The 83121-nt window shown below is 70.2% G+C and carries 60 protein-coding genes and 1 pseudogene; 29 read left to right on the top strand and 32 right to left on the bottom strand.

Annotated features, from left to right (window positions below):
- The first annotated feature begins 394 nt into the window (after positions 1–394).
- Both ACIBAF_RS25000 and ACIBAF_RS24995 read left to right on the top strand, forming a co-directional pair.
- Positions 395–1705, top strand: coding sequence for a YihY/virulence factor BrkB family protein (locus tag ACIBAF_RS25000; protein WP_399465793.1), 1311 nt, complete (start codon positions 395–397; stop codon positions 1703–1705).
- A 74-nt stretch (positions 1706–1779) separates the two neighbouring features.
- On the top strand, positions 1780–2454 hold the full coding sequence (locus ACIBAF_RS24995; protein WP_399465797.1) for a helix-turn-helix domain-containing protein: 675 nt from the start codon (positions 1780–1782) through the stop codon (positions 2452–2454).
- A gap of 31 nt (positions 2455–2485) precedes the next feature.
- On the opposite strand, the gene ACIBAF_RS24990 is transcribed toward ACIBAF_RS24995, so the two are convergent.
- The gene (locus tag ACIBAF_RS24990; RefSeq protein ID WP_399465791.1) at positions 2486–2881 is read right to left on the bottom strand and encodes a VOC family protein; all 396 of its coding nucleotides are present in this window, start codon (positions 2879–2881) and stop codon (positions 2486–2488) included.
- A 104-nt stretch (positions 2882–2985) separates the two neighbouring features.
- On the opposite strand from ACIBAF_RS24990, the gene ACIBAF_RS24985 reads away from it, so the two are divergent.
- Positions 2986–3519 carry a DinB family protein gene (locus ACIBAF_RS24985; protein ID WP_399465790.1) on the top strand — a complete coding sequence of 178 codons (534 nt, stop codon included), beginning with the start codon at positions 2986–2988 and terminating at the stop codon, positions 3517–3519.
- Here the strand turns inward: ACIBAF_RS24985 and ACIBAF_RS24980 are convergent.
- From ACIBAF_RS24980 to ACIBAF_RS24945, 8 genes are all read right to left on the bottom strand, one after another.
- Positions 3512–4144, bottom strand: coding sequence for a VOC family protein (locus ACIBAF_RS24980; RefSeq protein ID WP_399465789.1), 633 nt, complete (start codon positions 4142–4144; stop codon positions 3512–3514). The genes ACIBAF_RS24985 and ACIBAF_RS24980 overlap by 8 nt on opposite strands.
- Positions 4145–4290: 146 nt before the next feature.
- Complete coding sequence (locus ACIBAF_RS24975; protein ID WP_399465788.1) at positions 4291–5334, bottom strand: LacI family DNA-binding transcriptional regulator; 1044 nt, start codon at positions 5332–5334, stop codon at positions 4291–4293.
- A gap of 182 nt (positions 5335–5516) precedes the next feature.
- Complete coding sequence (locus ACIBAF_RS24970; RefSeq protein ID WP_399465787.1) at positions 5517–7109, bottom strand: family 43 glycosylhydrolase; 1593 nt, start codon at positions 7107–7109, stop codon at positions 5517–5519.
- On the bottom strand, positions 7106–8029 hold the full coding sequence (locus ACIBAF_RS24965; RefSeq protein ID WP_399465786.1) for a carbohydrate ABC transporter permease: 924 nt from the start codon (positions 8027–8029) through the stop codon (positions 7106–7108). The genes ACIBAF_RS24970 and ACIBAF_RS24965 overlap by 4 nt, the downstream gene beginning before the upstream one ends.
- The gene (locus ACIBAF_RS24960; RefSeq protein WP_399465785.1) at positions 8029–8913 is read right to left on the bottom strand and encodes a carbohydrate ABC transporter permease; all 885 of its coding nucleotides are present in this window, start codon (positions 8911–8913) and stop codon (positions 8029–8031) included. Before ACIBAF_RS24960 ends, ACIBAF_RS24965 begins: the two co-directional genes overlap by 1 nt.
- Before the next feature lie 10 nt (positions 8914–8923).
- A complete protein-coding gene (locus ACIBAF_RS24955) occupies positions 8924–10261 on the bottom strand; it encodes an ABC transporter substrate-binding protein (protein ID WP_399465783.1) in 1338 nt (445 codons plus the stop codon).
- A gap of 378 nt (positions 10262–10639) precedes the next feature.
- Entirely contained in the window at positions 10640–11725 is a 1086-nt protein-coding gene (locus tag ACIBAF_RS24950) for a LacI family DNA-binding transcriptional regulator (RefSeq protein ID WP_399465782.1), read from the bottom strand.
- A gap of 226 nt (positions 11726–11951) precedes the next feature.
- Complete coding sequence (locus ACIBAF_RS24945) at positions 11952–12965, bottom strand: hydroxyacid dehydrogenase (protein ID WP_399465780.1); 1014 nt, start codon at positions 12963–12965, stop codon at positions 11952–11954.
- Positions 12966–13575: 610 nt separating this feature from the next.
- On the opposite strand from ACIBAF_RS24945, the gene ACIBAF_RS24940 reads away from it, so the two are divergent.
- From ACIBAF_RS24940 to ACIBAF_RS24910, 7 genes are all read left to right on the top strand, one after another.
- Positions 13576–14925: an extracellular solute-binding protein gene (locus ACIBAF_RS24940; RefSeq protein WP_399465778.1), complete on the top strand. Its 1350-nt coding sequence runs from the start codon at positions 13576–13578 to the stop codon at positions 14923–14925.
- Positions 14922–15920 carry a carbohydrate ABC transporter permease gene (locus tag ACIBAF_RS24935; RefSeq protein ID WP_399465776.1) on the top strand — a complete coding sequence of 333 codons (999 nt, stop codon included), beginning with the start codon at positions 14922–14924 and terminating at the stop codon, positions 15918–15920. The genes ACIBAF_RS24940 and ACIBAF_RS24935 overlap by 4 nt, the downstream gene beginning before the upstream one ends.
- Complete coding sequence (locus tag ACIBAF_RS24930) at positions 15917–16789, top strand: carbohydrate ABC transporter permease (protein ID WP_399465774.1); 873 nt, start codon at positions 15917–15919, stop codon at positions 16787–16789. Before ACIBAF_RS24935 ends, ACIBAF_RS24930 begins: the two co-directional genes overlap by 4 nt.
- A 36-nt stretch (positions 16790–16825) precedes the next feature.
- Entirely contained in the window at positions 16826–18355 is a 1530-nt protein-coding gene (locus ACIBAF_RS24925; RefSeq protein WP_399465772.1) for a glycosyl hydrolase family 28 protein, read from the top strand.
- A complete protein-coding gene (locus tag ACIBAF_RS24920; RefSeq protein WP_399465770.1) occupies positions 18352–21690 on the top strand; it encodes an alginate lyase family protein in 3339 nt (1112 codons plus the stop codon). Before ACIBAF_RS24925 ends, ACIBAF_RS24920 begins: the two co-directional genes overlap by 4 nt.
- A gap of 27 nt (positions 21691–21717) precedes the next feature.
- Entirely contained in the window at positions 21718–22974 is a 1257-nt protein-coding gene (locus ACIBAF_RS24915; protein ID WP_399465768.1) for an alginate lyase family protein, read from the top strand.
- Between the two features lie 91 nt (positions 22975–23065).
- Positions 23066–24715 (top strand): carboxylesterase/lipase family protein, encoded by a 1650-nt coding sequence (locus ACIBAF_RS24910; RefSeq protein ID WP_399465766.1) that lies wholly within the window; start codon positions 23066–23068, stop codon positions 24713–24715.
- 39 nt (positions 24716–24754) lie between these two features.
- Here the strand turns inward: ACIBAF_RS24910 and ACIBAF_RS24905 are convergent, their stop codons facing one another.
- The 3 genes from ACIBAF_RS24905 to ACIBAF_RS24895 all read right to left on the bottom strand — a co-directional run bounded on the left by ACIBAF_RS24905 (position 24755) and on the right by ACIBAF_RS24895 (position 29166).
- Complete coding sequence (locus ACIBAF_RS24905; RefSeq protein ID WP_399465764.1) at positions 24755–25828, bottom strand: LacI family DNA-binding transcriptional regulator; 1074 nt, start codon at positions 25826–25828, stop codon at positions 24755–24757.
- Positions 25829–25906: 78 nt separating this feature from the next.
- On the bottom strand, positions 25907–26848 hold the full coding sequence (gene mmuM / locus ACIBAF_RS24900) for a homocysteine S-methyltransferase (RefSeq protein WP_399465761.1): 942 nt from the start codon (positions 26846–26848) through the stop codon (positions 25907–25909).
- A 155-nt stretch (positions 26849–27003) separates the two neighbouring features.
- Complete coding sequence (locus ACIBAF_RS24895; protein WP_399465759.1) at positions 27004–29166, bottom strand: autotransporter; 2163 nt, start codon at positions 29164–29166, stop codon at positions 27004–27006.
- A gap of 321 nt (positions 29167–29487) precedes the next feature.
- On the opposite strand from ACIBAF_RS24895, the gene ACIBAF_RS24890 reads away from it, so the two are divergent.
- The gene (locus tag ACIBAF_RS24890; RefSeq protein ID WP_399465757.1) at positions 29488–30900 is read left to right on the top strand and encodes an RICIN domain-containing protein; all 1413 of its coding nucleotides are present in this window, start codon (positions 29488–29490) and stop codon (positions 30898–30900) included.
- 7 nt (positions 30901–30907) lie between these two features.
- Here ACIBAF_RS24890 and ACIBAF_RS24885 read toward each other — a convergent pair whose 3' ends face one another.
- The gene (locus ACIBAF_RS24885) at positions 30908–32590 is read right to left on the bottom strand and encodes a rhamnogalacturonan lyase B N-terminal domain-containing protein (protein ID WP_399465755.1); all 1683 of its coding nucleotides are present in this window, start codon (positions 32588–32590) and stop codon (positions 30908–30910) included.
- 191 nt (positions 32591–32781) lie between these two features.
- On the opposite strand from ACIBAF_RS24885, the gene ACIBAF_RS24880 reads away from it, so the two are divergent.
- Complete coding sequence (locus ACIBAF_RS24880; RefSeq protein WP_399465753.1) at positions 32782–33828, top strand: rhamnogalacturonan acetylesterase; 1047 nt, start codon at positions 32782–32784, stop codon at positions 33826–33828.
- Positions 33829–33918: 90 nt separating this feature from the next.
- Entirely contained in the window at positions 33919–35670 is a 1752-nt protein-coding gene (locus ACIBAF_RS24875) for a DUF2264 domain-containing protein (protein WP_399465751.1), read from the top strand.
- On the opposite strand, the gene ACIBAF_RS24870 is transcribed toward ACIBAF_RS24875, so the two are convergent.
- Positions 35615–37000, bottom strand: coding sequence for a hypothetical protein (locus ACIBAF_RS24870; protein ID WP_399465749.1), 1386 nt, complete (start codon positions 36998–37000; stop codon positions 35615–35617). The genes ACIBAF_RS24875 and ACIBAF_RS24870 overlap by 56 nt on opposite strands.
- A 105-nt stretch (positions 37001–37105) precedes the next feature.
- On the opposite strand from ACIBAF_RS24870, the gene ACIBAF_RS24865 reads away from it, so the two are divergent.
- The gene (locus ACIBAF_RS24865; RefSeq protein WP_399465747.1) at positions 37106–37477 is read left to right on the top strand and encodes a VOC family protein; all 372 of its coding nucleotides are present in this window, start codon (positions 37106–37108) and stop codon (positions 37475–37477) included.
- Between the two features lie 123 nt (positions 37478–37600).
- On the top strand, positions 37601–38392 hold the full coding sequence (locus tag ACIBAF_RS24860) for an isocitrate lyase/phosphoenolpyruvate mutase family protein (RefSeq protein ID WP_399465745.1): 792 nt from the start codon (positions 37601–37603) through the stop codon (positions 38390–38392).
- A gap of 7 nt (positions 38393–38399) precedes the next feature.
- Here the strand turns inward: ACIBAF_RS24860 and ACIBAF_RS24855 are convergent, their stop codons facing one another.
- The 3 genes from ACIBAF_RS24855 to ACIBAF_RS24845 all read right to left on the bottom strand — a co-directional run bounded on the left by ACIBAF_RS24855 (position 38400) and on the right by ACIBAF_RS24845 (position 41302).
- The gene (locus tag ACIBAF_RS24855; protein WP_399465743.1) at positions 38400–38996 is read right to left on the bottom strand and encodes a TetR/AcrR family transcriptional regulator; all 597 of its coding nucleotides are present in this window, start codon (positions 38994–38996) and stop codon (positions 38400–38402) included.
- 197 nt (positions 38997–39193) lie between these two features.
- Positions 39194–40522, bottom strand: a complete 1329-nt coding sequence (locus ACIBAF_RS24850) for a jacalin-like lectin (RefSeq protein ID WP_399465741.1) — start codon at positions 40520–40522, stop codon at positions 39194–39196.
- A gap of 138 nt (positions 40523–40660) precedes the next feature.
- A complete protein-coding gene (locus tag ACIBAF_RS24845; RefSeq protein ID WP_399465739.1) occupies positions 40661–41302 on the bottom strand; it encodes an NADPH-dependent FMN reductase in 642 nt (213 codons plus the stop codon).
- A gap of 131 nt (positions 41303–41433) precedes the next feature.
- On the opposite strand from ACIBAF_RS24845, the gene ACIBAF_RS24840 reads away from it, so the two are divergent.
- Complete coding sequence (locus ACIBAF_RS24840; RefSeq protein WP_399465737.1) at positions 41434–42120, top strand: TetR/AcrR family transcriptional regulator; 687 nt, start codon at positions 41434–41436, stop codon at positions 42118–42120.
- Positions 42121–42183: 63 nt separating this feature from the next.
- Here ACIBAF_RS24840 and ACIBAF_RS24835 read toward each other — a convergent pair whose 3' ends face one another.
- The 9 genes from ACIBAF_RS24835 to ACIBAF_RS24795 form a co-directional block, all read right to left on the bottom strand.
- A complete protein-coding gene (locus ACIBAF_RS24835) occupies positions 42184–42984 on the bottom strand; it encodes an ABC transporter permease (protein WP_399465735.1) in 801 nt (266 codons plus the stop codon).
- A gap of 5 nt (positions 42985–42989) precedes the next feature.
- The gene (locus tag ACIBAF_RS24830) at positions 42990–43793 is read right to left on the bottom strand and encodes an ABC transporter permease (RefSeq protein ID WP_399465733.1); all 804 of its coding nucleotides are present in this window, start codon (positions 43791–43793) and stop codon (positions 42990–42992) included.
- A complete protein-coding gene (locus tag ACIBAF_RS24825; protein WP_399465731.1) occupies positions 43793–44788 on the bottom strand; it encodes an ATP-binding cassette domain-containing protein in 996 nt (331 codons plus the stop codon). The genes ACIBAF_RS24830 and ACIBAF_RS24825 overlap by 1 nt, the downstream gene beginning before the upstream one ends.
- 132 nt (positions 44789–44920) lie before the next feature.
- On the bottom strand, positions 44921–47797 hold the full coding sequence (locus tag ACIBAF_RS24820) for a glycoside hydrolase family 2 TIM barrel-domain containing protein (RefSeq protein WP_399465729.1): 2877 nt from the start codon (positions 47795–47797) through the stop codon (positions 44921–44923).
- A gap of 12 nt (positions 47798–47809) precedes the next feature.
- Positions 47810–48706 (bottom strand): carbohydrate ABC transporter permease, encoded by an 897-nt coding sequence (locus tag ACIBAF_RS24815; protein ID WP_399465727.1) that lies wholly within the window; start codon positions 48704–48706, stop codon positions 47810–47812.
- A complete protein-coding gene (locus tag ACIBAF_RS24810) occupies positions 48703–49668 on the bottom strand; it encodes a carbohydrate ABC transporter permease (protein WP_399465725.1) in 966 nt (321 codons plus the stop codon). Before ACIBAF_RS24810 ends, ACIBAF_RS24815 begins: the two co-directional genes overlap by 4 nt.
- A 20-nt stretch (positions 49669–49688) precedes the next feature.
- Positions 49689–50945 carry an ABC transporter substrate-binding protein gene (locus ACIBAF_RS24805; RefSeq protein WP_399465723.1) on the bottom strand — a complete coding sequence of 419 codons (1257 nt, stop codon included), beginning with the start codon at positions 50943–50945 and terminating at the stop codon, positions 49689–49691.
- Between the two features lie 311 nt (positions 50946–51256).
- A complete protein-coding gene (locus tag ACIBAF_RS24800) occupies positions 51257–52510 on the bottom strand; it encodes an ROK family protein (protein WP_399465721.1) in 1254 nt (417 codons plus the stop codon).
- Positions 52511–52662: 152 nt separating this feature from the next.
- Positions 52663–53907 (bottom strand): FAD-binding protein, encoded by a 1245-nt coding sequence (locus ACIBAF_RS24795; protein WP_399465719.1) that lies wholly within the window; start codon positions 53905–53907, stop codon positions 52663–52665.
- Positions 53908–54102: 195 nt separating this feature from the next.
- On the opposite strand from ACIBAF_RS24795, the gene ACIBAF_RS24790 reads away from it, so the two are divergent.
- The 3 genes and pseudogenes from ACIBAF_RS24790 to rsgA (ACIBAF_RS24780) all read left to right on the top strand — a co-directional run.
- A complete protein-coding gene (locus tag ACIBAF_RS24790; RefSeq protein ID WP_399465717.1) occupies positions 54103–55422 on the top strand; it encodes a radical SAM protein in 1320 nt (439 codons plus the stop codon).
- A gap of 246 nt (positions 55423–55668) precedes the next feature.
- Positions 55669–57168 carry a cellulose binding domain-containing protein gene (locus ACIBAF_RS24785; RefSeq protein ID WP_399465715.1) on the top strand — a complete coding sequence of 500 codons (1500 nt, stop codon included), beginning with the start codon at positions 55669–55671 and terminating at the stop codon, positions 57166–57168.
- Positions 57169–57436: 268 nt separating this feature from the next.
- Positions 57437–57976: pseudogene (rsgA, locus tag ACIBAF_RS24780) on the top strand (GTPase RsgA); the annotation flags it as partial.
- Positions 57977–58232: 256 nt separating this feature from the next.
- On the opposite strand, the gene ACIBAF_RS24775 reads toward rsgA (ACIBAF_RS24780), so the two are convergent.
- Together ACIBAF_RS24775 and ACIBAF_RS24770 are read right to left on the bottom strand one after the other, a co-directional pair.
- The gene (locus ACIBAF_RS24775; protein WP_399465713.1) at positions 58233–59588 is read right to left on the bottom strand and encodes a hypothetical protein; all 1356 of its coding nucleotides are present in this window, start codon (positions 59586–59588) and stop codon (positions 58233–58235) included.
- 242 nt (positions 59589–59830) lie between these two features.
- A complete protein-coding gene (locus ACIBAF_RS24770) occupies positions 59831–65701 on the bottom strand; it encodes a hypothetical protein (RefSeq protein ID WP_399465711.1) in 5871 nt (1956 codons plus the stop codon).
- Positions 65702–66353: 652 nt separating this feature from the next.
- Between ACIBAF_RS24770 and ACIBAF_RS24765 the strand changes: the two genes are divergently transcribed.
- The 5 genes from ACIBAF_RS24765 (at position 66354) to ACIBAF_RS24745 (ending at position 71626) form a co-directional block, all read left to right on the top strand.
- Positions 66354–67826: an ATP-binding protein gene (locus tag ACIBAF_RS24765; RefSeq protein ID WP_399465709.1), complete on the top strand. Its 1473-nt coding sequence runs from the start codon at positions 66354–66356 to the stop codon at positions 67824–67826.
- A gap of 135 nt (positions 67827–67961) precedes the next feature.
- Complete coding sequence (locus ACIBAF_RS24760; protein ID WP_399465707.1) at positions 67962–68171, top strand: hypothetical protein; 210 nt, start codon at positions 67962–67964, stop codon at positions 68169–68171.
- Positions 68172–68422: 251 nt separating this feature from the next.
- The gene (gene rsgA, locus ACIBAF_RS24755) at positions 68423–69604 is read left to right on the top strand and encodes a ribosome small subunit-dependent GTPase A (RefSeq protein ID WP_399465705.1); all 1182 of its coding nucleotides are present in this window, start codon (positions 68423–68425) and stop codon (positions 69602–69604) included.
- Positions 69605–69710: 106 nt separating this feature from the next.
- Positions 69711–71120, top strand: a complete 1410-nt coding sequence (locus tag ACIBAF_RS24750; RefSeq protein ID WP_399465703.1) for a bifunctional transcriptional activator/DNA repair enzyme AdaA — start codon at positions 69711–69713, stop codon at positions 71118–71120.
- Positions 71117–71626, top strand: coding sequence for a methylated-DNA--[protein]-cysteine S-methyltransferase (locus ACIBAF_RS24745; protein WP_399465701.1), 510 nt, complete (start codon positions 71117–71119; stop codon positions 71624–71626). The genes ACIBAF_RS24750 and ACIBAF_RS24745 overlap by 4 nt, the downstream gene beginning before the upstream one ends.
- Before the next feature lie 7 nt (positions 71627–71633).
- On the opposite strand, the gene ACIBAF_RS24740 is transcribed toward ACIBAF_RS24745, so the two are convergent.
- Complete coding sequence (locus ACIBAF_RS24740) at positions 71634–72116, bottom strand: DUF456 domain-containing protein (RefSeq protein WP_399465699.1); 483 nt, start codon at positions 72114–72116, stop codon at positions 71634–71636.
- 1775 nt (positions 72117–73891) lie between these two features.
- Here ACIBAF_RS24740 and ACIBAF_RS24735 point away from each other — a divergent pair.
- On the top strand, positions 73892–74965 hold the full coding sequence (locus ACIBAF_RS24735) for a PP2C family serine/threonine-protein phosphatase (RefSeq protein ID WP_399465697.1): 1074 nt from the start codon (positions 73892–73894) through the stop codon (positions 74963–74965).
- A 126-nt stretch (positions 74966–75091) separates the two neighbouring features.
- Here ACIBAF_RS24735 and ACIBAF_RS24730 read toward each other — a convergent pair whose 3' ends face one another.
- A complete protein-coding gene (locus tag ACIBAF_RS24730) occupies positions 75092–76411 on the bottom strand; it encodes a helix-turn-helix domain-containing protein (RefSeq protein ID WP_399465695.1) in 1320 nt (439 codons plus the stop codon).
- Between the two features lie 220 nt (positions 76412–76631).
- On the opposite strand from ACIBAF_RS24730, the gene ACIBAF_RS24725 reads away from it, so the two are divergent.
- From ACIBAF_RS24725 to ACIBAF_RS24715, 3 genes are all read left to right on the top strand, one after another.
- Positions 76632–77294, top strand: coding sequence for a hypothetical protein (locus tag ACIBAF_RS24725; RefSeq protein WP_399465693.1), 663 nt, complete (start codon positions 76632–76634; stop codon positions 77292–77294).
- Between the two features lie 198 nt (positions 77295–77492).
- Positions 77493–78020, top strand: coding sequence for a hypothetical protein (locus tag ACIBAF_RS24720; protein WP_399465796.1), 528 nt, complete (start codon positions 77493–77495; stop codon positions 78018–78020).
- Positions 78021–79011: 991 nt separating this feature from the next.
- Positions 79012–79500 (top strand): ATP-binding protein, encoded by a 489-nt coding sequence (locus tag ACIBAF_RS24715; protein WP_399465691.1) that lies wholly within the window; start codon positions 79012–79014, stop codon positions 79498–79500.
- A 91-nt stretch (positions 79501–79591) separates the two neighbouring features.
- Here the strand turns inward: ACIBAF_RS24715 and ACIBAF_RS24710 are convergent, their stop codons facing one another.
- Both ACIBAF_RS24710 and ACIBAF_RS24705 read right to left on the bottom strand, forming a co-directional pair.
- Positions 79592–80653, bottom strand: coding sequence for a DUF2637 domain-containing protein (locus ACIBAF_RS24710; RefSeq protein ID WP_079658789.1), 1062 nt, complete (start codon positions 80651–80653; stop codon positions 79592–79594).
- Positions 80654–80978: 325 nt separating this feature from the next.
- Positions 80979–81827 (bottom strand): (2Fe-2S)-binding protein, encoded by an 849-nt coding sequence (locus tag ACIBAF_RS24705; RefSeq protein WP_399465689.1) that lies wholly within the window; start codon positions 81825–81827, stop codon positions 80979–80981.
- A 157-nt stretch (positions 81828–81984) separates the two neighbouring features.
- On the opposite strand from ACIBAF_RS24705, the gene ACIBAF_RS24700 reads away from it, so the two are divergent.
- Entirely contained in the window at positions 81985–82848 is an 864-nt protein-coding gene (locus tag ACIBAF_RS24700) for a GntR family transcriptional regulator (RefSeq protein ID WP_399465687.1), read from the top strand.
- The last annotated feature ends 273 nt before the right edge of the window (positions 82849–83121 follow it).

Here is an 83121-nt window from a genome sequence, read left to right as displayed (position 1 = left end):
CCCCGGCCGTCAGGCCCTTGAGCCGGTCGCGGACCGCCACACCGGACGGGCCCAGGGCGACGAACGGCGCCGCCGTCTCCCGCAACCCGCCCATCTCTTTCGCCCCTCCCCGCGTCGGCCTGAGAACCCCTCACCGCACCCAACGACCACCACCGGCAAAGGTCACCCATTCGACAGGGAAACTCCTGTTCCCCTCCAGGCCGCCGGACCTGCCGCGGCAGCAAGACTCACCCATGCGCGCCAGAACACCCCCCGTGCGCACCCAATCGCCAGCAGTTCAGAACCCCCGGGTACGACGGTCATGGCCATCCGGAGCCCGCGCGCCGCGTCCCGACCCGGTGACGCAGCCCTGCCGGAGGTGAGTGCAGCCCCGAACGGCGGATACCTTTAGGGCGTGCAGCCAGCAAGTCAGTCACCCGAGCAACCCGGGAGCCCCGCTGGGCGTCTCCACCGGGCACGCGCCCTTTACCGGAACGTTTCCAAGCGCCGGACCGCCTGGCTGCTGTTGAAGGACACCGTCAACTCCTGCATCGAGTACCGCATCCTCGGTCTAGCCGCCGAAGCCGCCTTCTTCACGTTGCTGTCCGTGCCGCCCCTGCTGCTCAGCCTCATCGGCCTGCTCGGCTACGTCGACGACTGGACCGGCACCGACAGCATCAGCAGCCTGGAGAGCAACCTCCTCGAGGCCTCGCGCACGGTCCTGTCCGACAAGGGCGTCCGACAGATCGCCCAGCCGATCCTCGACGACGTGATGAAGGGCGGCCGCCCCGACGTGATCTCCATCGGGTTCCTGTTCGCCCTGTGGTCGGGCTCGCGCGCGGTGAACGTCTTCATAGACACGATCACCGTGATGTACGGCCTCGACGGGGTGCGCGGCATCGTCAAGACGAGGCTGGTGGCGTTCCTGCTGTTCGTCGCCGCGCTGCTGATCGGTTCCATCGCGCTGCCGCTGATGGTCGCCGGACCGGACGCGGTGGTGGGGATCGTGCCCTGGTCGACGACTGTGGTCCAGGTCCTGTACTGGCCGGTCGTGATCGTCCTGTCCGTCGCGTTCCTGACCACGCTCTACCACGTTTCCGTGCCGGTGCGCTCCCCGTGGATCGAGGACGTGCCCGGCGCGCTCGTCGCCCTCGCCATGTGGGTGCTCGGCAGTTTCCTGCTGCGCATCTACCTGACGAACACGATCGAGGGCGCCACCATCTACGGCTCCCTCGCCGCCGCCGTCGCCGTACTGCTGTGGATCGGCGTGTCCGCCTTCGCCGTGCTCGTCGGCGCCGCCGTCAACGCCGCGATCGACCGCGTCTGGCCGGCCGCCGCGACGGCCGCGGCCCGCGCCGCCAACGAACGGCTGCGGCAGGAGGAGGCCGCGGAGTACGTCGCCCGCGTGGCGGCGATCCGCTCGCATGAGGAGGACGACCCCGACGATCCCGACATGCCGTCCGAGTTCCCCGAAAGATGGTCCCGTTTCCTTCCGCCGGAGGACGTGACGGGACGGTTCCGGACACACGTGAAGACTTCTCTGAAAGGACACGGGGGCCACGTTGGCCACGGAGGGTACGGAGGGCACGGCGGCGGCACTGGAAACGACGGCAGCGACGGTAACGAAGGCAGCAGCGGCAACGGCGGTAACAGCGGGGGCAGTGGCAACAGCGGCAACGGGGCGAACGGGGGGAACGGCTCCCAGAGGGGTGAGCCCGCGGACTGAGCCCCCGCTCAAGCGGGCGTACGGGGTCAGCCGGCCCACAGGAACCCCGGGTGCGGCGGCGTAACCTGGCGTACGTGTACGAAGAGCGGGCCTCCCGGCTGGCCGGGGCGGTGGTGTGGACGAACACGCCGTCGGCGGCGTTCCTGAGGCTTCCCGTGCTGCCCGACGGCTGCATGGACCTGCTGTGGAGTGAGGGCAGGCTGCTGGTCGCCGGACCGGACACCCGGGCTCACACCCCCGACGGCCCGCCCGCGCTCTGGGCGGGCGTCCGCCTCTACCCCGGCACGGCGCCGGCCCTCCTCGGCGTACCCGCCCACGAACTGCGCGACCGCCGCGTGGAGTTGGCCGACCTGTGGCCGGTGTCGGAGGTGCGGCGCCTGCGTGCCCGAGTCGCTGCGGCGGCGCACCCGGCGACGGCGCTGGAGGCGCTGGCACTGGAACGGGCCGCTCCGCCCGACCCCGCGCTGCGTCGACTGGTCGCCGCCCTCGCGGCGGGCCGTCCGGTGGCCGCCACAGCCGACGAACTCGGCCTCGGCGCCCGCCAGTTGCACCGCCGCTCGCTGACCGCCTTCGGCTACGGCCCCAAGACGCTGGCCCGGATCCTGCGCCTGCAACGCGCACTCGCGCTGGTCCGCAAGGGCGTGCCGTACGCGGACACCGCGGCCCACGCCGGTTACGCCGACCAGGCCCATCTCTCCCGAGACGTACGCGAGTTCACGGGCCGGACACTGGGCGACCTGCTGCGCTAGGGCGCCGACCTGTCCACTGCGACGCGAGGAGCTACTGGGCGAGCGGCGCGAACAGATCGACGCCGTTGCCGTCGGGATCGTGCACGACGGCGTACCGCTGGCCCCAGAAGGCGTCCCACGGCTTCAGCTCGCCCGGGTGGCCGGCGCCCACCAGCTCCTCGTACACGGTGTCCACCTCGTCGGGTGTGGCGCAGCGCAGCGCGAGCGACGCCCGGCCGCCTCCGGACGGCGGCCGCCACGTCGGGTGGAACGAGCGGACGGTTTCCTCGGTGTCCAGCAACAGCCGTAGCCCACCGGGCAGTTCGGCCTCGACGTGCGGCTCTCGCTCGGCGCCTTCGGGGAAGGCGAACCCGAGCCGACGGTAGAAGGCGACGGAGGCGGCCATGTCGGAGACGACCAGGCCGATGGCATCGAATCGTGGACTCATACGGCCACGGTAGGCGGGACAAGTGCAGCCGGTCTTGAAGGAAACGGACGTCCGGCGCGGAAAACCGTTCCCCAGGTGTTTCCCACGCGTGCGAGGGTGGCCCGATGGACAACGCAGGCCGCCGTGAGCTTCTGAGCTGGCAGTTCGCCCTTACCTGGTCCCTCTTCGAGTACCACCTCGACCGTGTGGGACCTGAGGACTTCCTCTGGGAACCGGCAGCCCATTGCTGGACCCTCCACCCGGACGGCGCCGGAGGATGGACGCCCGACTGGGCGGACACGGAACCCGACCCCGTCCCGGTTCCGACCGTCGGCTGGGTGAGCTGGCATCTCGCCTGGTGGTTGGGCGTCGCCACCGACCACCTCCTCGGCCGCCCTCCCCGAGAGCGCTCCGAGGTCCGCTGGCCGGGGGCGGGCGATTGTGCTGTCGCCTGGCTGCGCGGCCTGCGCGAGGAGTGGACGGCCGCCGTCGAGGGGCTCAGCGACGCCGACCTGGACCGGACCGCTCCGTTTCCCTGGTCGAGCGACCCCGAGTACACGGTGTCCCACCTGCTGGCCTGGGCGAACGCGGAGCTGATGAAGAACGTCGCCGAGATCGGGCAACTGCGCCTGCTGAGAGCGGCCTCCCAGGTCAGGTGAAGGTCACCGGCCCGTTGGGCGTGTCCACCGTGAACGAGAAGCCCCCCGGACCTTCGGTGACGGTGAGGTCGGCGCCGAAGGCGCTCAGCAGGGGGCGGACGTCCTCGGGGTCCGGGGCGGTCGCGGTCAGCTCCAGCAGGGGGCTGACGGGCAGGCCGGACGCGGAGGGATGGGGCGTGGCGCCCCAGTCGATGAGGAAGGGCACCACGCCGGACGGATGCGGGGTGCCGCCGTCGGTCAGCCGCCATCGAAGCAGGGCGCCGTCGGGACGACGTCTGCTCATCTCCCGTACGTCACCGGTGTCGTAGCCCCGGGCGCGGGCGGCCGCGACTGCCGCGTCAAGATCGGGCGGGCTGATCGCCCAGGTGGTCGTCCGTGCCGAGGCCAGCACGTCCATCCCGAAGGGGCGCGCATGGGACGGCACGGGCTGCTCCGGATCCGGGCCGATGATCTCCAGGTAGGCGCGACCGCCCAGGCCGACCAGGTAGTTGCGGGTCCCGAGCCCGACGTGCACTCCGCCCGGCGCGGGGGTCAGTCCCGTGCGGCGGGCGAACTCGGCGACCGTCGTCGCCAGATCGGGCGTTGCGAGGACGATGTGGTCGAGGCGTGCGGGAATGGTGTTCATCCCGCCCGAGCCTACGCGCCCGGCCGGGGCTGCCGCCGCCTGCACGCCTGCACGCCTGCACGCCTGCACGCCCGCGCAGGCCTCCGCGGCGGGCGCCCCGAGATGTTCGTCTCGCGGAGGGGCGGGCCGCGGGGCGGGTCTGGCCGTCAGCTCCGCGGTGGCGCCGTGCTCGCCCGTTGTACGAGCCGCGTCGACAGCTCCGTCCGCGTTCCCTCCGGATGCTCCCCGTCCATCATCCGCACCAGCAGCCGCAGGGCCGTCGCCGCCATCTCCGCCAACGGCTGACGGACGGTGGTGAGGGCGGGCGTGGTCCATCGGGACTCCGGCAGGTCGTCGAATCCGACCACGCTGACGTCGTACGGAATCCTCAACCCCCGTTCCGCCAGGGCCTGGTAGACGCCGAGGGCCATGCGGTCGGAGCAGACGAACACGGCCGTCGGCGGTTCGGGCAGATCGAGCAGCTCGCGCATGCGTCGGTGGGCGACGGACTCGTCGAAGCCCCCGTTGCGCAGGTACTCGGGGCGCTGCGCGAGCCCGGCCGAGGCCAGCGCCGAGCGGTAGCCGGCGACCCGGGCGCTGCTGCACATCCTGCGGCGCGGACCGGCGATCACGGCGATGCGTTCATGGCCGAGTGCCAGCAGGTGCTCGGTCGCCGTCACCCCGCCCTGCCAGTTCGCCGCTCCCACCGACACCACCCCGGGCGGCGGCTCGACCACCGGGTCGATCATCACGAACGGTGTGCGGTGCTGCTCCAGCCAGGCGAACTGAGAGGCCGTCAACTCGGCCAGATTGAACAGGACTCCGGCCGAACCCCGCACGGTCAGCTTGTCCAGCCAGCCGCGCTGCGGGCGGCCGGCGCGGGTGCGGGACAGGGCGGCCGAGACGACCACGTCCAGACCCGCGTCGTGCGCCGCCTCCTCCACGCCGTGCAGCACCGCGCCCGACCCGGAACTGTCCAGCGAGTGCACGACCAGGTCGACCAGCCGCGGCGGCTTCGTCGCGTCGAAGCGCGGTCTTCGTACGTAGCCGAGCCGGTCCAACGCCTCCGTGACCCGGCGGCGGGTCTCGGGGGCGACGTCCTCCCGGCCGTTGACCACCTTGGAAGCGGTCGGCACGGACACCCCCGCCTCGCGGGCCACGACCGCCAGGGTCGGCCCGGCCGTCACGCTCGCACTCGCCGTGTGCACCATTGGGAACCACCTCTCCGGCCCGCCCGAGGGCCAGCGAAAGTTCGACCAGCACCCTTTCGGAGCCGATCCGGAAACAGGCGGCTCGCAGAAAGCGCTTGCTATCCTAGGTGTGCCGCAGCGCGACGTGAAGACATCGGGAAACACGGGATCTTGTGGCGGTGAACTTTCGAAACCGCATGAGCTCAGGCGGGCGTGCAGGTCAGCCGGAAGTCCCGGAAGTCCGCGGTGAAGGCGGCGTCGACCAGGTCCCGGACGTGGATCCCGGCCAGGGTGCCGGTGAAACGCAGCCGTCCGCCATGGTCGTCCGACAGCCGGTCGGCGTCCAGCGGCGGGCCGACCGGCGTGCGCACCCCGTCGCGCACGTACCAGAAACGCGCTTGTTCGCCGTCGACCGTGACGCCCAGCGTGACCGGCACGCTCGCGTCGACGTCCACGACCGCCGCCTGCCGCGCACCGTTCTCGTCGCGCTCCACCAGGCTGAGGACCGTCCGTCCCCCGCCCTCCCACTGCTGGCCGCGCTGCGGCTCGCCCGCGGGCTCCGCCCAGGTCAGGTCGAGGCAGAGATACGCCTCCGCGTCGTAGCGGAGGATCAGGCCGGCGGCCTGCGTGAAGGTGAACGGGCATGCGTCCAGGGTTACTTGAGCCGTGGCCCGGTGTTCGGTGAGGCGCTGGGCGAGCAGGCTCTGCGCCCAGCGGGACTCGGGACCGTGCCGGCCGCGCAGGCGGATCCAGCCCGGACGGGAGGCGACGTCCGCCCAGGAGGGATCCGGCGGTTCGCGCAGGGTGCTCCAGGGCCAGCCCAGCGGGTCGTCGGAGGGAGAGGGTGGGGGAGTCTCGTATGGACTGCCCGGCACCTCGACCTCGACCGACGGATGCCAACCGCCCTGCCTGAGCCGCGGTCTGCCCGCCGCGTCCCAGGTCACCGCCTGGATCGCGGTCTCCCGGCCGAGGGTGCAGCGGGGGCCGTGCGGCGTCCTCAGCGGGCGGGCCGTGAGGTGGCTCAGGAACCACTCGCCGTCCGGGGTCTGAACCAGCTCGGCGTGCCCCGCCTTCTGCAGCGGCAGCCCCGGATCGTCGCGCGAGGTGAGCAAGGGGCGGTCGTCGAGTTCGTACGGGCCGGTGAGGGTCCGACCGCGGGCCGTGCGGACGCCGTGCTCGAAACCGGTTCCGCCCTCGGCGAGGATGAGGTGGTACCACCCGCCGCGCTTGAGCAACTTCGGTCCCTCGACGAGCCGTTCGTGCTGGAGGAGAAGGTGCGTGTCGCCGAGCGGGGCGAGTGTGTCGCGGTCCAGCTCCGTCAGGACGATGCCCGCGAAGCGGTTGCCGCCCGGGCGGTGGTCGTTCTGGAGGTTGAGCAGCCAGAGCCGGCCCTCTTCGTGGAAGAGGGCGGGGTCGAAACCGTGACTCGCGACGCGGCGCGGCGGCGTCCAGGGGCCGCTCACGTCGGTGGCCGTGGTGACGTGGACGTCCTGGTCGAAGTACGGCGTCCCGACGGACCGCACGACCGCGTAGACCATCCAGAACCGCTCGCCGTCCCAGCTCAGCGACGGCGCCCAGATGCCGCCCGAGTCGGGGACGCCGGCCAGCGTCCCCCCGGGAGCGGCTCCTTCGACATGGCCCGCGTACTCCCAGTGGGCCAGATCGTGCGAGCTGTGGATCGGGATCGTCGGGAACCACTCGAAGGAACTGGTCGCCACGTAGTACCGGTCGCCGACCCGGATCAGGGACGGATCGGGCGCGAAACCGCGGATCACGGGGTTGTGCGCAACGGTCACTTCAGCGCTCCCAACGTGACGCCGGTCCGCCAGTAGCGACGCATCGCGATCATCATGATCGCCATCGGCACGATGGACAGCAGTGCGCCGGTCAGGACCAGGCTGGTGACGTCGACGCCCGATTCCAGGCGCTTGCCGCTCCAGTTGTACAAGCCGATGTTGAGCGTCCAGTTCTTCTCGCCGCGCAGCACGGTCAGCGGCAGGAAGAAGGCGTTCCAGGTGTTGACGAAGGCCAGCAGGAAGACCGTGGCGCCGCCCGTCGTCATCATCCGCAGGACGATGCTGAAGAAGATCCGCAGCTCACCGGCGCCGTCGAGGCGGGCCGCCTCCAGGAGTTCGTAGGGAATCGTGGCCTCGGTGTAGACCTTGGCGAGGTACACGCTGAACGGGTTGATCAGGCAGGGGATCAGCATCGCCCAGGGGGTGTCGACCAGGCCGATCTCCGAGAACATCAGGTAGAGCGGGAGGGTGAGCAGCGCGATCGGGATCAGGAACGAACCCACCACGCTCGCGAACACCACGGTGCGGCCGGGAAAGTCGAAACGGGCCAGGCCGTAGCCCGTGGCGAGGGCGATCAGCGTGCCGCCCAGGGAGCCGACCCCCGCGTACAGCAGGGAGTTGGCGGTCCAGCGCAGGAAGATGCCGTCCTCGTACGTGAACAGCTGGTGCAGGTTGTCCCACAGGTGCCAGCCGGAGAACCACAGTCCATTGCTCTGGTAGAGGCCGACGCGGTCCTTGGTGGCGGCGACGATCAGCCACCACACCGGGAACAGGCTGTAGGCGCTGGCCAGGACGAGCCCGACGAGCAGGAAGCGCTGGCCGCCGCGCGAGCGAGCGGCCGGGTCCGGGCGGGTCCGGCGGCGGACGGCCGGCGCCGGGGGCTTGTCGGGCTTCTCGGCGCGGTTTTCGGTGAGCGTCATCAGTCTGCCTCCCTCGAAGTCAGCCGGTAGAAGAGGAAGGAGGCCACGCCGAGGATGAGGGCGAGCAGCACCGACAGGGTCGCGGCGTAGTGGTAGTTGCCGGCGTTGAACGCCTGGTTGTAGATGATCATGATCGGGGTGAAGCTGTCGTTCACCGTCTGCGGGGTGACGTTCCTGAACAGCGCCGGCTCGTTGAAGATCTGCAGCATCTGGATGATGGACAGCAGACCGGTCAGGACGAGCGCGCCGCGCACGTACGGGACCTTGATGCTGCGCGCGATCCGCAGCTCGGAGGCGCCGTCGAGCCGCGCGGCCTCGAACAGCTCGCGCGGCACGGCCTGCAGCGCCGAGTAGATGATCACCATGTTGTAGCCGATGCCGTGCCAGGTGAGCAGATTGCCGATGGACGGCCACACCATGGACGGCGAGAAGAAGTTCCAGTCGAATCCGAACAGCTTGCCGAGCGGGGTCAGCGGACCGACGTCGGGGCTGTAGAGGTTGATCCACACGATCGCCGCGACCACCCCCGGGATCATGTACGGGACCAGGAGCAGGATCCGGAACCGGCCGGCCACGCGCGAGGTGAGCGCGTCCAGCAGCAGCGCCAGCACCAGGGCGACGAACAGCATCACCGGGATCTGCACACAGGCGAACAGCACCACGCGCAGGATGGACGTCAGGAACGCCGAGTCCGTCAGGCCCTGCTGGTAGTTGTCGAAGCCGGAGAACTTCTCCGTGGCGCCGCCCAGACCGAGCCCGGACTGCCGGGTGCGGAACAGGGACTGGTAGACGGCGTAGCCGATCGGGACCAGGTAGAGGAACACGAAGCCGAGCTGGAAGGGCGCCGTGAAGGCGGCGCCCTTCCAGCGCAGGGAACGAATCATCGGCTGCGCCTCAGCCCTTGACGCTGATGCCGCGGGACTTCAGGTCGTTGACCGTCCACTGCTGCATGTGCGCGAGCAGGTCGGTGACCTTCTGCTCCTTGCTGACGACCTTGCCCCAGCCCGCCTGCAGTTCGGTGAACATCGCGGTCCAGTCGGGACCGAAGGCCCAGTCGGTGGTGACGGTGCCCAGGCTGTCCTTCACGACCTGCTGGGCAGGCTGGTAGTTCGTGCCGAGCAGCTTCTGGGAGATCGCCTCGCCGACGTAGGAGTCGCTGTCGGCCAGTGCGGGCATCACGCCGTTGCCCGTGGTGGGGCTCGCCATCGTCTTGACCGCGCCGACGTCGGTGGACATCCACAGCGCCGCCTCGGCCGCCTGCTTCTGGTTCTCGCACTGCTTGGGCACCAGGGTCACGCCACCGCTCTGGTTGGTGCCGGCCGGGGTCTTGGCCGGCTCGCCCGCGAAGGTCGGCCACGGCGTGAGCGCCCACTGGCCGAAGGACTTGGTGAAGTTGTTCACCATGCCGGCCATCTGCCAGGTGGAGATCTGCCGGGTCGCGGTGCCGCCGTTGTCGTAGTTGCGCTGGACGGCGGCGTAGTCGGCGAAGGAGAGCTTGGAGTTGAGGTCGTTGTCGATGACGTCCTGGATCACCTTCGCGGCCTTGAGGGTGCCCGCGTCCTGGAAGTTCACCTTCCAGGAGTCGCCGTCGACGGCGTACCAGTGCGCCCCGGCCTGCATGGCGAGCACCTCCAGGGTGCTGGGGTCCTCGCCGGCGTAGTTGGTGATCTTGATGTTGTGCTTCTTCAGCTCCTTGCCCGCGGCGATGAAGTCGTCCCAGGTCGTGGGCGCCTTCAGGCCGTACTTGGCGAAGACGTCCGTGCGGTAGATCGTGAACGCGGGCGCCGAGCTGGTCGGCACGCCGTAGACCTTGCCCTGCACCTGCCCGGCGGCCCAGGAACCGGCGTTGAACTTGTCCTTGCTCGGCTCGACGTACTGCGTGAGGTCGGCGAGCGCGTCCTGCGAGACCCAGCTCGTCACGTACTCGGCGGTGTTCTGCACCAGGCAGGGCGCGTTCTTCGCCTTGACCGCGTTGGTCAGCTGCTTCTGCATGGTGAGCTGGTCGGTGACCTTGGTGTACTTGAGCTGGACGTCCTTGTGGGAGGCGTTGAACGCCTTGACGACCGCTTCCTGGCCGTTGGCCCAGCCCCAGAAGTCGAGGGTGACCGGACCGGACGACTTCGAGGACGAGTCATCGTCCCCGGACCCGCCGCAAGCGGTGAGCAGACCTGTCAGTGCGAATCCCGCAACGGCGGCGCGGGCGAACCTTCTCCGGGGGCTGGTGGAGTTCATCTGACCGTGATCCTTCGGAAAGTAGGCCTCGGAATCGAGGAACGGCGGCTCGGTACTGGCCAGGAACGGCGGCCGGAGGGCGTCGGCTCGCGGTTGCGGGGGGTTCGGCCAAAGCGGAAGCTGTAGTAACCGGTTGCTGGGACCGTAGGACGGACGCTCCGCGCAGAGCAAGAGGTAGGCGGAAACTTGTTACGGCCGTGGGTCGGTGGGATCAGGTCTCCGTGAGCGCTGCGGATGCCGTATGGCGGAGTGATCTCCGCAGGTCAGAAACGCTGAGCAGAGGTCTTCAGGACCCCTGGAAGACATCGCTCAAGCGCTCGGCGAGGTCGGCAAAAACCTTCGGTAAACGGTTTCGTAACGTGGTCACATCTCACTCGCTCACCGTCGAGACGGAGGCCGTACCGAGTCGCGTACGACGACATGAGTGCCCAGCACGAGGTGCTCCCCGTCGCCGCCCCTGCGGCCGCCCGAGCCGCCCTCGCGCCGGTCGGCGACCGCCCGCAGCGCGACGCGGCCCATCTCCTCGTACGGGACGTGCACGGTGGTCAGCTGAGGGGTGAGCTGGGAGGCCAGCGGGATGTCGTCGTAGCCGACGATCGACACGTCCTCCGGGACGCGCAGGCCCGCCGAGCGCAGCGCCTGCATGGCTCCGGCCGCGACGATGTCGGTCCCGGCGAGCACGGCGGTGAAGTCGGGCGTCTCCCGCAGGGCCCTCTCGACGGCCGAGTACCCGTGCTCGTCGTCGTACGGACCGTGCCGCACCAGGCCCGGGTCGAACGGCGCCCCGTACGCCTCGAAGGCCCGCCGGGCGCCCTTCAGCCTGCTCTGCGCCGTGGTGAGAGGGGCGGGGCCGGGCAGGATCAGGACCCGTCGGTGGCCCGCGGACAGCAGATGGCTGGCCATGGCATAGGCGCCGGACTCGTTGTCGTAGTCGACGGTCGTGGCCGGTACGTCGCCCTCCAGCGGCGGCCTGCCGACCAGGACCAGGTGTGAGCCGGCCGCGTCCAGGGAGCGGGCGAACCGGGCCATGCGCAGCTGGTACTCCTCGTAGTCGTAGGCGCCGCCGAGCAGGACCACCGCGGCGACACCCTGCTGGCGCATCATGTTCACCAGGGCGAGCTCGCGTTCCGGGTCGTCGCCTGTGGTGCCCACCAGGGAGAGCCATCCGCGCATCGTGGCGGCGCCCTCGACGCCCTTGGCCACGTGGGCGAAGGCGGCGCCGGTGATGTTGTTGAGCAGGATCGCGACCGTCGGGGTGCCGCCGCCGGCGAGGGAGCGGGCGTGGGCGTTGGTGACGTAGTCCAGGTCCCGGACCACCTTCATCACCCGGCGGCGCAGCTCTTCCGAGACCGGGTAGTTGCCGGACAGCACGCGCGACACGCTCGCCACGGACACGCCCGCGCGCTCCGCCACGTCACGGATGGTCGACCGTCCGGCGTCCGAGCTGGTCCTGCGCTGACTCACCGTGCTGGCTCCTTCGCCGTCGTGGTCCGCCCGCCGGGGAGGCCCGGGCCGCCCGGCCCCTCGTCGGTGCGGAAACGGTATCCCATCGTTCCCCCAGGTGGGGGAGCCTGTGGACAGTGCCCGGCGACCGCCGCTGAACAGGCCTTTTCCCCTCGCGTAGGCCACCGGTGGGACGACGGGGCGTGCCGGTCGCGGCGCGGGCCGGGCCGCCCGGGCGGCGCCGACATCACGCGACCCGGGCCAGGTCCGCGTGCCGTACCTCGTGGGCCAGGGGCAGGCCCTGCGCCAGGCGCTCCAGTTCCTCGACGACGATGCGGCCGAGCCGCTCCAGCTCGTTGCCGAGGGAGCCCGCGATGTGCGGGGTGAGGAAGACGTTGGGCAGCCGGTACAGGGGGGAGTCGGCGGGCAGCGGTTCGGGCTCGGTGACGTCCAGGACCGCGTTCAGCCGACCGGAGAGCAGCTCGTCGGTGAGGGCGGCGTGGTCCACCAGGGCGCCCCGGGAGGTGTTGATCAGCAGGCCGCCGTCCCGGACCAGCGCGAGCCTGGCGCGGTCGAGCATGTGGTGGGTCTCGGGGATGTCGGGCGCGTGCAGGCTGACGATGTCGCTGTGGCGCAGCAGATCCTCCAGGGAGAGGAGCTGGGCGCCGAGCTCGGCGGCCTCGGCCGCGTCGACGTACGGATCGTGCAGGAAGGCCTCGAAGTCGTACGGGCGCAACAGTTCCAGGAGACGGCGGCCCACCCGTGAGGCGCCGATGACGCCGACGCGGCGGCCGAGGTTGCCGGTGGTCGCGGTCTCGGCGGGGGTGGGGTAGGCGTGGGTGCGGCGGAAGCGCTCGCGGTGGGCGAAGGCGTCCTTTCCGGCGAGCAGGATCATGGCCAGGGTGTATTCGGCGACGGGTACGGCGTTGCCGGTGACCGCGCTGGAGACGGCGACGCCGTGCTTCCACAGGGCGTCGCCGACGAGGGTGCGGACCGAGCCCGCCGCGTGCAGGACCGTGCGCAGCCCGGGCGCCGCGGTGAGCGCGTCCGCGTCGAGGTGGGGGCAGCCCCAGCCGGTGATCAGGACCTCGGCGCCGGCCAGTGCGGGCGCGGCGGCCGGATCGGCGAAGTCCCGGACGACGATCGTGGGGTCGAGGTCGGCCGTTTGCCGCAGGCGGGCCAGGAGCGGCGCGGGGAACAACAGGGGGAGATGCACCGGATCCATGGCGAACACGGCCCTGGGCAGCTGGGCGCTGGGCATGACTCTCCTGAGTGCGTAGGAAACATTTTCTGAAAGCGTCTTCTACCGTAGGTCTGCTCCGGAGCCGGGGTCAATCGGTGGGACGGATCGCCGAAACGGAAATCCTTGCGGGCCGCTTTTTGGGCAAAGGGGCACTTCAGAGGGGGAGTTCGTAGGGGCGGCCGGGGCGTGCGGGCGGGCCTCGCGGGAGCGTGAAACATGTTTCCGGTGTGAAGGCGCGGAGTGAGGCGCGAAGGCGGAGCCGTCGGCACAACCGGTTGCCGAAGGTGCAGGGAGGCGGTGTTCGCGGGTGCGAGTCGGCAAAATCTTCGAAGGGCCGGCCCCGGTGCGGACCCGGGTGCCGACTCGCTGATCATCGCAGGTCAGACGAGTTTTCCTGGAGGGCGGAGACCGCTCTGCGGTGACTGCGCGGCGGCTGGCGGCCCGTGCGCGGAGTTTTCGAAAGTCTGCGCAGGCTCTTGACGCGCCATCGAGACCGGCACAAGCTCTGGCCACCCGCTCGTAGCAACCGGTTGCTACCTGTTACTACGGCGAGTCCCTCGCGATCCCGCGTTCGCGACCTCCTCGGATCGCCCGAGCTCGTATCCCCGAACCAGAAGGCGAGGCCTCCATGCGCTCCCATGCCGGCGCCCCTCCCAGCCGCCGCCGCTTTCTCGCTCTGTCGGCCGGCGGCGCCGTGGCCGGCGCGGCGGCGCTGAGCGGCTGCGCGATGCGCGTGTCGAGCGGGGTCAGCGGATCCGGCGAGACCGTCACCGTGATGGTCAACTCCGGCGACATCCTCCCGGAGCAGGTCCAGCAGGCGAAGAAAGACCTCGGCATCAAGATCAGCTTGGTGAAGTACGACATCACCAAGCTGATCGCGATGCTCACCAGCGGCGAGCCGCCCGACCTGGTGCGCGGCGTCGGGGCCGTGGACCTGCCGTTCTTCGCGGCACGGGACGTGGCCGAGGAGCTGGACCCCTACTTCGCCCGAAGCGACGTCCTGGGGCTCGACGACCTGGATCCCGTCAACGACCTGTGGCGGTACGACGGCCGTACCCAGGGCAAGGGCCCGCGCTACGGCATGGCCAAGGACTTCTCCCAGGACTCCATGTTCTGGTACGACACCGCGGCGTTCGACAAGGGGGGCGTCGACTACCCGTCGGAGACCGAGCCGGTCACGTACGAGGAGTGGCTGGACACCGCCAAGCGCCTCGTCCAGCGCAAGAAGGGCCAGACCACGGTCTTCGGCGGCAGTTTCAACGGCCTGACCCGGGCCACGCTCCTGGCGACCATGACCGCGTCCGCCGGCGGCAGCCTCTTCAACGACGACTTCTCCCAGGTCGACTTCACCACCCCCGAGGCCCGCAAGGCCCTGGCCTGGTACATGGACTACGCCAGGACCAAGGTCGGGCCGAGCCTCATCCAGCCCGACCCCAACGGCTGGGACGGGCCCACCTACCAGGCCGGGCGGTTGGCCATGTCGAACTCCGGTTACTGGCTGGGCGGCATGATCGGGACCGACAAGAAGCTGGCGGACGTGTCCCGCCTGGCGCCTGCCCCCGTCTTCGCGGGCGGCCCGCGGATCAGTGCCTGTCAGGGCGGCACCGGCCTGTGGATGCCGCGCGGAGCGAAGAACAAGGACGCCGCATGGCGGGTCTTCGAGTGGTTCTTCGGCGAGGAACCGGCCAAGGCGCGCGCCTCCGGCGGCTGGGGCATCCCCACCCTGAAGTCGCTGCGTTCGCTGATGCCGGCCAAGGAGGCCTACCAGAAACGGGTGCTGAAGGCGCAGGAGAACGAGCTGAAGCACTTCTCGGTGGTCTCCTTCACCCCCTACTCCAGAGCGGACGCGGTCGACGCCCTCTTCAACCAGATCGCCCCCGCCGCGATGAACGGCCAGATCTCCGTCGACGCTCTCGCCGGGCGCCTGAACGCGGCTGTCAACGAGCAGCTGAAGCGCGGTAAGGAGCAGGTGGGATGACAGTCGACCAGATCTCCTCCGTCGCGGAGCGGCCGGGCGCCGCCGCGAGCGCCCGACGCGCACCGGCCGCAGGCGGGCCGCGGACTTCCATGATCGCGCGCAGGCGCCGGGCGTTCTACATGTTCGCCTCGCCCTGGATCATCGGGTTCCTGCTGCTGACCATCACGCCGATGGCGTACGCGCTGTGGCTGAGCTTCACCACGTTCGACGGCATCTCTCCCCACTGGAAGTACGTCGGACTCGGCAACTACCGCGAACTGCTGAACGATCCGGTCACCTGGGACGCGCTGGGCCGCGCGGGCCTGTTCGCGGTGACCTCGGTGCCGCTGTCGATCATCGCGGGGCTCGGTCTCGCCGTCCTCGTCAACCGGCCGATCAAGGCGCGCGGCGTGTTCCGCACCCTGCTCTATCTGCCCGCCGTGGTGCCGCCGGTGGGCGCGGGCCTCGCCTTCAAGCTTCTCTTCGATCAGAACTCCGGAGCCTCCAACGGCGTCCTGACCTTCTTCGGCATCGACGCCGTGGGCTGGCTCGCCGACCCCTACGCCCGCTACGTCCTGCTCATGACGGTGCTCTGGGGCGCCGGAAACGTCATGATCATCTCGCTGGCGGGGCTTCAGGACGTACCTCGGGAACTCCACGAGGCGGCCCGCATCGACGGGGCCGGCGCCTGGCGCACCTTCCGCAGTATCACCGTGCCGTTGCTGTCGCCCGTCCTGCTCTTCCAGACGGTCACCGGGATGATCGCCTCGGTGCAGACCATCATGCCGCTGCTGCTGGCTCCGCTCGGCGACACCAGCGGCATCACCACGGTTCCGCAGTCCAACTACCTCTACATGATGCACGTGTTCGCGCAGTACTTCGCGCTCGGCCGCTACGGCTACGCCTCCGCACTGCTGTGGGTGCTCTTCGTCCTGATCCTCGCCGTGACCGGACTCATCTTCAGGTTCACGTCCGGCGCGGTGTTCTACAACGTCGACCCGGAGGCGAAGAAGTGACCGCCACCACCCTGCCGCCCAAGTCATCGGTGACCGACGTGCGCGTGCGGGTGCGCGCCAAGCGCCTCGTCCTCTACACGGTCCTCGTCTCCGTCACCGGGCTGTTCCTCGGCCCCTTCGGCTGGCTGATCCTCTCCGGCCTGAAGACCCAGGGCGAACTGGCCGCCTCGCCCGTGCACTGGCTGCCCGACGCCTTTCAGTGGCACAACTTCGCCGACGCCTTCAACCAGATCGACTTCCTCGGCTACGCCCGCAACTCCCTGGTCATCGCCCTCATCTACGCCACGCTCGTCACCCTCAGCTCGGCCTGGGTCGGCTTCGGCTTCGCCCGCCTCGACGCACCCGGCAAGAAGGTGCTCTTCGGCGTCCTGCTCGGCTCGATGATGCTGCCCCAGATGGTCACGCTGCTGCCGACCTATCTGATCTTCGCCAAGCTCGGCATGGTCGACACCTACTGGCCGTGGGTGCTGTGGGGCTTGTCCTCGGCGCCCTATCTGGTCTTCCTCTTCCGGCAGTTCTTCGCGGGCCTGCCGCGCGAGCTGGAGGAGGCCGCGATCGTCGACGGCTGCGGATACACGTCGATCTTCTGGCGGATCTTCCTGCCGCAGTCCTGGCCCGTGCTTTCCGCGAGCTTCATCATCGCCTTCACCTGGACCTGGGGCGACTACATCGCCCCGCAGCTCCTGCTGTCCACCGACCGCACCACGCTCGCCGTCGCCGTGATGACCACCTACGTCAGTGAGGCCGGCACGCCCGTGCCCGAGCTTCAGGCCGCGGCGTCCGTGATGTATGTCGTCCCGATCCTGCTGATCTTCCTCATCGCCCAGCGCGGCTTCGTCGCCGGGATGTCGACCTCCGGTCTCAAGTAACCCCCTTACCGACCTGTTTGCCGCAAGGAGTCACACATGATCACGCCCTTGTCCCGCCGTACCGCCCTGCAGGCGGTCGGCGCCACCGTCCTCGCCGCCGGCCTCACCGACCTCACGGCCACGGCGGCCCGGGCCGAAGGGGCGGACGACAACTCCGCCCCCAGGCTGGTCACGTACCCCCGTCCGGCCACCATGCCGACCAACACCAGCTTCAGGGTGCGCGTGCGCACCGCCCCCGACGGCGACTGGCAGACGCTCGACGTCTACCGGCCGCAGCTGGAGGAGATCAACGCGACCACCGGCTCCGGCAAGGTCTACAACACGTCGATGGTGTACTTCGACTTCCAGGGCTCCGTCGAAGTCGAGGTGACGTACCTCAAGGGCGGCACCACCAAGGCCCGGGTGAGACCGGACTCGCTGGGCATCAAGCCCGAACTCGGCGGCGACACCCTGGTGTTCACCCTTGACGAGCCGAAGGACGTCGTCGTCCAGATCAACGACGAGATCTTCGACTGTCTGCACGTCATCACCAACCACATCTGCCCCAACCCGCCCTCGGCGGACGACCCGGACGTCATCTACTTCGGCCCCGGTGTGCACACCGTCACCGGCAACGTCCTCACCGTGCCCAGCGGCAAGACCGTGTACCTCGCGGGCGGCGCCGTCCTGCAGGCGCAGGTGTTCTTCAAGAACGTGGAGAAGGCCGCCCTCACCGGCCGCGGCATGCTCAACGCCGGCCCCGGCGGGATCCTCTGCGAGGGCAGCAAGAACATCCGCGTCGAGGACGTCATCATCATGAACCCGAACGGCTACGCGGGCACGTTCGGCATGAGCGAGAACGTCCATGTCAAGAAGGCGCGTTCGTTCAGCTCGAAGGGCAATGGAGACGGTTTCGACGTCTTCTCCTCGACCGGGATCGTCTTCGACGGCTGCTTCATGCGCAACTCCGACGACTGCTTCGCCATCTACTGCCACCGCTGGGACTACTACGGCGACACCCGCGACATCACCATCCAGAACTGCACCCTGTGGGCCGATGTCGCGCACCCGATCAACGTCGGCACGCACGGCAACTCCGACAACCCCGAGACGCTCGAGAACCTGGTCATCAAGAACATCGACGTCCTCGACCACCGCGAGCCCCAGATGAACTACCAGGGCTGCATCGCCCTCAACCCCGGCGACTCCAACCTCATCAAGAACGTCCGCATCGAGGACGTGCGCATCGAGGACTTCCGCTGGGGCCAGGTCATCTACATGAAGGTGATGTACAACCCGAAGTACAACACCTCGGTCGGCCGCGGCATCCAGGACGTCTACGTCAAGAACCTCAGCTACACGGGCACCCACGCCGAGCCGTCGCTGTTCCTCGGCTATGACGCCGAACACGCCATCGACAACGTCACCTTCGAGAACCTGGTGATCAACGGGGTCGTCGTCGCCGACTCGATGAAGAAGCCGAAGTGGTACTACACCACCGACGCCATCCAGTGGTTCTACAACGAGCACGTGACGAACCTGACGTTCCTCACGACCGCCGAGGCCGAGGCGGCCGCCGCGTCATGATCACCCCCGCGACCAGCCGCCGGGGCTTCCTCGGCGGCGCGGCGGCCCTGCTGCTGGCATCGGGCGCGAGCGGACTGCTCGTGCCCACCACCGCCAGGGCCGCCGCCCGAAGCGACACCGGCGCCAGAGCCTTCGCCCACCCAGGCCTGCTGCACACCGCCGACGACCTGGCCCGGATGAAGGCGGCCGTCGCCGCCAAGCAGTCCCCCGTCTACGACGGCTACCTGGCGTTCGCGGCGCACGCCCGCTCCTCGGCCTCGTACGCCGTCCAGAACACGGGCCAGATCACCTCCTGGGGCCGCGGCCCCACCAACTTCCAGAACCAGGCCGTCGCCGACTCGGCCGCCGCCTACCAGAACGCCCTCATGTGGGCGGTCACCGGCAACCGGGCGAACGCCGACAAGGCCCGCGACATCCTCAACGCCTGGTCGGCGTCTTTGACGGCGATCACCGGCGCGGACGGGCCGCTCGGCGCCGGGCTCCAGGCCTTCAAGTTCGTCAACGCGGCCGAACTCCTCCGGCACAGCGACTACGACGGCTGGGCGCAGCCGGACATCGCCCGCTGCGAGCGGTCCTTCCTCGACGTCTGGTATCCGGCCGTGTCCGGCTACATGCTCTACGCCAACGGCAACTGGGACCTGACTGCCCTTCAGACCATCCTGGCCATCGGCGTGTTCTGCGAGGAGCCCGTGCTCTTCGAGGACGCCCTGCGCTTCGCCGCGGCCGGCGCGGGCAACGGAAGCATCCCGCACCGCATCGTCACCGACGCAGGTCAAGGCCAGGAGGCCGGCCGCGACCAGGGCCACGAACAGCTCGCCGTCGGCCTGACCGGCGACATCGCCCAGGTCGCCTGGAACCAGGGCGTCGACCTCTGGGGCCACGAAGACAACCGCATCCTCGCCAATTTCGAGTACGCCGCCCGTTACAACCTCGGCGGCGACGTCCCCTTCACCCCCGACCTCGACCGCACCGGCAAGTACATCAAGAAGGCCGTCTCCGCGACCGGCCGCGGCAATCTCCCGCCGATCTACGAGATGGCGTACGCCCACTACGCCGGCGTCCGAGGTCTCGACACCCCGTACACGAAGGCCGCCGTCTTCCGTGGCGCCGGCGGCGCCCGCACCGTCGAGGGCAGCAACGACGACCTGCCCAGCTGGGGCACCTTCGCCTACGCCGGCGCGACGGCCACCTCGTCGACGACGGCGCCGACGGCTCCGGCGGGCGTCACCGCGGTCGGCCACGGCAGGTCCGTCACCGTGAGCTGGCTGCCGTCCGCGTGGGCGAGGACGTACAGCGTCCACCGGGCGACCAAGCCCGAGGGCCCGTACGAGGAGATCGCCACGGGCCTCGACAAGCCGACGTACAGCGACACCGACGCGCGACCGGACCGGACGTACCACTACACGGTCATTGCCTTCAACTCTCAGGGCGGCAGCGACAGTTCACGCATCGCCTCTGCCGCAGCCGGCCTCCCCGCCCCCTGGTCCACCCAGGATCTCGGCGACGTGAGGATCCCCGGTTCCGCCGCCTTCGACGGCGAACGCTTCGTCCTGGAGGCGAGCGGCACCGCCGACGCCTATCGCCTCGTGCATCTGCCGCTGCCTGGCGACGGCACGGTCACCGCACGGATCGTGTGGCCGCTGAGCTCGCAGTACTCCAAGATCGGCGTAACCCTGCGCGACTCGCTCGACGCGGACGCGGCGCACGCAGCCATGCTGATCCAGGGGCTGCCGCTGCACACCTGGAGCGGTGTGTGGAGCGTACGGCCGTCGGCCGGGGCGGAGGTCTCCGCCACCGGCAGCACACCCGTGCCGCCCGCCCAGCAGGACGCCATCACCACCAACGCGTCCTTCCCGATCTCTGACCTCGGCGCCCTCCCGGAGTCCGCGACACCGCTTCAGGCCCCGTACGTCGAGGGCGCGGGCGACGGCTACCGGCTGCGGGCGCCGTACTGGGTGCGGGTGACGCGCAAGGCACGCCGGTGCACCGGCGCGATCTCCCCGGACGGCATCCGCTGGACCGAAGTCGGCTCCACCGAGGTCGAGTTGGGGCACACCGCGTACGCGGGTCTCGTCCTCACCTCCTGCCTCGGCGTCGCCGAGGACTACGCCGAAACCGGCACCGGAGCCTTCGATAACGTCACCGTCACGTCGGCCTCGGGCGAGGTGTGGACGGTATCGCACCCGGCCGGCGCCGCCACCGGCCTCACGGCGACCACCGGCGCGGACGCCGTCGAACTGGCCTGGACCGACCCGGACCTCTCCGCCCGCTTCAAGGTGCTGCGGGCCACGGACGCCGACGGCCCGTACCACACCGTCGCCACCGGCATCGGCCCCGTCGGCTTCGGCGCCCGCATCCGGTACGCCGACGCCACCGGCACGCCCCGCACGACGTACCACTACGTCGTCGCGAAGACGAACGCCGGTGGCCGCGGCCCGCTCTCGGAGTCCGCGGCGGCCTCCATGCCGATGCCTGGCACACCCCAACTCACCTCCGCGACCACGGTGTTCGCGAACAGGGGCGTTCCCTTCCGTCACCTCCTGCGCGCCTCGCACGAGCCCATACGCTTCACCGCGGACGGGCTCCCCGACGGCCTGCGCGTCGACAAACGCACCGGTCTGATCTGCGGAACCCCCAACGAGAGCGGCGAGTTCACGATCACCACCACCGCGGGCAACGCGGCGGGCGACGGCACCGGCGCCCTCGCCCTCACCGTCGGCACACCCCCGCCCACCCCATGGACCTACGGCGATCTCGGCGACGTGATCCTCGACGACCGGGCCTACGGGACGCTCGGCGTGGTCGCGATCCGTACGCCGGGCAGCAGCTCGTACGACGGCAAGACCTTCACCGTCCGCGGCGCGGGCGTCGACCTGACCGTCAACAACCAGGGAATGACAGGGCAGTTCGTACGACAGCCCGTCACCGGCGACTGCACGGTCACCGCCCGGCTGGTCTCCCGCAGCGGAGCTGCCGCCGACCGGGTGGGCCTGCTGATGGCCAAGTCGCTGTCACCGTTCGACCAGGCCGCCGGAGTGATCGTCACCGGCGGGACCTCCGCGCAGTTGATGCTGCGCAGAACCGTGGCCGGCGGCTCCGCCTTTTCCGGCACCGCACCTGTCCAACTGCCCCTGCTGCTACGGCTGAAGCGCGCCGGGACCGCCTTCGCCGCAGCAGTGTCCACCGATGACGGCGCCACCTGGGCCGCCCTCGCCTCCGGCGAGATCCCCGGCTTCGGCGACGCCCCCTTCCACGTGGGCCTGGTGGTCTGCTCCCGCAGCCCGCTGGCCCTCGGCACCGCCCAGTTCGACGAGGTGAGCATCACCCCCGACTGATCCCCCCACGGATTGGAGTCGCACAAGATGAGCCGCATCTCCCCCCACCAGAGCCCCGAACAGGGCGAGTTGAGCCGCCGGGGTCTCCTGAAGACCGCCGGCGGTCTCACCGCCGCACTCGCCCTCGGGGGCTCCGCGGCCGCGCTGGCGGGCCCCACCGCCAGCGCAGCCCCGGCCGCCTTCACCCACCCCGGCATGCTGCACAACGCCGGCGACATCAACCGCGCCAAGGTCAGGGTCGCTGCGAAGACCGACCCCTGGCTGTCCGGCTGGAACAAGCTGACCGCCAACTCCCACGCGCAGTCCACCTGGACGCCCAACCCGCAGGCCACCATCATCCGCGGCGGCACGGGCGAGAACTACGGCATCCTCTACAACGACATCGCCGCCGCCTACCAGAACGCCCTGCGCTGGGCGGTGGGCGGTACGGCCGCCAACGGCGACACCGCCGTCAAGATCCTCAACGCCTGGTCGTCCAAGCTGACCACCCTCACCGGCAACGCCGACCGGTTCCTCGCGGCCGGCATCTACGGCTGGGAGTTCTGCCAGGCCGCCGAGCTCATGCGCGGCTACGCGGGGTTCGACCTGGCGAAGTTCCAGCAGATGATGGTCAGCGTCTTCTACCCGCTCAACAACCAGTTCCTCACCCAGCACAACGGCGCCTGCATCACCAACTACTGGGCCAACTGGGACCTGTGCAACATGGCCTCGGTCATGGCCATCGGGATCCTCACCGACAACGCGGCCAAGTACGACCAGGCCGTGAACTACTTCAAGACCGGCGCCGGCAACGGCTCCATCGCGCACGCGGTCCCGTACCTGTACACCGACTCCGACGGCTACGCCCTCGGCCAGTGGCAGGAGTCCGGCCGCGACCAGGGCCACACCATGATGGGCATGGGGCAGATGGGCGCCCTCTGCGAGATGGCCTGGAACCAGGGCGACGACCTCTACTCGTACGACAGCCGCCGCTTCATGAAGGCCGCCCAGTACGTCGCCAAGTACAACCTGGGCCAGGACGTCCCCTACACCACCTACACCTGGGGCACCGGCACCAACTGCAGCCAGCAGTCGCAGACGGTGATCAGCTCCGGTTCCCGCGGCCAGGTCCGCCCGGTCTGGGCCATGCTGCACTACCACTACAACCGGCGCCTCTACCTCGACGACAAGTGGATCTCCCAGATGTGCTTCTCGGTCGCCCCCGAGGGCGGCGGCGGGGACTACGGATCCACCAGCGGCGGCTACGACCAGCTCGGTTTCGGCACCCTGATGTACGCCAAATAGCCCTGCTACAGGCTCGTGCACCGGAATACCGCACGCCGTTGTGGTGCTCTGGTACTACCGGTGCGCGAGCACGCGAAGGGCTGGTGGGCGCATGACAGCAGACCAGGCGAACCCCGTGGTCAGGACGCCGTACGGGTTCGTACGCGGCAGATACGAGGACGGCGTCGCGGTCTTCAGGGGCATCCCGTACGCCGCCCCGCCGTTCGGTCCCCGGCGCTTTCGGTCCCCCGCGCCGCCGGAGCCCTGGGAGGGCGTGCGCGACGCGGGCGCCTTCGGGCCCACGGCGCCGAAACCGCCGTACTCCGAGGCCTTCGCGCAGTACCTGTCCGACCCGGACCTGCCCGGCGACGACTGTCTCAACCTCAATGTGTGGACGCCGGAGCCGGGACCGGGCGCCCGGCTCCCGGTCATGGTGTGGCTGCACGGCGGCGCCCTGACCCGCGGCTCGTCGGCCGTGCCCGTGTACGACGGGCACGCCTTCGCCCGCGACGGCGTCGTCCTCGTCTCGGTCAACTACCGGCTCGGGGTCGAGGGCTACGGACTGTTCCCGGACGCCCCCGCCAACCCCGGACTGCGCGACCAGCTCGCCGCGCTGGCATGGGTCCATCGCTCCATCAGGGCCTTCGGCGGCGACCCCGACAGGGTCACCCTGGCCGGACAGTCCGCCGGCGCGATCAGCGCCGGGGCCCTGATCGCGGCCCCGCAGGCGCAGGGCCTGTTCCGCCGGGCCGTCCTGCAGAGCGGACCGCCGGAGGCCTTCGAACGGGACAAGGTCCGGCGCATGGTGCGCCGTATGGCCGCCCGGCTGAAGGTCCCCGCCACCGCCGAGGCCTTCGCCGCCGTCGACCGGGACCTGCTGCTGCGCACCCAGGCCGAGGTCGGCAGGCTCAGCAGCCCCGTCCTGGGCGGGCCCGCCTTCGGCATCGTCGTCGACGGCGACCTCGTCCCCCGCGACCCTCTTCAGGCCCTCGTCGACGGGGACGCGGCCCCCGGCGTCGACCTGCTCCTCGGCTGGACCCGCGACGAGTACCGACTGTGGCTGGTCCCAGGCGGTCTGCTGGAGCGCGTCGACCGACTGGGTCCCGTCGCCCTCGCCGGCGCCATGGCCCGCTGTCGCTGCGGCCACGAGGTGCCGCGCGGCTACCGGGCCCTGCACCCCGGGGCCGGGACTGCCGAGATCGTGGGCCAGATGGTCACCGACAGCCTGCTGCGCCTGCCCCTGCAACGGCTCGCCGACGCCCGCCCCGGGGCGTCGTACGTGTACGAGTTCGCCTGGCCGTCGCTCAGGCCCGGCCTCGGCGCCTGCCACGCCCTCGAACTCGGGTTCGTCTTCGACACCGGAGAGACGCCCGAGTCCGCGAAGCTCGCGGGGGACGGCGCGCCGCAGGAGCTCGCCGACGCCATGCACGGGGCATGGACACGGTTCGCGGCGACGGGCGACCCCGGCTGGGAGGCCTGGGACGCGGCGCACCCGGTGCGGATCTTCGGCGAGGTCGGCAGTGGACCGTACACGGGCGACGGCACCCCGCACGCGGGCGACGGCACCCTGCACGCGGGCGACGACATGGCGTATACCGCATACGGTCCGCGCGACCGTGAGCTGGCGCTGTGGACGGCGGAGCCTGCCCCCGTGCCCGGAGAGTCCGCCGACGGGACGGCGACGCCGGACCCGCTGCTCAGCAGGCCCGTGCGCGGCACGGAGCTGAGGTCTGCGATGCGCCGGCTGCGCCGCGCCGGGTGAGTGCGTGGACGCCCGACCGGGCAGGGCACGCCGACCGTGTCACCTCGAAGCCGAGGAGCCCTTCCCCACGCCCGCGACCGAGTCCCGCACCACCACGTGCGTGCCCAGGAGCAGGTGTTCGCCCGGTCCGTCGGCGGAGCGGCCGAGCGCCGTGCGGACAGCGAGGCGCCCCAGCTCCTCGTAGGGGACATGGACCGTGGTCAGGGCGGGACGCAGGTCGCGGGCGAACGGAATGTCGTCGTAACCGGCCAGCGAAACGTCGCCCGGCACGTCCAGCCCCGCCTCGTGCAGGGCGGCCAGGGCGCCGACCGCGACCATGTCGGTGGCGGCCACCACGGCCGTGAAGCGCAGGCCCCGGTCCAGCGCCCGGCGCAGCAGGCGGTACCCGGAGTCACGAGTGAAGTCGCCGTGCAGGACCAGCGCCGGGTCCACGTCGACGCCGCGCGCCCTGTGCGCCTCTGTGTAACCGCTTTCGCGCCCCAGCGCCGTCGTGTGGTCCGGCTTGCCCCCGAGGAACAGCACGCGTCGGTGTCCCTGGGCGAGGACGTGCGCGACCAGGGCGAAGGCGCCGCCCTCGTTGTCGTACTCGACGACGGTGACGGGCGCCCCCGGCCCCAGCGGCGGCCGCCCGCACAGGACGAGCCGGGACCCTGCGGACGCCAGCGACTCGGCGATACGGCGGGTGCGCTCGCGGTACTCCGGAGTGTCGGCGGCCCCTCCGACCAGGATGACGGCGGCGGCCCGCTGGGCCCGCATGGTCTCCACGAAGTCCAGCTCGCGCCGTACGTCCCCCTCCGTGCTGCACACCAGGCACAGGTGTCCGAGCCGGTGCGCCTCGCGTTCCACGCCGTGTGCCATGTGCGCGAACGACGGCCCGGTGATGTCCTCCAGCACGAAGGCCAGCGTCGGCGTCCCGGCTCCCGCGACCGCCTTGGCGCGCGCGTCGGCGACGTAGTCCAGCTCTCCCACCGCCCGCAGCACCCGCCTGCGGGTCTCCGCGCTCACCGGGTACGCACCGCCGAGCACGCGCGAAACGGTTGCCGCGGACACGCCCGCACGGGCCGCCACGTCACGGATCGTGCTGCGCGCCGCGTTCGCGGTCTTCTTCGTCATCCCCGCCCTCCCCACGGAAACCGGCGGTAACCGCTTTCCCGAGCGGAGGCTAGCAGCGCAGGGCGGGCGGAAAGAGGCCTATGCGGAGGTCAGTGTGCGGGCGATCGAGGCGACGGCCTCCGGGCCGACCCGACAGCAGCCGCCGATCAGCCGCGCCCCCGACTCCCGCCAGCCCAGGACCTGTTCGGGGGTGAACGTGGAGCGGCCGCGCCAGGCGCGGGCCTCGGCGTCCCAGGCCTCGCCGCTGTTCGGGTAGACGACGACCGGCTTGCCCGTCACCCGCGCCGCGGTCGCCACGGCGGCGTCGACGTCCTCAGGGGCGCAGCAGTTCACCCCGACCGCGATCACCTCGTCCGCCTCGGCGGCCAGGGCGAACGCCTCCTCCAGCGGCTGCCCGGCGCGGGTACGGTCGCCGGCGATCGAGTACGACAGCCAGGCCGGCACGCCGAGACCGCGCACCGCGCGCAGCAGCGCCTCGGCCTCGTCGGCGTCGGGAACCGTTTCCAGCGCCAACACGTCGGGCCCCGCGGCGGCCAGCACCTCGAGCCGGGGACGATGGAAACGCTCCAGCTCCGCGACGCTCAGTCCGTAGCGGCCCCGGTACTCGGAGCCGTCGGCGAGCATCGCCCCGTACGGGCCGACCGACGCGGCCACCCACAGCGGGTGCGCCACCCCGTTGCGTCCAGCCTGCCGGGCCGCCTCCCGGGCCAGCTCCACGCTCTGCGCGAGCAGCCGGGCAGCCTCGTCGTGGTCGATGCCGCGCTTGGCGAAGCCCTCGAACGTGGCCTGGTAACTGGAGGTGATCGCCACGTTCGCGCCCGCCTCGAAGTACGCGAGGTGCGCCTGAGTGATCGCCTCGGGTCGCTCGGCGAGCAGCCGCGCCGACCACAGCTCGTCGCTCAGGTCGTGCCCGGCGGACTCCAGCTGATTGGACATACCGCCGTCGAGGACGACGGTTCCGGCGGCGAGCGCCGCGCTGAGGGACGTCTCCGCACGGGGAACAGGGGTGTCGCTGGTCATGTCACGACGCTAGTCGAAGGGACGGCGGACAGCTCGGTCCGTCCAATACATGAACAGCCGGCCCACCATGCGGGATACCGGGCTGTGCTGCGATCACCCTCCGTCGCTTCCGGCACTCCTTCCGCGCCATGCCTTCGGCGAGGTCAGGCGAGGACTCATCGCCGGTGCGCCGAGTGCCGGCCGCCCCGACGGCGCCCGCCGCCCCGTGTGCGCTTGGTCGCGGGGACCAGGAGCGCACCGAGCAGCCCGGCCGCCAGGACATACGGCCACCAGCCGAACGCCCCGCTCTCGGCCGCGCTCGCGCTGCGCGTCCCGGCCGTCACGGGGCCCGACGGCGCCCGTCCGTGCACGCTCGCCGACGGGCTCGCAGCCGTGGCGGCGAGGACGACGTCATTGCCGTCGCCGCCCTTGTAACTGATCCGGTAAACGGTGTCGCCAAGTTTCACGTCGGCCCCCTCCGGCAGCCCGTCGAAGGCGCCGGAGGTGGCGGTCTTACCGGTGTTGTCCAGGACGGTGATCGCCCGGAGGGGCGTGCGAGTCGCGGGGGAAACCTTGCCGGAAGCGGTTTTGGAACCGGTTGCGGCGGACGCCGCCCCCGCGGCGGACAGGTCGAGGCCGCCACCCAGCGAGACCTTGCCCGCCACCTTCAAGGGGGCCTTACCCAGCACCAGTTGGCCCTCGTCGCGCTGCGTGTAGGCGCCGGTCACCGTGAGCCCGCTCGTGACCACGCCCTCGTTCGCCACGGCGCCCCTCACGACGCCTGTGCCGCTGAGCGCGCTCGTCACCCGCAGAGCCGAGCCGCCCGTGTCCAGCCGCGCCCCCGCGGACGTCAGCCGGATCGCCCTGCTGTTGGCGAGGCCCGCCCCGTCCCTGAGCGCGAGGGCGCCCTGCTTGACCGTCGTCGTCCCGGTGTACGTCACGGAGGAGCCCGTGAGGGTCGTCGTCGCCGTGCCGGACTGCACGAGCGAGCCGCTGCCACCGAGCCGGGACAGGGAGATCGCGGTCTTCGCGTTGCACACGACGAGCGTGCCGTCGTTCACGATCCGCCGCCGGTCGGTGCCGGTGAGCAGGGAGCCGTCGCCCTGGGGTGATCCCAGCCGCAGGATCGCCCCCTTCTGCACGGTGGTCGAACCGTCGTAGTACTGGGCTGCCGCGAAGGTGACGTCGTTTCCCTTGGTTCCGGCGACGACGATGTCCCCGGCGCCGGGTGCGGCGAGCGTGTCGTGGTACCTGCCGCCGCCGATCGGCGCGCCCAGGGTGACCGGGCCGTCGTAGTCGAACGTCAGCAGCGACCGTCGTCCGCTCGCCTGGTGCAGATTGATGTAAACGGTGTCTTTCGTTCCCGGCATGAAGATCGTGTGCGTGGTGCCGTCGCCCCACTGCACGTTCGCGCCCTCGATGTTGGTGCCGCGCTTGTTCAACTGGTGTGCTATCGCCCGCCAGTTGATGCCTGGGTCGCTGAGCGAGGGGTGGGCATCGCCGCCTTGGTCGCTGTAGCTGTACTGCCCGGTGAGGACGACCTTGCTGCCCGGCCGGGTGTGGACGTTGACGTCGCTGCCGTACTCCCGCTGGTAGAAGTTCTGCCGCAGCGTGACCGTCTGGTACAGCGGGGTGTCGATGATCCAGGAGCCCTGGTTGAGGATCGCCCGGGCGTTGGGCAGCGAAACCGGATACTCGGGGCGGCCTACGGCCATCCCGGTGCCGTTGTCGATGACCCCGGAGAAGGGGTGCGTGCCCGCGAGGTCGAGGGTGCCCCACATGTTGCGGGGCTGGGTGACCAGGCCCGATCCGCTGATGGTCCCGAGGTTGAAGGTGCGGGTCAGCGACAGCCGGAGCGTGCCGTCGACGCGGACGTTGAGCTGGTTGAGCCGGTACCCGGGGGTGTCGTAGGGGAAGTGCCCGATCAGACCCGTACCTCCGCCAGTGCCGTACTGCAGGGTCGTCCCGCGCTCCACCGTGATCGCGGGCGGGTCGGGGTTGCTGACCGTCGTGTACGGGTGGTTTCCGCCCTGGGTGCGCACCACCTGCCGACGGCGTGCCTCGGGCAGCGTGAAGTCGCTGTCCTTGCTCAGGACGAGCGTGCCGGCGCCGCGCACCGTAAGCGTTCCCTGGCCGCGGAAGACGCCGTCGTACGTCGTCGTCCCGGAGGGCACGGTGACCACCGTGTCGCCGGTGAGCGTCACGTCCCGGTCGGCGAGGACGTCGGCGGTGACGTCCCGGGCGCCGGCGGCCACGGCCGGGGGAGCGGTGGCCAAGAGGGCCGCGACGGCCGCGAGGGCGCCGGCGATCGCGCTTGAGGTGTGGAGAGGGCTGCGCACGGACCGGAGACGCGGCAGAACGAGAGCGATAACAGAAACTTGCGCTCCTGGAAGGCGGCTCGTCCCCGCCGGGCCCGGAAAACCGATGTCCTGCCCGGAAACCTCCGGAAAGGGCTTTCCATCAAGTCTCGTCCGACCCGTTGACCTGCTCGTAACACACCCTTACCTTTTCGGCGTTCGTCATTCCACATGTCGTTCGCACTCCCGAACGCCCCTCGCGCCGAATCGCCCTGGCGGTGATTCGCCTTTCCCTGCCCTGCTCCACAGGAGCTTCGTTTCTTCCCCCCGCCTGAAGGCCGGGGCATCCACGAAGGAGACCTGATGAGACGTGCGTACGCGACCCTGTTCGCCCTCTGTCTGGCGCTGATCGGAGCCTTCGCCACCGTGGGAACGGCTCAGGCGGCGCCGCAGACGATCGCCAACGGCACGCAGTTCACCGACACCTCGGGCAGCCCCGTGCACGCCCACGGCGGCGGGGTCCTCAAGGTCGGCTCCTACTACTACTGGTTCGGCGAGAACCGCAACGCCGACAACACGTTTCGGTACGTGGACGCCTACCGCTCCACCGACCTGAAGAACTGGGAGTTCCGCAACCACGTCCTGACCCAGTCGAGCGCAGCCGAGCTGGCCACCGCCAACATCGAACGTCCGAAGGTCATGTACAACGCGTCCACCGGCAAGTTCGTCATGTGGATGCACAAGGAGAACGGCGCCGACTACAGCGAGGCCCGGGCCGCCGTGGCGGTGTCGGACACGGTCGACGGAAACTACACCTGGCAGGGCAGTTTCCGCCCCCTCGGCCAGTACATGTCCCGGGACATCACGGTCTTCGTGGACGGCGACGGCGCCGGATACATGGTCTCGGCCGCACGCGAGAACTACGACCTGCAGATCTACCGGCTCACCGCCGACTACACCGGTATCGCAAGCCTGGTCGCCGACCCCTGGCACGACGGCCACCGGGAGGCCCCGGCGCTGTTCAAGCGGGGCGGCGTCTACTTCATGCTCACCTCGGCCGCGACCGGCTGGAGCCCCAACCAGCAGCAGTACGCGACGGCGACCTCCCTCGCCGGGCCCTGGACGGCGATGACGAACGTCGGCGACTCGACGGCGTTCGGCTCACAGACCGCGTACGTCCTTCCCGTCCAGGGCAGTTCGGGCACCTCCTACCTGTACCTGGGCGATCGCTGGGGCAACTCCTTCGGCGGGACCGTCAACGACTCCCGTTACGTCTGGCTGCCGCTGTCCTTCCCCACCTCCACCTCGCTGTCGATGTCCTGGGCCCCCGAAGTCACCGTCGACACGGCTGCGGGAACGGTGACCGGCACGAGCGCCACGTACAACACGCTGATCGCCCGGCACAGCGGCAAGTGCGCGGACGTCACGAGCCAGTCCCTCTGGGCCGGGGCCCAGATCAAGCAGTACGACTGCAACGGCGGCAACAACCAGAAGTACTGGTTCAAGTCCGTCGGAAGCGGTTACTACCAGTTGGTCGTCAGGAACAGCTCCCTGTGCGTACAGGAGAACGCGAGCACGGTCAGCCAGGAGAACTGCAACGCGACGGCCACCAGCCAGCAGTGGTCGCTGACGACGTCGGGCAGCTACGTCACCCTCACGTCGCGGGCGAGCGGCGAGTGCCTGGACGTGAACGGCGCGTCCACCGCCAACTCCGCCGCCGTCATCACGTACACGTGCAACGGAGGCGCCAACCAGCAGTGGACGCGCGGAACCTGACCCTACGTCAGGAAAGCAGGTCGATCGCGTCGATCGATGTGCCCGCACTGAGGTAGGAGGTCGTCCCCGAACCGCTCACCACGTTGATCTTCAGTACGTTGTACTGGCTGGTGTCCGTGAGCCATGCGCTCGCCGGGACGCTGTAGGTGAACGTGTGGTTGTTGCCCCGGTAGGACCCGTTGGTCAGGGACCGGGTGCTCGGCTGGGTGGGCGGGGAGGGGATGGCCGAGGTCCAGGTGTCGTTCACGACGACCTGCGGCCGGCCGTTGGCGTAGGCCGTCGTGACGCCGATGCGCAGGGTGTGCGCGGCGGCGGCCTGGGCCGCGGTCAGTTTGAAGTAGACGAGCAGACCGCTGTTGACGTCCTTCCAGAGGTAGCAGGGAAACGCCGAGGTCTCGCTGCCGCTGCCGATCACCACGTTGCCGGTCCAGGCGGCGGCCCGTACGTCCGACGGATGCGCGTACGTCATGAGGTCGGCGTTCTTGAAGCCGCTCGGCGTCCCGGTCCAGTCGTTGATCCGCCAGATCGCGCTCGCGTTGCTCGGGTCGTTCGAGGACGGGATCGCGATCGAGTTGAGGGTGGTCGTCCCGCCCGCGGACACCGTCACCTGGGTGCTGTGCACAGCGAGCTCGGCCTTGTGGACGGTCAGCGTGTACGTCCCCGGCAGCACCCCTGTGATCGAGAAGTAGCCGTCGGAGGAGCGCGCCGAACCCCAGTACTGGGCCGCCGAGTTGGCGAGTCCGACCGTGTACGGGTACGCCGTGTTGCGCCCGGTGATGCCGACCCCGGTCACCCGGCCCCGGCCGCTCGCCCCGACGTATCCGGCGATGCCGAGCGAGTCGGCCCAGGACGTGGTCAGGGTGCCCGGGAACAGCGAGGAGGAGGGGGCGCCGCCGTCCGTGAAGGCGATGACGTACGGGCCCTGGAGGCCGAAGCGCTGCTCCTCCGTCTGGTTCTGGCCGTAGTAGAGGATCTCGTACAGGCCGCCGCCGTCGGCGCTCTGGTGCCGCAGGAGGGAGCGGTAGAAGGGCCCGCCGGAGGCCTTCTCGTGGTTGCTGCGCACGATCCACAGGCCTCTGCTGCCGGTGGTCCAGCCGATGTGGCTGTAGTCCATGACGCGCAGCTTGGAGTAGTGCTTGGAGCGGGTCTGGCCGTCGGACTTCGCGAAGACGTCGGAGGCCTCGATGGTGCTGGTCGTGTACGTGTAGGAGTCGGGCTCGTCGTTGAGGAACAGGCCGGCCTTGACGCGCACGATGTAACGGGTCGCCGAAACGGACGTGTCGGCCTTGTTGGTCCACAGGTAGACGTTGTTCTCGCCGCTGCGGGCCGCGTAGTAGTGCCTGAGCGTGCCGTGGGTGACCGAGATCAGGATCGTCGAGCCGGACTGTGCGATCGTCACGGTGGAGCTTCCGAGCCCCGACTCGATGTGCGAGTTCATGCCGCCGTAGCCCTGGTACTCGGTGCCCCGGTAGACCAGGGAGGTCAGGTCGCCGGTGGACTTGCTGACCTTGAAGACCAGGTTGGCGCCGGTGTCGACGACGTAGTTCGAGCCGTCGTCGGTGTAGCCGAAGGCCGCCGCGGCGGCGGGGAGGGCGAGCGGGCCGGCGAGGGCGGCCGAGCCGGCGGCGGCCGCGGCGCCGAGGACGAAGGCGCGGCGTCGGACCGGGCTGTGGCTCTCGGATCCGGACATGGGGGTGCCTCCTTCGGGAGGTGTGGGGGTGCGGGTGCCTGAGAGAGTGACAGTTGAATCGATTTCGCGAAAGGGCTTTCGCTTGCGCGAGGTTGGCAATCTTGTGAAATCGGTCCAAGGTCTAGAAAGCGCTTGCCAAAGGGGGGTACGGTCCTGCCGCCAACCCTGTTGCCGCGCCGGAGGAGCTGCAAGTGAGACGTTTCAACATCGCCGTGCTGGCGGCGCTCACCCTGACCACCGGCCTGACGGCCGCACCCGCCGCCCAGGCCCACGGCGGCCGCGCGCCCCTCGGCATCGACAACTGCACTGCCACCGCATGCCACTTCGACGTCCCGCCCGGCGTCTACGACGTGAAGGTCGTCCTCGGCGGCGACACCGACTCGAGCACCGCCGTCAGCGGAGAGTCCCGGCGCGCCCTGCTCCCGGAGACCGCGGCCCCCGCCGGTGAACGCGTTTCCCGCAGTTTCACGGTCGACGTCCGCACCCCCGAGGGCGAGCCCACCGGCCCCGCCGGAACCCCCGGCCTGGACCTGACGCTCGGCGGCTCGGCGCCGGCCCTGGCCGACATCAGGGTCACCCCCGCCCGGCATGCCCGGCAGATCTTCCTCGTCGGCGACTCCACGGTCTGCGACCAACCCGCCGACCCGTACACCGGCTGGGGCCAGCAGCTGCCGCAGTATCTGCGCAAGGGCGTCTCGGTCGCCAACTACGCCGATTCCGGCGAGAGTACGGTCACGTATCTGGGGAACCCGCAGCTCTGGGCCACGGTCCAGCCGCTGATCCGCCCCGGCGACCTCGTCCTGGTCCAGCTCGCCCACAACGACAAGACGACCGACGAGGCGACGTACCGGACGAACCTCGAGACACTGGTGGCGGGAGTGCGGGAGAAGGGCGGACGGCCGGTCCTCGTCACCCCCATCGTGCGCCGCTGGTTCAACGCCGACGGCACACTGAACAATGGAACGGCCCTGCTGGTCAACGGACTCGGCGTCGACCACCCGGCGGTGATCCGCTCGGTCGCGGCCGCGCAGGACGTTCCGCTGATCGACCTCACCGCCAAGACCAAGGCCCTCGTGGAGTCCCTCGGGGTCGAGGGCTCCAAGGCGCTCTACCTCTACAACGAGAAACGCGACAACACGCACACCTCCGTGCACGGCGCCACGGTCTACGCGGGCCTGGTCCGCGACGAACTCGTCGCCCGGCATCTGGTGCCGAGGGGCGCCGTGCGGGTGGGATGAACGCCTGGGGGCGCCCCGACCGGAACCGGGACGCCCCCAGGTTCTGGCATCCCCAGGTCCCGGCCCGGCCGCGAAGGAAAGAAACAGCACATGCACCTGCCCCCGCCCGACCCCGCCCGCAGCCCCCGAACGGGCTACACCCGCGCCCACTGGGAGGCGGCCGCCGACGCCCTGCTCGCCGCGGTGGAGCCGTACGCCACCGAAGATCGCGCCCTCTACCACTTTCCCGGCGACCGGGAGAGCTGGTCGGGCCGCCTCTCCGACGGCCTGGAGGGCTATGCCCGCACCCTGCTGCTGGCCGCCTTCCGCCGCGACGAGACCGCGCTGGAGCGTTACGCAACCGGTCTCGAAGCGGGTGTCCTCGGCGTCTGGCCCCGCATCACGGACCGGAGTCAGCCGCTCGTCGAGGCCGCGTCGATCGCCCTCGCGCTGCGACTGACCCGTCCGCTGCTCTGGGACCGCCTCGACGACGGCGTCCGGCAGCGCGCGGCCGCCTGGCTCGGCGACGCGCTGACCGCCGAACCCTGGCCCTGCAACTGGGAACTGTTCCCGGTCACGGTAGGCGGCTTCCTGGAGTCGATCGGCCATGAGCCGGAGGCCTCCCGCAGGGCCATCGACCGCGGCCTGGAACGCATCGAGCAGTGGTACGTCGGCGACGGCTGGTACACCGACGGCGCAGGGCGCGCCTTCGACTACTACAACGGCTGGGCGATGCACCTCTACCCGGTCCTGCACGCCTGGCTGGCCGACGACCCTGACCTGCTCGCTCTCTACGGCGGGCGGCTCAGGGCCCATCTCGCCGACTACGCCCGCCTGTTCGGCGGCGACGGAGCGCCGTTGCACCAGGGCCGCTCCCTCACCTACCGCTTCGCCACCACCGCCCCCCTGTGGCTGGGCGCCCTGACCGGTCATACCTCGCTGGCCCCCGGCGAGACCCGCCGCCTGGCCTCGGGCGCGTTGAAGTACTTCCTGGAGCGGGACGCGGTCGACGAGCGCGGCCTGCTGACCCTCGGCTGGCACGGCCCCGACGAGTCGGTCCTGCAGGGCTACTCGGGACCGGCCTCTCCCTACTGGGCGAGCAAGGGCTTCCTCGGTCTGCTGCTTCCACCGGAACACGAGGTGTGGACGGCGCAGGAAGCGGCTGGACCGGCGGAACGGGCAAACGCGGTCACCCCGCTTCCCGCCCCCAACTGGCTGTTGCAGTCGACGAGTTCGGACGGCCTGGTGCGCCTGCACAACCATGGCAGCGAGGACGTCCGCTACGACCCCTACTACACGCGGTTCGCCTACTCCACGGTCACGCGGCCGCTCGGCTCGCCACCGGACAACGTCGTCGTGGTCGGCGGTGACGCACACCGTGAGGGCATCGTCCCGCTCGGGGTGGGAGAGGGCTGGGCGGCCTCCCGGTACGCGCTGGACTCCGGCGCCGAGGTCACCAGTCTGGTGGTGGCCGACGGCGCGGTGGAGGTGCGGGCCCATCTGGTGGCCGGCGCGGCACCGGGGACGCGGGTGCAGGTCACAGGCTGGGCGCCGGTGGAGGGCGCGGACGAGCGGGCCGACCTGGTCCCCGTGCACGGGCTGACGGGCACGTCTGTGCTGTCGGGCGCGCTGGGGAACGGCCCCGCGACCCTCTTCGTCGCGCTGGCCCGCCTCACCGCCGAGCCCGCCCCCCTGCCCCTCCGGGAGCTGGTGTCCGTGGAGGTGCGGGGAGCGGGCGCCGACGACGCTCATGGGGCGTACGACCTGATCGTCCGCTGGCCGACGGGCTCGGAGAACCGGTTTGCCTTCACGGTTTCAGGCGAGCGATCCGAAGCGTCGTCGTGGTCGGTGAAGCCCCGGTGAGCGGCGTCGCGTAGGTAGGCGTCACGGGGGCGTACGCCCAGGTCAGCGTCCCGTCCTTGAGGACCGCGATGTCTCCGGTGACACGCGTGGTCACCACCTTGTCCGCGCTCTGCGCCTTGCCGTTCCAGTCGACCAGACGGAAGTGGGTGCCCGTGAAGGCGCCGGTGCAGGTGCCGCTGGTGCACTTGGAGCTCTTCAGGGAGTCCCACGACACGAGGAGGCGGTCCTTGCCGTACGGGGCGACATGGACGTCGACGTTCTCGGTGCCGACCGCGCTGGTGAGGTAAACGGCCTTGCCGGGACCGGAGTTGCGGTCCTTCATGAAGGCCAGGGCGACCTGATGCGTACCCGTCTTCGGTTTCACCGTCCAGCCGCGGCCGCTGGCGTCGTCCGGGTTCTTCTTCGCCGAGGCGGCGCCGCGGGAGGCGAACGCGGTCACATAGCGGCCGGTGGACGACTTCACCAGATCGCCGGTGCGACCGGGGAAGGTACCGCCGCAGTAACCGGCCCAGCACTGTTCGCGCTGCACCACGGGCGCCGTGTCCGGGGCGCCGATCCCGGTCGAGACGAACAGCCCGGAGCGCCAGTCGTCGAAGCAGAGGGAGGTGAAGGCGCCGGAGGGCTCGGCATGCAGGGCGATGCCCTCGTTGTGGCTGCAGCCCCAGCCCCATCCGCCGCTGAGCTTCGCTCCCTTGGCGCTGACGTACGCCATCTTGTCCCCGTAGTGCCCGTCCGCGAAGCCGCCGGCGCCGTGCACGACGAAGTAGGCGCCGTACTTGCTGCCGTTCCAGGTGAGTTGTCCGTCGAGCAACGGGGCGGTGTCGTGGGAGGCGGTGCCGGTGAGTTTCGTGCGGAAGGTCTGCTTGCTGCCCGTGTAACGGATGATCGCGGCCGCCGTCTCCTTCCACTTGTTCGTGTCGGCGACTCGCGTGAGCAGCGCGAAGCCGTCGTTGTGCGCGACCAGGCCGCCCACCTCCTTGACGCCCTTGACGACCGTGTCGGCGCCCGAGCGCTTCCCGGCGGCGGTGAGCGGCGTGACGTGGACACCGTCAGCCGCAGGCCAGGCGACGCGAAGCGTGCCGTTCGGGGCCACCGCGGTCGTCGTCCGCGTCCACTCCCGGGTGTTGTTGTACCCGGCGGACAGGTAGGGGAACTTGGCGGCCAGGGTGACGGCGGTGGTGGTGGGGGTGAGGTTCGGGGAGGTGGTCGCCGCCCCGGCAGTCGCCCACCATGCGCCGGCGAGCAGCCCGGCGGCCGCGAGAGCGCCGATCGCGGGCTTGCGTGCCGCACGGATACGGCGGTGACGCGTCGTGCGTCGTGCAGATGTCATGGCCTTTTGTTGCCGCCGGGGAGGAAACGGTTGCCGTGGGAGGGGATACGGCTGACGGGAGAATCTCCGTTGCCGCCTGCAAGCGGTGTCCACAAGAATCCACCCATGACTTCTGCCATCCGTCACGTGACGATCGACAGTTCCGACGCCTACGCCCTCGGCAGTTTCTGGGCCGAGGTTCTCGGCCAGCCCCTCCAAGAGGAGGACAAGCCGGGCGACGAGGAGGCGCTGATCGCGGGCGCGGGCCTGCTCTTCGTCACCGTGCCGGAGACCAAGAGCAAGAAGAACCGCATCCACCTCGACATCCAGCCGCAGGACCGCACCCGCGACGAGGAGGTCGAGCGGCTGCTGGCCCTCGGCGCCACCCTGGTCGACGACCACCGCAAGCCCGACGGCACGGGGTGGGCGGTCCTCGTGGACCCGGAAGGAAACGAGTTCTGCGTGGAGCGCAGTGCGGGAGAGCGGGCCGCTGACTGAGGAGACGGTCTCCGGGCAGGGCACGGAAACGCGACTGAGCAGGGGAACGGATCCACTGGTGGGGCCCCTTCGGCGGCGACGGTTCGGCGAGGACCGAAACGACGCGCCCCTAGCGTGGGCTGTATGCGTGCACCCAGGACGACACCGAGCCCCTTCGTAGACCTCCATCATGCGGACACCCCGCTTCTCCTGCCCAACGCCTGGGACCACGCCTCCGCACGGGCCCTGGCGGGGCAGGGCTTCCGGGCCATCGGCACGACGAGTCTCGCGGTGGCGGCGGGGGTGGGGCTTCCGGACGGGGCGTCGGCCACCCGCGACGAAACCCTGAGGCTCGCGCGAACACTGGGTTCGCAACCCTTTCTGCTGACCGTCGACGCGGAAAGCGGCTTCAGCGAAGACCCCGACGAGGTCGCGGAGTTCGCGTGTCAGCTTGCGGCGGCGGGGGCGGTCGGCATCAACCTGGAGGACGGCCTGGGGGCGGTCGACCGGCATGCTGCGAAGATCGCCGCCGTCAAGGCGGCCGTACCCGACCTTTTCGTCAACGCGCGCACGGATACGTACTGGCTCGGGGAACAGGACGAAACCGAGACGCTGCACCGCCTCGACGCCTATCGACAAGCCGGCGCCGACGGCGTGTTCGTCCCGGGTCTGACACATGTCCGGGAGATCGCCGCGCTGGTGGCGCAGCTCGACGTCCCCCTCAACGTCCTCTATTCACCGGCGGGTCCCGCGGTTCCCCATCTCGCCGACCTGGGGGTGAGCCGCATCAGCCTCGGTTCGTTTCTGTACCGACGCGCCCTGGGCGCTGCGCTCGAAGCAGTGGACCAGATCCGTGCGGGACACAGGCCGAGCGGCCCTGCGCCGACGTACGAGGACATACAGAGGCTCGGCGTGGAGGCGGTACGCCACGACTGACGTGACGTCACCTTGCGGTGTCGTCCTCCCGCGGCCAGTGGGTGAGCGCCAGGTGCAGGGCGTCGATCGCCTTGTCCCACGACCGTTGCACGTCCCGGGGCGCCCCGAAGCCGCCGCCGGCCTCCAGCAGGCAGTACCCGTGAAACGTGCTGCGCAACAGGCGGACGGCGTCGGTCAGGTCGGGTTCGTCGAGACCGTAGGCGCGGAGCATCCCGTAGGTGATCTCGGCGGTGCGGCGCAGTACGGGGGATTCGGCGGCCAGTTCCTGGTCGATTTCGTCGTCGATACGGATCTGGGTGGCGGCGTACCGTCCGGGGTGCCGTAGGGCGTACTCCCGATAGGCCCCCGCGAACGCGACCAGCGCATCCTTGCCGGCGAGTCCGGCGACGGCCGCGGCGATCTGGTCGATCATCTCGCCGCCGACGAGCAGCGCGAGCCTGGTTCGCAGCTCCCGGAGGTTTTTGACGTGCGAGTACAGGCTCGCGTCCTTGACTCCGAAGCGCCGGGCCAGCGCCGAGATGCTGACGTTGTCGAAGCCGACCTCGTCGGCGACCTCGGCGGCGGCTTCGACGAGGCGGTCGGTGGTGAGGCCGACTCGTGGCATGGAGGGGACCGCCTTGTGTGCGCTCGGGCCTGGAGGTACTGGGCAGGATCTTAAGGGTTCCGCAGGTGGGGGCCGGCCCACGGCCCCGCGGAATCCCGACCGGGGGAGGGTTCGCCTGGGGCCCGTCGCCCTGTCCCGCCGCAGGCTCGGCGGAGCCCCGGCGGGATTCTCGGCGCAAGCGTCCTGGTGTACGAGGCTCAGCTGATCGGCGCGTACAGCACGCCCAGCTTGTCCACCTCGTCGCCCGCGCGGCCCGTGAAGCCGACGATCTGCCAGCCGGACGGGGCCGTGAACGTGGTCGTGTCGGTCGTCGCGGTGCCGGAGGACAGCGTGCGGCCCTTGTCCGTCGTGAACGCCGCGGAGAAGATCCTTGTGCGGCCGTCCTTCTGGCCCTGGGTCAGTTTCACCGAGGTGAGGTGTTCGCCCGTCGCCAGCGTCAGCGACGTCGCGGTACCGCCCGCGCCTCCGTGGGTGAGCGTCGTACCACCGTCGTGCGTCAGCGCCACCGCGTCCAAGCGGGCGCCGCCACGCAGGGTCAGCGTGCGCGGGGCCGGGGCGGCCGGCAGGTCGTCCGCGTCGTTGAACGCCGTGCCGTGCGGACCGCCGAAGAAGTCACTCGCCCGCACGCTCGAGTTGAGGGTGTAGGAGAAGTCGACCGTGTGCGGGAAGTGGTCCGAGAGGTTGCCTCCCGCGGAGTCCAGAAACGACGCCCATTCGTTGTTGTAACGGGTCGCGTTCAGGGTCAGGAGCTTGCTGCTCCGGTAGAAGACCTTGTCCACGACCTCGCAGCCGTTCGTCGGCGCAGTCGTCGGGCACAGCAGCGCGTCGGCGCCCTGGGTGGGCCGGGTGCCGCCCTTCACCAGCTTCACCCACGCGTCCGTCAGGCCGTTCTCGTCGGCGAGCGTGCGGATGTTGTCTCCGGCTCGGGTGTAGCGCGTGTTGGTGTCGCCCATCACGAGCACCGCGTTACCGGACGAGTTCGCCTGGATGAAGTCCGACAGCTGCTCGATGTTGGCGCGTCGGGCGGCCAGCGCGTCGTCGGAGTCGTCGGCGTTGGTGTGGACGTTGTACAGGTCCACGAAGACGCCCTCCGCCAAGCGGACCCGGGACAGCGTGAAGCCCTTCGGCGTAAGGCAGTTGGTCCCGGTGCAGTTGTTCCACCGGACCCGCTCGAAGTCGTCGAAGGCGTAGTCCGAGAGGGTGTTGAGGCCGTCGCCTATGGCCGCGCCGCCACTGGTGGCGGTGCGGTACGGGTGGTTGTCCCCCGCGTAGAGCGCGGCGTGGTAGTTGAAGTCCTCCTGCACGTTGACGATGTCGTACGTCGCCAACTTCGGTGAGATCAGCGGGGTGTTCGTGGCCGGGTGGCCGGAGCTGAGTCCCTCGGGCAGGCCCGCGACGTTGTACGTCAGGACGTTGAAGCTGCCGGACGCGGCGGCGGACGCGGCCTGGGCGGGCGCTGCGGCGGTCGCGGTGAGGCCGGTGACGGCCAGAACGCCGGCTGCCAGGGTGCCGATGAGTCGTCTCATGTGGGGGTGTCTCCGGTCGGGGAGGTGTCGGTGAGAAAGCTGAACAGAGCTCAGATTGAGGCCGACCGGTGGGACGCACAAGGCCTGTTGAGGAAACAGTGAGTGCAGGGCAGAAAACGCTTGCAGCCGCTTGTTCCCTCAGCCCTGGTAGGGGCGGCTCGCGCGGGCGCTTCGCAACGTCCGTCCCCACCAGGTGAGTTGACCGAGCATGCCCTTGGCGGCGCCCTCGCAGACGTCCGCGTCGCGCGGTGTGCCGTCCTCCCCGAGCCCTGACCACGGACCGTGCAGGCTCACGGCGTCCCGCACGGTCATGGCGTGCAACTCGGCGAACACCAACCGCAGTTGCTCCACGGCGCGGATGCCGCCGGCGAGGCCGCCGTAGGAGACGAATCCGACCGGCTTGGCCTGCCACTGCGAGTGGTGCCAGTCGATGAGGTTCTTCAGTGCGGCCGGGAAGCTGTGGTTGTACTCGGGTGTGACGACGACGAAGGCGTCCGCGGCGGCCAGTCGCGGTGAGACGTCCGCCAGTGCGGCCACGGTCTCGGGGCTCGGCGAGCCGCCCCAGCCGGGCATGACCAGGGGCAGATCGGTGTCGGCGAGGTCGATGACGTCCAGGTCCAGGCCGTCGTGTCCGGTGACGGCGCCGAGGAACCAGTCCGCCACGGCGCGGCCCTGACGGCCCTCGCGGACGCTGCCGACGATGACGGCCACGCGCAGCGGGGCGTCGTTCTCGACAGCGGTGGTGACGCTTTCGGCTGCGGGCGTGTTGCTGGCGGGCATGGGTGTCCCCCTGCTTCTTCCTCGCGACCCTTGCGGGGCGGGACGGCCGCGCGGTGCGGCCTCACCTTCGGTAAGCTACAACGAGCGTTGTAAAAAGTGCAACGGGCGTTGTAAGTAGCGAGGAGTCGAGAGTGGGCACAACCAACGAGAGCTGGGTTGACGAGGCGCGGCGCTCGCTCTCGCCCCGCAAACTGGAGAAGCAGATGGCGATCGCGAGTGCGGCCTGCACCGTCTTCGGCCGAGAGGGGTACGCGCGGGCTTCCGTGGACGCCCTCGCGGCCGAGGCCGGCGTCTCGACGCGCACGCTCTACAACCACTTCCCCGGCGGCAAGGCGCAGCTCTTCGGCGCCGTCGTCACCTGGACGTCCGGCGAGGTCAAGGACGCACAACTCGCCTGCCTGCACGCCGTGCTGGACCCCGATCGGCCCCCTCGGCCGCAGGACCTGGAGCGTGACCTCGTCGCCCTCGCCCGGGGCTTCGTCGGCCTCATGGCCCAGTACCCGAATCACTTCGCCCTCGTCCGCCACATCCATGCCGAGGCCGACCACGTCCCACGCGAGGTGCTCGACGCCTGGCGGGACGCGGGGCCGGGCCCCGTCGGCCGCGCCCTGGCCGAGGCGATGGAGGGCCTCGCCGCCGCCGGTCTGCTCGACGTGCACGGTGACGCGACCCTCGCGGCGACGCACTTCACGGCGCTGGTCTCCCACTCGATCACCCAGCGCTCCCACTACGGGGTGCTGCCGCTGCCGAAGGAGGAGACCGAGCGCCTGATGAGCGGCGGTGTCGCAGCGTTTCTACGGGCGTACCGCGCCGCGTGATCCGAGCGATACGGCCGAGGGGACGGGAACGTCAGCGGCCCGTGGGCCTCCGCGGCGCGGGCGTCATCCGTTCACCCCCGTGTAGTGGCTGAGGCTCCACCGCCACAGCAGCCGTGAGCCGATGTACGCGAGCAGGCCCAGCAGCGGGGAGGCCGCCGCCAGCCAGTAGGGGACGCCAGTGTCGTGGCCGTGGCCGGTCAGGACGGCGGCCGGGAAGTACGCGACGAAGGCCAGGGGAAGGCCGTAGGTCAGCAAGCCGCCCACTGCCTTGGGCAGCACGTTGAGCGGGTAGCTTCCGAACGTGCCGAGAAGCTCCTCGAGCCAGCTGCCCCAGTAGTCGGCGGCCGGGAAACGCAGGGCGGCGGAGGCTACCGCCGTGAACAGGGCGGCCTCCAGGAGCATGCCGCCGAGCACGGCCACGATCAGGTACGAGGTCCGGCCCGCCGTCCAGTCGAGGTGACTGCGACTGAGCGCGCCTGCCATCAGGGCCACCGCGACGGTCAGATCACCGATGGCATTCGTGGGGAACACCCGCAACTGGACCTGGAGATGTACCGGCATGGGCCGCACCAGGCAGACGTCGATCCTGCCTTCCTGGATGTAGTGACCGATTCCGTGCATCCGTCCCAGGAAGAGGACGAACAGACCGTGGGCGAGCATCCGGGTCGCCGGGATGAGCAGCACTTCCGAGCTGTCCCAGCCGCCCATCCCGCTGAAACGGGTCAGCAGCACGGTGGCGAAAACGATCACCGAGACCTGCCAGACGGCGCCGATCGCGACCATCATCAGAAACTCGGAACGGTATTCCAGCTGGGCCCGGAAGTTGAGACGCGTGATCCGCCACGCGAGACGTATGGCTTTCAAGCGCGTCAGCCCCCTTGCGAGATGACCTGCCGGGCGGCGAGTCGCCACACCAGCCGGGTGAACAGGGCCAGCACGACCACCCACGCGACCTGCACCAGCAGCGCGGGTCCGGCGTCCGACAACGGGATGCGGCCCACGTAGAGCGACAGCGGCACGCTCAGCGTGGCCTGGAACGGCAGGAAGCCGCTCAGCGTGACGAACCAGTCGGGGAAGAACCACAACGGCGCGTACACCCCGGACAACAGGTTCTGCGCGAAGATCAGGATGAGCATCGCGGCGCTGTTGCGCAGGGTGAAGAAACACAGCTGGTCGATGACCAGCATGACGTAGTACAGAATCCACTGGCCCAGCAGCAGACTCAGCGCGAACACCCCCGCCACGGCGGCCGACCCCGGCGGTTCCACGACCCCCGCCGCGAGACAGACCGCGAACCCGGTCAACGCCCAGGCCAGACCGTACAGTTGCTCGCCGAGGGCGCGCAGGGCGTAGTAGCGCTGGGGAGACAGCGGGCGCAGGTACCAGTAGACGATGGTGCCGAAGTGCATGTGCTGGATCACGCTGTCCCGACCCGCGTACTGGTCCAACTCCCGCAGCCGGGAGGCGAGTACGGCCAGCACGGCGTACGTGACGGCCTGGTCGCGGGTCATCCCGGCGGTGGTGCCGGTGTGGGCGTACAGGCCGTGCCACAGGGACGCCACCAGCACCACCTGGACGGCCAGGCGGAGCAGGACGGCGGTCATCCGGGGCGGGGTGTGCAACTCGCCGAGCGGGGTGACGCGCGCGGCGCGCCAGGCGTGCAGGGCCGCCATCACATGTCCCCGGCCTGCACGTACGCGGCCCGCATCACGTCCTCCAACTCGGCCTCGTCCAGGGCGATGTCCGTCACCTCGTACCGCTCGATGACCGACTTCAGCGCCTGGTGCACGGTCGGCGCGCCGGATCCGTCCGGGCCGAACACCACCCGTGAGCCCTCGTGCCGCAGAACCGCGATCCCCGGCAGTGCCACGACCTCGGCGTGCGGGTCGGCGAGAGTGGCCCGCACCTGCCAGGTGGAGCCGAACGTGCGGCGGATCTCGTCGAGGGTGCCGTCCAGGACCAGCCGTCCGTGGTTGATCAGCACGACGCGCTCGGCGAGGCGTTCCACCTCCGTCATGTCGTGCGTGGTCAACAGGACGGTACGGCCGCGCTGTTCGACCTGGTGCCGAAGAAACTCGCGGACCTGCTCCTTCACCACCACGTCCATCCCGATCGTGGGCTCGTCGAGGAAGACGACGGGCGGGTCGTGCAGCAGCGCCGCCGCGAGGTCGCAGCGCACCCGCTGGCCGAGGGAGAGGTGGCGCACCCGGGTGTCCCAGAACGAGGAGAGCTCCAGAAGGTCGTCGAACTCCTTCAGACGTGCGGCGTGTTCGGCCTTCGGCACCTCGTAGATGTCGCGCAGGATCGCGAACGACTCGCGCACCGGCAGGTCCCACCACAACTGGGTGCGCTGTCCGAAGACCGCGCCGATGTTGCGGGCGTTGCGCTCCCGCTCCCGGTACGGCGCCACGCCCGCGACGCGTGCCTCGCCGGAGGTGGGGGTGAGGATGCCGGTGAGCATCTTGATGGTGGTGGACTTTCCGGCGCCGTTCGGGCCGAGCAGGGCGAGGAGCTCGCCCGCGGCCACGCTGAAGGTGATGTCGCAGACGGCGTGCTTGGCGACCCGCTCCGGGTTGACCAGCGAACGCAGGCCCCCCACGAGGCCTGGCCGACGGACGGTGGTGTGGAAGGTGCGGGACAGGCCGCGCACCTCGATGCTGCCGATCACTCGTTCAACCTCCAATGAAGCGCGGCCGGCCGGCCGCGGGAGACGTCATCACCGTGTCGGAATGTGGATCAAAAGGTCAATCGATTAATCGATTCAAGTCACGGATCGGACTTTCTTGATCGGACCTGCTGGTCAACCGGTTGCCGTGAAGACGAACGAGAACTCGGCGGGCGCCGCGTTCAGGAAGTACTGCGGCAGCGGGCCCGGCCCGCAGGACTGGGAGCCGAGACCGTGCTGACCGTGGTCCAGGTTGACCCACACCGTCCCGCCCGGCACGAGGTCGGATCGATGCCGGGCGGCGTCCAGCTGCTCGCTCGTCCAGCGTCGCGCCGTGAACCAGAACTCCGGGTCGCCTTCGATGCGCAGCCCGCCGAGCTCCGCCCAGCGGACGTCGGCGCGGGCGCCGTTCTCCTGCGGACGGACGTACGGCGTCTGCAGGTCGTCGACCGTCGACTGCCAGCGGCCGATGCTCGACGCTGCCCTGCTGTCCGGATACGCCTCGCCGGGGCCGCCGCCGAACCACGTCAGCCGGTCGGCCTCGGAGAGCCCGAAGCGGACGCCGAGGCGGGGCAGCGGCACCGTCCAGTCGCCCTCGGGGGTCACGGACACGGTCAGCTGTACCCGGTCGCCGTCCGACGACCATCTGTACACCGTCGACAGGCCCACCTCCCAGGCGGCCGGCGCCACCCGGGTCCGTACCGTCAGCGCGTCCTGGCCGACCTCGACCGCGTCCAGCCGGTGCCGCATCCGGTGCAGGCCCAGCTTGCGCCAGAGCACGCCGTGCCGGACGTCCGACTGCCAGGGCGCGCCGTCGTCGTTGTCGGTGGTCGCCCGCCACACGTCCAGACGCAGCCCGGTCACCTCCACCGAGCCGATGGTCCGCAGCTCGCCGGTGCGGGCGTCGAACGAGGCCGGGCCCAGGGTGATGAGCCGTTCGCCGACGACCGGGCCGGCGCTCGCGGTGACCGACGGCGCCGTACGTGCGGTCACGGGGACTTGGCCCCACGCCACCACATGCCCTTCGGACGCCCAGGCGGTGTCCTCGGCCAGCAGCGCCCGGACGGTCCAACCCGTCTCCGCGTCGGCCGGGATGTCGGTCGGCGGCTCCGGCAGCTTGGCGTCGGCCGACTCGCCCGCCGCGAGCGCCGGCACCGCCAGGTCGCCCGCCGCGACGGTCTCGCCGTCCACCTGGAACGCCCAGGTGAAGGCCAGAGCCGACAGGTCGGCGAAGTCCTGCTTGTTGGTGACGCGGACGGTGCCGTCCTCGGCCCCTTCGAGGGCTACCGGCTCGATCACCTTCTTGAACTCGACGAGGCCGGGGGAAGGGGTGCGGTCCGGCAGGACCAGGCCGTCGCAGACGAAGTTCCCGTCGTGCAGTTCCTCGCCGAAGTCGCCGCCGTAGGCGTAGCCCAGCTCGGGGTGCTTGACGCCGTGGTCGATCCACTCCCAGACGAAGGCGCCCTGGAGCCGGTCGTGCGCCTCGAAGATCCGCTGGTAGTCGGCCAGTCCACCGGGGCCGTTGCCCATGGCGTGGGCGTACTCGCAGAGGATGAAGGGCAGTCGGCGTCGGCGCAGCGTGCCGCCGTCCAGGCCCCGGCCGATCCGCTCGACCTCCTCGTGGAACGCGTACATGCGTGAATAGACGTCCGTGTCCCGGCAGTTGAGGTCGCCCTCGTAATGCACGAGGCGTGCGGCGTCGCGGCCGTGGATCCATTCGGCCATCGCGGTCAGGCCGCGTCCGGTGCCGGCCTCGTTGCCGAGGGACCAGATGACCACCGACGGATGGTTCTTGTCCCGTTCGACCATGCGGGCGGCGCGGTCGAGGAGGGCGGGCGTCCAGCGGTCGTCGTCGACCGGGTTGTCCCGCCAGTCCTGCTCGACGAAGCCGTGGGTCTCCAGGTCGCACTCGTCGATCACCCACAGCCCGTACTCGTCGCACAGGTCGAGGAAAGCCGGGTGGGGCGGGTAGTGCGAGGTGCGGACGGCGTTGACATTGTGCCGCTTCATCAGCAGCACGTCCTCGCGCATCGTCTCCAGATCGAGGGCGCGGCCTGTTTCCGGATGCCACTCATGCCGGTTGACGCCCTTGAAGAGGATGGGCCGGCCGTTGACCTTGATCAGGCCGTCCGCCAGCTCGACGGTACGGAAACCGATGCGCAGTGGGACCCGCTCGCCCTCCGTCACCAGCTCGCCGTCGTACAGCGCGGGCGTCTCCGCCGTCCACGGCTGCACCGGCACCGTGACCGCTTCCCCGGTCGGGACGTCGATGCCCAGGGCGGGCACGGTCACCCGCCCGTCGACGTCGGAGTCGACGCGCAGCGTGCCCTGCGCCGAGACGTGGTCGTAGGAGGCGTGCACGAAGAAGTCGAGCACGCTGCCCGCCGGGCGGTGCAGCAGTGTGACGTCACGGAAGATGCCCGGCAGCCACCACTGGTCCTGGTCCTCCAGGTACGAGCCCGCCGACCACTGGTGGACCCGGACGGCGAGGATGTTTCCGCTGGGCCTGAGCAGATGCCCGACCGCGAACTCGTGCGCCAGCCGGGAGCCCTTGAACTCGCCGATGTCCGTGCCGTTCAGCCAGACCCGGGCGCAGGACTCGACACCGTCGAAACGGAGAACGAAACCGCCGTCGGAGACGTCGGGCCACCCCTGAGGCAGGTCGAAGACCCGCAGGTGGTCGCCGGTCGGGTTCTCGGTCGGGACGCGGGGCGGGTCCACCGGGAAGGGGTAGAGGTGGTTGGTGTAGACGGGCGAGCCGAAAGCGCCCTCGCCCTGCAGCACCCAGTGTCCCGGGACCGTGACCTCGGCCCAGTCCCCGGCGTCGTACCCCTCCTCGGCGAACGAGTCGTCCGCGGCGTCGGCCGTCGGCGACACGCGCAGTCGCCAACGCCCGTTCAGCGACAGCGACTTCGCGTCAGAGGACGCGTACCAGGCGCGGGGCGGAAGGGCCCCGGCGCCCGGCGAGACGTCTTCTACGTAACCGATGTCAGTGGTGGTGCGGAAAGACATCTGTCTCCTAGCTCAGCCCTTGATGCCGGTCTGCGCGATCCCCTGCACCAGCCAGCGCTGGAGGAAGAGGAACACGAACACCAGGGGCAGGATGGAAAAGGCGGTGGCCATGAAGATCAAATGGAAGATCACGGTCTGGTTGGTCATGTAGTTGGAGAGCGCGACCTGGACGGTCCACGAACCCGGGTCCTGGCCGATGACCAGCGGCCACAGGAACGAGTTCCAGCCGTTGATGAAGGTGATGGTCGCCATCGCCGCGAAGAAGTTCAGCGAGTTGGGCACCACGATGCGCCAGTACGCACCCCAGTAACCCAGTCCGTCCACGCGCGCGGCCTCCTCCAGCTCCTTGGGGAACCCCAGGAAGTACTGCCGGAACAGGAAACAGGTGAAACCGCTGAACAGACCCGGGATGATGAGACCCCGGTAGGTGTCCACCCAGCCGAGCGACGACACCAGCACGAAGCTCGGGACGAAGGTGACCGCCGTCGGCACCATCAGGGTGCCCAGGACGGCGTAGAAGACCTTGTTGGCGTGCTTGTACGGGATGCGGGCGAGAGCGTAGCCCGCCAGCGAGCACACCAGCAGGACGCCGATGGTGTGCAGCGTGGCCACGACCGCCGAGTTCCACAGGGACTGGGCGAACGGCACCGTCTCGTCGGTGAACAGTTCGCTGATGTTGCCCCACTGGATGTCCGTGGGGAAGAACTTCCAGTTCTCTCCGGTGATCTCGGCGTCGGTGGAGAGGGCGTTGCGCAGCAGAAGGTAGAACGGGACCAGGAAGAAGAAGGCGGCGGTCCCGGTGGCGATGTACAGGCCGGTGGAGCTCATCACGCCGCCGCCGCGCCTGGTGCGACGGGGCTTGTCCGGCGACGGAACGGGTTCCTGCACCTCGGGCATCGTGGTGGTCACTTGGACTCATCCCCCCTTCCGAAGCCCAGGAACTTGCCCTGGAGCAGGGTCACGGCGCAGATCAACACGGTCAGGATGACCGCGCCCGCGCTGCCGGAACCGTAGTCCTGGCTCTCGCCCAGGGCCTTGTAGTACAGCTCGACGAGGGGCGGACGACCCCATGTGGTCTTCGACAGGAGGTTGAAGAACTCGTCGAAGGCCTGATAAGCCGCGATGAGCAGCAGGAGGATCACCGCGGTGGACGTGGCGCGCAGCTGGGGCAACGTGATGTAACGGAACGTCTGCCAGCCCGGCTTGGCGCCGTCGATGGCGGCGGCCTCGTACAGCTCGCCCGGGATGTTCTGCAGCGCCGCCAGGAACAGGATCATGTAGAAGCCGGACTGCAGCCACAGTCGCGCGGAGACGATGACCACCCAGTACCAGGGCGGGTTGGGGTCGACCAGCCAGGCGATGTTCTCGACCCCGAACCAGCCGAGGACCGTGTTCATCAGGCCGAAGCGGACTCCGCTGAAGATGGACATCTTCCAGATCAGCGAGGCGGCCACGTAGCTGCACGCGGTCGGCAGGAAGAAGACCGAGCGGAAGAAGGCCCGCATGAAGCGCAGCCGGTTCACCAGCAGGGCCAGGCCCAGCGAGAGCGCCCAGGTGGTGGGCACGATGAACGCGGCGAAGGCGGTGAAGGTGCCGAGCGAGCCGACGAAGTCGTCGTTCGTCAGCATGTACTTGTAGTTCTCGAAGCCGACGAACTTGTCGGGTGTGACGGTGAAGCGGGCTTCGAAGAAGCTGAGCCAGAGACTCCAGAGGATCGGCGCGTAGACGAAGACCGCCAGACCGATGAGGAACGGCCCGGAGAAGAGCCAGAAGTTGAAGGTGGGGCTGCCCCGCAGACCCCGCCGCGGCTTGGCCGGTGAGGCCTTCGCCGGGGCGGGGCGCGCGAGGTCGCGCGTGTTGGTCGTCGACATGTCGTGGTCCGTCCCGCGGCCTATCCGAACAGCTTCTTGAGCTCGCGGTTGACAGCCGCGTCGGCCTTGTCGAGGGCGGCCTCCGGGTCCATGTCCTTGCGGACGGAGTTGGCGAAGACGTCCTCGAGCGAGGTGATCATGGCCTGGGTCCAGCCGATGTTGTCGAAGTGGCCGAACTCGTTGAAGAGCCGGACGCCCTCAGCGGCGTTGCCCGACTTGAGCTTGGTGGCGCTCTGCGCGATCGAGGTACGCGGCGGAATGTGGAAGCCGAAGGAGGTGGCCCACTCCTCCTGGTACTGCTTCTGGTCGATCCACAGCCACTTGACGTACTCCTTGGCGGCCTCGACGTTCTTGCCCTTGGCGTTGACGAACATCGACCAACCGCCGTTGTACACCGACTGCTTGCCGGAGTCGATGGTCTTCGGGAAGGGGAAGACTCCCCAGTCGTCGCCGAGCGCCTTCTGGATCGCCGGCATCGCCCACATGCCGCAGAACTGGATGGCGCACAGGCCCTGGTTGAGCGAGGAGGGGTCCCAGGACGCGGTCGGCGCGCCGAGGAGAAGGTGTCCGCTGGTGAACAGCTTGCGCATCTTCCTGATGCCCTCGATGACACCCGGGGTGTGGTAGGCGATCTCGTTCTTCTCGTTCAGGGTGTCCGCACCGGCCGACCAGATCATCGGGTTGATGACACTGTGCAGGTCGTCGCCCATGTACAGGCCCTTGACCTTGCCGGTGGTGAGCTTGGCGGCGGCCTCCGCCAGCTCGTCGAGCGTGGTCGGCACCTGGACCTTGGCCTTCTCCAGCATCGACTTGCGGTAGAAGAAGAACTGCGGGTCGTCGATCATCCGGACGCCGTAGATCTTGCCGTCGACCGTGTGCGACTTGATGTCAGCCGGGTTGAAGTCGCTCTTGACCGGATCGATGATGTCGGTCAGGTCCGCCACCTGACCGCTCTTGATCATCTGTATCTGCGGGTGGAACTCGAAGAGGTCGGGCGCGCTCTTGGTGAGCAGCGTGGCGAAGAGCTTGCTCTCGAAGTCGGCACTGGTGATCCACTGCGTGGTCACGTTGGCCTTGTCGTAGGCCTTCGCGTACTTCTTGATGGCCTGCTCGGTGCCCTGCTCGCCGTAGGCGTGGAAGAACTGGGTCAGGTTGACGCCCGAACCGGATCCGCCGCCTCTGCCGTTGTTGCCGCCGCATGCGGCGAGCGTGCCGGCCGCTGCCATACCCGCGGCGGCCCGGAAGAGTGATCGGCGGGACCAGTTGCTGTTGCTCATTGCCGACATGGTGACGTCCTTGTCTCGAGTACGGCTGCGGCTCAACGGCTTCAGCGCCAGATGGCTCGAATGGCGTTGCGGAGCGGGACGTTAACCTTCGGCTAAGGCTTCGGCAAGGGGTTGGACGAAGTCTGTTCGAAGCGTTGTGATCGGTTCGGGATGGCGAACGGCGGGGTTGGAAACGTGGGTGTAGAGCGGTCGCGGAACGGGTAACGCCGGTGCTTCAAAAGGGGGATGAGGGCCGCCGGTGTCAGGGGCCGGCGGCCCTCGGCCAGTGGGGTGATGCCCGTGCTGCCTGCGGTTTCGCTGGTTCACGCAGACGGTGCGATACGGCTCCTGGCTCGTGTGGGGATGGTGCGTTTGGCGTTTCTCTGCCCGACGGACTGCAGCGCCCCTTCGAGCGCGAACGTCGCCGCACCCAGACAGGCCGGGTCGGTGGGGATCGCGGAGAGGACGATCCGGTTGGCGGCCAGCGGCCGTTTCAAGGCGTGCCGGGCCACGGCCTCGCGCACCTCTTCGAGGAGGGGTTCCCCGAGCCGGGCGGCGACCCAGCTGCTCAGCACGACCACCTCGGGGTTGAGGACATTGACCAGGTTGGCGATGCCGGCGCCGAGGTAACGGGCGGTGTCCCGCACCACCTTGACGGCGATCGGATCGCCCGCTGCGACCCCGGCGGCCAGGGCGTCGATGGTGGCAGTCTGGTCCTCGGGATGCAACAGCGGGCTCCGCGGGCTGAGTTCACGCAGGTTCTGCATGATCCCGGGCGCGCCGACGTACGTCTCCACGCAACCGTGGTTGCCGCACCGGCACAGCCGGCCGTCGAGCACGAGCGTCGTGTGCCCCCACTCGCCGGCGCTGTTGCTGACCCCCCGGTGCAGTGCGCCGCCCAGCACCAGTCCGGCGCCGACGCCGGTGCCGAGGTTGACCACCACGGCGTCCCCGTGCCCGCGCGCCGCTCCGAACCACAGCTCGGCGACCGCCCCGGCGCGCAGCGGGTTGTCCAAGTACAGCGGATACGCGATGTGTTCGGAAAGCAGGTCGAGCAACGGCACGTCGTGCCAGTCCCAGTTGGGCGCGTACTCGGAGATGCCGGTGGCGCGGTCCACCTGCCCCGGCACGCTCACCCCGACGCCGAGCACCCGGGCGGCCTCCACCCCGGCCTGCGCGACCACCGAACCGGCGGCCGCGGCCACATGGCCGACCACCTGCTGCGGGCGGCTCTCGCCGGGCCGCATGTTCTCCTCGGCGCGGGCCAGCACGTTCAGCGCGAGGTCGAACAGCTCGACATGGACGTACGTCTCCGCGATGTCCACGCCGATCAACGCGCCCCCCGACGCGTTGACGGCCACGAGGCCCCGGGGGCGGCCACCCGCCGAGTCCTCGAACCCGACCTCCGTGATCATGCGGAGGTCGAGCAGTTCGCCGACGAGCGTGGCGACGGTGGCGAGCGAGAGACCGGTCGCGGCCGCGAGCTCCTGCCGGGAGGTGGGTGAGGCGGCGATGATCTGACGCAGCACCTCGTAGCGGTTCGCGGTGCGGATGTCACGTGATGTGCCGCGCTTCATGGAGCGTGCCCTCTCATCCCTTCCGTCCCCTTCCGTGCCGGGCAGGCCGGTACTGCGACGGCACCGGCGCCGCGTCAGGTTATGGGGTGCCCCACCGTTCGACAAGGGGTTAGGAAAGGGGCTTTATAAAGTCGGCGGAAGTCAGCTGGAAGTCACCCTTCCAGGACGTCCCGTACGAAGGCGTTGGTGAACTTCCCGGCCGGATCCAGTACCCGTGCCAGGGCCGTGAAGTCGTCGGCCCGGGGGTATCGCCCGCGCACTGCCTCGCCCGGCATCTGAAACACCTTGCCCCAGTGCGGCCGCGGCTCGAACGGATCCAGCGCGGCTTCCACCGCCCGCACCACCGGCAGCACGGCCGTCGTGTCCTCGACCCAGGTGAAGTGGAACGCCACGGTGTCCCGGCCGTAGGAGGGGCTCAGCCACTGTTCGTCGGCGGCCACGGTCCGCACTTCGCAGGTCTGCAGTACGGGGGCGACCGTCTGCCGTATCCCGTCGATCGCGTACAGAGCCTCGACGGCATGCCCGCGCGGCAGCAGATACTCGCTCTGCAACTCGTTTCCGCTGCTCGGGGTGAACTCCGCACGGAAGTGCGGCAGCCGCTCGTGCCACGGGCCCGGCGCCCCGAACTGCTCGGTGCAGTTGACCGCCGGCATGCCCGGCACCGGGTGCAGCGCCCGGTCGGCGGGCGTGGCCCACGGGAAGTCGCCCAGGGGCTCGTCCGTGCGCCGCTTCAGCCACACCTGCCGGAAGCCGGGCGCACCCCAGTCGGTGAACAGGCTGACGCTGTACGCGACTCCCGCGACCGTCTCGAAGTCCAGCCCCTCCAGGGGCAGTTCGGTGAACACGTGCTGCTCGACCCGGTAGCCGGGCTCCAGGTCGAGGACGAGGGCGGTGACCACCCCGAGGGCGCCCAGCGAGGTGACGGCTCCGCCGAAGCGCCGGTCGCCGCGCCCGATGACGACGGTGGACCCGTCGGCGGTGACGATCTCCACCTCCCGTACGGCGGCGGCGAGCGGACCGTTGCGGATCCCGGACCCATGGGTACCGGTCGCCACCGACCCCGCGACCGAGATGTGCGGCAGGGAGGCCATGTTCGGCAGCGCGAGTCCGTGCTCGTGCACCCGGCGCGCCAGCTCCGCGTACCGCACCCCGCCGCCGACCCGCACGGTCCGGGCCGCGGTGTCGACCTCGACCTCGCCGGCCAGGGCGTCCAGTGACAGCAGCACTCCGTCGCCGCCCGGCTCGGCGATCTCGTTGAACGAGTGCCCACTGCCCAGCACCCGCACCCGCTCGCTCTTCGCCACGAGCGAGCGGAGCGCGTCGAGGCGGTCCGGGCGGTGCAGCTCACCGGCGGCAAAGGTGATGTTGCCGGCCCAGTTGGTAACGGTTTCGGTCATGCCGTGATCCTTCCTGAGGAAACGGAAAACGGGAAGTCACGGCCGCAATCCAGTGGATCTGCCGGGAGGCGGCGCAGGCGGCACGGGCGCCGCGGGCGGCTTGGACGGCGCGCGGAGCGGGGCCCCGGTACGACGGCCGGGAGGGCGGGGGCATACCGTGAGGAATTCGTACGCCTGAGCCGGGAGGAGAGACGGATGGGCAGCCGTACCGCGCTGGTCGAGGATCTGATGGAGCGGTTTCCGCATGTTCCGCGGGAGGCCGTCTTCAAGGAAGACCTGCTGCGCGGAGGCGTGGCCTTCGACCCCTCCGCCCTGAGCGACAACGAGTCGGGGGAGGTCAAGCCGAAGTCGTACTTCATCTTCTCCTTCGACCACGGCACCCTGCCCGAGCTCGGAGAGGCCGCGCTGCGACGCCCGCCGGAGGAGATCATCCTCACCGGCGGACCGTACGACCTGCGGCGGACCGTGGTGTCGGTGCGCGTGAACCCGGCCTCGCCGTACCGTGTCGCGGCTGACGACGAAGGTCTGCTCGGGCTCTACCTCGACGGAACGCGCATCGCCGACGTCGGGGTGCCGCCGATGCCGGAGTACTACCGGCACAAGCTCTCCAACGGGAAGTCCGTCATGGAGGTCGCCCCCACCATCCAGTGGGGTTACCTCATCTATCTGACCGTTTTCCGGGTGTGCCAGTACTTCGGCGCCAAGGAGGAGTGCCAGTACTGCGACATCAACCACAACTGGCGCCAGCACAAGGCGGCCGGCCGGCCGTACACGGGCGTCAAGGACGTGGAGGAGGTCCTGGAAGCCCTGGAGATCATCGACCGGTACGACACCCAGAAGGCGTCCACCGCCTACACGCTCACCGGCGGCGCGATCACGAAAACGGTTGCCGGGCGGGACGAGGCCGACTTCTACGGCCACTACGCCAAGGCCATCGAGGAGCGCTTCCCGGGCCGCTGGATCGGCAAGGTCGTCGCCCAGGCGCTGCCCCGCGACGACGTGCAGCGCTTCAAGGACTACGGGGTGCAGATCTACCACCCCAACTACGAGGTCTGGGACCGTCGGCTGTTCGAGCTGTACTGCCCGGGCAAGGAGCGCTACGTCGGCCGCGACGAGTGGCACAAGCGGATCCTCGACTCGGCGGAGATCTTCGGCGCGCGCAACGTCATCCCCAACTTCGTCGCGGGAGTCGAGATGGCCGAGCCGTTCGGCTTCACCACCGTCGACGAGGCCATCGCCTCCACCACGGAAGGTCTGCGCTTCTTCATGTCGCAGGGCATCACGCCCCGCTTCACCACCTGGTGCCCGGAGCCCACGACCCCGCTCGGCAAGGCGAACCCGCAGGGGGCGCCGCTCGAGTACCACATCCGGTTGCTGGAGGCCTACCGCGCGACGATGGACGAGTTCGGGCTCTCCTCGCCTCCCGGCTACGGCCTGCCCGGACCCGGCCGCGCGGTGTTCTCCGTGAGTTCCTTCATGGACAGTCTTCCGGCGCAGGACGAGGCGACCGTATAGTCCCCGAAACCGGTGAGGAAACATGGCGCCGGCGTTGAACACACGGCGGTTCGCGTCCGTACAACAGGCCGGAGTAACGGGCGCGGCCGCCCTCTGCTGTCTTGTCCTGGTGTCCTGACATGACATCTGAACAGGGCGCTTGTCAGTTGTGTTGGAAACGTGAAAAGCTCTGCCTCTGCCGCGAGGTTCCCCCCAACTCCATTGCCGTCATGGTGAGTTGACCTCGCTTGTGGATGCAGGAGACCCATGCCCGACCTGCCGACCCCGAAGGACGCCGTCGAAGCCGCGCTGTTCTCCGAGTGCTGGGACGCCGTCCTGTCGTACGCCGACCTGTGCACGTCCGGCTCGACCGCGGCGAACCAGCTGGCCCGTGAGGCGTTCGCGCTCGGCACACGCGAGGCCCGCGCCGCCGAGGACGGGACCGCGCGAGGCGCCGGCCGCCGCTCGTCCCGGCTGCCCCGGATCCCCCTGCTGCTGACCGCCGTACGCGCCACGGCGGCCGCCTGGGAGGCCCAGGGGCAGGGCCACAAACTCGACCCCGATCTGCGCCTGTGGCTGAACTCGGGCAAAGCGGCGCGGTACGTGGGACCGCCCCTGAGTCGTCCCATCGCCCTGCGCGGCCTGCGGGACATGCAGGAACCGGACGCCGCCCTGCTGTGGCTGGCGGAGGTGGAGGCGCTTCCGCTGCACGCCGTGGTCCGCCGGCAGGGCCTGGACCCGACCGCCGCGGTGGAGGAGCTGAACCAGGTCCGCGGACTGTTCCGGGACCGCTGCCACCGCAACCACCTCGACACGCCGATGGACGCGGAGTGCCGCAGCTACGTCCGGCTCCTGGACGCCGTCACCCGCTCGCCCGCGGCCGACACGCCGCAGGACCTCTCCCGGCACCTCGCCACCTGCGTCGAGTGCGCCGAGGCCGCCGCCTGCCTGCGGCTGCACGGCGGCGGGCTGCCCGCGGCCCTCGCCCAGGGCGTCATCGGCTGGGGCGGCCTCGCCTACCTGGAGCGTCGCCGCCGGGCCTCCGAGGTGCGCCTCGGTCCCGGACGCCCCGAGACGCCCGACCCCGAGGGCGCGGCCGTACGGGCCGCTGCCGGCAGGGCGCGCGTGCGGCGCAACGCGCTTCTCGTCGCCGCCGTCCTCGTCTCCGGGCTGGCGCTCGCCGTGTCGATGATGCCCGGCGACAGCGGCGGTGACAGCGTTGCCCAGGGCGGCCCCACCGACAGTACCCCGGTGGCCGGACCCGGCCCCGCCCTGCCGTCCGCCACGCCCGACACCTCCGCCGCGCCTTCCTCGTCCGACCCGAAGCCGTCCGTCGGCGCGACGGCGTCGGCGAGAGGCGGCGACGACACCGGCAGGACCGACCCGGAGCCCCAGGGCACCTCCTCGTCCACCGCCGGTACCGGCGCGGGCGCCGGGGGGAGCGCGGACGCGGCGGCCTGCGAGGTCCGCTACGACCTCGTCAACCAGTGGCCGGACGGCTTCCAGGCCACCGTCACCGTCACCACCTCCGACGCGCTCGACGCCTGGCGGGTGGCCTGGTCCTTCCGCGACGGCCAGCGGGTCGACCAGATGTGGGACGCGAGCCTCGCCCAGAACGGCTCCCGGGTCACCGCGACCGCGGCGGACTACAACCGGACCGTCGCGGCCAACGGCACCCTCAGCTTCGGCTTCCTCGCCTCCTGGCACAACAAGAACAGCGCACCGTACGCGTTCACCCTCAACGGGAAGACGTGCACCTCTTCCTGACGTGCCGTCACTGAGGTGGGAGGGAAAACAGGTGGCACCGGAATGCGGGCCGCCGCTAAGGTGAGGATCGCTTCACACGGCAGCCGTCGGCTGCCGTGGTCGGCCGGGTGAGAAAAGGGAGGTGTGACCGATGACTGTCTTTGCGAGGGCCGTTGCCCGCAACCAGAAGATCATCCACTCCACCTCCGTGGCCTCCGGCTGACCTTTCCCACGTCGCACACCCGATCGCGAGTGCGCGTGGCCGGGGCCACCCTGTGAAGGGTTTCCCTTGACTCTCTCCGCGTCTTCTCCTTCTCCTTCTCCTTCTCCTTCTCCTTCTCCTGCTCCTGCTCCTTCTCCTGCTTCGGCTCCTGCTTCGGCTTCGGCTCCTGCTTCGGCTTCGGCTTCGGCTTCGTCCCACCCCCTCACTTCCCTTGGCTGGGACGAGGGTTGGGAAACAGAGTTCGCTGCGCACGCCGAGCAGGGCCTCGTCCCCGGCCGAGTCGTACGGGTCGACCGCGGACTGTGCGACGTCGTCACCCCGACCGGCACGGTGCGCGCCGACACCGAGTTCGTCGTTCCCCGTGACCCGATGAAGGTCGTGTGCACGGGGGACTGGGTCGCCGTCGACCCTGACGACAGTGACCCCCGGTACGTGCGGACACTCCTGCCTCGCCGTACCGCGTTCGTCCGTTCCACGTCCTCCAAGCGGTCCGAGGGACAGATCCTCGCGGCCAACGTCGACCACGCCGTCGTCGCGATGTCCCTGGCCGTCGAACTGGACCTCGGACGCGTCGAGCGGTTCCTGGCCCTGGCCTGGGAGTCCGGCAGGACCTGGGAAGCGATCACCTGCACACTTGGACAGTCTCTTGGGAAACCCCTCTCGCGTCCGAATGCCGTACCTTGGGCTCGCTCATCAGGAACGCTGGTGCCCTGGTTGTCGCCGGCACTTCGGCTGCACCTCACGACTGTGTTTGGGGTCGGCGCTATGCCGACATTTCCCTGCGCCGGCGAGATGATCCGGACAGTCTGCCAGCGGGGCGTCGGCGGCGCCCCACTGGCGGCGCCCCGGACATTGCTGGCGGTCAGCTCTCGCTGTCGGCGACCCAGTCGGTGGTTAGGGCCTCCGTGACAGCGACGAGCTTCTCTTGGCTCAGTGGCTGCAGGTGGGATAGGTGATTCCTGGCGTTGCTCAGTGTTTTCAGACGATCCTGTTGGTCCGTGGGCAGGACCAGGAGTCGTGCCGCCCGGGCCAGGTCGCCGATCTCCAGCTCGGGGAGCTGAGCGGCAGGAAGTCTGTTCCTCACGTGGTAGTCGGATCTGGTCTGTTCCCGGAAGTAGTCCAACTCGATCTCCTTCCGCAGCAACTCGGGGACCAGTTCGATCAAGGAGGTGCGGGCCTCTTCTATGAGCGGGAGCAGGACGCGGTTCTGAGCGTGGCACACCAGGATGCGCAGCTTGTTGGATGCCGGATCGAGGAGACGGTGGGCGAGCACGGGACGGACGTGCCCGTCCCAGCTGTCGACGGTCCCCGTCGCCCAGGCGTCAAGGATCTCCGCGGACGGGGTGGAGGCGTGTGCGGTGGACATTCGGCGGGACCAGTTCTGGTCCACGTCATCCTCCTGATCGGGCAGTGTGGCTGCCAGCGCGCGGCGAAGGAATTCCACATCACCTCCCTTCCATGCCTCGCGCAGGACGAGAGCCCGGTCGACGTCGGGACCGCAGACCTCGGCGACGACCGCGTCCGTCACCCGGTCGAGCAGTGCCTGGGCGGCAGTCGCCGACGGACGCGGTCGCCAGGCGAGCAGAATCTCACTGTCGAGGCGGGTCCACACCCGCCACCACCAGTGCATGGTGACGTGGTTGTGGCTCAGCCCGACGCCGAAGATTGTGCTGGGCAGGTCCCGAACCCGTGCGGCGAAGAGGAATCGGGGACGCCGTTCGGCCGGCAGGCCCGCCTCTCGGAAGGTGGCATGGGCGGTGCGGAGCAGTTGGCCCATTTCCTCGGCCGAATGCTCCTCCCAGCCCCGTACCACGACGGTCGGCGGGGAGTCCGGCGCGCCGGCGTCGTCCATCTCGTCCAGGTCGTCGGCTTGGGAGCCCCCACGACACCGGCGGGCTCTCCTGAGCAACTCGCTCAGCGGGGCGTCGGCGACGCCTAGTTGCTTGGCCAAGCGATCGACGAGGGACACCGCGGTGGCCGTGCCCTGCGGGGCGAACGTTCCCGGACCGGGGGTGACGGGAGCGCCGGCCGTGGCCACGGCCACGGAGCCGAGGAGGGCGCCGTAAGGATCACCGGCGTCAAAACTGTCATCCTCTTCGTGCCAGGGGTCGAAGAGGTCCCGAACAGGGCCGTCGACCGGGCGCTGGGCCGGGAACGCGATCGTGCTGGCGCGGACCGCAAGGGCGCTGCCCACCGCCGACGTGATCGATCCGGGCACCGGTAGGGACTCCTCAAGTCGGCTCATCAGCTCTCGCAGGAAGAAGTCCGCCCGGCCGGATTCCACCACGGTGTCCGGGAAGTACCAGACACAGTTGAGGCCCGCCCGTAGGTCCCGCTCGAGTCGGTCGAGGTGCCTGCGCGGCCCAGGGAGACGTGCCAGGTCCCGTTGGGTGAAGGGCGGGGTGGGAGGGACGGCCTCACTTTCTTGAACCGCCGCTCCCTCGTTCTGGGCTATGTGTGTCATCGGCTGGCACCGGTCACCTTCAGGGCTCGGAAGGTAACCGGATCCAGGGTGCTTCCCTTCTCGATGACGTCGAGGACGCTGATGCGGTCGAGGCGGGCCAGGAACTGCTCCGCCGCCTCCAGAGCGCGCTCGGCTTCGCTCTCGTCGAAGAGCCCGGCGGCGATGAAGGCCGCCTGCAGGTCGCTGGGGCCGGTGATCGCCTCGCCGGCGCCATGGTCGTCCTCCTCGTAGAACTGTGCCCAGGCGGTCAGCCGGGTCACGTCGGAGGAGTCGAGGCCAGCCAGCTGCAGGTGCGCCGCCGCCTTCTGTGGGCCGGCCATCTCGGCCAGGAGCTCCTCGAACACGTCCTGTCGCCGCTTGCCGAGGCGCACCTTGGCCATGGCGAGTTCCACCAGCACGGGCCAGCCACCAGTTACCTGGATCAGGTTCCGCCGGTCGTCCGGAGAGGTGAACGGAGACTCCGGCCAGGCGCGCAGGCTGTTCAGGTTCCATCGCTCGGGGTGGACCACCCCTGCGGCCTGCTCCACTCCCGCCGCCGCATCCGGGTCGCACAGGACCACGGCGTAGCGGCGGGGAGGAGTGGAAGAGGCTCCCTCGCCTCGAGTGCTGTCCGTGTACACCAGAAGGCGCTCCACGGCCTTGCGTAGCTGGCTGGTGTCTTGACCCCGGAGGTCTGCGAAGAGGAGACGGGAACCGCCCCTACGGCGGGAGTTGGCGGTGATGACCTCCGTGAGGTCGTCGTCTGGGCCGACCGGCACGATGGCCAGGTCGTGGCCGTCGACGTGCAGTTCCAGTCCGTGCCTCACCAGGTCGGCGCCGAGCGCGGGTGTGCAGGGCACCAGAGTGGTGCGGGTCGTGTGGTCGAGGATCTCGCTCAGCTGACCGTCGGTCAGCGGGCTCATCCGTTGGACACGGGTACGCCGGTCCGAGCCGAGAGAACGTCTGGCGACCTTCGGGTCGTAGTCGTACGGCTGGTCGAACTGCGTGTCGCGGAGTTCATTCTCGAGTTCGGGCTTGGTGCCGAGCATGTTGACCACGTTGGGGCTGCGCATCGCATAGACACGTTCGTTGTCGAGTTTGATCAGCAGTCCGAGGTTGACCATCTCGTCCAGATAGATGATCAACTGGCGCTCGGGTACGAGTCGGAACCCGTCGTGCCAGCGCTCGCGAGCGTGCTCGAGGAGTTCGTCAGGTCGGTAACCGTGCCCGTGTCCCTCCTCCAGGCTGCGCACCGCGATGAGCAGGGCGAGGACGCGGTAGCGGTCCTCCAGGTTGATCGTGTAGCGCAGGCGTTCGGCGATGAGCCCGCGGACCTCCTCCATACCGGCTACCTGCTGGACGTCCTCCCAGGTGATGGGCGCGTGACGGCCTTCGGCCGGCATGGACCGCTGCTGTATGAAGGCGACCAGGTGGTCACAGAAGATCTGCAGCAGGTTGGCCTGGTAGTTGGTCAGGCCGAGGATGTGCCAGACGAGGTCCCGGGTCTCGAAGGCGAGCCCCACCGCGGCCATGGGTTTCTCCACGAGCTCAACGGCGTCCCGCGGATCCAACGGCCCGACTGGTACGTCCCGGCCGCCGTGTGCGGTGACCACGTTGATCAGACGGTTGAACCGCTGCACTTGGTGAAGACCCGCGAACACCACCTTGAAATCCCGTCCGGTGTCCTCCATGAGCCGCTGCAGCCGCTTCACGATGGGGAACGTGGACTGGCCGCCGCCCGTGTAGACCGCTTGGGCGTCCGCGGTGAGAAACGCGTCGGCCTCGTCGGCCAGAAGCAGGAGGCGCCGTTCGGGCGCCGCCTCGATCCACTGCTGGACCGCGGCGGCGATTACGTTGGCCGGCGCCCGGTCGGCGATGGTCTCGCTGAGCACACCTCGTCGCTTCAGCTCGGTCAGCAGCATCCGCCAGATTCCCTCCGGCGGCTCGGCGTGCCCGATGTCGGCCTTCATCAGGTCGACGTACACGGCGACGCGGTTGTCCCGGTCGTCTTTCTGGAATACCTCCGCAGCATGCCTGAGCAGGGACGACTTGCCGAGCTGGCGGCCGCCGAACAGGAAGATCGGGCCTTGTGGGTCGATCACCGCACGCATCTCGTCCGTGCGGCCCTTGAACACTTCCGGAGGCACCAGTCCGGCGACGTGCGGGGTGTACGGGGTGTAGCCGGTCCATGGCAGGGTGACCCGCTGCACGGCGCGGAAGGAGCGAGGTGCCCTCGCGGCCACCCACCCGACTACGGCCGGGTCGACGACCAGCGTCTGCTGGGTCCGGCCTCGTGACTCCATGGCCAGACGGCGGCGGCCCTCCACACCCAGTGGTTGCGTGTAGAGGATGATGTTGGCGCCGATCGCTGACGAGGGCAGATGCCGCAAGGGGCCCTCGCCCCGAAGTTCGTCGGTGATCACGACCACCTTGTACGTGCGGCGGGCCTGCGAACCGAGCGCGGCCACATATCCGGGCGTGCTCTCCGTGATGTCGGCCCGCACGCTCAGCTTCGTGACCCCCCACGAGGCCTCTTCCACATTGGGCTGGGCCGCGGACAGCCCCAGGAATCGGAGCACGCTGACGACTGCCCGGCCGATCTTTCGCTCGTCCCGTCCCTGGGCCAGCCGGTCCCATGCATCGAGGCCGGCCTCGGCGTTGGGCACCAGAGTGTCGCCGTCGGTGTAGTGGTGCGCCCACCAGCGGGCACTCCCGCCGCCCTCGTCCGACTTGGGCGCCTTGGGGTCAGCCACCCCCGCCAGGAAGCGGGAGAGGACCTCGCTGGCGGGCTTTGCGGGTTCGGGCAGAGGCTGCCCCCGGCGGGCGAAGGAAAGGAGTTCCTCGGCCGCCACCGTCTCGCCGCGGTCCAGCAGCTCGCGGATGCGGGCCTTGTCCTTTCCGGACATCTGGACCTGGTCGAGCTGCTGGCGCAGGTCGTCCGTCTTCTCCTGTTCCTGGACCCTCAGCTCCTCGGCGACCTGCCTTATGGCACGCAGGCGTTCCCGGTAGCGGCCACCGTGATCCTCGCCCTCGAGGTCCAGAAGGCGGCCGGTGAACTCACGCTCGGTCTCGCGGGTCAGCAGGTTGTGCGCCCGGACGCGGGCCAGCCCCAACTGGGCCCTGCGGTGCTGTGCCGCACAGCGAGCCTTCCAGGTTTCGGTTGCTTCGGCGGACGCCTGCCGCAGCTCGGCGATCTGGGAAGCCGTCAGGTCGACACCGGTGCCCCCGCTCTCGGAGATCTGTTCGAGTGCGCGTGCGGCAAGGTGCAGGTCGCCCTGCTCGCGGTGCCACGCGAGAGCCTTGACGGGATCAACCGGGCCGAGCACCGCCGAGAGCGCGTCGAACGTGTCCTGGTGGGAGAGATCGGGGACATCCCGGCCGTGTTCGGTACGCCAAGGGAGGCCAGGCACCATCAGAAGCTCGTCGGACGACGGAGGGAACCAGTTGTCCCGGGCCTCGGGCGCGTACGAGCGGTCCAGCCACCGCAGCAGCAGACCGAGAAACGCGCCGCCCACACCCGGCGCCGGCGCCGCGGTCCTGGCGGCCTCGACAGACGCCTTGAGCGCGCGGCTGACCTCACGGTTGCCGGACGAGCGCGGTGCCTCGGCCACCCGCACCGCCGCCTTCAAGAGGTCCTGCACACTCTTGACATGGGTGCGCAGCTGTTCGCGAGCGCCCGCGTGAATGTCCTCCTTGGACTGCTTGGGGCTGCGCTTGGCCCGGTCGGTCTCGTCGATGAGCCGGTCCACGGCGTCGAAACGCTTGAAGTACGCCTCGGAGAGAGCGGTCAGCTCCTCCTGCCCCGTCCTGCCCTCGCTCGCCGCCCAGTTCTCGATCGCCTGGAGCGAGCGGCCGAGCACACCGTCGGATGCTGCCAGCGTCTGCAGAACCACGGTGGCGCGCTGGTAACGGATCTTGCGCTTCGGCAGGTCGACGGCGAGCTGTCGGGCCTGATCGGCGATCCTCTCGTAACGGTCGACGGCCGTCTCGGCGGTTGGGGACTGCAGGCTGCCCGGCTCGATTTCCACACCCATACGGACCGCCTGGACGAGTCCGTCGAGAACGTCGGCCCACGGCATGGGCAGGTTGGGGATCGACGTGTGCCCGGTCAGTATGCTGCTCGCCCAGCGGGCCGAGATGCCACTGCGCACGGCGGCGGTGAGCAGGACCAGCTGGGCGTCATGGTCGTCGTCCCAGGGGCGTAGCTTTCTGACGGACTCCAGACGCTCCTCGGTCTGCACCTGCAGTTCGGATGCCGAGGCAGCCGAAACGTGGAACGCCGCGTCCGCGAACTCCAGTGCGAGCGCGCGGTGCTCAGGCGCTCCAGCGGCACGGGTGAGCCAGTACGCCTCGGCCAGTCTGCCCTGGACCACCAGGCCGGCCACCGGTGCCTGGCCGCCGGACCACACATCGACCGACGTCGGAAAGGGTTTGGAGGAGGGCTTGGTGCTTCCCGCCGGGGGCCCCTTCGGAAGGGACTCGTCAAAAGCGTGATGGGTGGGCACAGAGACGTGTGTGTCCGAGGACGCTGCGGGCGGACCGTCGGAAGCCAGGGTGTCGCCCGCCCGTTCCTCCGCATCCTTCTCCAGGCCGTCGCTCTGCTGGTCGAGGCCTGCTTCGGCCGTCTTCACCGCTGCTGCCTGGGGGTGGCGGGCGGATGGCGCCTCCGCCGAAACATTTGGGGCGGCCGCCAGGTCGTGCTCGGGAGCAGTGGCAGGTGTGGCCTCTTGGCCGACGCCCGGCAACGTGGGGGTTGCGGGAGCGGATGCCTTCCGCGGACCGGCTGGGTCGCCCTCCGGGGCGTCACCATCTCCGTCCGGGACGGTACCGTAGCCGAGGGCTCCCGGCTCGTGGTGGTTCTCCTCGACGTCTGCGACCGGCGCCAGAGACTGCGTGTCTCCACGAAGCCGGGCAAGGCGGGCGTCGAAGTCCGCGATCTGTCCGACGACGCTCGCCCGCATCAGCTCGCTGGAGAGGTTTTCGAGCAGCGCATTGGCCTCGTCACGGGCTTTCGTTACCTCCGCGATCTCCCGCTCGACCTGGCGGCATCGCTCCTCTTCTTCGCCCAGTCTCTCGATCAGCGCCTCGGCCTCACTCCAGCTCTGTTCCGCGTTCCAGGCTCCTGCCCCGGCCTCCACAAAGGCACTGGCCAGCTCCCCGCGCTCGCGTGCCCAGGAGAGCACCGCTCGCAGAAGGCCCTCGTCGGCCCTGAGCCGACCGTCCCGCATCGCAGCGGTGAACGCGTCCAGCCGGTCGGCCAGTGCGTGGGCGTCGGCGCGGAGCACGACCGTCTGCTGGGACAGCGTGTCAACATCCACTGCTGCCACCGTCGGCACCCGCTGACCGCCTTCTTGCTTCCCAGAGCCGGCCGTTCGGACAGGCTCCGGAACATGGTCGTCATCGGGCTCGCCCTGCCTGAACATGAGACAGGATGGGTGCTCCCAGATCTCGTTCGGTACCGGATCGCCCCCGACCTGCGTGGCCTTCCATAGATCGTCGGCGTGGCTGTGCGTCAGGTGATGAGTCGGGAAGTCGGCGTGCAACGAAAGCCCGTGCAGCAGGAGTTGGGCCATTTCCGTCGGCAGCAGCCCGAGCAATTCCGACAGTTGGTCGACGTCCAGGTCGGCGAGATCGTCACCGCGGCCCAGTTCGTCCAACCGCATGCAGCCGATGCTCATCCCGCAGCGGCTCAAGTTCCGCAGCAGGTCCTCCGGGGCTCGGCTGACCCACAGACGTGCCCCGCTCGTCTTGCGCATCGCCGCCGCGGCCGGACCGCTCCGGTAGTACAGGACGTTCCCGCCGTGTGCTCTGTCGACGTGGCGGAACAGCCGCAACACGAGTTGCGGCCTCTCATGCAGCCATTGCCTTAAGACCGGAATGGAATGCATCAGACAACCTTCCTTGCTCCCCCTCCAACCAGCCTGCAGCCAGCAGGTGGTTGTCCCAACCCTCACCCCTGTGGATCGCGTGTGTGGGCCACACGTCGCGTTGGTGACCATCAGTCATACCAGACGGTCACGACATTGCACCGTGTCGCGACAGGGGGAGAAGCGGCAGTGCTCCCAGGTGGTGCGCGGCCGTGGGCAAGCTGGTCCGGCGTTGCCGACTGGTGCGTCCGTGAGTTCGCGCGGCCTGTCCAGTCGCGGTAGGGGTTCAATGTAGGTGGAAGCCCGGGCTGCTGCCGCATGCGACTCCTTGCCATTCCCTCGGCCATTCCCTCGCGCTTGTGCCGCTTTGACGGACACCATCTGTGTGGTGGTCAGGCCGCCATTGCGGCCTCGTAGCCGGTGGGACTGCGGTAACCGAGGCTGCTGTGCAGCCGGTGCAAGTTCTACCAGCTCTCACCTGCCTGCCGACAAGGAGCAGCGGCCGCCCCAGCATGCCAGGGTCGGCCTCGATGAGTTCCTCCAGCCTCGATCCAGAGTCAAGCAGCCTCCGGCTCGCGGAAACCCGGTCGCTCTCGCAGATGCAGACAATCATCATTGACATAGGGGTACAGTTAATAGATATGTGGTTCTATCTCCTCGGAATCGGAGAGGCATGGAAAAGCCCGTTGAGATGTTCGACCGCGACTACGAATGGTCGGCGCTGAGACGGTTCATCGAGGATGAACAGCCTGGCGCGACGCTCGGTGTGGTCTCCGGACGGCGCCGACAGGGCAAGACCTTCTTGCTCGACGCGGCCTGCCGTGCCGCAGGCGGGTTCTACTTCGGGGCGACCGAGGCCGCCGACGCCGAGTCTTTGCGGCGGATCAGCGCCGCGCTGACGGCGCATGTGCGCCCTGCCAGTCCGTACCATTTCTCCGACTGGGCCGAGGCCGTCGACGCGCTCCTTGCGCTGGGTACGGAACGGCCCGTTCCCGTCGTGATCGACGAGTTCCCGTATCTCGCCAAGGCGAATCCGGAGCTCCCCTCGATCATCCAGGAGGCGCTGCGGACCCTCCGCGACCAGCGCAGCGGCTCCCGCACCCGACTGCTGCTGTGCGGCTCAGCGCTGTCGTTCATGGGCAGGCTGCTGTCCGGTAACGCCCCCCTGCGAGGCCGGGCGGGGCTGGAGTTGGTTGTCCGCCCTCTCGACCACCGCCTGGCCGCCGAATTCTGGAACATCACAGACCCTCGCCTGGCCCTGCAGGTCAACGCGATCGTGGGCGGCACACCTGCGTATCGGCGGGAATTCGCCCGCGGCGACACCCCGAACGGAGCCGACGACTTCGATGACTGGGTCGTCCGCACCGTCCTCAACCCAGAGACGCCTCTGTTCCGCGAGGCCCGCTATCTGCTCGCGGAAGAGCCCGACCTGCGAGACACCGCCCTGTACCTCTCCGTGCTCGCCGCAGTCGCCGACGGCAACGCCACCCGTGGAGGCATGGCCGGGTATCTGGAGCGCAAGGCCACCGACATCGCGCACCCCATCAACGTCCTCGAAGACGCCGGCCTGCTGCACCGGGATGCCGACGCCTTCCGGGACAACCGTCCCACCTACCGCATCGCCGAACCGCTGATCGGCTTCTATCACGCCATCATGCGGCCGGTCTGGGACCAACTGGAACGCCCCGGCAGCGCAGCCCGGGTCTGGCAGGCCAGCCGTCGCCGCTTCACCAGTAACGTCCTGGGCCCTCATTTCGAACAGGTCTGCCGCGACTGGGCACTGCACCACGCCGACCCAGAGCTGATCGGAGGTCTGCCCGCCCGGGTAGGACACGGCGTGGTACACGATCCCAAGGCCCGCGTCGGACACGAAGTGGATGTGGCGGTCATCGGCATCGCTGACGGATCCAGGCCGCCGCTCTTGGCCATCGGCGAGGCCAAGTGGAATGACACCATGGGCGTCGCCCACATCGAGCGCCTCCAACACATCCGCGACCTCATTGCCCAGGCCGGACGCTACGACACCACGAGCACCCGACTCATGTGTCTCAGCGGCGCAGGTTTCAACGACAAGGCCTACACGGCCGCACTTGCCGACCCTGATGTCCAACTGGTCGACCTGGAGACCCTCTACGGCATGGCGTGACCGGTGCCCGGCGGACGCATGGCCGGCCCGTGGGGAGATATCTCCTCAAGGCGGTCTCCTCGTGGGCGAGGTGAGATGCCAGGGAGACCTCGCCCTCCTTGGCATCGGCTGCCCGCAGCAGCGCACGTTCAATTCGTGGGTGTGCACACCCACGCGGTACGGCCTCACTGGCGTTGGCTCCGCTATCGGCTGAGCGAGGAACGGATGCAGATCCTGCCGGGGCCGTGCTCCTCCTCGGACTTCGACGAAGACGACCTGCGGGCGTTCGCCGGGCCACGCTGGCTGCGTGCCGGCCAGAAGCGCAAGCGCAACCTGATGCGGCTTCTCGACCGGTACGGCCTGTGACCCTGCCGAAAATTCGATGGTGCCCGAATACGGGCGCGTCTAGGGTGAAGTCCGCTTCATGCGGTGGCCGTTGGCCGCCGCTGTCGACCGAGTGAGAAACGGGAGGTGTGACCGATGACTGTCTCTGTGATGGGCGCTGCCCGCAACCAGAAGTTCATCCACTCCACCCCCGTGGTCTCCGGCTGACCTTTACTGTCCTCTTCGCGCCTGTGAGTGCGCGCTGCCGGGGCCGCCCTTATGAAGGGTTTCCCTTGAATCTCTCTTCTCTTTCGGCTTCTTCTGCTTCGTCGCATCCTCTGGCCTCGTTCGGCTGGGACGAGGGGTGGGAAGCGGAGTTCGCTTCGTACGCCGAGCAGGGTCTCCTGCCCGGCCGTGTCGTACGGGTCGACCGCGGCCAGTGCGACGTCGTCACACCGGTCGGCATCGTGCGTGCCGACACCGAGTTCGTCGTTCCTCGTGACCCGATGAAGGTCGTCTGCACGGGGGACTGGGTCGCCGTGGACCCGGACGGCAGCGATCCGCGGTATGTGCGGACGTTGCTTCCGCGCCGTACCGCCTTCGTCCGCTCGACGTCGTCGAAGCGTTCCGAGGGCCAGGTGCTGGCCACTAACATCGATCGCGTCGTCATCTGTGTGTCGCTCGCGGTCGAACTCGACCTCGGGCGGATCGAACGGTATCTGGCGCTGGCCATGTCCTGTTCGAGTGGTGAGGCCCTGCTGCATAGGTCGGCACTCTCCTGGGAGTCCGGCGCGCAGCCCGTCGTCGTGCTCACCAAGGCAGACCTGGTGCCCGACCCGGTCGCGCTCTCCTACCTCGTGCAGGACGTGGAGACCAGCGCGCCCGGCGTTCCCGTCCTCACCGTCTGCGCCCGCGACGGCGAGGGCGTCGAGGAGCTTGCCGCGCTCCTCGGCCGGGGCACATCCGTGCTGCTCGGGGCGTCCGGCGCGGGCAAGTCGACGCTGGCGAACGCGCTCGTCGGCGAGGACGTGATGGGCGTTCAGGCCACCCGCGACATGGACGGCAAGGGGCGGCACACCACTACCACGCGTAACCTGCTGCCGCTGCCCGGCGGGGGCGTCCTCATCGACACGCCCGGGCTGCGCGGCGTCGGCCTCTGGGACGCAGGCGGCGGGGTGGGGCAGGTCTTCTCGGAGATCGAGGAGTTCGCCCGGGGCTGCCGGTTCCATGACTGCGCGCACGAGGTCGAGCCGGGGTGCGCGGTGCGGGCCGCCGTCGACGACGGGGAGCTGCCCCTGCGACGACTGGAGAGCTACCGCAAGCTCGTCCGGGAGAACCAGTGGATCGTCGCCAAGTCCGACGCCCGCATGCGTGCCGACATCCGCCAGGACTGGAAGCGCAAGCAGGCCGAAGGCCGGGCGGCGGTGGAGGCGAAGCGCGGGCGGGGCTCATGGCGACCCGCTCCGCCTCGGTGAACCGGGTGGGCGTGCACGTGTCCGGTTGCCGGTAACGGGTTTCAGCCCCGACGCCACGTCCGATTTCCGCTAGCAGGGTTTCCGTCGTGGGCGAAGACTGGAACCCATGACGGACCAGGAAACGCGTTACGAGGCGGTCCGCAGCAGGGACGCCCGGTTCGACGGCGAGTTCTTCTTCGCCGTCGAGACGACCGGCATCTACTGCCGGCCCAGCTGCCCCGCCGTGACACCGAAGCGCCACAACGTGCGTTTCTTCGCGACGGCCGCCGCCGCGCAGGGCTCCGGGTTCCGGGCCTGCCGGCGGTGCCGTCCGGACGCCGTCCCGGGATCGGCCGACTGGAACGTGCGCGCCGACGTCGTGGGCCGCGCCATGCGGCTGATCGGCGACGGCGTCGTCGACCGCGAGGGCGTCACCGGGCTGGCCGACCGGCTCGGCTACAGCTCCCGCCAGGTGCAGCGCCAGCTCACCGCCGAACTCGGCGCGGGTCCGGTCGCCCTCGCCCGGGCGCAGCGCGCCCACACCGCGCGGGTCCTGCTGCAGACGACAGGCCTGCCTGTCACCGAGATCGCCTTCGCGTCCGGGTTCGCCAGTGTGCGACAGTTCAACGACACCGTCCGGGCCGTGTACGCGGCGACCCCGACCGAGCTGCGGGCCACCGTCCGCGCGAGTCGCCGCAGCGCCACCCCGTCCGCCGGGCTCCCGCTGCGGCTCGCCCACCGCGGCCCCTACCACGCGGGCACCGTGTTCGACCTGCTGGAACAAGAGGCCGTGACCGGTGTCGAGGAGGTGAGCGGGCCGCTCGGCGGACGCACGTACCGTCGTACGCTGCGGCTGCCCTACGGCACCGGGATCGTCGCCGTGGACGAGCGGCTGGGCGACACCGGCCGGGCCACGGCCGTCCACCCCGGGGGCTGGCTCGACGCCCGGCTGCACCTCACCGACCTGCGCGACCTCACCACCGCCGTCCAGCGGCTGCGGCGGCTGTTCGACCTCGACGCCGACCCGTACGCCGTCGACGAGAGGCTCGGCGCCGATCCACGGCTCGCCCCGCTGATCGCCGCCCGGCCCGGGCTGCGCGCGCCGGGGGCCGCCGACCCGGAGGAGTGCGCCGTACGGGCGCTGGTGGGGCGGACGGAGGCGGAACGCCTGGTCCGCGGCTACGGCAAGGCCCTCGACGCACCCTGCGGAACCCTCACCCACCTCTTCCCCGAGCCGGCCGTCCTGGCCGACGCCGACTCCGGGGCCGAACATCCGACCGAGTCCGGCGGGCCCCTCGGCGCTCTCGCCGCCGCTCTCGCCGACGGCACCGTACGCCTCGATCCGGGCGTCGACCGGGACGACGCCCAGGAAGCGCTGCTTGCGCTGCCCGGCCTGGACGCCCGTACGGTGGCGGCGATCCGAGCCCGCGCTCTCGGCGATCCCGACGTCGCGCCGCCCGGCGCGGACGTCCCCGACACCTGGCGCCCCTGGCGCACCTACGCCCTGCACCACCTGCGCGCCGCGGAGGAACGATGAACACCCCGACCGACCTGACGTACTACACCAGCGTGGACAGCCCGCTCGGCCCCCTGCTGCTCACCGCCGACCCGTCCGGCGTGCTGACGTCCCTCTCCGTGCCCGGACAGAAGGGCGCAAGGACAGTCCAGGACGGCTGGCGGCACGACCCCGGGCCGTTCCGTTCCGCCAGGGACCAGCTTGCCGCCTACTTCGCCGCCGAGTTGAAGGAGTTCCGGCTTCCGCTGCGTGGCGACGGCACCGAGTTCCGCGAGCGGGTGTGGGCCGCCCTCGACTCCGTCCCCTACGGGGCGACCACGACGTACGGCGAGATCGCCGCCCGTGTCGGCGCCTCGCGGATGGCCGTACGGGCCGTCGGAGGAGCGATCGGGGCGAATCCGCTGCTGATCGTGCGGCCCTGCCATCGGGTGATCGGCGCCGACGGCTCGCTGACGGGATACGCGGGCGGCCTGGAGCGCAAGGTTCGGCTGCTCACGCTGGAGGGTTCGTTCCCGGCAGCGCTCTAGCGGTGTTTCATCCCCACAGCACAGCCCCCAGCCACGCGCCCATGATGAGCAGACAGGTGAACAGCTCGGCGAGAACGCTGGAGCCGCCGGAGCGCATCGCGGTGCGCAGGGCCGCCCGTGCCTCGCCGTGGCGGCCCAGGCGGAGGCGTTCGCAGAGGTAGATGCCGCCCATGAAGCCGGGGATCGCGCCGAGCACGGGGAGCAGGAAGAAGCCGAGGAACGCGCCGAGGCCCGCGTACACCGCCATCCGGGGCGTCGCGCCGCTCGCGCGCAGCCGACGGGGCGGCAGGGCCCAGCGCACCACCTGGGAGAGGAAGAGCGCCAGCGTCGCCCCCATCAGCCCGGCCCAGGCGACCGGCTGCGGGTCCTCCAGCGCCCACCACAGGACCGCGGCCCACACCAGCCACGATCCCGGCACGCCGGGCACCAGCACTCCGCACAGGCCGAGCAGAATGACCAGTCCGACCAGCAGGAGTTCCCACACTCCCATCTGCCCAGGGTGCCCGAATCGAGAAGAAGTCGCAGGTCAAGACGTACGCAATCGGCTGGATCGGCTGGATCGGCTGGATCGGCTGGATCGGACGGCGAGCTCACCGCTCTCGCGTCACCCAGCCGCGCTCGTACGCGTGCCAGCCCAGCTGCAGTGGGGCTGCGCACCGTGCAGCGCCGGGTTCTGTTCCGGACGTCGCTCGACATGCTGTTCGACACCCGTGCGGTGGCGCATTTTCCGGATGCCCCGTTTTCATACGGCCCGTGCGGTGGACAATTGGGGGCATGAGCCAGCAGGGGGGAAGGTCCACCGGTCACGAGGACGACTGGTGGGGGCAGCTGTACGACGACTCCACCGAGGACACGGGGCCCACGCCCGCCGCCGACTCCCTGGACGACCGTTTCGCCTCGGCCGCCGGAGCGGTCCGCTCCGCGGGCACGGCGGCGCACTCCGGGGGCGCGGCGGACGGCGCGGATACGGATGTCGGCACGCACGACGGCGCCGGTACGGACGACGACACGGACCCCGTGGACGACGTGGACGACGTGGACCCTGCAGATCCTTCGGGCCCCGTCGGCTCGGTGCCGGCACCACGGGCGGAGCGGCCCGGTCCCCGCGGCCGGACCGATTGGTGGACCTCGCAGAACGCGACGCCGACAGGGCCGCCGACCTCACCGGAGGCCACGGTTCCGCCGCCCCGGCGCGGCCGAGTGACCGACTCCGGCCCAGGCCCAGGCCCAGGTGCAGGTGCAGGTGCAGGCTGGTACGCAGGGGACCGTGACAGCGGGCTCGCCGATGGGCGTGACGCCGGGGACGATGCGGGACGCGGCACCGGCCGGGACGTCGGCCGTCAAGCGGGCCGTGGCGTCGGCTGGGCCGCTGAGCCGGACGCCTCCTCGGACCCCGGTCTGGACGCCGGTCTGGATGCTTCCCCGGGCGTCGGAGATGTCTCGTGGGGTGATGCCACGGGTGATCTCGGGTGGAGCGCCGTCCGGGACTCCGGTCCGGCTGCCAAGGTCAGCGCGGACTCCGACCCGGAGCGTGACCTCGGCCGGAGCTCAGGCCGGGACGTCGCCGGTCAGAGTGCCGACGGCGGCGCACGCGAGGCCGACGCCGATCCGGGCGCCCGTCCGCCCGAGCGGCACCGCGCTCCCTGGGAACCGCCTTCGGCCACACCTCCCGGTCCCACGAACTTCCCGCCCGGCCCGCTGCCGCCGGGCTTCGCCGAGCGGGCGCCCGGCGGCCCCGCAACCTCCATGACCGACGGGCGTACGCCGACGGAGACACCGTCCGCCCCCTCCCAACCCTCGGCGCCTCCCTCCCCTTCACCTGGGTTGCCGACAACCTCCCCCTCCGTTCCGGCGACTTCAGCCGCCACGCCGTCCGCCGCACCAGCCACACCAACCGCACCGACTGTGCCGCCACCCCCGCCCGCGCTGCCGCCCACTCCGGCCCACGCGCCACCCCCTCCGACTGCCCCGGCCGCCCCCGCCGCGCCCTCCGCCGACGGCACGGCAGCCCCGCGCCCCCCGGCGAGTTACCCCTCCACCCCCAGGAGTGCCCACGCCTCCGGGGGCGCCCGCACCCCCGAGCGCCCCCCACTCCCGGCGCGCGCCCCCCACTCCCCAGTACTTCCAGCACCTGAGCGTGCCCCTGACCCTCAAGGGGTCCCTGACCCGAAGGGCGCCCCCGGTCCGCCAGAAGCCGTCGCCCCCCAGCCCGGCCCCGTCCCCCAAGGCCCCCTTCCTTCCCTTCCTTCTCTCTCTTCTCCCTCTTTGCCCTCTTCGCCCGGCGACCCCCAGCAGCCCGACCATCCCCCCACCCTCCTCGCTCTCCCCGCCCTTCCCGCCCTTCCCGCAGTCCCCGCTCTTCCTCCCCTCCCGGCCCACAAGGACTACGTCGGTTCCGGGCCACCCACCTACGACGCCGAGCCCACCGCCCTCCCGCTCGCGGACCCGGACGAGTTGGACGATCTCGTCGCCGACACCGTCCTGGACGGGGCCCGGTACGGGGCCTGCGCGTTGCGGGCCGTGTCCGTGCGGGGGGACTCCGCGCGGTACCGGGGCGAGCCGCGCCGTGACTCACTGCTCACCGCCCGGTTCGGCGCGGGCGAGCATGCGCTGATCCTGGTCGCGATGGCGACCGGCGCCCGGGCGACCCCGGGAGCCCACCGGGCGGCCGCCGAGGCGTGCCAGTGGATCGGACGGGCCGTGGGCCGCAGCCACGTTCGACTCGCCGAGGACATAAGGGCGGCCCGGCGTGGCGACCTGAAGTCCGGCCTGCACCGTCTCACCGACCGCAGCCTCGGCCGGCTCCGCGCCAGCGCCGCCGAACAAGGCCTGGCGCCGGAGGAGTACGCGGCCACCCTGCGCTGTCTGCTCCTGCCCGCCGACCCCGACTGCCGCACGCGCGTCTTCTTCGGCGTCGGCGTGGGCGGACTGTTCCGGCTGCGCGGCGGAGTGTGGCGGGACATCGAGCCCCAGGTGGGCGAGATCGCCGGGGAGCCGGTCGTCGGGTTCGGGTCCCTGCCGGCCGAGACGCCCGAGGGCGACCGCCTCACCATGGACCTCGGCATCACGACCCCGCCGAACCCCTACGACCCCACCCCCGAGCCGCCTCGCGATCCCTTCCGCTTCCGTGCCTCCGTAGCCCGCCCGGGTGACACGCTCCTGATGTGCACCGGCGGGCTGGCCGAGCCCCTGCGCGGCGAGCCGGAGCTGTCCGCGTATCTGGCGGGACGCTGGTCGGACCCCACCCCGCCCGGCCTCGCCGCCTTCCTCGCCGACACCCAGGTGAGGGTGAAGGGTTACTCCGACGATCGCACCGCGGCGGCCGTCTGGGAGGCGTGACCGGGCCCCCGCGGTCACTTGGCTCCAACCTGCGCAACGTGCCTCGGCCGTGAGGCCGTTGGGAGCCCGGCCGGTCACCGCTGGTCACGCTGGTCCCGCCGGACGGCGACGGTCAGGCCAGGGTGGTCAGTCGGTGGCGGGGACCCACCCACGCTCCCCGTTGCCCCAGCCGTACCAGTAGCGAGGCAGGCCTTTGATGCCGCTCGTGCGGAACGGGCGGCCGTGATCGTCGACGCGGACGGTCCCGGTCCGACCCTGGGACGACCAGTCGAGTTCGAGGTACCAGTTGCAGTCGCAGGTCTCGGTCCGTGCCGTGACCAGCAGCACCTCCGGGTCCTCGCTGGACACGCGGTAGGGCAGGCTGACCGCAGGGATTGGAGTGCCTGCGTCGTTGCCGGCGACCGAGTGCGCCACGGGGCGGTCCTTGTCCAGGTCGACCGCGAAGTAACGCTTGCTGAGCGAGCCGCCGCAGCCCTGGTCCATGGCGTACACGGTGCCCGGCGCGGGTGAGGCCCGGCCGACGACCCGCACACGCAACGCCGTCAGGACGACGGCCGTCGAGTCGCGGCCCTGCACCGAGATCTCCACGTTGGTCTCCCGTCCGTGCAGGGCGCCCTGGGCCGACGCCCACTGACCGGCGTCCTGCTCAGCCGGGGGCGGTGGAACCTGCGCCGGCGGTTTGTCGATGACGTAGTCGTGACCGCAGCCGAGCGCCCAGACCTGGGAGTCGGCGGTCCACACGAGCGGTACGCCCGTCGCGGGTGCCGGGGCCTTGCCGCCGGCCGGGGCGCTGTGCGGGGAGGGGGAGGTCCTGCCGGATCCGGGAGGAAGGGAGGGCGAGGCAGCGCCGGGTGTGGGGGAGGCGGTCGTGCTGGTGGTGGGAGTGGGGGAGGGATGCGGGGACGTCGTCCGGTACGGGTCGGCGGTGGATCCCGGGGCCCGGGCGGCGTCGTCGGAAGCCGACGGGTGGTGGCCGCCGGGCAGCGCGGACAGGCTTCCCAGGGTGGCGAGGACCGCGCAGGCGACACCGACGAGGACCGTGGCGCGCCGGCGACGGTACCAACGGCGAGGCGGTGCCTGTCGCCCGTCGGATTCCCGAACCTCCGTTTCCGCCGACGTAGGGGTGTCCCCTTCTGACGCTGTGTCCGGTGCTTCCGGAGCCGTGACGCCACGCGTCGCCCGCTGCTGACGGGCCGCCACTGCTCGCAACCATCGCCGGTGCAGTTCGAGGCGTTCCTCGGATGTCGCTCCGCAGAACTCCGCGAGCCGCTCGACGGGGGCGAAATCCTGTGGAACCGCTTCCCCCGCGCAGTACCGGTGCAGAGTCGAAGTGTTCATGCCCAGCCGGCGCGCGAGAGAGCCATAGCTGCGCTCAGTGCGCCCCTTCAGTTCCGTCAGCAGCGCCGCGAACTCCGTCACATCGCCCACACCGTCGTCGGTCGACACCGTTCCCCCGGCTCGTCAGGCCCGGGCGGTCATCCCAGGCACCCATATACCTGCACGTCAGATGGGCTGGGATGGTTCCACCACGGCCGATCGGGCGGAGAGCGTTGCACCGGGCCGCCCCGTCCGCCGATGCTCTTGGTGTCGCACCGACCAGGGCCGGATCGACCAACCGGCTCGCGGCGACGATCCACACCCATGCACTCACTCACGGGGGACACCCATGCCCAGGCGCATCCGAGCCGCCTCGCTCACCGGGCTCACCGCACTCACGGCCGCGGGCCTCGCCCTCGGCACCCTGCTCGCCGTACCCGCCGGCGCCGCTCCGGCAAGCGCCGCACCGGCGGGCGCAGGCGCGCCGCAGCCACCCGGCTTCCTCTCCGCCGCCGACCTTCCGCCGCACCCCAGCTCGGCCTGGACGGCCGGCGAGATCATCGCCGGCGCATCGCCGGACACGGAGGCGGACCCCTGTCTCGGCACGGCGCTGGGCGACGGCCGGGACTCCTGGTACCGGGACTTCCGGACCGACCTCGACACCAGCGCCCGTCAGGTCAGCGTCGAGCTGTCGAGCGTCAGCGCGGCGAAGCGGCGGTTCTCGTCGGTCAACGAGCACATCAAGTCCTGCGCCGCGCGGATCGAGCAGGCCGACCCGGAGGTCACGGCCAAGCTCAAGGACTACGGGAAGCTGAACGTCGAGGAGGGCGCGCATGTCTACGGCCTGCACACCGAGACCTCCTGGGGCGCGACCGACATCCACCTCCTCTCCGTGGGCCGGGACGGAACGCGGGTGACGGTCGTGAACTGGGGCCAGCTGGGCGACTTCGACGACGCGCCGGTGAAGGCCTTCAAGAAGACGACCGTCACGGCCGTCAACAAGCTCCGCTGACCGCACGACCCTCACATCCGTACGACCCGTACGACCCGAACGCCCCGAACGACCACTGAGAAAAGCCGGGGCCGCCGCCCTCCCGTCACGGGGGTCGGGAGGGCGGCGGGCCCCGCACGACCACTTGGTCACCGGACCGACCACAAGCCCAGCCAGACCAGACACAAGAGATATCCGGGGAACACACACATGTCGAGCATGACCAGCCTGGCCGACAACACCGGCGAGACCAGCGAGACCAGCGACGCCGGCAAGCGCGCGAGCCGTCTTCGGACCACCCGCCGCCGCGCCGCCCTGGCCGCGGGCCTCGCCCTGGCCCTCGGGCTCGGCGTGACGGCCCAGGCCTCCGCCGGCAGCCCGCGCAGCGTCAGCGGTAAGCCGTCCGACAACATCACCCGCATCGCCGACTTCTACGGCGCCTACATCGACGCGGTGACCGACGAGGGCGGCGGCAAGCTCGCGGACGAACTCCGCAAGCATTACCTCACCCCCGCCTTCCAGAAGGAACTGAAGGCCTGGGAGGAGAAGAACCACGCCAACGGCGTCCTGCAGGCCCAGAACGTTCCGCTCGCATGGAAGGTCACCGACAACGGCACGGCGGCGAACTACACGGAGGCCGTCGTCACCCTCACCTGGGGCAGCGACACGACGACCAAGCTCATCGTCGACATGACCCGCGGCCACAAGATCTTCCACATCGGCACGACGGGAGTCGAAGGCAGCTAAAGGGCTGTCCCGTAATCCCAGGCGGCTGGAGTATGCGGGGGCAAACGCGCGGACACGATTCCCGTTGCGTTTCCGCGTGAGGGCCACCGCATTCCGGCCAACCTCGTCGGCAACGGGAAAGCGGTGAAACCGAGGGCCTTCCCTTTCCGTCCGGTCGGCGCACTCCGGCCGTCCGACACCAGCTGCCCCACCTCTTCTTCGGGTACGGCCAGGTCGGCAGAGACGAATCCGTAGACGGGGCGATCCCCGGCGGTCAGCAGGTCGCTCGGGTGCGTAGGCGGGACGGGGGCCAGGGCGGCCGGGACGACGTCCGCCCCGTAGAGCGGATGCACCGGCTCACCACCGCTCGCCGGGGAGGCGATGGCCGGGCGCCGGTTGCGCGGGCGTGCGCCCTTCAGGGGTACGCCCGCGCCGTCGCACACCGTCCCCTCCGCCAGGCCGCCGAGTTCGTCGCCGCTGGGCCCGGGGCCGATCACCGTCTCCCCGCAGTCGCCGCCCCCTCCTCGGGCACCCGCCCCGCCGACCGGAATCACCTTGTCGAGCAGGGCCTTTCCCGCCCGGTGTCCGTCGCGGACGGTTCGTGCGCGGCCGGCGACGCCCTGTCGTCCGGCACCGGCTCGCCCGGCCCGTGCCCGACGGACCGGGCCGACGGCACACAGGCCCCTTGCGGCGCAGAGCGCACGAACCGTCGCATCGTGCGCTCCGCGCACGCTGGAAACAGGGTCCGGTCGTTGTTTCACGGCGCCCTCCTCGGTGGTCCGGACGGATGCCGTCGGTCCGTCAGCCGCCCCTGGGAGGGTTCGAGGAGGATTCGGGGGGATCAGGGAGCCTCGGGAGTGCTGGAAGAGCGCCCCCCTGAGGCCCGCCCGAACATGGCCGAACACCCGGCCGTTGATGATTCGACATGACTGGCCCGGTGTCGACCGGGCAAGGATCCCCGTGAACGTGTTCGAGCAGGAGGGGAACCGACATCGACACGCGGGCGGGGGTCATGGAGAGGCAGGCACGGGGAAGCGGTCCGACGGCGATCGCAGGCACCTCGGCGACGAGACGGACGGGGGAGGGCACGGCCGAGGACGTGGCGGAGCAGGACGGGGCGTCGCAGCTCAGCCGCAGGCTCGGACGGGCGGATCTACGGGCGGTGCCCGAGGCGCGCCGCGCGGTGCGGGAACTGCTGCGGGGCTGGGGAAGGCCCGGCCGGTCGGAGACGGCGGAACTGCTCACCAGCGAGCTCGTCACCAACGCACTCGTGCACACCGACGACGACGCGGTGCTGACGGCCACCGTCTCACCGTCCGGCCTGCGGGTGGAGGTGCGGGACTTCGTGGCCCGCCACCCCCGGCCGAGCGTCCCCAGCGCCGACGAGGGCACGCACGGCCGGGGCCTGGTCCTGGTGGAGTCCCTCGCGGACACCTGGGGCGTGCGGGCGCAAGGCGGCGGAAAGGTCGTCTGGTTCGAACTGGGGGCCGAAGCCGCCTGAATGACAGGCCATGGGCGAGGGGCGATACGCAACGGGAAGGGGGCGCGACCGTCGTGGTCGCGCCCCCTTCCCGGTGGTACCTACCTGTCCGTCAGCCGAACTGCTGCTCCAGGTCCTTGAGCTTGCGCTCCAGGGAGTCGAGGCGCGGCAGGGCCATGGTGTCGTCCTCCGCGGTGAGGTCGACGGTGATCGACGAGTCGGACCCGTGGCGAACGGGCTGCAGGGAGGGCCGTGACCGTACGGGCAGCTGCTCCGCCGAGTTCGCTATGGCAGGCTCCGCGGACACTCGCTCGGCCGTGGCCCGCTCCAGCGCGGCCTGGGCCTCCACCTGACGGCCACCGCCGCCACCCCGGCCGGGGAACCGACCGTGACCTCGGCTGATCGCCTTCAACTGGGCCCGCTCGACCCGCTGCTGCTCGCGACGGCGCAGCTTGGTCTCCTCCTTGCGGACCTTGTCGTCGCGGACCTCCTCGACGGCCTCGTCCAGGCTGCGCACGTTCTCCAGGAGCATCAGCGACCACGCCTTGTAGGTCTCACGAGGAGCCCGCAGCCAGCGCACGACGCGGATCTGCGGCAGCGGACGGGGCACCAGGCCCTGCTCGCGCAGCGCGGCGCGGCGGGTCTGCTTCAGGGCCCGGTCGAAGAGCACGGCCGCCGACAGCGACATGCCGGAGAAGAACTGCGGGGCGCCGTCGTGGCCCAGGCCCCTGGGTGCGTGCACCCAGTTGAACCAGGCCGCGGCGCCGGCGAACGTCCACACGAGTATCCGGGAGCCGAGCGCCGCGTCACCGTGGCTGGCCTCGCGCACCGCGAGGACGGAGCAGAACATCGCCGCGCCGTCCAGGCCGAAGGGGACCAGGTACTCCCAGCCGTTGGTGAGGCCGAGGTTCTGCTGGCCGAATCCGACCAGGCCGTGGAAGGAAAGTGCGGCGGCGACGGCCGCACAGCAGAACAGAAGGACGTAGGAAGCGGTTCCGTATATGGCTTCCTTGCGCCTGCGGCGCTCCTCGGTGCGCTCCCACGAGTCGTCCGCGCTCGCGTTTGCCCCGGAGGAGCGCTTGCCGCGCGCGAGCACCGCCACCGCCGCCAGCATGCCCAGGAGCAGTACGGCGCCGGGAAGCAGCCAGTTCAGCGATATGTCGGTCAGTCTCATCTGGGGTCCCTTGCATTGGGATAGGGCGTAACGCCCGCCATAGTGGCCCAATCCCGCCGTCCCTCAGGGGGTTTCGGGGCAAGAGGCCGCCAAGGAAGTGCAAGGGGATGCCCAGGGCGACGTTCTGCTCGAACTGCCGCTTGAGGGGCGGGAGTTGAGTTCGAATAAGACTACCCGTACGGATGGTTCCACGGAAAGTTCCCGTGACACGTGAGAAAGTTGTGAATCGCCTGTAACCGAAAGGCAGTCTCGTCCGGGTGATCTTACGGGACGTGCGGGCGTGTCCTGTCACCGGGGGTGGCTGAGTGTGCCTGAGGCTCGCGCCTCAACTCGTCGCGGCGGCGGTGAGCTTGGTGACGCGGTCGGCGTCGCAGGTGCGCGGGCAGGTGGCGCAGGTGTCCTCGGGGCGCACCGTGTAGAACATGCAGCAGCTCGCCCGGTCCCGGGTGGGCAGGGCCTCGCCGTTCGGTCCGGTCAGCTCGCGGAAGGCCGCCGACCCGACGTACGGCTGCGTGGCGCCCGGCAGCAGGAGCTCCAGTTCCCGTCGCGCCCGTTCCTGCGTGCCCTCGCCGAGCAGATGGGCGACGTACCAGAGGCCCTCGACGATTTCGTCGGTGACCATCCCCCACAGGGCCCGACCGCGCCGTCGCGCCCGCGGTCCGAACCCGGCGAGCACCGGCTCGTGGTGCTCCGCTATCGCCGCCCGCACCTCCGCCCGCAGCGCCTCCTCGTCCCCGACCACCCTGGCGCCGGGCAGCAGCGCCGCCGGGTCGCCCGGCAGACAGGCGAAGGAGGAGGGCGGGCGGACGGCCATCCGCATGCCGTCGCCGGTGCGGTCGTACGAGACGTGCGTCACGGGGAGGCGGGGCACCCGGCGGTGCAGGAACCAGGGGACGGTGATCAGCAGGCAGGCGGGCCAGGCGTACCGGTGCAGTCCGAAGCTTGCGACGACGTCCGGGCGCGCCCGTTGCCCGTAGTCGCGGACGACCTGTGCGTCGTCCCAGACGAGGAAGGCGTCCAGCGCGGGTCCGCCCTGCGCGAGCTCGGCCGCGGCGACCCAGCCGCCTCCCTGGGGCAACGGTTCCGCGTGCTCCAGCTCCGTGACGGTCAGACCCGGGAAGACCTCCGCGAGACGGGTGTAGGCCGCCGCTGTGGCCGACAGGGCTGTGGGCATGCCGGGGACCGCCGTTTCGGGAGCGATTCAAGGTAAGCCTTACCTTACTCAATGTCGTCGGGATTTGAACTGGCGGCAAGTGCGCCTAAGGTGCTTGACGGGCGAGTAACAACCCGCCGTAATGACCCCAAGTACCGACAAGGCCGGAGGAGGCCCCGTGGAGCAGAGTGCCCAGGGCTCCATCGGTACGGAAAATCAGGCCGCGCAGGGAGCCGACGACGGTGCCCGGGTGCCGGCGCAGTCGCGCGGAGGGGCCGCCGAGTACGGACCGTTCGGTGAGGTGGGCGAGTTCGGCGAGGGCGAGGGCGCGGGCGCGGGCCGTGAGCGGTTCGGTCCGGCGGGCGACGTGCGCGGTGAGCACACGCACAGCGAGACCCCGATCCCGGCTCCCCGGCCGGTCGTCCAGCGCGCCTCGGTGCGCGGCCAGATCCTCGACGCGCTGCGCACCGCGCTGGTCGCAGGGGACCTGCGGCCGGGCGAGGTGTACTCGGCGCCGGTCCTCGGGGAACGTTTCGGGGTCTCCGCGACGCCGGTCCGGGAGGCGATGCAGCAGCTCGCGCTGGAGGGCGCCGTCGAGGTCGTCCCCAACCGGGGGTTCCGGGTGATCGTGCGGGGGACGCGCGAGCTCGCCGAACTGGCCGAGGTGCGGGCGCTGATCGAGGTTCCCGTGATGCTGCGGCTCGCCCGTACGGTGCCCGCCGAGCGGTGGGCGGACCTGCGACCCCTCGCCGAGGCGGGGGTGCGCGCGGCGGCCTCCGGCTGCCGGGTCACGTACGCGGAGGCCGACCGGGTTTTCCACCGGGCGCTGCTCGCCCTCGGCGGCAACGAGCAGTTGGTCGGGATCGCCGAGGATCTGCACCGGCGGTCGCAGTGGCCGCTGGTCGGCGGGCCCGTCTCGCGCGCACGCGCCGATCTCGTGGCGGACGCGACGGAGCACCTGGCGCTGCTGGAGGCGTTGACGGCACGGGACTTGGACGTCGTGCAGGCGCTGGTGCGTGAGCACTTCGCCGGCGCGGCCTGAGCGGACGGTTCGTTGCGGGGCGCGTGAGTGTGCCGGCCTGCTGGGGGCTGCCGCCCCCAGACCCCCGCTTCGGCCCTGAAGGGGCCTCGTCCTCAAACGCCGGACGGGCTGAAGTTGCCATGACCGCCACTGACAAGCCCGACTTAGCCAGGGCCCCCGACGCCCAGCCCCGTCAGCCCCGATCAGGACCCGTCAGCCCCACAGAGCCGTCCGGCCCCTCACCCCCGCCAGCCTCCCACCCCGCAAGCCCCGCAATGCTCCATCCCTCCCGGC

The organism is Streptomyces sp. NPDC051677 (assembly GCF_044453465.1).
In the GTDB taxonomy this organism is placed as follows: domain Bacteria; phylum Actinomycetota; class Actinomycetes; order Streptomycetales; family Streptomycetaceae; genus Streptomyces.
This window is presented reverse-complemented; position numbering and strand designations above follow the sequence as displayed.

What these genes read in the sequence shown, in the direction of transcription:
- ACIBAF_RS24850 (WP_399465741.1), bottom strand. Translation starts at nt 40,522, where the DNA reads ATGAGACGACTCATCGGCACCCTGGCAGCCGGCGTTCTGGCCGTCACC.
- ACIBAF_RS24910 (WP_399465766.1), top strand. Translation starts at nt 23,066, where the DNA reads ATGACAGCAGACCAGGCGAACCCCGTGGTCAGGACGCCGTACGGGTTC.
- ACIBAF_RS24890 (WP_399465757.1), top strand. Translation starts at nt 29,488, where the DNA reads ATGAGACGTGCGTACGCGACCCTGTTCGCCCTCTGTCTGGCGCTGATC.
- ACIBAF_RS24870 (WP_399465749.1), bottom strand. Translation starts at nt 37,000, where the DNA reads ATGACATCTGCACGACGCACGACGCGTCACCGCCGTATCCGTGCGGCA.
- ACIBAF_RS24810 (WP_399465725.1), bottom strand. Translation starts at nt 49,668, where the DNA reads ATGTCGACGACCAACACGCGCGACCTCGCGCGCCCCGCCCCGGCGAAG.
- ACIBAF_RS24720 (WP_399465796.1), top strand. Translation starts at nt 77,493, where the DNA reads ATGACCAGCCTGGCCGACAACACCGGCGAGACCAGCGAGACCAGCGAC.
- ACIBAF_RS24805 (WP_399465723.1), bottom strand. Translation starts at nt 50,945, where the DNA reads ATGAGCAACAGCAACTGGTCCCGCCGATCACTCTTCCGGGCCGCCGCG.
- ACIBAF_RS24795 (WP_399465719.1), bottom strand. Translation starts at nt 53,907, where the DNA reads ATGACCGAAACCGTTACCAACTGGGCCGGCAACATCACCTTTGCCGCC.
- ACIBAF_RS24960 (WP_399465785.1), bottom strand. Translation starts at nt 8,913, where the DNA reads ATGATTCGTTCCCTGCGCTGGAAGGGCGCCGCCTTCACGGCGCCCTTC.
- ACIBAF_RS24985 (WP_399465790.1), top strand. Translation starts at nt 2,986, where the DNA reads ATGGACAACGCAGGCCGCCGTGAGCTTCTGAGCTGGCAGTTCGCCCTT.
- ACIBAF_RS24865 (WP_399465747.1), top strand. Translation starts at nt 37,106, where the DNA reads ATGACTTCTGCCATCCGTCACGTGACGATCGACAGTTCCGACGCCTAC.
- ACIBAF_RS24875 (WP_399465751.1), top strand. Translation starts at nt 33,919, where the DNA reads ATGCACCTGCCCCCGCCCGACCCCGCCCGCAGCCCCCGAACGGGCTAC.
- ACIBAF_RS24925 (WP_399465772.1), top strand. Translation starts at nt 16,826, where the DNA reads ATGATCACGCCCTTGTCCCGCCGTACCGCCCTGCAGGCGGTCGGCGCC.
- ACIBAF_RS24785 (WP_399465715.1), top strand. Translation starts at nt 55,669, where the DNA reads ATGCCCGACCTGCCGACCCCGAAGGACGCCGTCGAAGCCGCGCTGTTC.
- ACIBAF_RS24920 (WP_399465770.1), top strand. Translation starts at nt 18,352, where the DNA reads ATGATCACCCCCGCGACCAGCCGCCGGGGCTTCCTCGGCGGCGCGGCG.
- ACIBAF_RS24820 (WP_399465729.1), bottom strand. Translation starts at nt 47,797, where the DNA reads ATGTCTTTCCGCACCACCACTGACATCGGTTACGTAGAAGACGTCTCG.
- ACIBAF_RS24725 (WP_399465693.1), top strand. Translation starts at nt 76,632, where the DNA reads ATGCCCAGGCGCATCCGAGCCGCCTCGCTCACCGGGCTCACCGCACTC.
- ACIBAF_RS24965 (WP_399465786.1), bottom strand. Translation starts at nt 8,029, where the DNA reads ATGACGCTCACCGAAAACCGCGCCGAGAAGCCCGACAAGCCCCCGGCG.
- ACIBAF_RS24710 (WP_079658789.1), bottom strand. Translation starts at nt 80,653, where the DNA reads ATGAGACTGACCGACATATCGCTGAACTGGCTGCTTCCCGGCGCCGTA.
- ACIBAF_RS24955 (WP_399465783.1), bottom strand. Translation starts at nt 10,261, where the DNA reads ATGAACTCCACCAGCCCCCGGAGAAGGTTCGCCCGCGCCGCCGTTGCG.
- ACIBAF_RS24750 (WP_399465703.1), top strand. Translation starts at nt 69,711, where the DNA reads ATGACGGACCAGGAAACGCGTTACGAGGCGGTCCGCAGCAGGGACGCC.
- ACIBAF_RS24915 (WP_399465768.1), top strand. Translation starts at nt 21,718, where the DNA reads ATGAGCCGCATCTCCCCCCACCAGAGCCCCGAACAGGGCGAGTTGAGC.
- ACIBAF_RS24980 (WP_399465789.1), bottom strand. Translation starts at nt 4,144, where the DNA reads ATGAACACCATTCCCGCACGCCTCGACCACATCGTCCTCGCAACGCCC.
- ACIBAF_RS24830 (WP_399465733.1), bottom strand. Translation starts at nt 43,793, where the DNA reads ATGGCGGCCCTGCACGCCTGGCGCGCCGCGCGCGTCACCCCGCTCGGC.
- ACIBAF_RS24770 (WP_399465711.1), bottom strand. Translation starts at nt 65,701, where the DNA reads ATGCATTCCATTCCGGTCTTAAGGCAATGGCTGCATGAGAGGCCGCAA.
- ACIBAF_RS24845 (WP_399465739.1), bottom strand. Translation starts at nt 41,302, where the DNA reads ATGCCCGCCAGCAACACGCCCGCAGCCGAAAGCGTCACCACCGCTGTC.
- ACIBAF_RS24800 (WP_399465721.1), bottom strand. Translation starts at nt 52,510, where the DNA reads ATGAAGCGCGGCACATCACGTGACATCCGCACCGCGAACCGCTACGAG.
- mmuM (WP_399465761.1), bottom strand. Translation starts at nt 26,848, where the DNA reads ATGACCAGCGACACCCCTGTTCCCCGTGCGGAGACGTCCCTCAGCGCG.
- ACIBAF_RS24705 (WP_399465689.1), bottom strand. Translation starts at nt 81,827, where the DNA reads ATGCCCACAGCCCTGTCGGCCACAGCGGCGGCCTACACCCGTCTCGCG.
- ACIBAF_RS24790 (WP_399465717.1), top strand. Translation starts at nt 54,103, where the DNA reads ATGGGCAGCCGTACCGCGCTGGTCGAGGATCTGATGGAGCGGTTTCCG.
- ACIBAF_RS24990 (WP_399465791.1), bottom strand. Translation starts at nt 2,881, where the DNA reads ATGAGTCCACGATTCGATGCCATCGGCCTGGTCGTCTCCGACATGGCC.
- ACIBAF_RS24945 (WP_399465780.1), bottom strand. Translation starts at nt 12,965, where the DNA reads ATGCCCAGCGCCCAGCTGCCCAGGGCCGTGTTCGCCATGGATCCGGTG.
- ACIBAF_RS24975 (WP_399465788.1), bottom strand. Translation starts at nt 5,334, where the DNA reads ATGGTGCACACGGCGAGTGCGAGCGTGACGGCCGGGCCGACCCTGGCG.
- ACIBAF_RS24740 (WP_399465699.1), bottom strand. Translation starts at nt 72,116, where the DNA reads ATGGGAGTGTGGGAACTCCTGCTGGTCGGACTGGTCATTCTGCTCGGC.
- ACIBAF_RS24940 (WP_399465778.1), top strand. Translation starts at nt 13,576, where the DNA reads ATGCGCTCCCATGCCGGCGCCCCTCCCAGCCGCCGCCGCTTTCTCGCT.
- ACIBAF_RS24855 (WP_399465743.1), bottom strand. Translation starts at nt 38,996, where the DNA reads ATGCCACGAGTCGGCCTCACCACCGACCGCCTCGTCGAAGCCGCCGCC.
- ACIBAF_RS24905 (WP_399465764.1), bottom strand. Translation starts at nt 25,828, where the DNA reads ATGACGAAGAAGACCGCGAACGCGGCGCGCAGCACGATCCGTGACGTG.
- ACIBAF_RS24935 (WP_399465776.1), top strand. Translation starts at nt 14,922, where the DNA reads ATGACAGTCGACCAGATCTCCTCCGTCGCGGAGCGGCCGGGCGCCGCC.
- ACIBAF_RS24715 (WP_399465691.1), top strand. Translation starts at nt 79,012, where the DNA reads ATGGAGAGGCAGGCACGGGGAAGCGGTCCGACGGCGATCGCAGGCACC.
- ACIBAF_RS24765 (WP_399465709.1), top strand. Translation starts at nt 66,354, where the DNA reads ATGGAAAAGCCCGTTGAGATGTTCGACCGCGACTACGAATGGTCGGCG.
- ACIBAF_RS24745 (WP_399465701.1), top strand. Translation starts at nt 71,117, where the DNA reads ATGAACACCCCGACCGACCTGACGTACTACACCAGCGTGGACAGCCCG.
- ACIBAF_RS24885 (WP_399465755.1), bottom strand. Translation starts at nt 32,590, where the DNA reads ATGTCCGGATCCGAGAGCCACAGCCCGGTCCGACGCCGCGCCTTCGTC.
- ACIBAF_RS24860 (WP_399465745.1), top strand. Translation starts at nt 37,601, where the DNA reads ATGCGTGCACCCAGGACGACACCGAGCCCCTTCGTAGACCTCCATCAT.